Annotated in this window: 92 protein-coding genes and 4 tRNA genes (1 of these 96 only partly in view); 28 read left to right on the plus strand and 68 right to left on the minus strand. The window is 61.7% G+C overall.

The features are described from left to right. From KSX58_RS01025 to rplJ, 4 genes are all read right to left on the minus strand, one after another. Window positions 1-534 carry the 5' end (the start) of a helicase gene (locus KSX58_RS01025; RefSeq protein WP_195537193.1) on the minus strand. The gene continues 3087 nt to the left of window position 1, outside the view, so 534 of the gene's 3621 nt are visible here — the first part of the coding sequence; the start codon lies at window positions 532-534; its stop codon lies off the left edge, out of view. Window positions 535-542: 8 nt separating this feature from the next. After that, the gene (locus tag KSX58_RS01030) at window positions 543-2030 is read right to left on the minus strand and encodes an FHA domain-containing protein (protein WP_021913429.1); all 1488 of its coding nucleotides are present in this window, start codon (window positions 2028-2030) and stop codon (window positions 543-545) included. Window positions 2031-2262: 232 nt separating this feature from the next. Continuing rightward, entirely contained in the window at window positions 2263-2643 is a 381-nt protein-coding gene (gene rplL, locus KSX58_RS01035; protein WP_003807866.1) for a 50S ribosomal protein L7/L12, read from the minus strand. A 113-nt stretch (window positions 2644-2756) separates the two neighbouring features. After that, on the minus strand, window positions 2757-3278 hold the full coding sequence (gene rplJ / locus KSX58_RS01040) for a 50S ribosomal protein L10 (protein ID WP_003807864.1): 522 nt from the start codon (window positions 3276-3278) through the stop codon (window positions 2757-2759). A 421-nt stretch (window positions 3279-3699) separates the two neighbouring features. Between rplJ and KSX58_RS01045 the strand changes: the two genes are divergently transcribed. After that, window positions 3700-5088 carry an NCS2 family permease gene (locus KSX58_RS01045; RefSeq protein ID WP_033499317.1) on the plus strand — a complete coding sequence of 463 codons (1389 nt, stop codon included), beginning with the start codon at window positions 3700-3702 and terminating at the stop codon, window positions 5086-5088. Window positions 5089-5174: 86 nt separating this feature from the next. Here the strand turns inward: KSX58_RS01045 and KSX58_RS01050 are convergent, their stop codons facing one another. The 17 genes from KSX58_RS01050 to KSX58_RS01130 all read right to left on the minus strand — a co-directional run bounded on the left by KSX58_RS01050 (window position 5175) and on the right by KSX58_RS01130 (window position 25567). After that, window positions 5175-6116, minus strand: a complete 942-nt coding sequence (locus KSX58_RS01050) for a metal ABC transporter solute-binding protein, Zn/Mn family (protein WP_217735834.1) — start codon at window positions 6114-6116, stop codon at window positions 5175-5177. Window positions 6117-6347: 231 nt separating this feature from the next. After that, window positions 6348-7127 (minus strand): phosphate ABC transporter ATP-binding protein PstB, encoded by a 780-nt coding sequence (pstB, locus tag KSX58_RS01055; RefSeq protein WP_217735833.1) that lies wholly within the window; start codon window positions 7125-7127, stop codon window positions 6348-6350. A 44-nt stretch (window positions 7128-7171) separates the two neighbouring features. Next, window positions 7172-8167 (minus strand): phosphate ABC transporter permease PstA, encoded by a 996-nt coding sequence (gene pstA, locus KSX58_RS01060; RefSeq protein WP_038444042.1) that lies wholly within the window; start codon window positions 8165-8167, stop codon window positions 7172-7174. After that, window positions 8167-9120 carry a phosphate ABC transporter permease subunit PstC gene (pstC, locus tag KSX58_RS01065; protein WP_003807855.1) on the minus strand — a complete coding sequence of 318 codons (954 nt, stop codon included), beginning with the start codon at window positions 9118-9120 and terminating at the stop codon, window positions 8167-8169. Before pstC ends, pstA begins: the two co-directional genes overlap by 1 nt. Before the next feature lie 161 nt (window positions 9121-9281). Further along, window positions 9282-10409 (minus strand): phosphate ABC transporter substrate-binding protein PstS, encoded by a 1128-nt coding sequence (gene pstS, locus KSX58_RS01070; RefSeq protein WP_003807851.1) that lies wholly within the window; start codon window positions 10407-10409, stop codon window positions 9282-9284. 235 nt (window positions 10410-10644) lie between these two features. After that, window positions 10645-11349, minus strand: a complete 705-nt coding sequence (locus KSX58_RS01075) for a response regulator transcription factor (protein ID WP_003807850.1) — start codon at window positions 11347-11349, stop codon at window positions 10645-10647. Further along, window positions 11349-12758, minus strand: a complete 1410-nt coding sequence (locus KSX58_RS01080; RefSeq protein WP_042989792.1) for a cell wall metabolism sensor histidine kinase WalK — start codon at window positions 12756-12758, stop codon at window positions 11349-11351. The genes KSX58_RS01075 and KSX58_RS01080 overlap by 1 nt, the downstream gene beginning before the upstream one ends. Before the next feature lie 243 nt (window positions 12759-13001). Next, entirely contained in the window at window positions 13002-13709 is a 708-nt protein-coding gene (gene mtnN / locus KSX58_RS01085; protein ID WP_003807845.1) for a 5'-methylthioadenosine/S-adenosylhomocysteine nucleosidase, read from the minus strand. Between the two features lie 103 nt (window positions 13710-13812). Beyond that, entirely contained in the window at window positions 13813-14997 is a 1185-nt protein-coding gene (locus KSX58_RS01090) for a 3-deoxy-7-phosphoheptulonate synthase (RefSeq protein WP_003807843.1), read from the minus strand. Window positions 14998-15054: 57 nt separating this feature from the next. Then, on the minus strand, window positions 15055-16188 hold the full coding sequence (locus KSX58_RS01095) for a 3-deoxy-7-phosphoheptulonate synthase (protein WP_254882458.1): 1134 nt from the start codon (window positions 16186-16188) through the stop codon (window positions 15055-15057). A 337-nt stretch (window positions 16189-16525) separates the two neighbouring features. Continuing rightward, window positions 16526-17866 carry a C1 family peptidase gene (locus KSX58_RS01100; protein ID WP_039774756.1) on the minus strand — a complete coding sequence of 447 codons (1341 nt, stop codon included), beginning with the start codon at window positions 17864-17866 and terminating at the stop codon, window positions 16526-16528. 22 nt (window positions 17867-17888) lie between these two features. Next, on the minus strand, window positions 17889-19322 hold the full coding sequence (locus KSX58_RS01105) for a cell division protein (protein WP_003807836.1): 1434 nt from the start codon (window positions 19320-19322) through the stop codon (window positions 17889-17891). A gap of 234 nt (window positions 19323-19556) precedes the next feature. Then, window positions 19557-20243 (minus strand): pyroglutamyl-peptidase I, encoded by a 687-nt coding sequence (locus KSX58_RS01110; RefSeq protein ID WP_217752020.1) that lies wholly within the window; start codon window positions 20241-20243, stop codon window positions 19557-19559. Window positions 20244-20319: 76 nt separating this feature from the next. After that, window positions 20320-21147: an IspD/TarI family cytidylyltransferase gene (locus KSX58_RS01115; protein ID WP_003807832.1), complete on the minus strand. Its 828-nt coding sequence runs from the start codon at window positions 21145-21147 to the stop codon at window positions 20320-20322. Between the two features lie 130 nt (window positions 21148-21277). Further along, the gene (locus KSX58_RS01120) at window positions 21278-22309 is read right to left on the minus strand and encodes a polyphenol oxidase family protein (protein ID WP_011742783.1); all 1032 of its coding nucleotides are present in this window, start codon (window positions 22307-22309) and stop codon (window positions 21278-21280) included. A 54-nt stretch (window positions 22310-22363) separates the two neighbouring features. Continuing rightward, on the minus strand, window positions 22364-23953 hold the full coding sequence (locus tag KSX58_RS01125; RefSeq protein WP_035010145.1) for a U32 family peptidase: 1590 nt from the start codon (window positions 23951-23953) through the stop codon (window positions 22364-22366). 102 nt (window positions 23954-24055) lie between these two features. After that, entirely contained in the window at window positions 24056-25567 is a 1512-nt protein-coding gene (locus tag KSX58_RS01130) for a PLP-dependent aminotransferase family protein (protein WP_042989891.1), read from the minus strand. Window positions 25568-25841: 274 nt separating this feature from the next. On the opposite strand from KSX58_RS01130, the gene KSX58_RS01135 reads away from it, so the two are divergent. Further along, window positions 25842-26519, plus strand: a complete 678-nt coding sequence (locus tag KSX58_RS01135) for a LysE/ArgO family amino acid transporter (RefSeq protein ID WP_055680169.1) — start codon at window positions 25842-25844, stop codon at window positions 26517-26519. A 102-nt stretch (window positions 26520-26621) separates the two neighbouring features. Here the strand turns inward: KSX58_RS01135 and KSX58_RS01140 are convergent, their stop codons facing one another. The 12 genes from KSX58_RS01140 to KSX58_RS01195 all read right to left on the minus strand — a co-directional run bounded on the left by KSX58_RS01140 (window position 26622) and on the right by KSX58_RS01195 (window position 51097). Beyond that, on the minus strand, window positions 26622-27485 hold the full coding sequence (locus KSX58_RS01140; RefSeq protein ID WP_046998969.1) for an aldo/keto reductase: 864 nt from the start codon (window positions 27483-27485) through the stop codon (window positions 26622-26624). Window positions 27486-27713: 228 nt separating this feature from the next. Beyond that, window positions 27714-29906 (minus strand): DUF2207 domain-containing protein, encoded by a 2193-nt coding sequence (locus KSX58_RS01145; RefSeq protein WP_217735832.1) that lies wholly within the window; start codon window positions 29904-29906, stop codon window positions 27714-27716. 67 nt (window positions 29907-29973) lie between these two features. Further along, a complete protein-coding gene (locus tag KSX58_RS01150) occupies window positions 29974-32196 on the minus strand; it encodes a DUF2207 domain-containing protein (protein WP_217735831.1) in 2223 nt (740 codons plus the stop codon). 138 nt (window positions 32197-32334) lie between these two features. Further along, window positions 32335-32895, minus strand: coding sequence for a LemA family protein (locus KSX58_RS01155; RefSeq protein ID WP_021913114.1), 561 nt, complete (start codon window positions 32893-32895; stop codon window positions 32335-32337). A 307-nt stretch (window positions 32896-33202) separates the two neighbouring features. Further along, a complete protein-coding gene (locus tag KSX58_RS01160) occupies window positions 33203-35881 on the minus strand; it encodes a polyribonucleotide nucleotidyltransferase (RefSeq protein WP_003807809.1) in 2679 nt (892 codons plus the stop codon). Window positions 35882-36111: 230 nt separating this feature from the next. Beyond that, window positions 36112-36381 (minus strand): 30S ribosomal protein S15, encoded by a 270-nt coding sequence (rpsO, locus tag KSX58_RS01165; RefSeq protein ID WP_003807806.1) that lies wholly within the window; start codon window positions 36379-36381, stop codon window positions 36112-36114. Between the two features lie 155 nt (window positions 36382-36536). After that, window positions 36537-37214 (minus strand): hypothetical protein, encoded by a 678-nt coding sequence (locus KSX58_RS01170; RefSeq protein WP_070122267.1) that lies wholly within the window; start codon window positions 37212-37214, stop codon window positions 36537-36539. Window positions 37215-37363: 149 nt separating this feature from the next. Then, window positions 37364-37437: transfer RNA gene (locus tag KSX58_RS01175), tRNA-Gly, on the minus strand. An 85-nt stretch (window positions 37438-37522) separates the two neighbouring features. Further along, entirely contained in the window at window positions 37523-37981 is a 459-nt protein-coding gene (locus tag KSX58_RS01180; protein WP_217735830.1) for a holo-ACP synthase, read from the minus strand. Between the two features lie 158 nt (window positions 37982-38139). Further along, the gene (locus KSX58_RS01185; RefSeq protein ID WP_217735829.1) at window positions 38140-47475 is read right to left on the minus strand and encodes a type I polyketide synthase; all 9336 of its coding nucleotides are present in this window, start codon (window positions 47473-47475) and stop codon (window positions 38140-38142) included. Between the two features lie 74 nt (window positions 47476-47549). Beyond that, complete coding sequence (locus KSX58_RS01190) at window positions 47550-49196, minus strand: acyl-CoA carboxylase subunit beta (RefSeq protein ID WP_038444019.1); 1647 nt, start codon at window positions 49194-49196, stop codon at window positions 47550-47552. Beyond that, a complete protein-coding gene (locus KSX58_RS01195) occupies window positions 49193-51097 on the minus strand; it encodes a biotin carboxylase N-terminal domain-containing protein (protein ID WP_085407535.1) in 1905 nt (634 codons plus the stop codon). Before KSX58_RS01195 ends, KSX58_RS01190 begins: the two co-directional genes overlap by 4 nt. A 195-nt stretch (window positions 51098-51292) precedes the next feature. Here KSX58_RS01195 and KSX58_RS01200 point away from each other — a divergent pair, with 195 nt between their 5' ends. Further along, a complete protein-coding gene (locus KSX58_RS01200; RefSeq protein WP_046998975.1) occupies window positions 51293-51886 on the plus strand; it encodes a biotin transporter BioY in 594 nt (197 codons plus the stop codon). A gap of 414 nt (window positions 51887-52300) precedes the next feature. Here KSX58_RS01200 and KSX58_RS01205 read toward each other — a convergent pair whose 3' ends face one another. Together KSX58_RS01205 and KSX58_RS01210 are read right to left on the minus strand one after the other, a co-directional pair. Then, the gene (locus KSX58_RS01205; RefSeq protein ID WP_003807780.1) at window positions 52301-53251 is read right to left on the minus strand and encodes a biotin--[acetyl-CoA-carboxylase] ligase; all 951 of its coding nucleotides are present in this window, start codon (window positions 53249-53251) and stop codon (window positions 52301-52303) included. Continuing rightward, a complete protein-coding gene (locus KSX58_RS01210) occupies window positions 53248-55428 on the minus strand; it encodes a DUF6020 family protein (RefSeq protein ID WP_217735828.1) in 2181 nt (726 codons plus the stop codon). The genes KSX58_RS01205 and KSX58_RS01210 overlap by 4 nt, the downstream gene beginning before the upstream one ends. 83 nt (window positions 55429-55511) lie before the next feature. Here KSX58_RS01210 and KSX58_RS01215 point away from each other — a divergent pair, with 83 nt between their 5' ends. Continuing rightward, entirely contained in the window at window positions 55512-56291 is a 780-nt protein-coding gene (locus tag KSX58_RS01215; RefSeq protein WP_003807777.1) for a CdaR family transcriptional regulator, read from the plus strand. 147 nt (window positions 56292-56438) lie between these two features. On the opposite strand, the gene rplA is transcribed toward KSX58_RS01215, so the two are convergent. From rplA to dapE, 12 genes are all read right to left on the minus strand, one after another. Further along, window positions 56439-57131, minus strand: coding sequence for a 50S ribosomal protein L1 (gene rplA, locus KSX58_RS01220; RefSeq protein WP_003807775.1), 693 nt, complete (start codon window positions 57129-57131; stop codon window positions 56439-56441). Between the two features lie 14 nt (window positions 57132-57145). Further along, entirely contained in the window at window positions 57146-57577 is a 432-nt protein-coding gene (rplK, locus tag KSX58_RS01225) for a 50S ribosomal protein L11 (RefSeq protein WP_003807772.1), read from the minus strand. A 344-nt stretch (window positions 57578-57921) separates the two neighbouring features. After that, on the minus strand, window positions 57922-58746 hold the full coding sequence (nusG, locus tag KSX58_RS01230; protein ID WP_011742767.1) for a transcription termination/antitermination protein NusG: 825 nt from the start codon (window positions 58744-58746) through the stop codon (window positions 57922-57924). Window positions 58747-58770: 24 nt separating this feature from the next. Continuing rightward, on the minus strand, window positions 58771-58998 hold the full coding sequence (gene secE, locus KSX58_RS01235; protein ID WP_003807764.1) for a preprotein translocase subunit SecE: 228 nt from the start codon (window positions 58996-58998) through the stop codon (window positions 58771-58773). A gap of 33 nt (window positions 58999-59031) precedes the next feature. Then, window positions 59032-59107: transfer RNA gene (locus KSX58_RS01240), tRNA-Trp, on the minus strand. Window positions 59108-59362: 255 nt separating this feature from the next. Further along, window positions 59363-60577: a pyridoxal phosphate-dependent aminotransferase gene (locus tag KSX58_RS01245; RefSeq protein ID WP_195394185.1), complete on the minus strand. Its 1215-nt coding sequence runs from the start codon at window positions 60575-60577 to the stop codon at window positions 59363-59365. Window positions 60578-60694: 117 nt separating this feature from the next. After that, window positions 60695-61828, minus strand: a complete 1134-nt coding sequence (gene proB, locus KSX58_RS01250) for a glutamate 5-kinase (RefSeq protein WP_003807760.1) — start codon at window positions 61826-61828, stop codon at window positions 60695-60697. Window positions 61829-61910: 82 nt separating this feature from the next. Then, complete coding sequence (gene obgE / locus KSX58_RS01255) at window positions 61911-63602, minus strand: GTPase ObgE (RefSeq protein ID WP_003807758.1); 1692 nt, start codon at window positions 63600-63602, stop codon at window positions 61911-61913. A 78-nt stretch (window positions 63603-63680) separates the two neighbouring features. Further along, window positions 63681-63932: a 50S ribosomal protein L27 gene (gene rpmA / locus KSX58_RS01260; protein WP_003807757.1), complete on the minus strand. Its 252-nt coding sequence runs from the start codon at window positions 63930-63932 to the stop codon at window positions 63681-63683. A gap of 39 nt (window positions 63933-63971) precedes the next feature. Further along, window positions 63972-64280, minus strand: coding sequence for a 50S ribosomal protein L21 (rplU, locus tag KSX58_RS01265; RefSeq protein WP_003807738.1), 309 nt, complete (start codon window positions 64278-64280; stop codon window positions 63972-63974). A gap of 144 nt (window positions 64281-64424) precedes the next feature. After that, the gene (locus KSX58_RS01270; RefSeq protein WP_369597716.1) at window positions 64425-67223 is read right to left on the minus strand and encodes an Rne/Rng family ribonuclease; all 2799 of its coding nucleotides are present in this window, start codon (window positions 67221-67223) and stop codon (window positions 64425-64427) included. A 449-nt stretch (window positions 67224-67672) separates the two neighbouring features. Continuing rightward, a complete protein-coding gene (dapE, locus tag KSX58_RS01275; RefSeq protein WP_011742762.1) occupies window positions 67673-68878 on the minus strand; it encodes a succinyl-diaminopimelate desuccinylase in 1206 nt (401 codons plus the stop codon). 128 nt (window positions 68879-69006) lie between these two features. Between dapE and KSX58_RS01280 the strand changes: the two genes are divergently transcribed. After that, window positions 69007-69951 (plus strand): AEC family transporter, encoded by a 945-nt coding sequence (locus tag KSX58_RS01280; protein ID WP_217752022.1) that lies wholly within the window; start codon window positions 69007-69009, stop codon window positions 69949-69951. Between the two features lie 47 nt (window positions 69952-69998). On the opposite strand, the gene KSX58_RS01285 is transcribed toward KSX58_RS01280, so the two are convergent. The 11 genes from KSX58_RS01285 to rph form a co-directional block, all read right to left on the minus strand. Further along, window positions 69999-71504 (minus strand): hypothetical protein, encoded by a 1506-nt coding sequence (locus KSX58_RS01285; protein WP_003807727.1) that lies wholly within the window; start codon window positions 71502-71504, stop codon window positions 69999-70001. Then, window positions 71501-72226, minus strand: a complete 726-nt coding sequence (locus KSX58_RS01290) for an ABC transporter ATP-binding protein (RefSeq protein WP_039774723.1) — start codon at window positions 72224-72226, stop codon at window positions 71501-71503. Before KSX58_RS01290 ends, KSX58_RS01285 begins: the two co-directional genes overlap by 4 nt. Window positions 72227-72354: 128 nt before the next feature. Continuing rightward, window positions 72355-73071, minus strand: coding sequence for a ribonuclease HII (locus tag KSX58_RS01295; protein WP_085379283.1), 717 nt, complete (start codon window positions 73069-73071; stop codon window positions 72355-72357). Further along, window positions 73071-73718, minus strand: coding sequence for a signal peptidase I (lepB, locus tag KSX58_RS01300; RefSeq protein ID WP_003807722.1), 648 nt, complete (start codon window positions 73716-73718; stop codon window positions 73071-73073). Before lepB ends, KSX58_RS01295 begins: the two co-directional genes overlap by 1 nt. 118 nt (window positions 73719-73836) lie before the next feature. Continuing rightward, on the minus strand, window positions 73837-74202 hold the full coding sequence (rplS, locus tag KSX58_RS01305) for a 50S ribosomal protein L19 (protein ID WP_003807720.1): 366 nt from the start codon (window positions 74200-74202) through the stop codon (window positions 73837-73839). Window positions 74203-74612: 410 nt separating this feature from the next. Continuing rightward, on the minus strand, window positions 74613-76310 hold the full coding sequence (pgi, locus tag KSX58_RS01310; protein ID WP_026647255.1) for a glucose-6-phosphate isomerase: 1698 nt from the start codon (window positions 76308-76310) through the stop codon (window positions 74613-74615). 344 nt (window positions 76311-76654) lie between these two features. After that, complete coding sequence (locus tag KSX58_RS01315) at window positions 76655-77662, minus strand: AEC family transporter (protein ID WP_033499407.1); 1008 nt, start codon at window positions 77660-77662, stop codon at window positions 76655-76657. Window position 77663: 1 nt separating this feature from the next. Then, window positions 77664-77744: transfer RNA gene (locus tag KSX58_RS01320), tRNA-Leu, on the minus strand. Between the two features lie 92 nt (window positions 77745-77836). Continuing rightward, window positions 77837-77912 (minus strand) — tRNA-Thr (locus tag KSX58_RS01325). A gap of 135 nt (window positions 77913-78047) precedes the next feature. Further along, window positions 78048-78728, minus strand: coding sequence for a non-canonical purine NTP pyrophosphatase (locus KSX58_RS01330; RefSeq protein WP_055308949.1), 681 nt, complete (start codon window positions 78726-78728; stop codon window positions 78048-78050). 123 nt (window positions 78729-78851) lie between these two features. Next, window positions 78852-79616, minus strand: a complete 765-nt coding sequence (rph, locus tag KSX58_RS01335) for a ribonuclease PH (RefSeq protein ID WP_003807709.1) — start codon at window positions 79614-79616, stop codon at window positions 78852-78854. Between the two features lie 130 nt (window positions 79617-79746). Between rph and KSX58_RS01340 the strand changes: the two genes are divergently transcribed. Further along, on the plus strand, window positions 79747-81144 hold the full coding sequence (locus KSX58_RS01340) for a nicotinate phosphoribosyltransferase (RefSeq protein WP_217735825.1): 1398 nt from the start codon (window positions 79747-79749) through the stop codon (window positions 81142-81144). A gap of 198 nt (window positions 81145-81342) precedes the next feature. On the opposite strand, the gene KSX58_RS01345 is transcribed toward KSX58_RS01340, so the two are convergent. Then, window positions 81343-81660: a DUF3039 domain-containing protein gene (locus KSX58_RS01345; protein ID WP_021913440.1), complete on the minus strand. Its 318-nt coding sequence runs from the start codon at window positions 81658-81660 to the stop codon at window positions 81343-81345. A gap of 155 nt (window positions 81661-81815) precedes the next feature. On the opposite strand from KSX58_RS01345, the gene coaD reads away from it, so the two are divergent. The 7 genes from coaD (at window position 81816) to ilvN (ending at window position 88002) form a co-directional block, all read left to right on the plus strand. Continuing rightward, entirely contained in the window at window positions 81816-82310 is a 495-nt protein-coding gene (gene coaD / locus KSX58_RS01350) for a pantetheine-phosphate adenylyltransferase (protein WP_021913439.1), read from the plus strand. Then, complete coding sequence (locus tag KSX58_RS01355) at window positions 82307-83137, plus strand: cell division protein (protein ID WP_035010187.1); 831 nt, start codon at window positions 82307-82309, stop codon at window positions 83135-83137. The genes coaD and KSX58_RS01355 overlap by 4 nt, the downstream gene beginning before the upstream one ends. 68 nt (window positions 83138-83205) lie before the next feature. Then, window positions 83206-83820 carry a DUF177 domain-containing protein gene (locus KSX58_RS01360; RefSeq protein WP_003807697.1) on the plus strand — a complete coding sequence of 205 codons (615 nt, stop codon included), beginning with the start codon at window positions 83206-83208 and terminating at the stop codon, window positions 83818-83820. 95 nt (window positions 83821-83915) lie between these two features. Beyond that, window positions 83916-84110 carry a 50S ribosomal protein L32 gene (gene rpmF, locus KSX58_RS01365; RefSeq protein ID WP_003807696.1) on the plus strand — a complete coding sequence of 65 codons (195 nt, stop codon included), beginning with the start codon at window positions 83916-83918 and terminating at the stop codon, window positions 84108-84110. A 352-nt stretch (window positions 84111-84462) separates the two neighbouring features. Then, complete coding sequence (rnc, locus tag KSX58_RS01370) at window positions 84463-85251, plus strand: ribonuclease III (protein ID WP_011742747.1); 789 nt, start codon at window positions 84463-84465, stop codon at window positions 85249-85251. A 301-nt stretch (window positions 85252-85552) separates the two neighbouring features. Further along, window positions 85553-87415 (plus strand): acetolactate synthase large subunit, encoded by a 1863-nt coding sequence (locus tag KSX58_RS01375; protein WP_217735824.1) that lies wholly within the window; start codon window positions 85553-85555, stop codon window positions 87413-87415. 32 nt (window positions 87416-87447) lie between these two features. Further along, a complete protein-coding gene (gene ilvN, locus KSX58_RS01380; RefSeq protein WP_003807691.1) occupies window positions 87448-88002 on the plus strand; it encodes an acetolactate synthase small subunit in 555 nt (184 codons plus the stop codon). A gap of 76 nt (window positions 88003-88078) precedes the next feature. Here ilvN and KSX58_RS01385 read toward each other — a convergent pair whose 3' ends face one another. Then, window positions 88079-89338 carry an MFS transporter gene (locus KSX58_RS01385; protein ID WP_217735823.1) on the minus strand — a complete coding sequence of 420 codons (1260 nt, stop codon included), beginning with the start codon at window positions 89336-89338 and terminating at the stop codon, window positions 88079-88081. Window positions 89339-89427: 89 nt separating this feature from the next. Then, window positions 89428-90039, minus strand: a complete 612-nt coding sequence (locus tag KSX58_RS01390; protein WP_217735822.1) for a helix-turn-helix domain-containing protein — start codon at window positions 90037-90039, stop codon at window positions 89428-89430. A gap of 181 nt (window positions 90040-90220) precedes the next feature. On the opposite strand from KSX58_RS01390, the gene KSX58_RS01395 reads away from it, so the two are divergent. From KSX58_RS01395 to KSX58_RS01415, 5 genes are all read left to right on the plus strand, one after another. After that, window positions 90221-90763, plus strand: coding sequence for a hypothetical protein (locus tag KSX58_RS01395; RefSeq protein WP_217735821.1), 543 nt, complete (start codon window positions 90221-90223; stop codon window positions 90761-90763). Window positions 90764-91043: 280 nt separating this feature from the next. Continuing rightward, window positions 91044-92051: a hypothetical protein gene (locus tag KSX58_RS01400; protein WP_217735820.1), complete on the plus strand. Its 1008-nt coding sequence runs from the start codon at window positions 91044-91046 to the stop codon at window positions 92049-92051. Window positions 92052-92055: 4 nt separating this feature from the next. Further along, on the plus strand, window positions 92056-92892 hold the full coding sequence (locus KSX58_RS01405; protein ID WP_151911973.1) for a hypothetical protein: 837 nt from the start codon (window positions 92056-92058) through the stop codon (window positions 92890-92892). A 114-nt stretch (window positions 92893-93006) separates the two neighbouring features. Then, window positions 93007-93279 (plus strand): type II toxin-antitoxin system RelB/DinJ family antitoxin, encoded by a 273-nt coding sequence (locus KSX58_RS01410; protein WP_034984155.1) that lies wholly within the window; start codon window positions 93007-93009, stop codon window positions 93277-93279. Beyond that, window positions 93279-93578 (plus strand): type II toxin-antitoxin system YafQ family toxin, encoded by a 300-nt coding sequence (locus KSX58_RS01415; protein ID WP_003807675.1) that lies wholly within the window; start codon window positions 93279-93281, stop codon window positions 93576-93578. Before KSX58_RS01410 ends, KSX58_RS01415 begins: the two co-directional genes overlap by 1 nt. A gap of 96 nt (window positions 93579-93674) precedes the next feature. Here KSX58_RS01415 and KSX58_RS01420 read toward each other — a convergent pair whose 3' ends face one another. Next, a complete protein-coding gene (locus tag KSX58_RS01420; protein ID WP_055054658.1) occupies window positions 93675-95852 on the minus strand; it encodes an ABC-F family ATP-binding cassette domain-containing protein in 2178 nt (725 codons plus the stop codon). Window positions 95853-96163: 311 nt separating this feature from the next. Next, complete coding sequence (locus KSX58_RS01425; RefSeq protein ID WP_038443985.1) at window positions 96164-96892, minus strand: type 1 glutamine amidotransferase; 729 nt, start codon at window positions 96890-96892, stop codon at window positions 96164-96166. Between the two features lie 135 nt (window positions 96893-97027). Here KSX58_RS01425 and cysS point away from each other — a divergent pair, with 135 nt between their 5' ends. Together cysS and ffh are read left to right on the plus strand one after the other, a co-directional pair. Next, complete coding sequence (gene cysS / locus KSX58_RS01430) at window positions 97028-98659, plus strand: cysteine--tRNA ligase (protein ID WP_217735864.1); 1632 nt, start codon at window positions 97028-97030, stop codon at window positions 98657-98659. A gap of 55 nt (window positions 98660-98714) precedes the next feature. Next, a complete protein-coding gene (gene ffh, locus KSX58_RS01435) occupies window positions 98715-100361 on the plus strand; it encodes a signal recognition particle protein (RefSeq protein ID WP_188015696.1) in 1647 nt (548 codons plus the stop codon). Between the two features lie 159 nt (window positions 100362-100520). On the opposite strand, the gene KSX58_RS01440 is transcribed toward ffh, so the two are convergent. Beyond that, complete coding sequence (locus KSX58_RS01440) at window positions 100521-101555, minus strand: endonuclease/exonuclease/phosphatase family protein (protein WP_217735819.1); 1035 nt, start codon at window positions 101553-101555, stop codon at window positions 100521-100523. Between the two features lie 366 nt (window positions 101556-101921). On the opposite strand from KSX58_RS01440, the gene rpsP reads away from it, so the two are divergent. From rpsP to trmD, 4 genes are all read left to right on the plus strand, one after another. After that, on the plus strand, window positions 101922-102371 hold the full coding sequence (gene rpsP / locus KSX58_RS01445) for a 30S ribosomal protein S16 (protein ID WP_011742735.1): 450 nt from the start codon (window positions 101922-101924) through the stop codon (window positions 102369-102371). A gap of 2 nt (window positions 102372-102373) precedes the next feature. Then, window positions 102374-102607 (plus strand): RNA-binding protein, encoded by a 234-nt coding sequence (locus KSX58_RS01450; RefSeq protein WP_011742734.1) that lies wholly within the window; start codon window positions 102374-102376, stop codon window positions 102605-102607. 21 nt (window positions 102608-102628) lie between these two features. Then, window positions 102629-103216: a ribosome maturation factor RimM gene (gene rimM, locus KSX58_RS01455; protein ID WP_003807658.1), complete on the plus strand. Its 588-nt coding sequence runs from the start codon at window positions 102629-102631 to the stop codon at window positions 103214-103216. 92 nt (window positions 103217-103308) lie between these two features. Beyond that, the gene (trmD, locus tag KSX58_RS01460; protein ID WP_003807656.1) at window positions 103309-104211 is read left to right on the plus strand and encodes a tRNA (guanosine(37)-N1)-methyltransferase TrmD; all 903 of its coding nucleotides are present in this window, start codon (window positions 103309-103311) and stop codon (window positions 104209-104211) included. Between the two features lie 74 nt (window positions 104212-104285). On the opposite strand, the gene rsmD is transcribed toward trmD, so the two are convergent. The 3 genes from rsmD to rpmB form a co-directional block, all read right to left on the minus strand. Further along, a complete protein-coding gene (rsmD, locus tag KSX58_RS01465) occupies window positions 104286-104909 on the minus strand; it encodes a 16S rRNA (guanine(966)-N(2))-methyltransferase RsmD (protein WP_021913767.1) in 624 nt (207 codons plus the stop codon). Window positions 104910-104920: 11 nt separating this feature from the next. Continuing rightward, window positions 104921-107584: an ATP-dependent DNA helicase RecG gene (locus tag KSX58_RS01470; protein ID WP_217735818.1), complete on the minus strand. Its 2664-nt coding sequence runs from the start codon at window positions 107582-107584 to the stop codon at window positions 104921-104923. A gap of 160 nt (window positions 107585-107744) precedes the next feature. Beyond that, a complete protein-coding gene (gene rpmB, locus KSX58_RS01475; protein WP_003807649.1) occupies window positions 107745-107939 on the minus strand; it encodes a 50S ribosomal protein L28 in 195 nt (64 codons plus the stop codon). A gap of 415 nt (window positions 107940-108354) precedes the next feature. Here rpmB and KSX58_RS01480 point away from each other — a divergent pair, with 415 nt between their 5' ends. Beyond that, complete coding sequence (locus KSX58_RS01480) at window positions 108355-109617, plus strand: MFS transporter (protein WP_143239210.1); 1263 nt, start codon at window positions 108355-108357, stop codon at window positions 109615-109617. A 216-nt stretch (window positions 109618-109833) separates the two neighbouring features. Then, window positions 109834-110625, plus strand: a complete 792-nt coding sequence (locus tag KSX58_RS01485) for a DUF4037 domain-containing protein (RefSeq protein ID WP_085380167.1) — start codon at window positions 109834-109836, stop codon at window positions 110623-110625. 43 nt (window positions 110626-110668) lie between these two features. Here KSX58_RS01485 and KSX58_RS01490 read toward each other — a convergent pair whose 3' ends face one another. Then, window positions 110669-111388: a FadR/GntR family transcriptional regulator gene (locus KSX58_RS01490; protein ID WP_085380166.1), complete on the minus strand. Its 720-nt coding sequence runs from the start codon at window positions 111386-111388 to the stop codon at window positions 110669-110671. 269 nt (window positions 111389-111657) lie between these two features. On the opposite strand from KSX58_RS01490, the gene KSX58_RS01495 reads away from it, so the two are divergent. Next, window positions 111658-112194, plus strand: coding sequence for a gluconokinase (locus KSX58_RS01495; protein WP_042989830.1), 537 nt, complete (start codon window positions 111658-111660; stop codon window positions 112192-112194). Between the two features lie 82 nt (window positions 112195-112276). Then, the coding region (locus tag KSX58_RS01500; RefSeq protein ID WP_217752023.1) for a GntP family permease at window positions 112277-113293 on the plus strand (1017 nt) is incomplete at its 3' end.

The raw sequence follows: 113293 nt of genomic DNA on the forward strand, positions 1-113293 counted from the left end.
GAACACCGCGGACGTTTCGGGGGTGCCGCTTTCGTAATTCGAACCATCGAAGAGCTTGGTCTCGTCCAATGTCACGTTGTTTTCACGCATCACGGCGGCGAAGGCCGCGTTCAGACGCACTCGTCCGGTGAACGCGATGACGGTGCCGTTCTCGATGTTGCGGCCTTCCTTGCGCACTTCGACCGGATACATGAGCACCGGCATCTGGTTGCCTTTCCAAATGGCCACGCCGACCACCAAGGAGAGTTCGCCGACTCCGCTGACACGGCTTTTCGCGTCACGGTCGTCGAGCACGCGTTCCACACGCCTGCCCGCGGCGCGCAGCATGCCGTTGTCTCGGAACAACGAGTCCAAGGTGACGTGTCCTTTGGCGAACAGCTGCGCGATGCCCGATGGGTGCGCATGCGTCAGGTCAAGCTGGGCGCTCAGTTGCGTCACATCCTCAAGCGGGGATGGTGCCAGACCAAGGCGATACTCCTCACGCCATCCGCGGATACGGTCCAACGCGGTGGCCGTCTCTTCGTTTTCGCTCATATACCGACTCACTTCCCTACTGCCTTGCGGTATTCCTCATATCCCGGATTGTGTGCCAAAGCCGCATCGATGTCTTGGTTGCCCAATGCGCCCAACCACGCGTACAGGTCATCGTATAGGGATGGGTTCATGGCGAGGAACGGCAACAGTTCCGGATGACGCGCCATCTGGAACTGCACTGTGAAATCATCCGTGCGTTTGGCGTCATCGGAGGTCAGGCCGTCGACCTCGATGGTCTGCTCCTGCTTGGCGAGGCCGCCTTTGGACACACGGTCGAATACCGATCCCGGTTCGAAGATCGGCTTGAATGCGGCGGTTTCGTCCGGTGCGGGCTGCGATTGGCTGTTTTGCGGGCGGAACCGCTCGTCGTCGTCTTCCGCGGTCACCGTTCCCGGCTGTTCCGTCTGCGGCTGCGTAGCGTGCATCGGCTTCGACTGCTGTTCGGCGGGCTGCTGTTCGGCAGTTTCCGATGTGGGCTGTTCCGCCATCTGCGATTGTTCGGCGGACTGCGTCTGTTCCTGGGCGGACGCGTCAGCCGCATTGTCAGCCTTGTCAACGTTGCCTGTGTTATCGCCAGTGTCGTTCCTGTCGGGCAGAGCGACGGCGATTGGCGTGTTGGGGCGCGCGCTGAACAGCTTGTCCACCGGAATCAGGTTGTTCTTGTTACCGTCATGGGATGCTTCCAAGGGCCGAGCGGCTGTCTCGGTTGAGACGGCAGCCACCTCGGCATCGGTCGCAGCCGCATCAGCGGAATCGGCCGCATCGGCCTCGATCTCAGCTTCAGCCTCGGCCTGCGCTGCGGCGTCGGCGAACAGGTCGCGGGGCTTGTCCGCGGCCACGACGGTTTCCTGAACCAAGGAGACCGAGGGGAATGCATCTTCGAGTTCCGGCTTGTCGGCATGCTCCGGCGTGAAGGTCTGACGTTCCGCCTGGTGCAGAGCATCAGCACGGTCGGTGACATTGCGCGCGTGGAAGAACGTCGTCGGCTCGCCGGCACGCAGATTGAGGATGTCGTCCACGGACATGTCGGCTGCATCCGGTTCCTGCGGAGCCTCGTCGGAGACCGCGTATTCGAACAGGTTCGAAACCGGCTGGCTTGTATCATCCGAGACACCGGAGGTGGCGTCGTCATCCTCGTCATCGTGTTCGAATGCGGATTCGAGCGTAAGACGCACGTCGCCGAACTGCAGGGTCATCGAGTCGATGGGCAGCTTGATGTCCTCGCCTGCGGGCAGGCGCATCAGTTGGCCGTTGTTCGTCACCACGAACGAGCCGTTGGTGGAATGCAGATCTCGTACGGAGCAATTGCCCTGCTTGTCGACGGAGAGGACCGCATGCCTTTTCGACATGGACTTGCCCGGATCCATGATGTCGAGACGAGCGAACCCGTCATCCGACAGCGGGCGCAACGGCTTGCGCCCGATTTCCACGCTTTCGCCGTCATGAAGCGTTTTCACGTTGTTTCCGTCAACTTTGACGGTCCACTGCCGCGTCATTCGTCGATCCTCGCTCACCGTTGTCGGCCTTCCTTTCGCACTACACTATCTGCCATTGTGTCATGATTCATCGCGAAAGTAAGGATTCCGAACCGATAAATTGACAACTTTCGCCTAATTCCCCCATTTTAGAACATGCCTGAGTCATGCTCCATATGCGGAAAACCCCGCTGCCTTACGGCAAACGGGGTTTCCATTACAGCTTGGTGATTGCGGCTTGAAGCCGCGCGAATCACTTGAGCTCGACGGTGGCGCCGGCTTCTTCGAGCTGGGACTTGGCCTTCTCGGCGTCTTCCTTCTTGGCCTTCTCCAGGACAGCCTTCGGAGCGCCGTCGACGAGAGCCTTGGCCTCAGCCAGGCCCAGGTTGGTGATAGCGCGGACGGCCTTGATGACCTGGATCTTCTTGTCGCCAACGGCGGAGAGGATGACGTCGAACTCGTCCTTCTCTTCCTCAGCAGCAGCGCCAGCAGCCGGAGCGGCGGCAACAGCGGCGACCGGGGCAGCAGCCTCGACGTCGAACTTCTCTTCGAAGGCCTTGACGAACTCGGAGAGCTCAACCAGGGTCATCTCACCGAAAGCTTCGAGCAGCTCATCGTTGGTGTACTTAGCCATAATGGCTTCCTTTCATTCTTGGCGACGGACTGAATTGAAGAGGTGGCCGTCACCTAAAACAATTGTTTTTCTTTTTTGTGGTTGCTTCATTCATGCGGCGAGCCGCAGCGAAATCAGGCAGCCTTTTCCTGCTTCTCGCGCAGCGCATCGATCGTACGCACGGCCTTGGTCGGCAGAGCGTTGAACAGGTACGCGGCCTTGGACATCGTAGCCTTGATGTCGCCGGCGAACTCGGCGAGCAGCTGCGGGCGAGACTTGAGGTCTGCCAGCTTCTTGGCGCCTTCAGCATCGTAGACGGTGCCATCAGCGAAGCCGCCCTTGATGATCAGTGCCTTGTTGGTCTTGGCGAAGTCACGCAGGGTCTTCGCAGCTTCGATGAAGTCACCCTTCACGAAGGTCACAGCGGTCGGGCCGGCGAGAAGTTCATCAAGACCTTCGATGCCAGCTTCCTTGGCTGCAATGCGAACGAGCGTGTTCTTTGCCACAGTGTAGGAAGTATCGCGGCCTAGCTTTTCGCGCAGTTCAGAGATCTGCGGAACGGTAAGCCCGCGGTACTCGGTCAGGTAGATAGCGTCGGCGTTACGGAACTTGTCCGTAAGCTGAGCGACCACCGCTTCCTTTTCGGGCCTCTTCATGGCGTTCCTTCCTTAGTCAACCGTTGACTGTGAGATTCGGAACACCTCGCAGGGCAATAAAAAAAGCCCTGCACGCAGGCAGAGCAACATTCGACCGCTAAGCGGAAAGCCCTTGGTGGGCGTATGTTCTTCAACCTGCGCTGGCTTGGCGAACCAAACTTCGTGAGCGCTTGCACGCTCCAACCAACGGTCTGTGGTTTACAAATGGGTAATTTACTGACCCGTTTGGACTAATCCAGACCGGCGTGTCGCGCCGCCGCAAAAGCAACCCCTTACCAATCGCACGAAATTTCCATGACTTACATAGGTGCTACGTTTGCTTTGTTCAGGGACGCATGTCCCAGGCGAGTCGCGATTCTCGCCGGCGCACGCCACTATATGGCACGCGCCTACCAACCCAAGAAAGATGAGAAAAGAGAAAATGGAGAAATTCTTCCATCTCAAGGAGAACGGCACCACCGTCTCCACGGAGATCATGGCCGGCCTGACCACGTTCTTCGCCATGTCCTACATCATCATCGTCAACCCGCAGATCCTGTCTTCGACCGGTATGCCGTGGGGCGGCGTGTTCCTCGCCACCATCATCGCGGCCATCATCGGCACGCTCGTGATGGGCCTGTTCGCCAATGTTCCGTACGCGCAGGCCGCCGGCATGGGTCTCAACGCGTTCTTCACCTACACCGTGTGCTTCGGCCTCGGCTTCAAGTGGCAGGAAACCCTGTGCATGGTGTTCCTGTGCGGTTTGATCAACATCATCATCACCGTCACCAAGATCCGTAAGATGATCATCCAGGCCATTCCGGAAGTGCTGCAGAACGCCATCGGCGGCGGCATCGGCCTGTTCGTGGCCTACGTCGGCTTCCTCAACGTCGGTTTCTTCACCTTCACCACCAAGTCCGCGGCCAAGAGCGGCGACACCGTGCAGGCCACCCCGGGCCTTGCCGTCATGAACAATCCGACCATCTGGCTGTTCATCATCGGCCTGGTGCTGGCCATCGTGCTCACCGTGCTCAAGGTACGCGGCGGCATGCTGATCGCCATCGCCGTCACCGCGGTCGTCGGCATTCCGATGGGCCAGACCACCATGGCCAACTCCGTGTCCATCGCCGACACCTTCGCCCAGCTGCCGCAGACCTTCGGCGTGATCTTCACCAAGGATGGCTTCCCGGCGCTGTTCTCCGACGTGTCGAAGCTGCCGATCATCCTGCTGACCATCTTCGCGTTCTCCATGTCCGACACCTTCGACACCATCGGCACCTTCATCGGCACCGGCCGTCGTACCGGCATCTTCTCCGCCGAGGACGAGAAGGCTCTTGAGAACGGTTCCGGCTTCTCCTCCAAGATGGACAAGGCCCTGTTCGCCGACTCCATCGCCACCTCCATCGGCGCCATCTGCGGCACCTCGAACACCACCACCTACGTGGAGTCCTCCGCGGGTATCGCCGCCGGCGGCCGCACCGGCCTGACCTCCGTGGTCGTGGCGATCTGCTTCGCGCTGTCCGCCTTCCTCTCCCCGGTCATCTCCGCCGTGCCGTCCGCCGCGACCGCAGGCGTGCTGGTCGTGGTCGGCTGCATGATGGCTTCCTCCTTGAAGGAAATCGAGTGGGGCGACATCTCCGAAGCCATTCCGGCGTTCTTCGCGTCCGTGTTCATGGCGTTCAGCTACTCCATCTCCTACGGCATCGCCGGCGGCTTCATCACCTACTGCATCGTCAAGACCTGCAAGAAGCAGGCCAAGGATGTGCATCCGGTGATCTGGGTCGTGGCCGTGCTGTTCATTCTGGACTTCATCATCACCGCAGTGCTGTAACAGTCCTTTTCATACGGAAATGGGCGGTTCCTTCAGTGGAATCGCCCTTTTTTTATCGACTTTCGCGTCTTTTTTATCGGTCCGCATCAGATGGCTTGGGAGAACGCGTCGACGAGCGCGGCCATCCAGTCCGTCAGGGAATCGTACTGCTCCGGCATCTGCTCGGTCAGCTCCACGATCGGAATATTGGACGATTTTGCCGCGATGACGATCTTGCCGGTCAGCTCGGTCTCCTCCTGAATGTTGACCACCAGCAGGCCGATCTTGCCGGCCTCCAGCATGTCGGTGAACTGTTTGATGTCGGTCGGCGTTGGCTCGCTTTCGTTGGCCGTGGCACGCATGTAGCCGGTCGGCGTCGCGTCTTTGAGGCCCAGGTCCCCGGCCAGATATTCGGCGACCGATTCCGTGGCGGCATAGGCTTCGCCATCCGCCTTGCGTTTGGTCTCCGTGATTTTTCGGGCGACCTCGTCTTCCTTGGAACGCCATTGCTGGTTCAGCTTGTCGAAATCGGCCTTGCCGTCGGGCCTTGTGCCCTCGTATGCCCTGGTGATGGCCTGTGCGACCGCTTTGCGCACCGCCGCCGAGAACCAGACGTGCGGGTTGCCGCCATTCTTGACGCCACCGATCTCCGCCGCGTTGATGACTTGCGATTTGGCGGATTGCGCGGCTTTGACGGCCCATGAGTCGTACCCGGCGCCGTTGACGATGACGATTCGTGCCTTCTGCAGTTTGGCGATGTCGGACGTGGTCGGCTCATAGTCGTGCGCGTCCACGTTGGTGGAGTTGATGATGCTGGTCACCTGCACGCCGCTTCCGCCGAGCTGCTCGGCGAGGGTGCCCCATTGGTTGATGGAGGAGACGACGGAAATCGCGCCATGCGCGGAACCGGCACCGTTCTGCGACGTTCCGCAGGCAGACGCGGAAGTGAGAAGGCCGACGGAAGCGAATACGGCAATCGCAATTCTTGCATAACGGTTCACGATGGTTCCTCCATTTTCATACGCTTCATGCTTCGATGAATCCATCATAACCGTAACTGAGAATGATTCTCAACAGCGCGTGTCGCTTCCACAAGAAAAACAACAAACCGACGCCGAGAGCAATCTCAACGTCGGTTTGCGGGGAAAAGGAGCTGCCGATCAGCCAAAACGTACAATTACAGAGTTTCGCACAGCGAAGCGCTATTAACTGGCCAGCTGAAGCTGACTCGCACCAACCCACCGGGTTGGCACTACGTTTTGGCGAATCGGCCTTATCGATCAACCAAAACGTCCGGAGACGTAACGTTCGGCTTCTTCGTTCTGCGGGTTGTTGAACATCGTGGTGGTGTCGGTGAAGTACTCGAGGTGACCCGGCTGGCCGACGGCCTTCAGGTTGAAGAAGGCGGTGTAGTCGGCGATACGGGCGGCCTGCTGCATGTTGTGCGTCACGATCACGATGGTGTACTCGTTCTTCAGCTCGTTGATCAGATCCTCCACGGCCAGGGTGGAGATCGGGTCGAGGGCGGAGCACGGTTCGTCCATGAGCAGCACCTGCGGGTGCACGGCCACGGCGCGTGCGATGCACAGACGCTGCTGCTGGCCGCCGGACAGGCCGATGCCCGGATTGTCCAGACGATCCTTGACCTCGTTCCACAGGTTGGCGCCACGCAGGGCCCACTCGACCAGATCATCCGCGTCGGACTTGGAGATCTTGCGGTTGTTGAGCTTCACACCGGCCAGCACGTTCTCGCGAATGGACATGGTCGGGAACGGGTTCGGACGCTGGAACACCATGCCGACGTCACGACGGACGGCGACCGGATCCACATCCCTGTCGTACAGGTTCTTGCCTTCCAGCAGCACCTCGCCTTCGCAGTGGGCGCCCGGAATGATCTCGTGCATGCGATCGAGGGTGCGCAGCACGGTGGACTTGCCACAGCCGGAAGGTCCGATGAACGCGGTGACCTTGTTGGCTTCGATGTTGATGTTCACGTCTTCCACGGCCAGGAAGTCGCCGTAGAAGATGTTCAGATGGTTGACATCAATACGTTGTCCCATTTGTTTTCCTTATTGTTCTTATGTTTTCGACTATTCGACCGCGCTCAGCGTTCCGACTTGACGGCGAAGACCTTCGCCACGAGACGGCCGATGAGGTTGAGGATCAGCACGATGAGAATCAGCACAAGGGCTGCGGCCCAGGCGCGTTCCATCGGGATGGTGGTGACGCAGGCCGCGGAAGCGTTGGCCGGGCAGTTCGCGTTGAGCTTGGAATACTCCTGGTAGACGTACACCGGAAGCGTGGTCATCTGGCCGGAGAAGAGGTTGACGTTCGTGGAGGCGATGTAGCCTGCGGTCATCAGCAACGGAGCGGTTTCACCGATCACGCGGGCGACGGCGAGAATCGCACCCGAAACGATGCCCGGCAGGGCGGTGCGCAGCACGATCTTCGTGATCGTGCGCTGCTTCGTGACGCCCAGGGCGTACGAGGCCTCGCGCAAATCGTGCGGCACGATCTTGAGCATTTCCTCGGACGACTTGACCACGGTCGGCAGCATCAGCAGGGAAAGGGCGACGGAGCCTTCGAAACCGTTGATGGTGCCGGGGCCGATCAGAATCGTGAACATCGAGAAGGCGAACAGGCCTGCGACGATGGACGGGATGCCGCTCATCACGTCGACCAGCAGGGTGATGACCTGTGCCAGCTTGCCACGGTTGGAATATTCCACCAGGTACACGGCGCACATCAGGCCGATCGGGATGGAGATGAGCATGGCGCCGAAGGTGATTTCCAGCGTGCCGATGATGGCGTGCAGGATGCCGCCGTAGCCGCCGGACGGGGTCGGGTTGCCGCCGACCACGCCGGTCATGTTGTAGCTCAGGAAGTTGAGGTTCAGCCTCTTGACGCCGTTGATGATGGTGGTGAGCAGCACCGAGAACAGCGGGATCAACGCCACGATGAACGCGCACGAGATGAGCGCCTTCATGGCGAAGTCCTTGCGCTTGCGCGCTGAGGTGAAGGAACGGGTCGGCTTGAACTTGTCGAAGTCGATGACGGGAGCGCCGTCCATCGGCGAAGCGTCGTTATTTGCGGCGGTCATCACACACTCGCTTTCTCGGTGAGCTTACGAGCGATGAAGTTCACCACGAAGGTAATCAGGAACAGGACCAGGCCGGTGCCGATCAGCACGGAAACACCCAGATCGTTGGCTTCCGGATACTGCGCGGCGATGTTCGCGGCGATGGTCTGGTTCTGCGAGGCCTGCAGCAGCTTGACGGAGTAGTTGAGGCCCGGGGACAGGATCATGAGCACGGCCATCGTCTCGCCGAGCGCACGACCGAGGCCGAGCATGGAGGCGGACACGACGCCGGACTTGCCGAACGGCAGGACCGCGAGCTTGACCATTTCCCACTTCGTGGCGCCGAGGGCCAGAGCCGCCTCTTCCTGAAGGCGAGGGGTCTGCAGGAAGATGTCGCGGGACATGGAGGTGATGATCGGCAGGATCATGACGGCCAGCACCACGGACACGGTGGCCACGGTACGGGAGGGATTGGCGGCGGGACCGGCGAAAATCGGAATCCAGCCAAGGTATTTGGCCACCCAATTCCAGAACGGGTAGATGGCGGGCACCAGCACCAGACCGCCCCACAGACCGTAGATAACGGACGGGATGGCGGCGAGCAGATCGACCACATAGCTCAGGGCGGTGGCGAGCTTCTTCGGCGCGTAATGCGAGATGAACAGTGCGATGCCGACCGACACGAAGAAGGAAATCAGCAGTGCCAGGGCGGAAATCAGCACGGTACCGAACAGCAGCGGTCCGACGTAGCCCCAGAAGCTGGAAGCCTTGCCGCCGGTGAAGTTGCTGATGGTCGCGCTGTTGGCCTTCTGGTCACCGCCGATCAACGGCCACGCGCGGAACAGCAGGAACAGCGCGACCGCGGCGAGCACGACGAGGATCAGGATGCCGCAGGCGTAGGCCACGCCCTTGAACACCTTATCCGCGTTCTTGCCGCTCACCGGCTGCTGTGCCGTTTTGCTTTGCGAACTCACGGGTTCTCCTTTTGGTTTGCTTGCGATTGCTTTCGATTTTTCTGGTTTTGCGTATCGTCCGTAGGTATCGTTTCAGGCCGCAGCCGTTTTTTACGCGGCTGCGGCCTGAAACCTACGGTCAGTCACCGATCACCGAAAGCGATCGCCCCACTGTGATGGGCTCACTTGGTTTTGATGGCGTCGATGGACTTGACGACCTTCTGACGCAGGGTGTTGGACATCGGAGCGGAGCCGGCTGCGGAAGCGGCGGTCTGCTGGCCTTCGTCGCTGGTCACGTAGGTGAGCCAGGACTTGACGAACTTGGCGGTGTTGGCGTCCTTGTATGCCGGGCAGGCGACGTCGTAGGAGACCAGCACGATCGGGTAGGCGCCCTTCTCGGTGGTGTTGTGGTCGAGCTTGACGACCACGCGGTTGTCACCCTTGGCGGAATCGTCGAGCGGGGAGGCGTCCACGACCTTGGCGGCGGCTTCAGCGGAGAACGGGACGTAATCGTCGCCGACCTTCACGGCCACGGTGCCCAGATCGCCGGCCTGGGAGGCATCGGCGTAACCGATGGTGCCGTCAGCCTGCTGCACGGTGGAGATCACGCCGGAAGTGCCCTTGGCGCCCTGGCCGACCTCGTTCGGCCAGTTCTCGCCGAGGTCGTAGCTCCATGCGTCGCCAGCGGCGTCCTTGACGTAGCTCAGGAAGTTCTTGGTGGTGCCGGACTTGTCGGAACGGTGCACCACGGTGATGTCGAGGTCAGGCAGATCGACCTTCGGGTTCTGCTTCTTGATGGCGTCATCGTTCCACTTGGTGATCTTGCCGTCGAAGATCTTGGCGATGGTCTCGGCGTCCATGTTCAGGGTCTTGCCCTTGCCGGACACGCCCTGCAGGTTGAAGACGACGGCGATCGGGGAAATGTAGACCGGGATGTCGAAGGCGGTGCCGGAAGCGCACACGCTCTTGGACTGCTCGACCTCGTTATCGGCGAGAGCAGCGTCGGAGCCGGCCCATGCGGTTGCACCGGTCAGGAAGGTGGACACGCCAGCGCCGGAACCGGACGGGTTGTAAGCGACCTTGGCGTCCGGGTTGGTGCCCTGGAAGCCGGCGATCCAAGCTTCGACGGCGGCCTGCTGGGAAGAAGCGCCAGCGCCGGAGAAGTTGCCGGAAACGGTTTCGGTCTTGGTATCGGACTTGGCCGAAGAATCGGTGGAAGCGGTGGTGTTGTCACCGCAAGCCGCGACGGAAGCCAGCATCACAATGCCGGACACAGCGGCGATGGAGCGTACGAGAATGGAGTTACGCATTATTCTTTTCCCTCTGTCAACATTCAGATGGCGTGTGTTTCTGATTTTTCGATTTTCTGTTGTCGCCATCGTTCTTCATGACAATCTCCAGCCTATTGGGCGTTTCACTCGCCCCAAACCAAAAACGGTGAACGGAAGATGAACAGTCTACGACACCTTCGCCGTTCGACGTTCCTTCCGTTCACCGTTCTTTGCAAGCACGATGCGAATGCGCGCTATACCAAGCCTTTCATCATCATTCGCTTGGCGTATCGATCTTGTATCCGAGGCCGCGCACGGTGGTCAGATACTTGGGATGGCCCGGGTCCTCCTCGATTTTGGCGCGCACGCGCTTGACATGCACGTCCAGCGTCTTGGTGTCGCCGACATAGTCGGAGCCCCAGATGCGGTCGATCAGCTGGTGGCGGGTCATCACGCGGCCCTTGTTCTGCATGAGGTATTCCAGCAGTTCGAATTCCTTCAGCGGGAAGAACACGTTCTCGCCGCGGACCGTCACCTCATGCTGGCCGATTCTCATGGAAATGTCACCGCATACGAGCGGAATATCGTCGTCGGCGGCTTCTCCGGATTCGGCGACCATCTGGTTGCGGCGCAGCACCGCGCGGATGCGTGCCAGCAGCTCACGGAAGGAATACGGTTTGGTGATGTAGTCGTCCGCGCCGATTTCAAGGCCGACGACCTTGTCGATTTCCGCGCTTTTCGCGGTCAGCATGATGATCGGCACACGGCTTTGCTCGCGGATCCGACGGCACAGCGCGGTGCCGTCAAGACCGGGCAGCATCAGATCGAGCAGCACCAGATCGATACCACCCTTGGTGAACAGTTCCAATCCTTCTTCACCGGTGGCCGCGGCGGACACGTCGTACCCTTCACGGGTGAGCTGGTAGACCAGCGGCTCACGGTACGACTCTTCGTCCTCGACGATCAGAATTCGCGTCATCAGTGGTTCTCCTCATTCTCTGTTGTGGTGGAGTGGCCGGACTGTTTCTTTTCACGGGTGTTATCATTCGCCGAATCCGCCGGATGGTCGGGTTCCGCAGCGCCCGAAGCCTGCGGCATCGTGATGGTGAAGGTGGATCCCTCCCCCTCACGCGACCATACGGAGATGGTGCCGCCGCAATCCTCGACGCAATGCTTGGTGATGGCCAATCCCAGGCCGGTGCCGCCGGTTTCACGGGAGCGCGCCGGATCGACGCGGTAGAATCGCTCGAAAATTCTGCTGAGCGACGCCGCGGGGATGCCGATGCCCTGGTCCACGACGCGAATCGCCACCTTGCCGGATTCGATGCCGATGCCGACGGCCACCGTGGTATGTTCCGGCGAATAGTTGATGGCGTTCTCCACCAGGTTCTTCACCGCAGTTTTGATGGTCTCATGGTCAGCGACCACGAACACGTCCAGGTTCTGTTCGGCTTCCTTGGCCAGTTCCTCGGCGTTCGCATGCACCAGCACCTGCCGGCCGTTCACGGACAGGACCAGGCTGATGTGCTTCGATTCGGCCTTGACCTGGTTTTCGGCGAGCGCCTCGCGTGCCACGGACAGCACGGACAGCCGTTCCGCGTTGAGCATCGCTGCCGCGCTTTGCGCTTTCTGCAGGTCGATCAGACGGTGGACCAGTTCCGTCAATCGTTCGGATTCCTTGGAGATTCGGCCGGAGAAGTATTTCACCGCGTCCGGATCGTCGGCCGCGTCGCCGATCGTTTCGGCGAGCAGAGAAATCGCGCCTGCCGGGGTTTTCAGTTCGTGCGAGACGTTGGTGACGAAATCGCGCCGCATGATTTCGAAACGGCGTTGCTCGCTCATGTCGGAAATGAAAATCGCAAATAGGTTGTCGGCGATCTGTCCGACGCGCACGTGCAGGTAGAGCGTGTCTTCGGGCAGCGGCTTGCCGGCTTCGACGCCTTTGCCGTTCGTGTTCACCACGCCCGTTCGCGTGCGGCCGTGCAGGGGGATGGTCAGTTCGCGTTCGCGCACCACGCTGTCTGTGGAGACCAGTTTCACGATGTCGCGGATTTCCGCGAGCGCCATCGCCTGGTCGTGGATGATGCCGAAGCGCCGCGCGGCCGGGGATGCGTATTGGACCGTGGCCAGCGAGTCTACGACCACCAAAGCTTCGGGCATGACGGCCACCAGCTGGCGTTCCGTGGACTGCACGGGAACGCGGGGGCCGAACAGGGACGCGTTCTTCGCAGCTCCGAACAGGCTCGGATCATTGGGGTCGACGCCGTCCTGCACATCCTGGAAGCCTCGTCTGCGGCCAAGCAGGAACGCCACGACGAACACGACCACGGCCACGACCACCAATGCCGCAACCACCGACGGCGTTGCCAGCATCTGCTCCAACGTCATGCGTTCACCTTCCGATAATCCTCAGTTCTTCCTTAAGACTAGCGGCTTCGGAGAGGCTTTCGCGTATGCGATTCTCTCACGCCACCGGAAGTTTTCCTGCCGTTCATCTTCCGAAACGCAGCATATCGGAATATGAGACGTCCCGTTTGCCGATATGACGATGCATGATGACGGGTCATGCGGCAAACGGGATGTGGAAACGGCTTTTCGCAACGTTAGGCGTTTCGCAACGCCACATGAACGCTACATGCGTTTGGCGATGTTCACCGTCAGTTTCGCGGCGGTGTCCGCGTATTCGGAAATGTCGAACGTTTTGAAATCCTCGTAGTCGGTGTCCGCGTTGTCGCTCAGCGCGCGAATCACCAATGCGGGAACGTCGTTGCGGGCGGCGACATGCGCGACGGCGGCGCCTTCCATTTCCACCGCGTCCGCGCCGGTCTCACGGATCACCTGCTCGACCTTCTGCGGATCATCGACGAAATAGTTGCCGGTGGCGATGATGCCGACGATATGGTGAATGTTCAAGTCGTTCAGCGCCTGGTCGGCCAGTTCGAGCAGACGGTCGTCGCTATGGTATTCCTCGATGGGCCGGTCGGCGGTGCCGGGCTTGAATTGGCCCACCAATCGCATGTCGGTGTCGAGATAGCGCAGGGTGCCGCCGAGCACCACGTCGTTGATGTGCAGATTCGTGTTGAGATTGCCCGCGATGCCGGAGAAGATCACGGCGTCCGGCTGGTCAGCGTCGATCAGATGCTGCGTGGTGGCGGCGATGTTGACGGTGCCCATGCCGCCGACGGTCGCGGCGACGTTGACGGCGGTGCCCTTGTTGGTTTCGAGGGTGCCGCGCGTCACCTTGACGCCGGCTTCCTCGGTGACGGTGACGTTGCTCAGTGCCGTTGCGATATTGGCGACTTCCTCATCCATGGCGCCGATGATGGCGATTGCGGTCATTGCACCCTCCCTGTCTTACGTGCTGTCTTGAGTGTTGTTTTACGCGATTGCGATTCGCGTTTCCCGAATTTTCTGCAATCGCGCGGATAGTGAATCGAATCGGTCACTTCCAGCGGCGCGCGGCCACCGCATGGGCAAGCTCGCGTAGCAGCTGTTCCGTGGTGTTCCAGCTCAGACATTTGTCGGTGATGGACTTGCCGTAGACGAGCTGGTCGAGCGGCGCGGCCTTCTGGTTGCCGCCTTCGATGAAGCTTTCCATCATGATGCCGGTGATGCCCTGCTCGCCTTTGGCGATACGGCCCGCGATGTCACGCACCACCTGCGCCTGACGATGCTCGTCTTTGCCGGAGTTGCCATGCGAGCAGTCGACGATCAGCCCATGTGCCGCAGCGGAATCGGCCGGCATTTCGGCGCGGATGGTGTCCATGGCCTTGGCCACCGAAGCGGCATCGTAATTCGGGCCGTGCGAGGAACCACGCAACACCACATGGCAGTCGGGATTGCCGAGCGTTTTGACCACGGCGGCGCGGCCGAGATGGTCGATGCCGAAAAACGTGTGCTGTTGTGCGGAAGCGAAGCAGGAATCGGCCGGAGCCTTGATGGAACCGTCCGTGGCGTTCTTGAAGCCGATCGGCATGGACAGGCCGGACGCCAACTGCCGGTGCACCTGGCTTTCCGTATTGCGCGCGCCGATCGCACCCCAGCTAATCGCATCGGAAATATACTGCGGACTGGTCGGCTCCAAAAACTCCGTGGCCGCCGCCAAACCCTCGTCAAGCACACCAAGCAGCGTGCGGCGGGCCAACAGCAAGCCCTTCCTGATATTGCAGCTGCCGTCGATATCCGGATCGTTGATCAGACCCTTCCAACCGACCGTGGTGCGCGGCTTCTCGAAATACACGCGCATGACGATCAGCAGCTCGCCATCCAACTCGCCTTTCAACGCGGACAGGCGACGCGCGTAATCGAGCGCGGCCTTCGGATCGTGAACGGAACACGGACCGACAACCACCAGCAGGCGATCGTCCTGACCGTACAGGCAGGCACGAATCTCATCACGCGAATAGGCGACGATCTCCTGCGCCTGCTCGCTCAACGGCAGGTCGCCCAACACCTGCGCCGGCGTGGGCAACACTTCGAATTCCAGCACGCGGCGGTTCACGATGCGGCTGATGCCCACCTGGTCCTCCCAGCGCGGCACGTCGGTCTCCACCAGCGGATTCTTGCCCTCATCCATGGCCTGCCTAATGGCACGTAAATCCTCAGGCGTGTTCAGCTGCTGCTGCATGATCTCGCTCTCCTTGTCGCTTCCTTTCCCAAGGATAGCAACGATGGTGCAGAAACATCAGCCAAGCTTGCGACGCGCGTCGACCGCGTCGGCAAGCGTGTGCAGCAGCTGCTCGGTACGATCCCACGGCACGCATGCGTCGGTGATCGACTTGCCGTATTCCAGCTGGTCGAGCGGCGCGGGCTTCTGATTGCCCGCCTTGAGGAAGCTTTCCATCATGATGCCGAGAATGCCCTGTTCGCCGGCCGCGACGCGTGCGGCGATTTCTTCGACCACTTCGGCCTCGCGCACCTCGTTCTTGCCACAGTTGCCGTGCGCGGCATCGATGATCAGACCATGCTCGCTTGGTCCGGAAGCCTTGGAAGCCTTGAGATCCGCCAACGCTTGGACCACGGAAGCGGCATCGCAGTTCGGACCATGCGAGGAACCACGCAGCACCAGATGGCAGTCGGGATTGCCCTTGGTCTCCGCGGAAATCACACGACCATCCAGATTGATGGAGAGGAAATGATGCTCGAAAGCGGCCGCGAAACACGAATCGGCCGCCGGCTTGATGGAACCATCCGTAGCGTTCTTGAAACCGATCGGCATGGACATGCCGGACGCCAGCTCGCGGTGCACCTGGCTTTCCGTATTACGCGCGCCAATAGCGCCCCAGCTGATCAGATCGCAAATATACTGCGGGGTAATCGGATCAAGCCATTCCGTAGCGGCGGGCAAGCCGAGCCCCAGCACGTCGGTAAGCACCTTGCGAGCCATGAACATGCCCTTGCGAATATTGAACTGGCCGTCAAGATCAGGATCGTTGATCAGACCCTTCCAACCGATCGTGGTGCGCGGCTTCTCGAAATACACGCGCATGACGATGACCAGACGATCATCAAGCTCCTTCTTGACGGCGGCAAGCCTCTCCGCATACTCGTGCGCAGCCTTCGGATCATGAATCGAACACGGGCCGACGATGGCCAGCAGACGATCGTCACGGCCATGCAGCACGTCACGAATCTCCTGACGGGACTTCAACACCAGATCGCTCATCTCGTTCGTGAGCGGAAGTTCCTTAAGAAAATATCGGGGAGCGGGAATCGGGTCAAGCTGACGAATATTGACATCCACGGTCTCCGGAAACACGGCGCGCTCATCCAACAGCTGTGCATCCTTCGAACTATCCGGACCGCGAAGACCTGCCATCGCTTCTGTTCCTCCCCTGCATCATTATGCTTGCGTAGCGCGATAGCGCCACCGTCGTTACCTTAACGGATGGGGACGGAATATGGGGATGGGCGACTGCATGGTGGAATGGGTGGGGGTGACGTGGGACGAAGAAAGCGATATAGGAAAGACCCAACGCGGACGGAGAGTCCGGGTTGGGTCTTTTTTGGGGGAAACGTGCGTCATGGGGCCTGCCGGGCTGAGGCGATGAGGCCTGCAGCCTCGAAAACGCCTGTCGGCGTTTTCCCTCGCGGCGGAAGCCCACCGGGCTTCCGCTATTCGCTCGGCGCGTATTGGCCAGCGCGCGCTCCGCGCGCTATTTGGCCAATGCGCCCATCGGATCCCACGCGGGGAGCATGGTGGCGGGTTCTTCTAGGGCCTTGAGGTATTCGGCGGGAAGGAGGGCCTTGGGGACGGCGACCTCGTAGACGTATTCGGTGAACCAGTCGTCGCTCATGGTGAAGTAGCCCTTGTCGGCGATCTTGTCTCCCCACGAGTTCTCCACACGCCAACGGCGGGTGGTGTGGCCATCCTCATCCACATCCACACCGACGAACGCCATCGCGTGATTCATCGCGGAATCGCCGAAACGGACACGCTGTTCCTTGTCCAGATCGAAATCGACGCCATACACGCGGCCATACTCGAACAGGTCGGTGGCCCACGCGCCGTTCTCACGGTCCATCATCGGATGGCAGTCAGCGCCGAACCATACCGGAATGCCCTGTTCCTGAAGAATCTGACGCACGCAGTCCTTCATGAACTGGTTCGGCACGTTGAGGTACTCGGTCGGGTCTCCCCCGGCCACGTTGCCCAGATGCTCGATGCCGATCTTCTTGCCCTTGACGTGCTCCTGACGCGGATCGTCCACCAGGCAGACATAGCTTTCCAAATCGGCGGAACCCACATACTTCTTCCAGAACTCGACAGGCGTGATCTCGCCATCGCGGTGGAACTCGCCATCCTTGTCGGTCCACTCCCAATCGAAGCTCTTCGGCGGCTCGCCCAAGTGAATCGTCAGAATACGGTGACCGGCGGCGACCGCATCGGCGATGATCGCATCGATCGCGGACGGATCAGCGTACATATGCGCAACCGCGGTGTGCAGCATGCGGCGCAGCTGCACGTTCATCTCACCGGTGTTCTTGGAGGATTCGGTCTCCGGGAACAGATCCTTCGGCACCGCGCCATACTTCTTGTACACGTTCATGGCCATGGTCCACTGGCCGCCGTCGCCCATCACGTCGGACAGCAGATGCCGCATCAGACGCGAATCGGCAGGCTCGCCGGCCTCTACCAGAGCCGCCACGTCCTTCAGGAAGTAGTTGACGCGTTCGAGCTTGTCGTAGTACATGGCGTAGTTCTGGGAGAACTCGAACTCCTTGAGACCCATGTTCTGCTTGGCCACGAAACGGGCCACGTTCAGCGAGCTGAACAGCCAGCAACGGCCGGAACGGTCCTGATGGGTGACGGTGCCGTTGTCCACGACGGTGGAGAAACGACGCTGCATCAGACGGGCGCGATCGTAGTTGCGCGCCACCTTGTCGATGCCGGCCGCCGTGACGGCGTTCATGGCCATGCGATTGTGCTCGCTTGCTTCGAAATCGTCGACGAGCTTGTTCAGTTCATCACCGCTCAATGGCGTGATGTCGGTCATTATCCATTCCCTTTCTATGGTTTCAGTTGTTCTGCGAAGCGTCTGCGGATTCGGCGTCGCCTTCCGGCTCGGTCTCGGCTGCGGAATCGTTCTCGACGGCATCCTGCGTGTCGGCGTCTGCCGGTGCGGCGGTCTCATCGTCGTGCTGCGCGTCGTCATCAGATTGCGCGTCGGAAGGCTCGCCTTCATCGACGGCGTTGACCACGGACAGGTCGTTCATGCCGAAACCGGAGAACGCGTTGGAGAACATGGCACGCAGTTCGCTGACGCGCTGCGTGATCTGGGCCTCACGGCTCTGCAGGTCGGCGATGCGCTGCTGCACGCCGTCCAGTTCCTTCTTCGCGGCCTCGCGACGCTCGTTGATCTGCTCGTCGGCGTCTTCGGTGGCCTGCTTGAGGATGCTCGCCGCGTTCGCGTCCGCCTCGTCACGCTTGCTGGAAGCGTACGCCTCAGCCTCGTCACGGGTCTTCTGCGCGGAGGAAATCAACTCGCTGGCCTGCTTGTTGGCGGCCTCGCGACGTTCGTTCAGGTCGGTGAGCAGCTCATTGACCTTCTTCGTGGCCTCCTCCTGCTGGGCGGAGATGTCGGCGCGGATCTGCTCCACTTCGGCGTTGACCTGGCTGATGGTCTTGGTGCGGTGCACTTCCGCCTCGTCGGTGATCTCCTGGGCCTTCGCCTTGGCGGTGTCGGTGATTTCGGCGGCACGGCGCTGCGCGTCGGTCATCATCTTGGACACCTGCTCGCGCACGTCCGCCAGCTTCTTGTTGGCTTCGGCAAGCGCGGATTCGATCTGGTCGTTGGTCTCGCTCTTCAGGCGTGAGATCTCCTCATTGGCGTTCTTGCGCTGTTCGGCGATCTTGCTGGTCGCCTCGGTGCGCATGTCGGAAATCTCACGTTCCTGCGTGGCGCGTTCGGCGGCAAGACGCTTGCCGTGTTCCTCACGGGAGTTGGTCAGTTCCAGATCGACGGTCTGACGCTGCGCCACCACGGCCTTCTGGGCCTCGCTGCGCATCTGGTCGACCTCATGCTGGGCATTGGCCCTCATGGCTTCGGATTCGTCCTTGGCGTCACCGAGCACCTTGGCCGCCTTGGCGTTGGCGTCGTCCATGATGCGCCTGGCGTCGATTTTGGCGTTGTTCAGCAGTGTTTCAGCCTGCAGCTGCACCGTGGCGCGGGCCGCGGAAGCGTCCTTCTTGGCTCGTTCAAGCAGCTCGGCGCTGGTCTGTTCCGCGCTGGCGAGCATCTGCTGGGCGTTGGCGCCCAGTGACGCGAAGGACTTCGGAGCGGCCTTCTTGTTCTTTTCCTCCTGCAGCTGCGCCTGCAGCTCAAGGATGGTCTGGTCGTCGGCCTTGACCTGCTCACGCAGACGGTTCACCGTCTCCTGAGCCGAAGCGAACGCCTCGTCGACTCGATCCTTGTCGTACCCCCTCAACACGATTGGGAACTGCTCAACCATGCCCTTTTCCTTTCACGAATTCCCTACACTTTGCGCATCTGCCAGCGCGCACTCGTTCAGTACTCTATCTCAGTCAGCAGGCGGCACGCAGAACGAAATGCATTATTCTCACAGAGAGCACAGAAATCGTTCGAAAAAGTCTGTCGGGGGTATGGCGGTATGTCCGCGACCACGTGTCGAAACCGCATGACTCACATGTCGCAGAAAATCGTGCCGTAGAAAGCGGAGCCGTCCTCAGCCAAGCAGAATGTCGCTTGACGAGGGTTGCAGGAAGTATCGTACCGATTCACGCAGCACGTCATCGACCGCAGCGGTCTGCTGTTCGATCGACAGTCCACGTTCGTGCGGCCGACCGTTGACGATCGGCAGGCTGACGAACCCCGACAGAATGCGACGTTCCTGGCCCGCCGACCAGTTGAGCAGATGGTAGAACAGCGAATTGCATACGAACGTACCGGCGTCGGAACTCAACGCGGCGGGAATCTCGTGTTTGGCGAAATCGTGCAGTATCGACCGCAACGGCAGGCGCGTCCAGTACGCGGCCGGACCTTCCGGGTCGATCGGGCGGCGGGGCGGAATCACGTTGTCGGCATCCGGCTTGGCCGCATCCATGAGATTTGTGGCGCATCGTTCTAGCAGAATGCCACGGGAGGTGCGCTTGAGCCCTGTGGCGATGACGATGTCCGGCTTGGCCTGTTCGATGGCTTCCAGCAGTGTGGGCCAGGCTTTGGCGAAGCTCACCGGAAGCGTGACGTTGGTGACGGTGACGGCGATGTCCTGCAGCAGTTCTTCGGAGATCGACTGCGATTGCGCCGGATCGGCCCATTGCTTGGCTGCCGCCGCCGGCACGAGCACGGCCGGATTGACGTCGATGCCTTCGTAGGGCGTGAAACCGGAGATGACGATGTTGATCTGCTGCATGGTTTCCAGTGTACGTGGTGAATGTGTTGAACGTTAAGTCTGCCGACACGTCGACGGACTTAACGTTCGATGAAAATCAACGGCTGTGCATCTGGGAGAACGCTTCGGCGAACACGGCGTGCATGCGCGCCTTGGCTTCCTCCTTGGCGTGTTCGGGGTCGAGGCTGCGGGCGATGCCTTCGGCGATCGGCATGTCGGATGGCGTGGTGATTTTGAGGTTCGTTTCGGAACCGTCCACGATGGCGACCGGCTCGTCGGGCAGGTAGTCCACCACCACGCGCGTGTCGTCGGTCGGGTGGAAGTCGGGGTCGGCGGCGGCCAGTTCGTAGGCTTTGACGATGGTTCCGAAACGGAACGCCTGCGGGGTCTGCGCGCGGAAGGTGTTCGGACGTTCCGGCACGGATTTGACCACCTTGCGATCGCCCAGATCCTCTGTGAGCAGAATCGTGTCGGTGGAGGCGTAGGCCACGGTGGCGGCGTTGAACTGGTCCAGGCTGTCGATGCAGCCGTCGATGGACCGCTCCTCGACGAACGGACGCACGCCGTCATGGATGAGGATTTTCGCGCCGGAGGGAATGCCGGCCTGTTTGAGCAGGTCCAAGGCGGCGAGCGTGCTGTCCACGCGTTCGGCGCCGCCGGGAACGATGGCCCGCACTTTGGCGTAGCCGGCTTCGTCGATAAGCTCGTTCACCGTCTCTTCGACGCGTTCGTTGACCACCACGATGATGTCGCTGATGCGGTCGTTGTTTTCGAATGCCTCGATGCTCCAGCAGACGATTGGCTTGCCGCCCACCGACACCAGCTGCTTGGGGTTGTTCTCGTCGAATCGGGTGCCGAATCCCGCTGCCAGCACCACGGCCACGACCGGCATCTTCTGTTCCTGCATCTGCTCTCCCTTACTCATATGCTCCACCGTAAAGCCGCGGCCGCATGCCACCCCGTTCCGCGGCGGGTTCTGCACGCAATCCGCAACAGTGGCCACGCGAATCACTCGAATCGCACGAATCGCGTGGCTTGTATGGCTCGTATGGTGATTATTCGCGTACGATCAGCGCCAGCATGCGTCCTTCATGCTGTTTTTTGGCGAGCGACGCGCGGCGATGCGAGAACCACAACGGGTTTTCGAGCGTGCACAGGCTGCGGCGGATCTTGTTGAACCGTTCGGAAAGCTTCGGATCGCCTTCGCCATCGGCGGCGCAGATGCCGGCCAGTTCCTCGTCTTCGGACAGGTACTGCGTGGCCGCGTTGACGCGTGGACGGGATGAGACGATGTTGTCGGCCGGCACGCCCGCTTTGGCAAGCTCCTGCAGGGCGGCCGCGGCGATGTCGATGCCCGGCTGGCCAAATCGGCTCAACGTGAAGGTTCCCGGGAACTGCGCATCGAATTCGTCGGCGATGTCGCCACCGACCTCGTAGCAGTCGCCGCAGATGCAGGGGCCGAGCGTGGCGACGATACGTTCCGGCTGGGCGCCCTTGGACACCATCTTCTCGATGGTCGCGCCGATCACGCCTTTCTGCAGACCGCGACGGCCGCAGTGCGCTGCGCCGATCACGCCGGCTTCGGGATCGGCCATGAGCACCGGCAGGCAGTCGGCGGCGAACATGCCGAGCGCCACGTTCTTCCGGGACGTCACTTGGCCGTCGGCTTCGATGACGGTCGGCTCACCGTCATTCCCCGTCGCGTTGTTTTCGCCGTCCGTCTCGTCTTCCGGCTTCTTCGTGCCGGACACGTCGAATCCGAACGGCTGGTTGATGACGAATGATTCGTCCACGTCCACCGCGTCGCCGGAATGCACCTGGCTGATAAGGCTGATTTTCGCGCCGAGCACGTCGGCGAGCGCCTTGCGGTTGGCTAGCACGTGTTCCGGTTTGTCGCCGGATTTGCCGCCGAGGTTGAAGTGCGCGAAATCGCCTTCGCTGGTGCCGCCGAGTCGCGTGGTGTAGACGACTTTGATGCCGGGGGCCAGCATGATCGGAATGGTCACGGGAATCGGGTTGCCGTTTTTGTCAGTGGGGTCGATGGCGTTGGAATCGAGGATCGCGTCATCGTATTGTGTGCTGCTCATGTCTTGTTTTTCCTTGGTTTTGCGATTGGAATGCCTGCTTGCGATTGCCGTCTTCTATTCGGCTTTCAGCGTCGGCTTTTTCGTGCGCGAACGGATGGCCGCGTTGACGGGCACTTCCTGCGGGCACGGCATGGAGAAGACGTGCGCCGGGTTGTTGATGGCTTCGACCCAGTGGCCGTCGGCGTCACGGAAACCGCCGGCAGGCACGGTGTAGGCGAAGGGGGCCGCGCCGGGCAGCACGAATTCGACTTCCTGGCCGGCTTCGATCTTGTTGCGGCTCATGATGGTCACGCGTCCTCCGTCTTCCGGACTCCAGGACAGCACTTCGCCGACGACGAGCCATGCGCGGAAGTATGCGGAACGGTCGGTGCTTTGCCGCACTTTGTGTTCCGGATAGTAGAAGCCGGTGGAGTAGTCGCGGTGCGCCACTTTGTCGGGCTCGTCGAGCAGCCAATCCGGCAGGGTGACATGCGGTGCCGGCCGTACACCGGCGTGATGCCAGCCTTCCGGCAGTATTTCGGCGGCGGTGTTCGACTTGCGTCGGGTGCTGCGTGCGTGGTAGCTCAGATTGTCCGGCTCGCCAATCGCGATATTGCCGGACGAAACGTTGCCAGCCGAAACGTTGCCGGACGGCACGCCCCCAACGGGAACGGCGTCGATGTCGGGCTTGCCGGCGAACGCGCCATCGGCGTTGGCCATGATCGCATCCTCGGTGTCCGGCTTGCCGTATTCCGGGTCACCGGGACGGATCACGCGGTCGCGGAACGGCTTCAGCACATTGCCGTCGGCATCTTCGAAGCCGCGCTGGACCATGTATTCGTTGACGGCCGTCTTGTAGGCGTTCGTCATGGCGGCGATGTAGTAGGCGCTCTTGGAACGGCCTTCGATCTTGAGGCTCGTCGCGCCCGAATCGAGCAGATCGTCGATGTGGGCGAGCATGTTCATGTCCTGCGAATTGAACAGGTACGCGCCTTCCGCGGTCTGTTCGATCGGGAAGTACTGGCCGGGGCGTTTCTCTTCGACGATCGAATACTTCCAGCGGCACGGCTGCGCGCATTCGCCGTGGTTGCCGTCGCGGCCGGTCAGATAGTTGGAAAACAGGCAGCGTCCGGAGAAGGCCATGCACATCGCGCCGTGCACGAAGCATTCGATGTCGAGGTCGTCGGGGATGCGGGCGCGGATGTCGCGCACGGCCTGCAGATCCATTTCGCGGGCCAGCACCACGCGGCGTGCGCCCAGTTCGTAGAACGCGTTGGCGGCCTGGTAGTTGGTGACGCCGGCCTGCGTGCTCACATGCAGTTCGAGGTTCGGAGCCACCTGCTTGGCCATGAGCATCACGCCGATGTCGGAGACGATCAGCGCGTCCACGCCGGTGTCCTTCAGCTTGCCGAGGTATTCGCGCATGGCTTCCACCTCGTTGTTGCGCGGCAGCACGTTGAAGGTGACGTACACGCGGGCCCCACGCTCGTGGGCGTAGCGTGCGCCTTCCTCGAAATCCTCGAGGCTCAGGTTTTTCGGCGCGCTGCGCATGCCGAACGCCTTGCCGCCGCAGTAGACGGCGTCCGCACCGTAATCGACCGCGGTTTTCAGTCCCCTCAAATTGCCTGCGGGGGCCAACACTTCTGGCTTGTTTCTTCTTTGCACGGATGTTCCTCTTACTCGTAAAAGACCATCAGATATTGTCGTAGATTCACGGGACAGGCAAAGCCCGTCCAGCCGTTACGCAAGCTCGGGCTACGCCAGGCGCTACGCCAGCTCGCGTGCGACGGCGGCGAGTACGTCCACTGCGTCGGCGAACTCTTCCGGCGTGGTGTAGGAGTAGCTCAGGCGCAGGGAGTTGTCGGCGGCGAAATCGTAGATGTCGCCGGGGTTGAGCAGCACGCCACGTTCGGCGGCCAGCTGGAACAGGCGGTTCATGCGTATCGGCCGGTCGAAGGTCATCCAAATGTAGAAGCCGCCGGACGGCACGTTCCAGTGGGCGAGCCCGTCCATTTTCTCCTGCAGCGTAACGAGCGCGCGGTCGCGGCGGTGCCGCAGCTCCCGTTTCAGGCCGGCCACGTATTCGTCGTACATGCCGTTCGTGAGGAATCGCGCGAACGTCCACTGGCTCAGCACGCTCGCACCGTAGTCCATCTGCATTTTCACGTCGGCGAGCCGCTGCACGATCGGTTCGGCGGCGACCAGCCATCCGATGCGCAAGCCGGGAGCCAGCGACTTGGACGCGCTGCCGAGCGTGATGACCATGCCGGTCTCATCGAGGGCCTTCAGCGACGGCAGCGGGGCATCATCCTCGAAATACAGGTCGCGGTAGGCGCCGTCCTCGATGATCGGCAGTCGGCTGTCCACGGAAAGCTCGACCAGTTCATGCCGGCGTTTGTCGCTCATGGTGACGCCTGTCGGATTGTGATTGGTCGGAATCGTGTACAGGATCGCATTGCCTTTGCGGTTGCGCGCGTTGAGCGGCGCCGGACGGCCGGCGTCAAGCTCCCCTTCCGCCAGCAGGCCGCGCAATGCCTGCACGTTGAGGCCGTCGTCGTCCATCGGCACGCCTTCCAGATGCATGCCGGCCGACTGGAACACCTGCAGCGACTTGATGTAGCTCGGCGATTCCGCGTATACGGTGGTGCCGGCCGGCAGCAGGCTCACCGAAATCATCTGCAGCGCCTGCAACGCGCCGGATGTGACCAGCACCTGGCTTGCCGTGCAGTCGACGCCGGTGGCGCGCATGTGCGCCGCGATGGCCTCGCGCAGTTCGGGCAGGCCTTCGGGCGGCGGGTAGCCGAGCGTTTCGATCTCGTCCGCCGCCTCGCCGAGCACCTGCCGCCACATGGCTTTCGGAAAGAGCCGCGGGTCGAGCTCGCCGGTGCCGATGCGCGTCATGTTCGGCGTGAACTCGTACCGGTTGATGGCTTGGATGGTGTCGTTGTTGGCTTTGAAGAAGCCGGAATCCACGTAATCGGCCCAGTCGGGCGCGCCCGGCAGCATCAGCGACCACGTGTTGCTGACGATTCGCGTGCCCGCTCCATGCTGCCCTTCGACGATGCCGTAGTCGGACAGCTCGTTGATGGCTGCGATGACGGTGGACCGGTTCACGCCGAACCATTCGGCGAGCGCGCGTTGCGACGGCAGACGCGAGCCAATCGGCCAGTTGCCGCTGTGCACCTGTTCGCACATGTATCCGACGATTTGTTCGGTGACGGGTTCACCGGTGGTACGGTCCGGTTTCCAATCGATGTTCAGCGGCGCGATGCGTGCCATGACGCTCCTTCACATTGGTGGTGTCGGTATGGTTCGGCGTTTTCCGCGGTCGGCGCATCTGCTTTCTGACAGTGGACCGTCCTGCGATTGGCTGAGCCAAACCTCAGCTTTTGGCTGGTTGCCTATTGTAGCAACACCTATACAATATGACACTGGTTACGTTGTTTTTCGCAGAATAGAGGTTTTTCCTGCGATTACAAAATGAGCGATTTGGTTGGTTTTGGCTGGGTTGATTACAACCAACCAAATATGTTTGGATGGATAAGAGGCGAGTATGGGATTCTTTTTCCAAGGGCTGACGTTGGGATTGGCGTATGTCGCGCCGATCGGTATGCAGAATCTGTTCGTCATCGATTCGGCGCTGACCAAGCCGCGCCGCCGCGCGCTGCTGACCGCGCTGATCGTGCTGTTTTTCGACGTGTCGTTGTCGCTGTCCTGCTTTTTCGGCATCGGCAGGCTGATGCAGGATTACGCATGGCTGAAGCTGGCCATTCTGGCGATCGGCGGCTTGGTGGTCATCCGTATCGGCGCGGGTCTGCTGTTTCCCGGCAAGGGTGGCGATGATGGCGCCGCGCAAACGCCGCAGTCGCGGACCTCGCAATCGCAGAGCCTTGCGCAACGCGTCACTTCGAAATTCGGCGGCGACAGCGAGCTGCTGCACACCATCGTCACCGCCGGTGTGGTGACGTGGTGCAATCCGCAGGCCATCATCGACGGCACGCTGATGCTCGGCGCGTTCAGCGCGACGCTTACCGTCGGTCAGTCCACGCCGTTCATCACCGGCGTGGAAACCGCGTCGGCACTGTGGTTCTTCGGCATCACCCTGTTGGTGTCGCTGTTCAGCCACAGGTTCAGCCCGCGAATCGTCACCGCGATGAACCGCGTGTGTGGCGCGGTGGTGGTGCTGTACGGCGTCAAACTGCTGATTGATTTCGCGATGGCCGTGCTGTAATCCCGCGATGACCGTCCGGTTCCGCAAAAACGTATGCCCGTCCGTGTTTTGCTACCCGAGCTGAGTGGTTGGGTTAACAAAATGCGGACGGGCAGTGCTTTTTCAGCCGAGGAAGGCGAGCTCCTCGTCAGTGAGTTCGAGCTCGTCGGCCTTCAGGGAGTCGAGGATGGTTTCGGGACGGTGTGCGCCCGGAATCACGAACATGTGGTCGCCCTTGGCCAGCTCCCAAGCCAGCACCACGCGCTGGTAGCTCACGCCATGCTTGGCGGCCACTTCGCGGAACGGGTCGAACAGGTGCTCGTCGTACGGGTGGCGATAGCCGCCGAGCGGACTCCAGCACACGAAGGCGAGACCTCCCTTCGCGCAGTATTCCAACGTGTCCTGGGTTTCCAGATGGATCGGCGAATACTGGTTCTGCACGGCAACGAGCTTGTCGCCGAGAATCTCCTGTGCGATTTTGAGCTGTTCGATGCTCACGTTGGACACACCCGCCCACTGGGCCACGCCCTGGTCGAGCAGCGCCTTGATACCTTCGCAGGACTCGTTGTACGGCACTTCCGGATCGTGGCGATGCAGGTAGAGCAGGTCGATCGAGTCGACGCCGAGCGCCTGCGCGGACTGCTTGCCGTATTCGATGAGGTGTTCCGGCTTGCCGTCACGCGGCCAGATCGGCTTGTCGCCATCCCACGCGCGGCGCAGACCGACCTTGGTGGCCACGGTGACTTCCTCACGCGGCCCCTTCCATGTGTCCAGCGCTTCGCGGACCAGCTTTTCGCCGGTCTGTTCCTCTTCGCCCGGCGTATAGTAGGCCCATGCGGTGTCGATGTGGCGGCAGCCGGCGTCAAGCGAGGCGTGCAGGGTTTCGATGCCGACGTCGTGGCCACGGTTGTTTTCGATGGTCAGCGGCATTTCGCCGTGGCCGATGGCGGTGGTGTGGAACGGTCCGAGATTACGGAACAACGTCATGTCTTCTCCTTCGAAAGTGGTGTCTTCCGGCAGGCGCGAGCCGGTTGGAGCCGGGTCGGAACCAAGTCGGACGGCATCTCGTTCAGGTTCTGCCAATGGAAAAGCCTACCAATCGCCATGGGCGAAAGGTAGGCTTTTCAAGCCGGACCGGGCGTGGGCAAACACAATGCCGACAATCGCAATGTCATAGGGCGTCACGTTGTCCGACGGCGGGCGTCATGTCGTGGATCAGCGGCCACCGCCGCCTCCACCGCCGCCGCCTCCGCCACCGCCGCCGAAGCCGCCACCGGAGAAGGATCCGCCGGAGCCAGAGGATGAGGAAGGCGCGGCCGCGGAAATCGTGGAACTCACCGAAGCGAATCCAGAGCTGATCTGCGAACCGATGTCACCGATGCCGCCCATGAATTGCGTACCGCCATACATACCACCCGGCATCATGCCATTCGTATTGATCGGACCGTTCCACGCCTGGGAACGATAGGTCCAATAGCCCAAGGAGTCATAACCGTAGGTGTCAAGCCATTGCGGGTCGTTGACTTCGGGGTAGGCGCGGGCGAATTCCCTCGCTACCTTCTCGGAGATGCCGAACGCCGCCGCGTAGACCATGTACCAGTTCCATAGCGTCAAATCAAGGGCTCCGCGATTGGAGAAATTGGAGAAATCTTCCATATAGCGTTTGAGTCCCAAGCATTCGCCGGCATACTGCTGGCCGCGTTCGGTGATGCCTTCCGATCGGCCCGCGGCCATGCAGAAGACGCCGATACAGATGAACGGCACGCCCAAGCACAGCGCCATCGCGATATTGCTCGCACCGTTGGCGAATATACCAATAGCGCCGATGACCATCAGACATAGGCTCGGCACCAACCACCGTCCGTTCACGCTCTTCACCGCGCCAAGCGCTCCGAATTCGAGGTCACAGGCGCTCTTGAACCGATTCAGGGACTGGTAGCCCTCCTCCCAGTCGGAGCAGGCCGTGTCCATCTGGTTGAAGTCGAACACCGGCGAGCCGACGCGCATGGAGATGCCGATCAGCAGTTCCAGACAGGCTTCCTCGGACTGGCTCAGACCGAGGGTGTTGCGATGGGAAAGCGCGGCCGGCATGATCACCAGAGTGCTGGTGGAAGCCGTGGCCTTGGCTCGATTGGGATCGGAAGCAATCATGCGGGCGAGGTCGGAGGCGTTGGCTTGGCTCAAGTCGATGCCCTGGTACAGGCTGGATGGCCCCGGGTAGACGGCAAGCGCCTTCTTGACCACCAACGCCAGTATCGTCGCCGTCATGGCACGCGATGACCGGTCACCTACGGATTCGTCCACCACGTCGATCAGATGCGCGCTGGCCGCAGGGCTGACCTGCGGCGGATCGCGCCAATATTCGATGCCGCCTTGGTAACGGGCCTCGCGGTTCGCCGACAGCACGCCACGAATCGCCAGCACGCAGCATAGCACTCCGATTATCAGACAGATCAACCAGCCTGCGACGGTGAGCTGCGCCTTCAACCGTTGTCGGTCACGCCACTGCCGTTCCTTGGCGGCCTCCGTGGATTTCAGTTCGTCGAGATAATCGCCGGACTGCGTACGTTCGACGCCGGCAGCGCCTGTGTTGTCGAAGGCCGCGACGAGGTCGACATATTGGTTGGTGCGCAGGTCGCTGATGGTGAAACGCAATGTGCCGTCCGCATCGCGCGATGTCTGGGAGGTGGCTTCGGTATGCAGCCACGCCCACGAATTGTTGGAGGCGATGCCTTTGGGGAAACGCACGGTGCCGGTGACCTTGCCGGCCGGCACCTGGTTGTTTTCAGGGAACATCTCCCACATGAGATTCGTCACGTCGCTATGCCGCGTGCCCATGTCATGGAACGTCATGCTCACATCGAACTTGAGGCTGCTCTGTTTGACGGTGGCGGGGATGTTCCAGCCGATCTCGATGTTCTTCTGCTCGCCGGAACCATTCGGGTCGATGCCGTCGGTAGTGGGATCGAACGGCTGCGGCGAGTCGGAACCGGCCGTGACGTCGGCGATGTACCAGTGGCCGGCATAGGTCGAGTCCCATGTGCCGTCGGATATGCCGGATGGCAATTGTGGATCGGTCTGCGTATATTCCTCGCCTGTGGATGCGTTGGTCACGGAGATGTCGGTGATGTTCGTCAGATCCTGATTGCGCAGTTTGAACGTCAGATACAGCTGTTTCCACGGCTTGGTGTCACCGTTGCCGTCCTCGCGGCGCTTCAGCTGGTAGTCCAGATGCTCTGTGAATCTAATGTCGCCGTTGCTCTGGAGCCGTGCATCGAAGTCGACGGAGCGGTAGCTCAGGTCCGCCTCGTCGCCGGATATGACGAATACCGCAAGGATGATGGCAACCACCGCCACCAGCGCACTGAACGCGGCGATTAGCCCGCGTCCGTACCGTTTACCGTTCATTGTTCACCCCTTCCTGCTCTCTACGACTGGCCAATGCGGCCATGGTGCGTTTGCCAGTACGTCTGTTTCATCGGCCTCCGAACGAACCGCCGCCGGAGCCGCCGGACGATCCTCCGAAACCGCCGCCGGAGAAGGAACCACCGGAACCGCCGAAGCTTCCGGAACCTCCGGATGAGGAGGATGGGGCCGCCGCGGAGATCGTGCTGCGCACATCGGCGAAACTGGAACTCAGCTGCGCACCGAGATCGCCGAAATTCGCGCTGAATGCGGCCGGATCAATCGTGGAGGCGCCAAGCGACGTGCCGACGGATGCGCCAAGCAGGCTGCTGGAACGCAGGGGCATGTACATGTACGAGGTGCCGGCATGCTCATCCAACCACTGCGGATCGGCCACTTCGGGATATGCTCTGGCTAGCTGGGCCATCGCCTTCTTGGAAATGCCGAACGCGGTGGCATACACCATGTACCGGCCCCACAACGTCATGTCGAGCACGCCTCGGTCGGTGAAATCGCTGAAATCCGTAAGATAGCGTTTCAATCCGGCGACTTGCCCACCATAGCGTTGCCCCTCATCGGTCAGCACATAGCGTTTCCCGTATGCTGCGGCGAAAGCGCAAAGCGCGGCCACCGGAACGCAGACGACCAGCGCCACGGCAAGCTCACCGTCCTGCACGTATTTCAACGCCAGGAAGAAGGCGAACGCAATACCCAGCCCACTGAACAGATAGCTGAGCAATCCCATAGGCTTGACGGCATGTAAGTCATCGAATTCCATGGAGCACGCGTTGTCGAAGGTTTCCAACAGCTTGTAACCGCTCGAATAGTGTTTGAAGGCCTTGCTCATCTGTTTCAAATCAAACACCTGCGCATCATGCAGACGCGATGACGCTTTAAGCAGGATGTCAAGCACCGCTCTTTCGGAGGAACTGAGCAGCAACGAACCGATGTCGTCACACACCACCGGCATGATAGCGATGGTGCTGGTCTTCTTCAGTTTGCGCGCGGACGCCGCATTGGAACCGAGCATGCCAGCCACCGAAGCCGCGCTCGTCGTGGTCAAATCAATGCCGTTATACAGGTCCACCGGCCCCGGATAGATGGCGATCGCGCCTTTCGAGGCAAGCGACATCACCGTGGCGGACATCTGTCTGTTGGCCAGTTTGTCGGCGTTCTTGGTCTTGCCGGAACCGAATATCGAGGAGGATGCGCTCATGATATCCTCCATCTTCGCGGCGGCTGCTGGACTTAGGTCAGGCAGGTCCCGCCAGTATTCGATATCGCCCTTGTATTGCGATTTGCGGAAGCTGACGATGGCGAAATACAGCGCCGCCACAGCAAGCGCGATGCCGATCAACGCCGCGAATATCCAGCCGGCCACCCGTTTGACGGCCTTCGTATGCTGACTGGACCTCCATTCCCGTTCCTGTTTGGTTTCATCGTCGATAAGCCGTTGCTTGTATGCGCCGGACTTGGTGCGTGCCACGCCTTGCGCTTGCGAGGCATCGAACATGGCCACGACATCCAAATAGTCGCCGGCGCGCACATCATTGGCGGAGAACATCAGGGAACCATTATCGCCGCGGTTCGTGGTGGAGGTATTTTTGGTGTGCAGCCATGCCCACGAATTCTTGCCGTTAATGCCGTTGGGGAATGTGACTTTGCCCGTCACCGTACCGATGGGAATCTGGTTTTCCTCGCCGAACGGCTCCCATTGGAAGGAGACGACGTCGTCATAGGCGGTGCTCACGCCATGCAGCGTCATGGATACATCGAATTTGAGACTGTCCTCGGATACGGTTTGTGGAATATTCCAACCGATTTCAAGTGTTTTGTCGGCCTGACCGTCATCACTTAACCCATCGGTCTGCGGATTGAACGGCTGAGGATCGTTCTCATCCTCAGTGACGTCCACGATGTACCACCGTCCCGCATGCTCGTCGTTCCAGTTGTCGGCATTGTCGGGGAAGACGAAGTCGCCCTGGCGGTATGTCTCGCCGTTGGATACGTCCTTGACCCCAATATCGCTGATATCCGTGAGATTCTTGGATTTCAGCGTATACCGCTGATACATCTGCTTCCAGTCACGGCCACGGTCCTTCAGCCTCATGTCGATATGCTGCGTGACTTTGAGATCGCCGTTCCTCTGCACCGCCACGTCGTAGTCAAGCGTGCGGTAGCTTAAATCGGGTTCCTCATCGGAGGTCTGCGCATTGATGAGCACGATGCCCAACATCGTCAACGTGACCACAATCGTGGACAGCAGACTGACCAACGTACGTCTGATATTCATCGGCGGTATCTCTGTTTTCTCTCAAGGGTCCTCAAGCACCAACGCATGGTCTCGACGTCAACGGACCGTAATACAGGAAAGGGAGTGCTGGCAAGACATCACACCTCGTCAGCGCTCCCCTTTCTTGTATGGAAACGTTCAGAACTTGACTTGCGGAGCCTGACGGTCCGCTTCGTCGACCTGGAAGTACGCCGCCTGCTCGAAGTGGAACAGTCCGGCGATGATGTTGGTCGGCACGACCTCGATCTTGGTGTTGTACTTCTGCACCACATCGTTATAGAACTGGCGGGCGTAGGCGATTTTCTCCTCGAGCGCCTTGAGCTGGGCCTGCAGGTCCAGGAAGTTCTGGTTGGCCTGCAGCTGCGGATACGCTTCGGCCACGGCCTGGAGGTTCATGATCGCGCGGCTCAGCTGGTTTTCGGCTTGGATGCGCTGTGCCACATCACCGGACTGCGCCGCCTGGAGTGCGCTGGCGCGGGCCTGGGTCACCTGTGTGAACACCTGCGATTCATGGGCAGCGTACCCCTTGACGGTCTCCACGAGATTCGGGATGAGGTCGGCGCGCTGCTTGAGCTGCACGTCGATCTGCGCCCAGCCGTTTTTGACGCGGTTGCGCAATGTGACCAGACCGTTGTAGGCGGACACTCCCCACAGCACTATCAGGACGATGACAATGAGTGCAATAATGCCGAATATCATGTGAAAATCCTTGCTTCTTTGCTTGTTTATTTGTCTAATTTTCGCATGAGGGCTACACATTTCGTTGTATTGTCGGTTTTCCATGCACCCGTAAATCGATTGATGCCAATATTCGCACAGCATGTCGAACGTATGAAAAACCCACCCATTACGGAGTGGGTTTTTCGTTAGATTACCTATCGGCTTCGCTGCGAAGAATCCGTGAGAAGACGTCAGTCTTCGAATGCTGAGCCGTCAAGCGAGAAGCCCAGTGGGCTTCTCGTAGGTGAAGTGAGCAGCTTCGCTGCGAAGGATCCGTGAGAAGACGTCAGTCTTCGAACGGATCAAAGTCGCGGCGCACGCGGCGACGCGGACGCTCGGAGCGCTCTTCGCGATCGGCACGGTACTCGTCGTAGTTCTCGTCGGCGGCGTAACGCGGGTTGCGGTCGTCACGACGGCTACCACGGCGACGGTCGGAACGGCGGTCATCGCGATCGTAGTCACGGTCATCGCGATCGGAACGACGGCGACGCGGACGATCATCATAATCACGATCATCGCGATCGGAACGGGACGAACGGCGGTCGTCACGATCGTAGTCGCGATCGTCACGGTCGGAACGACGGCGACGCGGACGATCATCATAATCACGATCGTCATCGCGGTCGGAACGACGGCGACGCGGACGATCGTCGTAATCGCGATCATCGCGATCGTCGGAACGACGGCGGTCGTCACGACGGCCACGGCCGCCACGGCGGTCATCGCGATCGCCACGGTCACGACGCGGAGCGGAGGATTCCTGATCCTCGAAGCCCGGGATGGCCAGCGAGATCTTGCCGCGATCGTCAACACCCTGCACGACCACCTCAACGGTGTCGCCTTCCTTGAGCACGTCTTCGACGGCGTCGATGCGCTCGCCGTTGGCGAGGTTGCGGATCTGGGAGATGTGCAGCAGACCGTCGGTGCCCGGGGTCAGGTTCACGAAGGCGCCGAAGGAGGTGGTCTTCACGACCTTGCCGTTGTAGGTCTCGCCGGCTTCCGGCACGTGCGGGTTGGCGATCTGGTCGATGATCTCCTTGGCCTTCTCGGCGGCCTCGCCGCCTTCGGAGGAGATGTACACGGTGCCGTCATCCTCGATGGCGATTTCGGCGCCGGTGTCTTCCTGGATCTGGTTGATCATCTTGCCCTTCGGACCGATGACCTCGCCGATCTTGTCCACCGGAACGGTGGTGGTGATGATGCGCGGCGCGTACGGGCTCATCTCGGCCGGGCCGTCGATGCACTCGTTGATGACTTCGAGGATGGTGGTGCGGGCTTCCTTGGCCTGCTGCAGGGCGGACGCCAGGATGTCGGCCGGAATGCCGTCGAGCTTGGTGTCGAGCTGCAGGGCGGTGATGAATTCGGAGGTGCCGGCCACCTTGAAGTCCATGTCGCCGAAGGCGTCTTCGGCGCCGAGGATGTCAGTGAGCGTCTTGTAGATGTGCTGGCCGTCGACGTCGCCGGACACGAGGCCCATGGCGATGCCTGCGACCGGAGCCTTCAGCGGAACGCCAGCGGCGAGCAGGGACAGCGTGGAGGCGCAGACGGAACCCATGGAGGTGGAACCGTTGGAGCCGATTGCCTCGGAGACCTGACGGATGGCGTACGGGAACTCCTCACGGCTCGGCAGCACCGGCACGAGGGCCTTCTCGGCGAGGGCGCCATGGCCGATCTCGCGGCGCTTCGGGGAACCGACGCGGCCGGTCTCACCGGTGGAGTACGGCGGCATTTCGTAATTGTGCATGTAGCGCTTGGACTGCGGGCCGGACAGCGCGTCGATCTGCTGCTCCATCTTGAGCATGTTCAGGGTGGTGACGCCCAGAATCTGGGTTTCGCCACGCTGGAACAGTGCGGAGCCGTGCACGCGCGGCACGATGTCCACTTCGGCGGACAGGGTGCGGATGTCACGCAGGCCACGGCCGTCGATGCGGTAGTCCTGGGTCAGGATGCGGCGGCGCACGATCTGGCGCTGCAGCTCCTTGAACGCGTTGCCGATTTCCTTGTCCTTCTCGGCGTCTTCCATGTCGGTGAACTCGCCGGCGAGGGTGGCCTTGACGCCTTCCTTGATCTCGTGGATGCGGTCCTGGCGCGGCAGCTTTTCGGCGATGGACAGGGCTTCGTCGAGGTCGGCGTGGGCGATCTCGTCGATGCGGTTGTACAGATCCTCGGTGTACTCCGGGAAGAGCTGGAATTCCTTGGTTTCCTTCGCGGCGATCTTCTTGAGCTCGGCCTGGGCCTCGCAGATCACCTTGATGAACGGCTTGGCGGCTTCAAGACCGCCGGCGACGACTTCCTCGTCCGGCTTGGTCTGGCCTTCGTCGTAGATGAGGTGCCATGCGTTCTTGCCGGCACCGGCTTCGATCATGGCGATGGCGACGTCGCCGTTCTCGACAACGCGGCCGGCGACCACGATTTCGAACACGGCGCGTTCGCGCTCGCTCCAGCGCGGGAAGGCGACCCACTGGCCGTCGATCAGGGCCAGACGCACGCCGGAGACCGGGCCTTCGAACGGCAGGCCGGAGATCATGGTGGAGGCGGAGGCGGCGTTCAGTGCGACGACGTCGTATGCGTCATCCGGGTTGACGGCGAGCACGGTTTCGACGACCTGCACTTCGTTGCGCAGGGTGTGCGGGAACAGCGGACGCAGCGGACGGTCGATGATGCGGCAGGCCAGGATGGCTTCGGAGCTCGGACGGCCTTCGCGGCGGAAGAACGAGCCCGGGATCTTGCCGGCTGCGTACATCTTCTCTTCCACGTCCACGGTCAGCGGGAAGAAGTCGTAGTTCTCCTTCGGGCTGGAACCGGCGGTGGTCGTGGACAGAATCATCGAATCATCGTCAAGATAGGCGGCGACGGCACCATCCGCCTGCTGGGCGAGACGACCGGTCTCGAAGCGCAGCGTGCGCTTGCCGAATGAACCATTATCGATTACGGCTTCAACAGCCTTGATTTCGGGACCCTCCATAGGGTTCCTCCTTTGTTTTCTTTTCTTGTGTACCTACTATCGGCAGTCCTCTTCAGCGGACTCCAACCGATTCCTACATGCGTGACGCGGCGTTGCCTCCGCCGCTTCCTCATCTCTAGATTCTAGACCTCGTGCGCCCCAAACCTCGGGCCTTCAAACTGTCTGTTCCTTGAACTCGGCTGTCATGCAAAAAACGCCCGGGCGCCATGTGACGCTCGGGCGGAAGAATGTTATCGGCGCAGACCCAGACGCTCGATCAGGGAGCGGTAACGGTTGATGTCAACGCGCTTGAGGTAATCAAGCATACGACGACGGTCGCCGACCATCAGCAGCAGACCACGACGGGAGTGGTGATCGTGCTTGTGCTCCTTGAGGTGCTCGGTCAGATCAGCGATGCGCTTGGTGAGCAGAGCAACCTGGACCTCCGGGGAGCCGGTGTCACCCTCGTGGGTTGCGTAGGTCTTGATGATTTCCTGCTTTTCCTCAGCCGTAAGTGCCACGGCATCCTCCTTATATTGCTGCGCGGTGCTGCCGGCCCAATACCGACGCGCTCTCTATCCGCGGGCGAAACACGCCAAGGGAACATCTTACACGACGTCCGGACCAAAATCGCCGGCCGATATTTCCGCCCCCCCGCCGACGGCCGTTCTTCACGTCACGCCATGGACGCGAGCAGACCGCCGAACAACACCACGGCAAGCGCGACGAGCTCGATTGCGAAGAACAATAGGAACGAGGCCCAGCTGCGTGTGAGGACGTTGAGCTTCGATTCCTTCTTGATGCACACCAGCAGGCCCACCCAGAGCACCGCGTAGACCGCGACACCGAAACCGGCGGCGATGATGCCGAGATTCGCGGCATTCGCCAGTCCGGCCGCCTCACCGTACATCACGTAGGTGGCGTTCCAGAAGTTGAAGCTCAGCAGGCACATGCCGGCGACGAATTGCTCCGCGGCAAGGCCGATCACGAAAATGGTCCCCCACAGCCATTTCTTCGCGTCCGCGACCATCAGTCCGAGTCCGGTGAGCGCCACGATGGTCACCGTCCATGAAATCAGCGCCACGCCTTTGGGATCGAGGAAATTCAGGTTCGTCACCATCCATGAGGCGTCCCGCACCGCGATGTCGCGTCCCCACCAGTACGGCGCGATCATGGCCAGCAGCACCAATGCCATGAACAGAATCCAGCGGACCGGATGCGATTTGCGGCGTTCGATGTCGGCCAAGGACAGGTCCGACGGTTCGATGGACGCCGTCGGGTGCTTGGAGACGTCGACGGTCTCGACCACGCCATCCACGACTTCCGTTGCCTTGTTGCGTTCCTTCTGACCCATGTTCCGCTCCGTATATATTGCGATATCTTGCGATTGCGCCGCCGCACGCCGCGGCCCGTTCCAGCATACCCGGGCAATCGTATGCCCGGGCATACGGATATACGAAAGGCGTGCCTTGAGGCACGCCTTCTTCTTCTCTGATGCTGTTGTGGAGCGGATGACGGGAATCGAACCCGCGTAATCAGTTTGGAAGACTGAGGCTCTACCATTGAGCTACATCCGCGTGTTGCCGCTACGGCCGAAGCCGACACGAAACGACTCGAGCTATTATACACATCCCACCAACTTTTGCAAGCGGGAATGGCATTTCAGATTTCGAGCATGACCACGGCAGAGGCGATCGGCCCGTCATGGCTTATGGAGATGGAGATATCGTACGACTGGCGCACCGGATCCAACGGCAGGCCCAACGACTGCTGCACCTTGCGTTGCACTTCGGAGGACAGTATGACGCGCGGCACGCCGTGGGAATCGTCGAGAATTTCGATGCGCACCCATGGGAAGTTGTCGAGCTTGTACGGATATGCGACTTCGGCGCCGTCTTTCGCATGCCGCGAAATGGCCGCGCACCACGCTTTCAGGAACGCCTCCTTGCCTGCCCAGCGGGCGGCGAGGTGCACCGCCTCGTCATCATGCTTGAGCTGCGACCGTTGCGCCGTCTGCCATATCTCGCGCATGGAGAACAGACTGCGCATGCGCGTCCCCGGCTCATTCAGCTGCTTGGCGAACGCAGGCACGTCAACGACGTCATGCCCTAGACCCAGCATTCCTCCGCCTTCCTAGGAATTATTAATCGGGGTTACCCCGGGAATGCCCCGACCATGTCATATGGAAAAGGGCGATACATCTGTGCAGAAGTATCGCCCTTTTCTTATCGGGCCGTCATCATTTGCCCATATTTAGGACAGATTTCGACGTAGCCGTCTCACGCTTCGAAATAGCCGGTGGACGCGAGGCGCGCGTTCGGATCGAGCAGCATGGCCTTCTCCACCTCGTGCGCGTCGTAGCCGCGGCCGTCCTCGTGGAAGCGGCGGTTGTCGATCGGCTCGTAGAGCGCGGCGCGTCCCATCATGCCCTCTTCAAGGCGACGCTGGCCGGCGGCGAGACGCGCGTTGGCACGGTCGCGCCATTCGCTCAGCGCGTCCTCGCCGACGGTGTTCGCCACGGAAGCCTCGAAGGCGCCCGGGTTGACGATCGCGGCGAAACCGGACACGTGGCCGAAGCCGAGCGACGTGGCCAGGCCGGCCTTGACGGAACCGACCTTCAGCGGCTCGCGCAGCCAGACCATGTGGTCGTCGCGCTTGAGCTTCGGGTCGACGCAGTCGAGGGCCGCGTTCGCCGGAACGACGCCGGACTTGAACAGCTGGGTCAGGCCGTTGACCTGGAAGATGCAGGCACCGCCCTTGGCATGGCCGGTGAGCGACTTCTGGGAGATCACGAACAGCGGGTTGCCGTCGGTGCGGCCGATGGCGTGGGCCAGCGTGTTGTGCAGTTCGGACTCGTTCGGGTCGTTGGCGTTGGTGGACGTGTCGTGCTTGGAGACCACGGCGATGTCGTCCGGCGTGACGCCGAGCTTGGCGAGGTCGTGCACGAGCTTGGAGTCCTTGCCGCCCATGCCAGCTGCGAGCGCGCCCAGTCCCGGAGCCGGGATGGAGGTGTGCGCGCCGTCGGCGTAGGAGTGGACGAATCCGACCACGCCGGCGACCGGCAGGCCGAGCTTCAGCGCGATGTCACCGCGCGTCAGCAGGATGGTGCCGCCGCCCTGCGATTCGACGAAGCCGCCGCGACGACGGTCGTTGGCACGGGAGAAGAAGCGCGCGTCGATGCCCTTGGCGTACATCTCCTCGGAGTTGGCGGTGGCGTTCATGTTGCCGAAGCCGATCACGGATTCCACGCCGATGTCGTCGATCGCGCCGGTGACCACGAAGTCGGCCTTGCCGAGGGCGATCTTGTCGGCGCCTTCCTCAAGGGAGACGGCGGCGGTGGCGCAGGCGGAGACCGGCTGGATCATGTTGCCGTAGCCGCCGATGTAGGACTGCATCACGTGGGCCGCGACGACGTTCGGCAGGGCTTCCTGCAGGATGTCGGTCGGAATCTCGTGGTTGAGGAACCGGTCGAGGTACAGCTTCCTCATGGAGGCCATGCCGCCGAAGCCGGTGCCCTGCGTGGAGGCCACCATGGACGGGTGCACGGCTTCGAGGATCTCGGCCGGGGTGAAGCCCGCGGACAGGTAGGCGTCGACCGTGGTGACGATGTTCCACAGGGCGATCTTGTCCACGTCGCCGACCATGGAGGCCGGAATGCCCCACTTGACCGGGTCGAAGCCCTTCGGGAACTGGCCGCCGACGGTGCGGGTCATGGCCGCGCGGCGAGGCACGCGGATCATGGAGCCGGCGTGGCGGGTGACGTTCCACTCGCCGGATTCGGCGTCGGCCGCGTAGCTGGTGTGGGCTTCGTCGAGCTTGACGTATTCCTCGGCGATCTCACGGGTCGGAACGGAGAAGGTCACATCGTGGTCGAGGAACACCTCGGCCTCCTCCTCGTCGGCACCGTCCTTGTAATCGTTGCCCATGCCCTCTTCGAACGGACGCACGCCGGAGCGGGCCACGACCTCGTCGTGGTAGCGTTCGGCGATGTCCTCTTCGGGCACCAGGTTGCCGTCGGTGTCGTACCAGCCCGGCTTCGGGCTGTCGTTCCAGCTCAGCAGGCCCATGTTCCAAGCGAGTTCGAGCACCGCGCCGGCGGACAGGTCGACCTTGCCGTCGGAGTGGATGCCGAGTTCGGCTTCGAAACGGGTGCGGCCGGAGCCCCACGGGCCCAGCTCGCCGATGGAGACGATGACGATCTCGTCTTCCGGACGGGCGGTGACGTGCTGCCAATCCTTCAGATCGACCTTCGCCTGACGCGGGGCGCGCGGGCTCGGCAGTGCCTTGATCAGCGTTGCCGCAGCGGCACAATCGCCCTGCTTGTCCTCATCGCCGGCTTCGGCGGCAGCGGCCTTGGCCGCGTCCTCCATGGCTTCGGCGCGCAGTGCCTTGATGTTGATCGGCTCGCTGCCGAGGCCGCCGGTCAGGTCCACGTCGAGCGGGGCCTTGACGGCCTGTTCGCGGGATTCCTTGGTGGACAGCTCGAGCAGCTTGACCGCGATTTCGGCGGTGGAGTAGGTCTTCAGGCCGTGACGTTCCACGACTTCGACCAGCGGATCGTTGCCGCCCATCAGGCCGGTGCCACGCACCCAGCCGATCTTCGGATGGGCGAAGGTGACGCGGCTGGACCACACCTTTTCGGCGCGGGCGCGGTTGACGATCGCGTCGAAGGCGCTCTTGACCTCGCCGTACGCGCCGTCGCCGCCGAAGACGCCACGGTTCGGGGATCCCGGCAGGATCACATGCAGCTTGTGCTGCACGTCGGTGTCGGCGCCAATCTTCGCGAAGCCGGTGATCGCACGTTCCACACCCCACAGCATGAGGCGCGCCTGAGATTCGAACAGCTCGCCGGAATCGGCCAACGTGCCGTGCACCGGCGGAGCGGCGAACGGGAAGAACAGGCTCGGCTCGTAGGCGGGCTTCAGGATCGTGGTGGTCGCGCCGGAGGTCTTCTTCTGCACGTTGCCGACCCACGCCACGAGAGCGTCCACGTCACGGTAGCTGGACAGGTTCGCCGGAACGAGCCACAGCTTGGCGTCACCTGCCGCATGCTCGCGGTAGGTCTGCTTGGCCCAGGCCTTCACGCTCTGCCTGAAGCTGTGCGAAGTGGCCACGACGGTTGCGCCTCCGGCGAGCAGGCCGTTGACGACCTGTGCGGCGATGGAGTTCGGGGCAACGCCGGTCACGACGGCGATATCGCCTGCGAAGCGGCTTGCTTCGGCGGAATCGTTCGTCTGCTCGAGCGCCTCGTCGGCCACGCGCTTGAACGCGGCGGCAAGCTCGGCGTCAGCGGTCTTGCCCGCATACCATGCGGCTTCATCGGCGACGGCCTTGCCCAGACCGATGAAGCTGCCGTCCAGTGCGGAGGCGTCGTTGTCGTAGTAGGCGCGGGACAGGTCCTCGCGTGCGGATGCCCAACGGTCGTCGAACAGGATGGCCTTGCGCTCGTCGAAGCGCGGCTCGACCTGCTTCGGCCAGTCGGAGCCGAGCTCGGCTTCGACGGCGGCCACCACGGCGGCGTTCTCGTCGGCGGAATCGTCGGCGACCGAAGCGGTGACGCCCAGCTGGTTCAGCACGAACTTGGCGGTGGAGGCGAGCACGCCGTCGGCACCGGTCACCTTGGCCGCGAACGCGTCCAGGGCTGCGGAATCGACCACGGCGCCACCGGCTGCGCCACCTGCGCTCGGCATGGCGACGGCCACGCCCTTGTCGGAAGCGACCTTCTGCACGGCCGCGTCGATCAGCGCGTTGGCGGCGGCCGCATTGGAAGCGGCTTCGGTGCTCAGCGAGGCGAGGTCGCCACCGCGGGAGCTGGCGCCTTCGCGGGTTTCCAGCACAAGGGCTGCGACCACGTGGGAGGCCCAGCCTTCGCCGAGCTGCCAGGTGTCGGTCACGCGCTTGGTGATCTGGCCGAGCTTCACGCCGGCGGCGCCGAACAGGCCGCGCACACGGTCGCGGACGATGTCGGACAGCACCGGACCGAACGCCTTGTAGTTCGGGGCCACCTTGTCGACCAGCGCGCTCAGCGCCTTGACGGTCGCTTCGGCGGCGCCGTCCACGGAAGCCACGCCCAGCTCGGAGCTGATGTCCATAAGCAGCTGGTTACGGCGAGAGGAGACGCCGTTGGTCAGGGTGTCGGTGGTGTCGGATTCGCCGATCTGGTCCGGACGCACCTTCGCCGAATATGCCAGCAGCATGGCGATCGCGTCGGAAGCGTTGAACGGAATATCCGCGACTGCGGCGCCGGACGGAGCGCCGGCAGGTGCGGCCGGTGCGGCGGCAGCCGGGGCTGCGGCGACGGGTGCTGCGGCGACCGCGGCAGGCGCTGCGGCGGCAGCGGCCGGAGCCGAAGCTGCTGCCGGTGCTGCGACGGAATCGTCAGCATCGTCGTCGGCAACGAGGGAATCGGAATCGGTCATGTAGACGCGGCCTTCGTCGCGGCCGACGTTGTAGACGGTCACGTCACGGCCGGCGAACTGCGGCAGGCGCAGCGTCTTGGCGCCGAGGTTGGCGAGCGTCGGAGCGTTGCCGAGACCCACCTCGACGTACTCCTCCACGCCAAGGCCACCCTGTTCGGCGGAACCGAACAGCAGCGCCTGGGTTTCGATCCAACGCACCGGGGAGGCGAACTGCCAGCTCAGCAGTTCAGTGAGCAGCAGACGGCCGAGCTTCTGATCGTCCTCGGCGTAGGAATCCCACACCTTCGGATCGTCCAACGCGGCCTTGATGCGCTCGGACGGCACGACCTCAAGGATCTTCGCGGCGAATTCCTTGGTCATCTCGAACGGCACGGCCACCAGATTCGGAATATAACGACCCACCAGACGGCCACGGTAGTCGATGTGCTTCGGCAGCAGCGCGTCAAGCTTGTCGCGGAACTCCGGCACACCCTTGCGCAGCAGCGTGGAATGGAACGGCACGTCGATGCCCGGCACCAGCATGAACGCCGGCTTGCCGCCGTATTCGGCGACGCGACGGGCGGAATCGGCCTTCAGCGCCTTCAGACCGGCGATGGTTCCGGCCACGGCGTACTGCTGTCCGGCAAGGTTGTAGTTGACGATCTCCAGGAACTCGCCGGAAGCCTTCGAAACGGATTCGACGTATTCGCGCACGCCGTCGTCGCCCACACCGAACTGGTTCGGACGCAGCGCGCCCATACGGTAGTTGGAACGGCCCTTCTCGTCACGCGGAATGAGGTGGTGCATGGTGGAGCCACGGTGGAACACCAGCTCCAGCACGGTTTCCAGCGGAATCACGCCTGCGAAGGAGCTCAGCGCGTTGTACTCGCCCAGCGAGTGGCCAGCGAAGTAGGCGGGCCAGATGTCCGCGCCGGCTTCGCGCAGACGAGCGGTCTGGGCGAACGCCACGGTGGCGAGCGCCACCTGCGTGAACTGGGTCAGGTTGAGCAGGCCTTCCGGATGACGGTAGGTCACGCCGTTGGCGGTCAGTTCCTTCGGATTATCACGCACGACGGCGAGGATGGAGAAGCCGAGCTTCTCGCGGGTCACCTTGTCGGCGCGCTCCCACACCTCGCGTGCGGCCGGGGACTTGGCACGCTCGTCGAGCACCATGCCCTGCTTCTGGATGCCCTGGCCCGGGTAGACGAAGGCGGACTTCGGCGCACGCACGATGGCGGTGCCACGGGACACGATATTGCCGTCGATGCGGCTGGTCACTTCCAGCACCATGCCGGCGTGGGCCACACGGCCGACGCGTTCGATGGAGATCTCCACCTCGTCGTCGAGCTGCACCATGCCGTACATGTTGTACGTCCAGCCTGCGATCTCGTAATGCGCGCCCTTCTCGTCGAGCGCCTGCACCGCGTACTGGGCGGTGGCGGACAGCCACATGCCGTGCACGAGCGGCGCGGCGAGACCGGAGACGGCGGCACCGCGATGAGAGGTGTGAATCGGGTTGAAATCGCCGGAAGTACGGGCGAAAGCGGTCATCTCGTGCGGAGCGACGACCTTCACACGACGCAGCAGACGGCGCGGAGTGCTTTCGATTTCGGCTTCGATTCCACCATAGTCGGGCGCTTCCGGCGGCAGCGCGTCGGAGTACGCGCGGCCGCGGATGGCGAAACGCTCGGTTTCGTTGGCAAGCAGCGTACCGTCCTGAGCGGTGTGCGTGACGTGGATGGTCACCACACGGCCGGAAGCGGATTCGAAGTAGTCGTCGGCCCAGCTGGTGAGCTCGATGCGCTCGCCGGTGTGCTTCAGCAGCTCGTCCTCGCTCACCTCGAGTTCGATGAGGTGGTCGAGATGCACGGCGTTGAGCAGGCCTTCGATGACCGGGAAGCCGTTGACGTACACGGAGCCGAGGGCCGCGTAAATGGCGGGCCAAGCCGGTCCGACGAGCGCGTCCGGGGCGATGCGGGACGGCACGAGGTCGCTCGGCAGCGCGCCGCCGGTGGCGGCCTCATGGTCGAAACCGAGGTTGGCGGACAGCGTGTAGCCGGTGTGCGCCTGGCCGAACGGGAAGGCGGTCTTGTCGGACACTTCCTCGATCTGCGGCATGGCGGTGAGCTTGTCGCCGGTGATGGCGGTGTTGCCGATGCCCGCGGTGTCGGCGAGCATGCGGTAGACGTGCTCCGGCAGACGGTCGCGGTCCACGACCGGGAACAGGCCGGATTCGTTGCCGTCGACGTTCAGCGGAATGACGATGTCGCGTACGGCGTGCTTGGAGGCGCCGCCGTCCGGATCGTTGTCCCAGAAGGTGTCGAGATGGATGTCGAGGTCGTACTTTTCGACACTGCCTTCGACAGCCACCTTGCGGATCTCATAGTTGGCGTCACCGTTGGCGGTGCCGTACGCCGGGTTGGCCATGAGGTGGCCGACCCAGGAGATGTTCGGGGATTTGCGGATGAATTCCTCGGCGGAGACGGCCGCGCCCAACTGGGCGAAGGCGGTCTTGTCGGCGCTCGCCGATTCGGCGGACACGCGCTTGACCATGGCGGCTTCGAAGCGGCCGAGGATGTCGGCCACCGGCTCATCCACGGTGGTGATGCCAGCCACGGAGATCGGGCCGGGGATGATGCGCACGGAATCGGCGGAATAGCGGGAGTCCTCGGACTGCCACAGCTGGTCCTGGCCCCACCAACGCAGCAGGTCGTTGTCGATGACCGGCACGAACGGCATCGGCTTCGGATACTCGCGCACGAGCACCGGGAACCACGCCTCGTCCATCGGGGTGACGGTCAGTTTGCCGGCCTGCGGGTAGGTTTCGGCAAGCTTGGCGATCGCGGCGTTCGGATCGGCTTCGACGTCGGCGCGGGAAGCGAACAGCGATGCGAATTCGCCGATTTCCTGCGTGGTGACGCGGGCTTCGATGCGCTGCAGCAGGTGCAGGAAGCGATCGGCGTAGGTTTCGTCCACCCACGGGAAGGAGAGGTCGGCGAAACGCTGGGCCCACTCAAGGTAGGTCATGGTCTTCAGATCGCCGAAATACGGCTTGGCGGTGGCGTTCAGCGCCGCGATGATCTCGTCGCGACGGCTTTCCAGCTCCTCCGGGTGCTTCATGACGCGCACCAGCAGGCGGCCGCAGCGGGCGGAGGAGTTCTCCAGCTCGTAGATGTCGGCGTGCAGGTGGCTCAGACCGGAGGTGACGCCGCCCTTGGCCTGGCCGGACGGCACCCACTGCTCGCCCAGCGGGGCGAACGGATCGTTGCCATCGCCCTTGACCGGAATGCCCGGGGTGTTGACGAGCATCTGCTTGACTTCGGGGCTGGTGTGGGCTTCCTTGGCGGTCATGGCGGCGGTGCCGACAAGCACGCCGTCTACAGGCATGAGCGGACGGCCGTATTCGGCGGCCCATTCGCCGGTGATGTAGTCGGCGCCGCGTTCCGGCGTGCCGATGCCGCCGCCGACCACGAGCACGAGGTTGGCCTGCTCGCGCACTTCGGCGTAGGTGCTCAGCAGCAGATCGTCAAGCGATTCCCAAGAGTGGTGGCCGCCTGCGGAACCGCCTTCGACCTCGATGAGCACCTTGGTTGGCGCGACGGCCTTGGCGATGCGCACCACCTGGCGGATCTGGTCGACGGTGCCCGGCTTGAAGCTCACGTACGGGAAGCCGTCGGCGTTGAGGTTGTGGATGAGTTCCACGGCCTCGTCGAATTCCGGAATGCCTGCGGAGACGACGACGCCGTCGATCGGGGTGCCGCTGGCACGCTTCTTCGGCACGATGCGCTGGGAGCCGAACTGCAGGTTCCACAGGTAGCGGTCCATGAACATGGCGTTGAATTCGACGGTGCGGCCTTCCTCGAGTTCCTCCTCGAGCTTGGCCACGTGACGGTCGAACACGCTGGCGGTGACCTGGCCGCCGCCTGCGAGCTCGGCCCAGTAGCCGGCGTTGGCGGCAGCCGCCACGATCTCCGGCTCCACGGTGGTCGGGGTCATGCCGGCCAGCAGCACCGGAGCCTTGCCGGTAAGTTCGGTGAACGCGGTGCGCACCTTGTCTCCGGCGGACGTGTGGATGATGCTCGGCGCGAAACGCGTCCAGTTCTGGGTGCGTTCCGGCAGGGTCTCAAGCGTGGAGAGCGCGCCGCGATCGGCCACGGTGGAGGCTTCCACCACGCCGACGCCGGTGCCCTGGGCCACGGTGGAGAACAGTTTGCCGACGGTGTTGCCCGGACCGAAGTCCAGCACCCACAGGGCGCTCGGATCAGTGGACTTCATCAGGGCGCGCACGCGGGCGGCCCAATCCACATGGTTGAGCAGCACTTCGGCGGCGAGCTCACGGGCATGGTCGGCGTTGATGCCGCAGGCCTCGGCCCATGCGACGGCCTGGGAGACGGCATCGGCCATCAGCGGGCTGTGGAACGGCAGGGTCACGTCGAGATATTCGAGCGTCGGGCCGAACACGCGGCCGCCACGCACCTTCTCCTCGCGCAGCTTGGCCTGACGCTTGTGTTCCTTGGCGACCTCCACGCCGAATGCGGCCAGGTCCTCCGGATAGCCGGACAACACATAATGCGTGGCGGAATTGGTGACGGCCACGGCGATCGGGCCACGTGCGCCGTCGACGCGTTCGATCAGCGCGTCCACCTGGGCGCGGGTGATGTCCTTGACGGACAGCATCGGGGTCGCCTCGCCGTGGCGTGCGGCGAGACCGAGCTGGCGTGCCTGACGGGTGCCGGCGACGCCGATCAGCGTTGCGATCGCAAGAATCTCGTCGATCTTGGCTGCGGCTGCGTCGATGGAACCGGCTTCGCAGATCGCCTGCACCATATGCACGGCAAGCACGCCCTGGGAGTGGCCGAGCACCACGACCGGCTTGGCCTGGGCCGGATTGTAGCCGAGTGCGGCGGCGTCGAGCAGCGCGCCCAGCTGGGTCAGCGCGATGCCGGGAACGCTGGCGGAAGCCGCGGCTGCGGCGCCCAGACGTGCCGGGTTCGGTTCGAAGCCGAACAGGTCGACCGGGCGTCCGGTGGTGGCGAGCAGCTCGGCGGACACCGGATACAGCAGCGCCTGCGCGGCGGCCGCATGGGTGTGCAGGGCCTCGTCGAGCGCCGGATTCGCGCTCTGGTCGGCGAGCGCCACCGGCCACGGGGTGGATTGGCCGGCGAAGGCGAGCGCGTGGGGCTCGCTGTTCAGTCGATCAAGAAAAAAGGTGTTCATAATCTTCCTTACTTGTTCCAAAATTTCTTGCGATTGTTGTGGTTGCTTACGTTGGTTACGTCGCGTTGCGTCCGTCACAGCGGCTGGTTGCCGTGGTGTTTGCTGGTTCGGCGCACGCGTTTCTTGCTGGCGAGCAGGCGGAGCGATTCGATGATGGTCTCGCGTGTCTGTTCGGGGTCGATCATGGCGTCGATCTCGCCCATTTCCAGCGAAAGGTTCGCGTTGACGGTGGTGCGTTCGTAGTCGGCGATGTACTTGGCGCGCAGCGCTTCGACGTCCTTGCCGTTGTCTTTGGCTTTCTGCAGGTCCTTGCGGTGGATGATGTTGACCGCGCCGGCCGCGCCGAGCACCGCGATCTGGCTGGATGGCCAGGCGAAGTTCATGTCCGCGCCAATGGATTTAGAGCCCATCACGATGTATGCGCCACCGAAGGCCTTGCGCAGGATGATGGTGACGAGCGGCACCTGCGCGTTGGCGTAGGCGTAGATGACCTTCGCGCCACGGCGGATGATGCCCGCATGTTCCTGTTCGGCGCCCGGCTTGTAGCCCGGGGTGTCCACCAAGGTGACGACCGGCAGGTTGAACGCGTCGCACAAGCGCACGAATCGCGCCACTTTTTCGGATGAGTCGACGTCGAGAATGCCGGCGTTGACGTTCGGCTGGTTGGCCACGATGCCGACGGGATGGCCGTCGATGCAGGCGAAGCCGACCACCGCTGAAGCGGCGAACAGTTCGTGCACCTGCACGAATTCACCGTAGTCCACGATGCAGCGGATCACGTCGAGCACGTCATACGGCTGGCGGTCGTTGTCCGGCACGATGGTGGCGAGGCGTTTGGCCACGTCACGGTCGGCGCGGGTCGCCGCGTACGCGTAGACCGGCGGCTGCTGGTCGGAGTTGGACGGCAGATAGGCGAGCACGGTACGCGCGTAGTCGATTGCATCCGCCTCGTCCTCGCCGAGATAGTGGGCCACGCCGGACGTGGCGTTGTGCACGTAGCCGCCGCCCAGATCGTCCATGCTGATCACTTCGCCGGTGGCCGCTTTGACCACGTCGGGACCGGTGACGAACATGTTGGAATTCTCGCGGGTCATGATGATCAGGTCGGTCAGGGCCGGGCAGTAGACGGCGCCGCCGGCGCAGGGGCCGAGGATCAGCGATAGCTGCGGCACGAAACCGCTGGCGTCGCAGGTTTTGCGGAACAGGTGGCCGTATTCGGTCAACGCGGCCACACCCTCCTGGATGCGCGCGCCACCGGAGTCGATGAGCGCGATAATCGGCACCTTGAGGTCGAGCGCCTTGTCCATCAGATGGCAGATCTTGCGGCCTTCGGCCACGCCAAGCGTGCCGCCTTTGACGGAGAAGTCCTGCGCGTAGACGGCCACTTTGCGGCCGAACACCTCGCCGAAGCCGGTGATGACGGCGGAGCCTGCGCGGCCACCGTTGATGTCGCCGCCGCGGAAACGGCCGATTTCCTCGAAGGAACCGGTATCAAGCAGCAGGTCGAGACGTTCGCGCGCGGTCAGCTTGCCTTTGACGTGCTGGCGACCGCGGGCGTGGTCTTCGGCTTCGGCGGCGAGCTGCGCGGCACGCAGCACGGACGTACGGATCGGCTGCGATTCGCGGGCTTCGGCAGCCGCTTCGTCACCCAGTCGCTCCTGCTGTTCCATGACGACCTTCACGGCCTCTTTGACGGCCGGGCTTGCGATGATGTCGGTCATTTCGCGCCGCCTTCCGTCTTGGTTTCCGTATTACCGTCCGTTGCCGGCTTGCCGTCAGCCGCCTTGGAAGCGCCGTTGACGTCGATGGTCATCAACGTCTCGCCCGCTTCGATGCCTGCGGCCGGGCCGACGAAGATCTTGGTGACGGTGCCCTTGACCGGCGCGTACACGTAGTTCTCCATCTTCATGGATTCGAGCACGACGAGCAGGTCGCCCTTGGCCACGTCCTGGCCTTCGGCGACGTTGATGCGTGTGACGACCGCCTGCATCGGGCTGGCGATCACACCGGACTGGCCGTCGTTGCCCTGCTGCTTCTTTTCGACGTGGTGCAGGCCCTGTCCGCGCAGCGGCTGGATGGCGCGCTTGGCGTCACGCGCCTTGGCGCCGCCGGTCAGATTGGCCACGATGTCGTTCGGCACGGTCAGCGACACACGATGGTTGTTGACTTCGATGACGAAGGTTTCGCTGGATTCCTTCTGCTCGGCTTCCTTCGCACCCGAAGCGCCGGCCATGGATGCCGGCTGGCCGCCCTTGGTGGAGGATGCTTCCTTGTTCAGGTACTTGCGTTCCAGCCATTTCGTGCTCACGTCGTAGGCCACGCCATGCTCGGCGGTGAACTCGTCGTCGTTGAAGATCTGCTCGAACAGGCTTGCCGGGGTCGGCACGCCTTCCACCTTGAGCTCTTCCAACGCGCGGCGCACACGTGCCACGGCTGCCGCACGGTCGGAGGCGGTGACCACGAGCTTGCCCATCATCGAATCGAACTTCGGGGAGACGGTGTCGCCTTCCACCACGCCGGAATCGACGCGGATGCCAGGGCCGGACGGCCATGCGAGCTTGGTCAGCGTGCCGGAGCTCGGCGCCAGATTCTTCGCCGGATCCTCGCAGGTCAGCCGGAGCTCGAAGCTGTGTCCGCGCAGCGGGTGGTCGACGGTCAGCTCGCCGCCGTTGGCGATGGTGAGCTGTTCTCGCACCAGATCAAGGCCGCAGACCTCTTCGCTGACGGTGTGCTCCACCTGCAGACGGGGATTGACCTCCAGGAAATACACCTTGCCCTGTTCGGTCACCATGAATTCGCAAGTGCCCAGACCGATGTAGTCGACCGCTTCGAAAAGCCGGCGTGAGTAAGTCTCCAGCTGTTCGAGCACGCCGTCGGAAAGGAACGGCGCCGGCGCTTCCTCCACCAGCTTCTGGTTACGGCGCTGCACGGAGCAGTCGCGGGTGGAATACACGGTGAAATTGCCGTGCGAATCGCGTCCGCACTGCGTTTCGACGTGACGGCCCTTGTCGATGAACCGTTCGACGAAATACTCGTCCAAATCGCCGCCCTGCAGCGCATCGTGGTTCATGTAGAAGCCACGCAGCTCATCGTCGTTGTGCACGAGAGTGATGCCGCGGCCGCCACCGCCGTCGGTGCGCTTGAGCATCAGCGGATAGCCGTGCGTGTGCGCGAAGTCGAGCAGCAGTCGCATGTCGGAAATCGACTGGGAAATGCCGGGAACCGGCGGCACCTTCGCGAAAGTGGCCACGCGGCGGGCCGTGATCTTGTCGCCCAGGTCGACGAGCGCCTTCGGATTCGGGCCGACCCACGTGGCGCCGGCGTCGAGGACCTTCTGCGCGAAGCTTGCGACTTCGGAAAGGAAGCCATAGCCAGGGTGCACCGCGTCGGCACCGCTGCGCTGCAGGATGTCGATGAGCAGATCCTCGTTGAGATACGTGTCCTTGTAGGTGTCGCCAGACAGCAGATACGCATCATCGGCCATCTGCACGTACTGTGCGTGACGGTCCTGTTCGGCGTAGACCGTGACCGTGGGAATCCCCATCTCACGTGCGGTGCGCACGACTCGAAGCGCGATTTCGCCGCGATTCGCCACCAGTAGTTTGTTGACATTCTTAGGCATAATGTCAAGTTTGGCGGTCGAGGTGTGATTCGACGAACTCGTTTCCCACAAAAGATTCGCGATCTTTTTGTAAGGCTCCACAAACGTTACCGAAACTTAGCAACCCTACGATGGGGAGCATTGATTGACGAAAGACTCATTTTCGTCAGTTTTTGTAGCATCCTGTAGCATCCGCAAAAAAGGGAGGATTCCACCATGCGCAACGCAATCCTGACCATCTCATCCGCGGCCAAAACGGCCACCAGCGGCAAATTCGGCGCCGTTTTGAAGTCCACGCTGTTCGCCGTGCTGCTCGCCGCCGCCTCCATGGCGGGCGCCGTGCCGATTCCGGGCACTCCGGTTCCGATCACCCTGCAGACCTTCGTGGTCATGCTGGCCGCGCTGATGCTGCCGTGGAAGCAGGCGGGCGCCGCGGTGCTCATGTATCTGGCCGCGGGCGCGGCTGGTCTGCCGGTGTTCGCCGGCGGCGCGTCCACCATGGCTTTGGTCGGCCCGAGCGCCGGCTTCCTCATCGGTTTCCTGCCGGCCGCCGTCGTCACCTCGCTGCTCAAGGGCAAGGCGCGTGTCGATTCCCTGAAGCATGTTGTGTTGACCGCCGCACGGTATCTGTTCGCCTGCGTGGCCGGCTGCATCGTGCTTGACTATCTGCTCGGCTTCATCGTGCAGTCCGCCATTACGGGCGTGGCGATGCCGGTGGTGGCCATCGCTTCGATGGGCTTCATTGTGGGCGATTGCATCAAGGCGGTTGTGGCTTCGCTGGTCGCGAGCGGACTGGCAAAGCTGCAGTGACTTTTATCGGCAGCGACTTTTCTGCGGTAGTTTTCTACGACTTTTTGCTGGGAATTTTCAGCTGAGGGTTTTCCGCTGAGAATTTCCGCTGTGATTTCCGGGTTTCTTCGTGATTTCCGGGTTTTGATACAGTCTTCCGTTTTCGCTGTGATTTTCGTTTTCGCTGTGTCCGGTGGGGCCGGCGGATACCAACGTGCGACACGCTCCGGGCCGCTCAGGCCGAGTCTTTACGGTCTTACGTTGGTATCCGCCGGCCCCACCTCGTTTTGGGGGAATGTTGCGTTTGCGGGTGGCGCGGTTTTTGGATATTGCGATTTTGGGAAATGCCGCTTTTCTCGAATATTGCGTTTTTTTGAAACGTACGATTTTCGAAAAAAGCGCTTTACGACTTTATGAGGGATGAGGGTTAGAGAATTATTGGGGTAGGACGCCTACGTCGGCGGTGCGCACGGTGTGCAGGTTGCCGTTGTCGTCTCTGATGGTGAGGGAGGCGTCGGGGTTGAGTTCCAGCGCGGTGCCGCGCAGGGTGGTGCCGTCCACGAAATGCGCCTCGCATGGCTTGCCGAGCGTCCAGCAGACCGGACGCATCTCCTCCATCGCACGCGTGGCCTCACGCTGCGGGTCGGCTTCGAAATCGGCGAGCCTTGATCGCAAACCGTCCACCAGATGGGCCGCGATCATGTCGCGCAATGTCATGGAATCGGGCAGGCCATGCGCGACCAGCTGCAGCGACGTGGCCTTGTCGGTTGGCAGATGGTCTTCGGGGACGGCCAGGTTCAGGCCGATGCCGAAGACAATGCCGACGCGTTCCGTTGCAGCAGCCACATCAGTGGTACCAGTTGTACCGTCCGCGATGGGAGTTGCGGCAAGCGGAACCATTTCGGCGAGCACGCCGCCCAGTTTCTTGCCGTCGACGAAAATGTCGTTCGGCCATTTGAGCACGATGTCCTTGCCGAGCGGGCCGCCGCAATCGCGGATGGCCGCGATAATCGCGTTGCGCGCCTCGCAGCCGGCGATCATCTGCAGCCAGCCGTTGACGGACGTGTCCCGCACAATCGCCGTAGGCACGCTGACCACCAGGGAGACGATGAACGACTCCCCCACCGCGCTGGTCCATTGATGGTCGAGACGGCCACGGCCGGCGGTCTGCTCGTCGGCGCAGATCGCTACGATTTCACGGCCGGTCCAATCGCGTCCATCGCAGCCATCGAGGCCATCTCGGCTGGTCGAGCCGAACAGCGCGCCTTTGCGCACCAATTCGGCGGCGTACGTGTTGGTGGAGCCCACTGAGTCCAGCGCGATCACCTGGTCGGCTGCGACGCAGGTGCGTGGCATGGTCAATGCGGAATCCAATATGGTCGTCATGATTCCTTCTCCTGTCCGTCGAGCTGTCGTCCATCGAGATATCGTTCGTCGGCGTCCTGCTTGTCGGACTGCTGTCTGTCGATGCGACGCCCGCCAATACGCCGTTTGCCCGCCGTCGACGTGACAACGTACGACGCCTCGCGTGCGGCAAGCCGCGCGGCACGCGACTCGCGCCAGAACTCCAGGCACAGGAATCCGAACACGAATGCGATCGGAAGCATATGCCGTTCGAAATTGTTGGCCGGTGCGGTGATCATCACACCCATAAGCAGCAGCAACGGCAGATGCCATGACAGCGACCGCCATCGGCGCAGCACCACTTCGGCGGCGCCGATCAGCAGTGTCAGCGTGACATACAGGTTGCCGTGCGTCACCCAGCCAAGCACGGGAATCTGTCCCCATTTCTTGGCGAAACCGGCCACCTGGTTGCGCCACTGGTGGTTGTACAGGTGAATCCATTCGTTGTCGGACTGCACGTAATCGTTGTTCACGTAGTAGTCCATCGACACGTATGGCAGGTCGGTCACGTTGAAGTATCCGAAGCATTCGGCGAAGAGCGCGTCGAGCGCGATCTGAGGATTCGCCTTGACGATCTGCCACCATGCGTCGTTGAAATCCTTCATGTCGTCCTTGGTGACGGTACGCCACTTGTAGCTGACCTTCTTGGACTGGATGCCCGACGATTTCACCGGGTCGGCGTCCTGCTGGAAGTATGATTCGGCCATCTGGTCGAGGTTGAAGACGGGAGCGAGTTTCTTGGCCGCGTCCTCGGGAATGCCCTGCGGATTGTATTTCGCCACGCGGGCGATCTGCTGCAGCTGGATGCCACGGCTTTCGATCGGATCGCCGCCGATGACGGCACCGCTGTTCACCAGATAGACGAGGCCGCCATGGATGAGCACGGTCGGCAGCATCAATGCGACCACGTACGTCTTCCAACGTTTACGGTCGTTGATGATGGCCAGCAGCGCGGCGAACAGAATGATGTACCACGCGTATTTGGCGCTGATCAGCATGACGCAGCTCGACATGAACAGTGCCGCCAAGGAACGTTTGCGCAGTTTCATGGGTTTGCCGTTGATGGTGGGCAGCGCCTTGATATGCGTCATATGCAGCTCATACCACACGCCGAACCACCAGACGAACGCGAACGCGAACAACGGCGATTTGGTCAGTGAGATCGTGGCGAACACCGCCAACGGGCACACCATGAAGAACAGCAGGATCACGAAACGCGTCTTCGCGCCGGCGCGCAGTCTGGACGGACGCGCCACCACACCCGCCTCGGGATGGGTGAAATCGCGCATGTTCCAGCAGTCGTGCCGTTCGGGATGGGAGAAGTCGAACGTGCCGACGCCCAGCCTACGCCACGGCAGATTGAAGAAACGATTGGCGGTGGCGGCGCAGCAGAACGCGGCGAACAGCCATTGCAGCGCGGCCAGCGCCACGATGCCGGCGTCGTTGGAATCGGTGAAATACCGGGAGACCGCGGCGAACGCACCGTAGAAAACGGTCAGCACGATGTTGTGCTGGTCGGTCAGATACGTGGGATTGGCCGGCCACATGTAATGCGCGGTCGGGTAGATGTCCATCGGCACGAATGAGAAGAAGCCGATGTATGGTTGTTTCAGTCCGGTCCACTGGTTCAACGCCCAGCTGAATTCGCGGATCTGGGAGCGGATGTCGGCGCCGTACGCGGCGAGCAGGGTGGTCGGAATCCACAGCCAGCCGATGACGAACAGCAGCATGAGCTTCCACCAGCAGTCGGTGCAACGTGTCAGCTTGCGGCCGATCCAGACGATCACCGCATGGATGGCGCGCCCCGGTCGGCTATGCGCGGCGTCGCTCAGATGGCGCAGCATGATGCCCAATACCGTCGTCGGCGCGCCGGACACCTCCTGACACAGCTTGACGTATCGACGTGAGAAATACGTCGGCAGCACGCGCTCGCCACGGCCGTAACGGACCAGAGACCGCAATATAGCAAACGAAACAACGAAGGCGATAGCCATGTACAGCACGTTGGCCCAGCCGAAGTCGGCGAGTCCGGTGCCAAACCAGTACAGCGGGCCGATGCCGCAGCACCACGCCACCCACAGGCATGCGAGCACGCCCAACGTCCAGCTGAGGAACGTGTCGGCTTTTCCGGCTTTCTTGTTTTCGCTCATAGTCGGCATATTACCGCCACTGCGCGAATGGGGACCGGAACGGTCGGCGAACGTGCGGCAATTCGCAGATACGACGATTAGAATGGACGGTTATGAACTCCGAGCAGGCAGACATCCTCGACCTTTTGTCAGGCCATACCGACGATACGACCATCGAGCGGTTGGCTTTCGAATGCCTGTTGACGAACATGACCGACGATCGTGTGGTCTCCTTGATGAACATTCTCGGATGGCAAGGCGATTTCAACTGTTTTGCGATCGGCGGGGTGCCTTCGGCCAGTCTTGCCTCGACATCCCTCGCCATCCGCAAGGCGGTGCGCGATTTGGGTGGCGAGCATGTGGTCATCGGCACGTACGGCACTTTCCTGCTGGCTTTGGCTTGCCAGATGGGCGCGGTCACGCCGGAGGTGACCTGTACCGCGGTCATGCCGGCGTTCAGCGAGGACGAGCCACTGTATTTGAGCCCGGTCCGTTCCGGTGTGGCGGGGGCTTCGCATGCGTTGCGTGAGACGATGTTCTCGCTGCAGGCGGCTCCGGCGCTGTCCACTCCTTCCCGTCCGCTGCGTGCCGACGAGCTGTTGCCGGAGCGTGCGCTGCTGGGTGATGATTACGCGCGTGAGGAACTGTATCGGAACGTATATCAGGTGCTGCGCGGCGAGAATCCCGATGATCCCACTTATCTGACGGTGTCCACGTTCCTGAAGTATGGCAGTTCGTTGGAGAACACGGCGAAGGAGCTGAACGTACATCCGAACACCGTGCGCTACCGCTTGAAGCGTGCCGCCGAAACGACCGGCTGGGATGCCACCGATCCGCGTGACGCGTATGTGCTGACGACCGCGCTGGCGATTGGCCGTATGCGCGACCGCTGAGCCGCTGCCCGGGTGGTGTGGCGTCTGGGTACGCCCGTTGCATCTGTCATCCGGTCATAAAGTCATGAATCTTTCCGAACATATGAAAAGACCCGCATGCTGCGATTGCAGATACGGGTCTTTTGATGAAGCTTAGCTTCTGTGCACTCAGGCAACGACCGCCGGATCAACCGGAACGCCCGGGTTCATCGTGGAGGTGATGGTCGCCTTGGTGACGTAGCGGCCCTTCACGGTGGACGGCTTCAGACGCTTGACTTCGTCGGCCACAGCCTTGAAGTTCTCGTCCAGAGCCTGCTCGGTGAAGGACATCTTGCCGATGAGGAAGCTCAGGTTGCCGTTCTTGTCGACACGGAAGTCAACCTTGCCGCCCTTGATGTCCTTGATGGCCTTGGTGACGTCCATGGTCACGGTGCCGGTCTTCGGGTTCGGCATGAGGCCACGCGGACCGAGCACGCGGCCGAGACGGCCGACCTTGCCCATCATGTCCGGGGTGGCGACGACGGAATCGAAGTCAAGGAAACCGTCGGCGACCTTCTGCACGAGGTCGTCGTCACCGACGATGTCGGCGCCAGCCTCGAGAGCTTCGGTGGCCTTCGGGCCACGGGCGAAGACGAGGACCTTGGCGGTCTTACCGGTGCCGTTCGGCAGGTTCACGGAACCGCGGACCAGCTGGTCGGCCTTGCGCGGATCCACGTTCAGGCGCAGCACGGCCTCAACGGTCTGGTCGAACTTGTACTCCGGCATGCTCTTGAGGAGAGCGATGGCTTCGTTGGCGGTGTAAAGGTTGTTGCGATCGATCTTCTCAGCCGCTTCGCGATACTTCTTGGAACGCTGTACCATTAGTCCTTCTCCTCTCAGTCGGTAACCGTGATACCCATCGAACGGGCGGTGCCCGCGATGATCTTCATGCCGGCTTCGACGTCGCGTGCGGACAGATCAGCCATCTTGATTTCAGCGATCTCACGGACCTGAGCCTTGGTGACGGAGCCGACCTTGTGGGTCAGCGGGTTCTCGGTACCCTTCTGGATGCCAGCGGCCTTCTTCAGCAGAGCTGCTGCCGGCGGGGTCTTCAGGATGAAGGTGAAGGAACGATCTTCGTAAACGGTGATCTCAACAGGGATGACCTGGCCCATCTTGTCCTGCGTGGCAGCGTTGTACTGCTTGCAGAAGTCCATGATGTTCACGCCATGGGAACCCAGAGCCGGACCCAGCGGCGGAGCCGGGTTGGCCTTGCCGGCCTGAATCTGGAGCTTGAGAAGCGCCGAGACTTTCTTCTTAGGAGCCATTGTATGGTTCTTCTTTCTGTGAAGCGGTGGTTAACGGCACCGGAGTAGGTCTCCCGCGTCCGGTTCCTTCCGCAACGTATATTGCTGTGCTGTGCTAGCAGGTGCCGCCGCCTTGTTCAGGCACACGAAACCCTCCAGACACAACTTTTCTATTATGCGATTCCGCCACGACATTGCGCGTATGGCAATACATACAAAGAAACCCCGCCGAAGCGGGGTTCAAAAGAATCACGATTTCAGGTTCCTGAATGGGTGTGACGCGTGCGGTAGCAAGGCGCCCAAGCGCAGGCGTACCAAGGTGCGTCAAGCTTGGAGCAACGCAGCTAACGCTCCGTCATGCACGTTCAGGCTAATTTTTCAACCTGGTTGAAGCCTAGCTCCACCGGCGTGTCACGGCCGAAGATGGACACGAGCACGGTGAGCTTCTGCGTGGACGGATCCACTTCGGAGACAACCGCGGCCATGGTGGTGAACGGTCCATCGGTGACGGTGACCTGATCGCCAGGAGCGTAGGAGACCTCAAGCTTGCGCTTCTTGGCTGCGGCCGGCTTGTCTCCGGCGGCCTTGAGAGCTTCGGAAGCGATCATCGGAGCCATCATGGAGACGACTTCCTTGCGGGTCAGCGGTGCCGGATCCTTGGTCGGGCCGACAAAGCCGGTGACGCCTTCGGTCTCGCGGACGATACGACGGGCGTTCTCATCCGGCAGCATGCGGATCAGCACATAGCCGGGGACACGCACGCGGGTGATGACCTTCTTGCCCTTTTCGGTGTGCTTTTCGACTTCCTCCATCGGCACTTCGACCTGGAAGATCTTGTCTTCCATACCGAAGCTGGCCACGCGGGATTCGACGTTGGTCTTCACGCGCTTCTCATAGCCGGAATAGGTGTGCAGCACATACCACTTGCCTTCAAGCGTGCGCAGGCTCTTGGAGAATTCCTCGACGGCCTTGGCACCGGCATCCTGCTCAGTGTCTTCATCCTCAGTGGTTTCCGCGGTCTGCTCTTCCGGAGCGTCCTGCTCGGACTGGGCCTGCTCATCGGTCGCCTGATCGGCGGCGACGGCCTGGACGGCCTCGCCTTCGGCCGGCAGCGCCTCAACAGCGGCAGCAGCCTCGGTATCAGCCTTGGAAGCCTCGTCGAGGTTGTCGGAAAACACTTCGTCAGTCATGCACTTTCACCTTCAAGTTGTTTATCAGCCGAATATCCACAGGGTCAGCTTGCCCAGACCGTAGTCCATGCCGGTGACCAGTGCCATCAGCAGCAGCACGAAGATAAACACGGCGAGGGACCAGAAGAACAGTTCCTTGCTGGTCGGAGTGACGACCTTGCGGAGTTCGTCGATAATCTGTTTGATGAACAAGCCAATGCGCATGAAGATGTTCGGCTTAATGGCCTTCTCGCTGTTCTTCGCCTTCGCCATAATAATCCTCCGCTGGGCTTGTTGTAAGAAGCTTGGCAGGGAAGGCGGGACTCGAACCCACAACCTACGGTTTTGGAGACCGTTGCGCTACCAATTGCGCCACTTCCCTAGGTGAACTCTGCCGTCTCCACTTGCCGGCGAGGATTCTATGCAAAACCACGCAAGAAGCAGACGGCAAAACCGCCAAGTCGAAATAATAGCGGGTTTTCGCGACTTCGTCCAACCCGATTCACGACGAATCGCAAGAAACCGCTATTTTCCAACGAAAAAAAGATTCGCGCCCGGCATGTCACCGAAGCGCGAATCGCTAAAAATATCGTCTATCAACTGAACTTTTCGTCAGTTGAGCGCGGGGCCGGTCGGCTCAGTCCTCGACCCAACGCTTCATGCGACGCATGCCTTCGACCAGATCGTCGTCGGCAAGCGCGTAGGAGAAGCGCAGGTAGCCGGGAGCGCCGAACGCCTCGCCCGGGACGGCGGCGACATGGCCTTCGTCAAGCAACGCGGCGGCCAGTTCGGACGTTTTGGCGAACGTGGTCTTGTTGGTGCCGAGCGGCTTGTTCAGCAGCGCGGTCACGTCGGCGAACGCGTAGAACGCGCCGGTCGGGGTCGGGCAGTTCACGCCTTCGATGTCGTTCAACGCGGCGACGATGGTCTGGCGGCGCTTGTCGAATGCGGCGCGCATCTCGTAGACGGCGTCCAGGGAGCCGGAGACGGCTTCGATGGCGGCACGCTGGGAGATGTTGTTCACGTTGGAGGTCATGTGGCCCTGCAGTTTGGATGCGGCCTTGGCCACGTCCACGGGGGCGATCATCCAGCCGACGCGCCAGCCCGGCATGGCGTAGGTTTTGGCCACGCCGTTGAGCACGAGCAGCTGGGAGCGTACTTCGGGCACCGCGGCGCCGATGTACGTGGTTTTGGCGCCGTCATAGTTCAGGTGTTCGTAGATTTCGTCGGAGATGACCCACACGTGGTGTTCGATGGCCCACTGCGCGATGGCCTTGACGGTTTCCGGCTTCCACACCGCGCCCGTCGGGTTGTTCGGCGTGTTCACGATGATGGCCTTCGTGTGTTCGGTGCGCGCGGCCTCGATGTCCTCGATGCTCGGCTCGAAGTTGCGGTCGGCGCCGGCGAACACGGTCACGGGCACGCCGCCGGCGAGCTTCACGGCTTCCGGATAGCTGGTCCAGTACGGGGTGGGGATGATGACCTCGTCGCCCTCGTTGAGCAGAATCTGGAACGATTCGTAGACGGCCTGCTTGCCGCCGTTGGTCACGATGACCTGGCTTGGGTCGACTTCGTAGCCGGAGTCGCGCAACGTCTTGTCCGCGATGGCCTGGCGCAGTTCCGGTAGGCCGGCGGTCGGCGTGTAACGGTAGTTTTTCGGGTCCTGCACGGCCGCGGCCGCGGCCGCGACGATCGGTGCGGGGGTTGGGAAGTTCGGTTCTCCCGCGCCGAACCCGATGACGTCGATTCCGGCGGCCTTCATTGCCTTCGCCTTGGAATCGACGGCCAGGGTAGCGCTCGGAGCCACGTGATTGATACGGTCGGATAGAGTCTGCCAGTCAGCCATAGTCATGCCTGTAATGCTAGACCTGCCACGCGAAAAACGACAGCCCCACGACACACGTCTATTTCGCCGCGAACGCTTCGCTTGAAGCGAAATCGATGGCCTAACCACACCTTTTGCACTGGTTCAGACCAGTACGAGATTGTCGCGGTGCACCAGCGGATGCGCGTATTCCTCGCCGAGGAAACGCTTGAGCTGGGCCGTATTGCGTCCTAGCATCTGCGGGATCTCCTCGGAGTCGAAGCCGACCAGGCCCTTGGCCAAATGGTTGCCCTGCTCGTCGTCAACCCAGACGGCGTCGCCGGCGGCGAAATCGCCCTTCACTTCCACCACGCCGGCCGCAAGCAGGCTGGCCGCTCCCCCGCGCACCGCCTTGGCCGCGCCGGAATCGGCCACCAGCGTGCCCTGCGGGTGGGAGGCGAAGCCGATCCACAGCCTACGTGACGAACCGCGGTCGTTGATCGGCGCGAACGCGGTGCCGACCGGATCGCCCATCATCGCGGGACCTGCGTTCGACGCGCATGTCAACACCGCGGGAATGCCGGACACCGCGGCGACGCGCGCGGCCTCCATTTTGGTGACCATGCCGCCGGTGCCGACGTTCGAGCCGGTTCCGCCGACCTGAACCTTCGCCAGCGCATCCTCGACGTTCGGCACATAGGAGATGCGCTTCGAGCCGGGCTCGCTTGGCGGCGCGGTGTACAGCGCGTCCACGTCGGTGAGCAGGACGAGCGCGTCGGCGACGACGATGTTGGCGATCAGCGCGGACAGACGGTCGTTGTCGCCGAACCGGATCTCGTTGGACGCGAGGGAATCGTTTTCGTTGATGATCGGCACCGCGCCCAAGTCGAGCAGGCGGTCGAGCGTACGGCGCACGTTGCGGTACTGCTGTGGGGCGATCGTGTCGGAAACGGTGATGAGGATCTGTCCGACACGCAGCCCGTACCGTGCGAAAGCGGCCTCGTACTGGGCCATCAGCAGGCCTTGGCCGACGGCGGCGCACGCCTGCTGGTCGGCCACGTCGGTCGGACGCTTGTCGAAACCGAGCGTGCCGAAACCGGCCGCGATCGCGCCGGAGGAGACCAGCACCACGCGGCCGCCCATCAATCGCACGCGGGCGATGGCCGCCACAAGCGCGTTCAACCGTTGCGGATCCAAGTGGCCGCTCGGCTCGGTCAGCGAGCTGGAGCCCACCTTCACCACGATGGTCTGCGCTTCGGCGATGGCCCTGCGCACTTGCGCTTGCGATGGCGTGTTCATAGTTCCTCCCGGTACCGTTACCGGCTATTGAAAAAGCCCGCCGACATGCCATCGGCACATCAGCGGGCTTCGTTGGATGGTTCTATTGTTCCACATCCTCGTCGTCGGCGGTCTCGCCACGTCCAAAAAGACTGGTTTCGTCGTGACGGTCGTCGTCCACGGAAGGATCGGCCCAGTGTCCTGCCTTGCGTTCGGCCATCATGGCTTCGCGCACGGCCTGACGGGCGTCCATCATCTCGTGGTACTGGCGACGGCGTTCCGTGTTGGAACGACGCTGCGCACGACCATCCGATTCCTGCAGTCGCAGGTCGACGCCGCGTGCGCCCAACTGGGTGCCGTCGAGCATTTCCGCGCCGGCCGCGATGGTCGGATCCCAATCGAATTCCACGGCACGGTCGCCACGGCCGATGCGCACTTCGTCGCCCGGCTTGGCGCCCTTGTGCCGCAGCTCGTCTTCGACGCCCAGCTTGGCCAGGCGGTCGGCAAGGTAGCCGACGGCCTCGTCATTATCGAAGTTGGTCTGCATGACCCAACGTTCCGGCTTGGTGCCGAGCACCTCGTACCAGACTTCGCCGTTGCCGTTCTCCTTGCGTTCCACGGTGAAGTCGAGCGCGTTGCCGCCTTCGTCGTTACGGCGACGGCGGTTGCGCGGCTCCTCGAGCGGCTTGATGACCACGCGGGCCTCTTCCTCGGCCTGCTCGCGTTTGGCGACTTCCGCGCGCATGTTGGTCACGAGGTCGGCCAGCGCCCAGTTGAGTTCCTTCAGGCCCTCGTGGGAGGCGGTGGAGATGATGTAGACCTTGAGGCCGAGCTTTTCGAATTCGGGCTTGACGAATTCGGCGAGTTCCTTGGCTTCCGGCACATCCACCTTGTTGAGGATGATGATGCGCGGACGTTCGGGGATCGGAATCGCGCCGAGCGGCAGTTCGAGCTTGCCGGCGTATTCGGCGAGCTCGTGTTCGAGCGCCTGGTAGTCGCTCATCGGGTCGCGGCCGGGTTCGAGGGTGGCGCAATCGATGACGTGGGCGATGATTTCGGTGCGTTCGATGTGGCGCAGGAATTCGAGGCCGAGGCCCTTGCCCTGGGATGCGCCCGGAATCAGGCCCGGCACGTCGGCGATGGTGTAGCGCATGTCGCCGGCCACCACTACGCCGAGGTTCGGCACGAGCGTGGTGAACGGATAATCGGCGATCTTCGGTTTGGCGGAGCTCATCGCCGCGATCAGGCTCGACTTGCCTGCGGACGGAAAGCCCACCAGCGCCACGTCGGCGATGGACTTGAGTTCGAGGATGACGTCGCGTTCCTCGCCCGGCTCGCCCAGCAGTGCGAAGCCCGGCGCACGACGGGTGCGATTGGCCAGCGCCGCATTGCCGAGACCACCGTTGCCGCCCGCGGCCACGACGAACTTGTCTCCCGCGTGACGCAGGTCGGCAAGCTGCTCGCCCGGATGCTTCGGCTTGCCCTGCGGTCCCTTGGCTTCGAACACGACCGTGCCCACCGGGACGGGCAGGATCAGGTCGGCGCCCTTCGAACCGTCCTTCGTGTCGCCCAGGCCCATGGTGCCGCTTTCCGCCTCGCGATGGGGCATGAAACGGTAGTCGAGCAGACTGTTGGCGTTCGAATCGGCCATGAAGATCACGGAACCGCCGTCGCCGCCATTGCCGCCGTTCGGACCGGCCAACGGCTTGTATTTCTCCCTACGGATGCCGGCGGAACCATTGCCGCCGTCGCCGCCCTTGACATGGACGGTCACTCGATCCACAAAATCACTCATGTATCTACCTTACATAGCAGAAAAACCGCGTCCATAACGGGCGCGGTCTTTCATCAAAAAGCGTTATTTGCGCGTGTCTCAGGCGGCAATCACGTCGACGACCTTGCGGTCACGACGCACGCCGAACTTCACACTGCCGTCCTTGAGGGCGAACAGGGTGTGGTCCTTGCCCATGCCGACGTTCTCGCCCGGGTGGAACTTGGTGCCACGCTGACGAACGATGATGTTGCCGGCCACGACGGCTTCGCCGCCGAACTTCTTCACACCGAGGTATTGCGCGTTTGAATCGCGACCGTTGCGCGAGCTGGACGCGCCCTTCTTATGTGCCATGTCTGTTCCTTTCGGTCCTTGACTCTAACCCTACGCGAATCAGGCGATAGCCGTGATCTTGACGAGAGTCAGCTGCTGGCGATGGCCCTTGCGACGAGCAACGCCGGTCTTGTTCTTGTACTTCATGATGCTGATCTTCGGGCCCTTGGCCTCATCGTTGACAACCTCAGCCTTGACACTGATGTTGGCGAGATCCTTGGCGTTGACGGTGACCTTGTCACCATCCACAACGAGAGCGACCGGGAATTCCACGGTGTCGCCCTTCTTGGCGTCGAGACGGTTGACGAGGATGACGTCACCGACCTCGACCTTTTCCTGATGGCCGCCGGCCTTCACAATAGCGTACATATCCGTTCCTTTATTAACTTGGAAAGCTTACTGCCCGGCACGTTCGAGCCTCGCGGCCAGACACCAGCAATCTAATCTACACATACCCGCGTACAACCGCAAGTCTGCTCCCGGCGTGTCAAGTTGACATACCGGGATTTTCCTTTATTCTTCTTGTTCTTCCTCGCCCAGGTCCGCATTGTTGGCGGCCACGGCTGCCGCCGCGATCTGCGCGAGTTTGGCCTTCACGTCCGGCGAGGAGCCCTTCGGCACCTGCACGTCCGTGCCATGGCCATGCTTGTTGGTCTTGACGAACGGATCGCCGCCCTTCAAGGCGTACGGATCGTCGTAATCCGCCGAAACGGTCGGTTCGTCATGGAGGATGAAGCCGCGGCCCTTGCAGGTCGGGCATTCCTCGGAGAACGCCTCCACCAGACCCTGGCCGATGCGCTTGCGCGTCATCTGCACCAGTCCCAGCGAGGTGACTTCGGCCACCTGATGCTTGGTGCGGTCGCGCGCCAGGCACTCCACCAGTCGGCGGAGCACCAAATCCCTGTTGGCCGGCATGACCATGTCGACGAAGTCGATCATCACCATGCCGCCGATGTCGCGCAGACGAAGCTGTCGCGCGATCTCTTCGGCCGCTTCGAGGTTGCAACGGGTCACCGTTTCCTCGAGGCTCTTGCCGCGGCCGATGAAACGGCCCGTGTTCACGTCGATGGTGGTCATGGCCTCGGTGCGGTCGATGACGATCGAACCGCCGGACGGCAGGTAGACCTGACGTTCCATGCCCTTACGCAACTGGGAGTCGATCTGCCACTTGTCGAACACGTCCTTGCCGTCATGTTCGGCCGGATCCCACTTTTCGAGCTTGTCTTTCAGGTCGGGGGCCATCGTGTCGAGGTATTCCTCGATACGCTCGTACACGCGGTCGCCTTCCACGATCATCTTGGAGAAGTCGTCGTTGAAGATGTCGCGCACCACGCGGATGGCCACGTCCGGCTCGCCTTGCAGTAGCTTCGGACGCTTGCCGTGCAGGAACTCGTCGCGCTTGGCGGTGATGCGTTCCCACTGGCGCACCAGGTTCTCGAGATCCTTGGTGATGGCCTCTTCGGAAGCGCCTTCGGCCGCGGTTCGGATGATCACGCCCATATCCTTCGGCGCGATCTTCGACACGATGTTCTTCAGGCGGGCGCGCTCACGCTCGCTCAGCTTGCGGCTCACGCCGGTCATGCCGCCGGACGGCACCAGCACGAGGAAACGGCCGGCCAAGGTGACCTGCGAGGTAAGCCTTGCGCCCTTGTGGCCGATCGGATCCTTGGTTACCTGCACCAGCACCGGATCGCCCGACTTGAACGCCAGTTCGATACGACGCGGCTGGCCTTCCAGACGTGCGGAATCCCAGTTCACCTCGCCGGCGTACAGCACGCCGTTGCGGGCCTGTCCGATGTCCACGAACGCGGCCTCCATGCTCGGCAGCACGTTCTGCACGCGGCCAAGATAGATGTTGCCGACGGTGGCCACTTCCTGGATGTCGGACACGTAATGCTCGACGAGCACATTGTCTTCGATCACGGAGATCTGGGTGTGGCGCTCACGTTCGCGCACCACCATCAGACGCTCGACGTGTTCGCGACGGGCCAGGAAGTCCTGCTCCATGAGCTGGTTCTGACGGCTGCGTTCACGACGGTTGTCGCGGCGGCGCTGCTTCTTGGCTTCCAGACGGGTGGATCCTTCGACGTCGGTGATTTCGTCGATGTACTGCTGCTTGCGGGAGCGACGGGACATCGTCTCGTCCGATTCCTCGGCCTTCGACCCTCCACGGCGGCGGCGACGGCGACGGGTCACCGTGCCCTCTTCCTCATCGTCATCCTCATGACGGCGACGGGATTCGCGTTCGGAGGTCTGCTGCTCGTCGGCTTCCTCATGGTTGCCGCGTCCGCGACGGCGGCGACGGGTGCGCGTCGGCTGCTCGTCATCATCATCGTTTCCATTGCGGGACTCGTCATCGATCGGCGCATACGTGATGCCATCGAGGACCAGGTCCTCCTCGATCTGCTCCACTTCGGCAGCGGCACGACGTTCCTGCGCGTTCAGACGACGGGAACGACGGGAACGACGGGAATCGCCATGATCATCGTCTTCGGCGTCGTTGTTGCGGTCATTGCCATCATCACGGCCGCGACCGTCATCCGAAGCGTCCGTGCGGTCCGTGTCGGCCGTGTCGTGGCTGCGACGGCGGCGGCGACGAGTCGGACGGTCATCGTCGCGGTCATCACGGCTGTCACGGGCATCGTCCGAATCTCTGCGGCCCGTATCGTCAGCATCGTCATCGTCGGACGATCCACGGCCCGCGGGGGCGGCCGGCAGAATCGGCTCCTGGAACAGCAGCGACGTCATCGGACGCGGATTATGACGCGTCTCATGGCCTTCCGGCAGCGCGCTGACGGCGTCGAGCGCACGGTCTTCGGATGATTCGTCACGATTGCCACGATTGCCGTAATCGTCACGATCGTCACGGTCATCACGCGGCTCGTCGCTGATACGGCGACGGCGACGCGACGGGCGATCATCCTCGTCCTGCACGTCCACAGAGGAACGACGGCGACGGCGCGGACGTTCGTCACGCATCTCATCGTCGTCATCGTAACGGGTCACGCGACGACGACGCGGACGCGACGGCTCGGCGTCATCGGCATCATTGAAATCGGCGGAATCACGCGCAGGCTGGACAGGCTCAAGCTTCGGTTCCTCAAACAAGGGGGCTTTGGCATGCTCCTCGACCTTCAGCTCCAAAGACGCGCCCGCGGCACCTACGCCACGCACCACGCGGCGACCTCCACGACGGCGGCGCGGAGCCGGATCGGCAGACACAGAACCCGCACTGCTTGCCGCATTATTGGTTGAATTATCGGATGACACAACAGCCTCGACCTGATCGAGGCCCTCATTGGTAGTAGGCACAACGCTCCTCGGCAACGCGCTGCAATCGCATCGCCTTCACTCAAGCCCCAACGGTTCTCACACCACGCTCTCACCGTGGCCGCGCATCATGGCGCCCGTAGGAAGCAACTTCCGTCAAAAGTCTTCATCATGCGACGGCGGACACCTGCGCTCGCGACTCACAGAACATTCACGCGAGGGGATCAACGCCATCGGATGCGTCGGCGGTCTTGCAGAACCACCGTCTATAAGTATGACACAAAAAACAACGGAGCGTGACAGGACGGGAAATTTATTCCCCCTACACGCTCCGTTTTCCAATGATTCGCGTTGACACGCCGTGAATGAACGTGCGCCGGCATAGTGGTTCAGCAGCGGTTCAACGGTGGACCAATAGTGGTTCTGCGGCAAGCCCGCGGTAGCGAATTACCGGCGATTCAACGGCAGCTCAGCAACGACTCAACGGCGATTCAACGCAGCCAGTCCTCCAGCAGGTCGGCCATGAGCAGCAGATCGGTCTCCGGCAGCTGCTCGTCCTGCTTGTGAGCCAGCAGCGGGCTACCCGCGCCGAGATTCACGGCCGGAATGCCCAGAATCGCGAAACGCGCCACATCCGTCCAACCCAGCTTGGCAAGCGGGTCACGACCGGTACGTTCCTTGACAAGCGATACCAGCGATTGGGCAAGCGGCGAATTGAGGCCCGGACGTGCGCTCGGCGATTCGTCCTTCATCTCGATGCCGAAGCCTTCGAACACGCCACCAGTGGCCTGATGCTCGCCGTTGCCGAGTTTCGCGCCCGCATCCGCGCCGATCATCAGCGCCTTCGCCTCGGCGAGCGACTTGTCCGGCGCGAACCGGTAGTTGACGTGCACACGGCACTCGTCGGGAATCACATTGGTACCCTTGCCGCCGGAAATCAGCGTGGCGTTCAGGCCCTCCTGATAGGTCAGGCCATCTACTTCGATGGCGCGGTTCTCATGTGCGTTCAAACGGTTCAGAATCTCGGCCGCCGCGTGGATCGCGTTCTTGCCCATCCAGGCGCGGGCCGAATGCGCGGCAACGCCGTGCGTGATCACGTCGAATCGCATCGTGCCGTTGCAGCCGCCCTCGATGCCGCAATCGGTCGGCTCGCCGATGATCGCGAAATCGCCGGTAATCCAATCCGGATGCGACTCGACCACCTTGCGCAGGCCGTTCTTCTCGGCCGCGACTTCCTCATGGTCGTAAAACACGTACGTCAAATCGTATTTCGCATCCGTCAGCGTGGCCGCCAGATACAGCATGACCGCGTCGGAACCCTTCATATCGGTGGCGCCACGACCCCAGATCACACGCTCATGCTCATGACCGGCCGCCACGTCCTCGCGAATCAGCGGATCGCCCGGCTGAAGCCATTTCGGCGGGAAATTGTCGATCACCGGCACCGTGTCGAGGTGTCCGGCAAGAATCACGCGGCGCTCGCGGCCGAAATCGGTGGATGCCACCAATGTGTCGCCGTGCCTGCGCACTGTCAGATGCGGCTGTTTTTTCAGGAACACCTCGACGGCGTCCGTCAGCGGGCCCTCGTCGTCGCTGACGGAATAGCAGCCCATGATCTGCCTCATCAGCTCGTTCAACTGCTCCTGTTTGCTGGCGGAAGCGGAAAATCCAATCGTAAGTTCGTTCATGCCGTCCATTATCCGGCAAAACGTGCCGTCAATCGTGTATCGGGCTCGCTTTTGAGACGTGCATACGACCGACGCGCGCTTGGTGCCACACTAGATAGCGGTCGAAAGGCAACGGCCGCAACGAAAAGGAGAGTGCAATGCCGGGTCTGTTAAGCGCGATGGAAGGTTTCTGCGTCATCGGCATCGTCATCGCGACCGGCTATGTGGCCGCGCGCATGCGCATCGGCGGGCCGACCGCGCAGATGGTGCTCAACAGGTTCAGCTTCTTCGTGTCGAGCCCGTGCCTGATGTTCGCCATCCTGTCCAAGGAGAAGATCTTCGAGATCTTCCACTCCTCCATCGTCGTGGCGTTCTTCTCGGCCGTGCTGGTGGGTGTGGTCTTTCTGATCCTCAACCGGCTGTTCTTCCACATGAAGGCCGCGGACGCCACCATCGGCGCACTGAATTCGCTGTACCTCAATTCCAACAACATCGGCCTGCCGATCGCCACGTACATTCTGGGCAATCCGGCGCTTGTCGCACCGATTCTGGTCATGCAGCAGGCGGTGTTCACGCCGATCGGCCTGACCGTGCTCGACGTGACCACCAAAGGCAAGGTCTCCGCGAAGGAGATTTTGAAGCAGCCGTTGCATCAGCCGCTGCTCATCGGCTCGCTTCTAGGCATTGTGGTGTCCGCGATTTCCGCGAAGGTCGGCTTTTTCGTGATTCCGAGCTTCATCTACGACCCGATCGATATGATCGGCGATTCCGCGGTGCCGATGATTCTGATGGCGTTCGGCATGTCCTTGCACGGCACGAAGCCGTTGCAGGACAAGTCGAATATTCCGGCGGTGTTCACGGTGGCCGCTTTGAAGAACATTGTGATGCCGATCATCGCGTTCCTGCTGTCGTATTTCGTGATGGGCTTCCGCGGCGCCACGCTGTACGCGTGCGTGGTGCTCGCCGCTCTGCCGACTGGCCAGAACGTCTACAACTACGCGGCGCGGTACAACGTGGGTCTGTCGTTCGCACGCGACGGCATTCTGTTCTCGACGTTGTCGTCGCCGATTTTCATCGCAATCATCGCGGTGCTCCTCGGCTGACCTCGCCAGTCCTCGCCGCGGTATCCACGACCGCCGCGGCGAGGCCATCAATCGTCCATACGGTAGCCGGCATAACCGAGCCCGTGCGCCGCATGATTCGCGGCACACCCTCCGAGCACCATCAGCGCATAACACAAGCCGATTCCCGCGGCCAACGTAAGCAACGAAGCCGGATTGAGCAACGACGTTGCCAGAATCGGAAACAGCAACAACACCGAGCACCCCAATGAAACGGCCATCACCGTGTTGAGCGGGGTGATCACTTCCATCATGCGTGCCTTGTCGAGCGTCGCCTCATCCGTGCCTTCCAACGCAAGCATGCGGTACTCGTCGGCCTGGTCGTAGACGTTGCCCGTCTGCATCACGCCGGAACTGACGGCGGCGAGCACCGCGGCAAAGGCGAGCGTCAGGAAACCACCCATCGCTATATCGCGCATGTACAGCATAGATGGGTCGAACGGGTCGTGGTTGCCTCCGATTCCGGTGGCGAGCAATCCGCACACCGACGTCATCCCCGCAATGAACACAGCGAGCGCCACACCGGACACGTTACGCCAAGCACGCTTGGGATTGTCGAGGATACGGCGCATGGCAATCATAGTGGCCGCGTCCTTCGGGTGTTTCGCACGCGATCTGGCGCGCATCGCCACCACCCAGGTACCGACGACGTTCACCATGGCGAAACCGAGGAAGAAGACGCCGAAGATGATGGCGTAGACCACCATCTGACCCAAGTGCGCGAATGCGGAGACGCTGTTGAGCAGCAGGTAGCCTACGGCCAACACGGCAAGGAAAATCAGTGCGCGCCATGCGGATGGCATGGGTTGTCCGGTACGTTGCGTCACGCCAAGCGGGGTGATGGCCACGCGGCGTAGGGCGACCAGCGCGGAGACCAAGGCAAGCAGCGTGACTCCGACGGTCACGGCCGCCAGAGCAGGCAGTCCCACCCACAACTGTTCGAAGGTGAAATGCTGGTTTTGGAAGTCGAGCAGCATGATCGCCGGTATCAGCGCGAAGTAGCCGGCCATGCCGACCAGCGCGCCAAGCAGAGCCTGGCCACCCGCATCGAGCGCGGTGAGTTTCGTGACCTGCGCGGTGGTGGCGCCCGCAAGTCGCAGTGCGGCGAGACGTGCGTCCCTGCGGGAGGCCGCGAGACGGGCCGCCGAGCCGGCGAGCGCCACGAACGGCACGATGAGTAGCAGACTGGCGAATGCGGCGAGCAGCACATAGCCGTCGGAATAGGTGTTCATGACGGCTGTGGCCTGGTCGGCCGTCCAATGGCCGTCGCCGACCGTGGCGACGAGCTTGTCGGCGTGCGCCAGGGTTTTGGACCATGTTTCGTATGTACCGGGCGCGCACCTGTTGGAATTGATCATGCAACCGAACGTGTGGTCGGCGGAGGCCCGCCAGATGAAGCCATGCAGGCCTCCGAGCACGGTTAGGAAGACGGCGGTGGCGGATGCGAAGGCAACGATGGCCAGCGCAGAGGTGCGGCTGGATGTGCCGCGGGTGCCGGAGCGGTGGAACAATCGCCATAATCGGAACATGTTCATCGTGCGCCTCCGGCGGTAGGTTGGGATTGCTGCGGCGAGCTCAGCCTGCCGTCACGCATGGTAACGGTGGCATCGCAGAATGCGGCCACGTTCGAATCGTGCGTCACCACGACCACGGCCGCGCCGGTCTGTCGTGCGGTCCGCATGAGAATGCTCATGATTTCGTGGCCGGTGGTCTGGTCGAGCGCGCCGGTCGGTTCATCGGCGAAGATGACTGCCGGCTGCGCGGCGAGCGCACGTGCGATGGCGATGCGCTGCATCTGGCCGCCGCTCATTTCGCCGGGACGTTGTTGCGCGAGCTGGCGCAATCCCAATCGTTCCAGCCATAGCATGGCCGTGTCGGTGGCCTGCTGGTAGCTTGCGCCGCCCAGCATCATCGGCAACGCGATGTTTTCGATGGCCGGCAGTTCCGGCAGCAGCTGTCCGGATTGGAAGACGAAGCCGAAGGCGCTGCGGCGCAGTTTGGTGCGGTCAGCGTCGCTCAACCGCGCCAGGTTGGCACCGCGAAACATCACATTGCCGGCTGTCGGGGTGATGATGCCGGCGAGTGCGTGCAGTAACGTCGATTTGCCGGAACCGGACGGTCCCATGACCGCGATGCTTTCGCCTGCCTGGATGCCGAAATCCACGTGATTGAGCGCCAGCATGTGTGCGGCGTTCGGTGTCGCCTGTTGGGTCGAATAATCCATGACCAGATCGGTCGCGTGAAGTATGTGTTCCATGTTTCCTACGGTACGGAAACGGATTGGTCCCGGCCATCAGACGGCGGGATGAACTTACAGGTTTCCTTCCGGCATGCATCATCCGCAAGGATTAGCGTAATCGCGGACTGCGGATGAGATGCCGTATGTCAGACGAGATGCCAGGAGAGGCGGTGCAGGTCGCTGGGCCCGAATTCAGCGATGGCGTCACGGTGTGCGGCCGAACCGTAACCCTTGTTGTGGGCCCATTCATAGGGTTCATATTGGGGTTGCGCTCCCAGTTCGACCATGAGCCGGTCTCGCGTGACTTTGGCGATGACGGCTGCGGTGGCCACGGTGGCGCAGTACCTGTCGCCCTTCACTTTGGTAGAGACTTCCGCAGGAACCGGCACGTCAGGCGCGTCGAAGGTGTTCAGCGCTTTGGTGATGTAGTCGTTCGGTCCGTCGAGGATCGCACCGACCTTCACCGGCTTGCCGTCAAGCATGCCATCGCCGTCGATGCCGAGTTTCTCTTCCGCTTGGCCGAGTGCGCGCAATGCGGCGATGCCAAGCGCATAGGAGATGCCCCAATCGTCGATTTCCGTGTTGCTGGCCGAGCCGACCGCCCAGGACGCGCACCACGATTTAAGCTCTTCGAATATGGCTTCGCGGCGGTGTTCCGTCAGCATTTTGGAATCGGCCACGCCGTCGGGCACTTGCAGCGGCGACGGACCGGACAGATCGCACGTGCGGATTGCGGCGGCGCCGACCATGACGGGACCGGCGAGCGAGCCGCGGCCGACCTCGTCGAAGCCGACGATCACGTCGTAGCCGGAGGCCGCGGTCGCCCGTTCCATATCCAATGTAGGCACTATGGAAACGGACATCAGTCGGCAGATCCTTCCGGCACGTCCCTGAACACGTCGTGATGCGCGTCCAGCGTGCTGATGTGGTTCAGCGGCCAATACTTGACCAGACCGACGCCGACCACGTCGGAAACCGGCACGAGGCCGTGCGAGGAATCGTCCTGATGGTAGCGGGAATCAGCGGAATTGGCGCGATTGTCACCCATGACGAACACATGTCCCGCAGTCACTTTTTCACTGAACGCGAAGGAGCTGGGGTCCACGCCGGAGCGGATGTACGAAGTTTCGTCGATGGCCACGCCGTTGACCGTGACCGGCTTGCCGGGCCCCTCGCAGGCCACGGTGTCACCGGGCAGGCCGATAAGTCGTTTGATGAGGTAGTCGCCGCCGAATCGGCCGCTGTTCTCCTGCTGCAGCCAATGGTCGGGGTCCTTGAAGACCACCACGTCGCCGCGCTGGAGCTTGAAGACTTTGGGGGTGAGTTTGCTGGTGATGACCCGGTCGCCCGGTTCGATGGTGTTCAGCATGGAGCCGGACGGAATCACGTAGAAGCCGAACAGGAACATGCGCACCAGCAGCACGATGACGATGGGTATGCCGCACCAGATCAGGGTGTCTCGTAAGCCGAAGCTTTCCTCGCTTTCGACTCTTCTTCTGGCATGCTTCATGGGATTCCTTACCGTCCGGTTTCACGCACTGGCCCCTATCATAGCGGCCCAATATAGAAAATCGGCTCCTCGACGGGTTGCCGAAGAGCCGATTTCACGCTTTATTTGCGATTCGAACTCACTTCTCGGAGTTGTCGCGGCGCTCGACGATACGAGCGGCCTTACCGCGCAGGTTGCGCAGGTAGTACAGCTTGGCGCGACGCACGCGGCCCTTGCGGACCACCTTGATGGAATCGATGACCGGGGAGTGCAGCGGGAAGCGGCGCTCGACACCGGTGCCGAAGCTGATCTTGCGGACCACGAAGGTCTCACGAACGCCGCCGCCCTGACGAGCGATCACCACGCCGGTGAAGGCCTGGATACGGGAGTTGTTGCCTTCCTTGATCTTCACGTTGACTTCGACGGTGTCACCGGGACGGAAAGCCGGGATTTCCTCGGCCGGCTTCATGTGCTTGGCGTCAAATGCCTCAATAGCGTTAACCATTGTGTTTCCTCGAGTCGCCGCCGCATATCGGCGCACAGGTAAGGGCCTCGTACGACGTTCTTGCGATTGCCGTCTCGGCCTGTTCTTCCGCTCCGCAGGTCTGCCTGCGAAGGGTTGCCGATCCGCCGGAAATATTGCGATTGCGCACGTCCGCAGCTACCTTCGGACGTTCCGGCTGGACCTGAAGAAAAGCGGGATTATGCGGCGTCCCGCCTTTCGGCACAGCAATAATCAAAAATACCCCATCCGCAAGACACGGATGGGGCATCTCGTTCAGCCACACGTCACGCGGCTTTATGCGCGCCGATCGTGAGTCAGGACTCGCGATACGAACAGCCCAGCGGGCTGTTCGTGGCGGCTCTCAGAGAAAGAGTCGCGCGCGACACCAGGCACAGCGTTCTGCCCAAAGGTCAGAACTCACGGTTCGCGCGGTAGAACTTGATCAGGGACTGGGTGGACGGATCCTGGGCGGCCAGGGCGTCGTCATCCTTGGAGATGGCCGGGGTGATTTGCTTGGCAAGCTGCTTGCCGAGCTCGACGCCCCACTGGTCGTAGGAGTCCAGACCCCACACGGTGCCCTCGACGAAGGTGATGTGCTCGTACAGGGCGATGAGCTCGCCGAGCGCGAACGGGGTCAGAGCCACGCCGAAGATGGAGGTGGTCGGACGGTTGCCGGTGAACACGCGGGCCGGGACGATCTCTTCCGGGGTGCCCTCAGCGCGCACTTCGTCGGCGGTCTTGCCGAAGGCCAGGGCCTTGGTCTGGGCGAAGTAGTTGCCCAGGAACAGCTCGTGCACGTCCTGGTCGCCGTCCTTGGTCGGGTTCGGGGTGTTCACGAACGCGATGAAGTCGGCCGGGATGAGCTGGGTGCCCTGGTGGATCAGCTGGTAGAAGGCGTGCTGGCCGTTGGTGCCCGGCTCGCCCCAGAAGATCTCGCCGGTCTCGGAGGTGACCGGGGTGCCGTCCCAACGCACGGACTTGCCGTTGGACTCCATGGTCAGCTGCTGCAGGTAGGCCGGGAAGCGGTGCAGGTACTGGTCGTACGGCAGCACGGCGTGGGAGGCGACCTTGAAGAAGTTGCGGTACCACACGTTCAGCATGCCGAGCAGCACGACGACGTTCTTCTCGAACGGGGTGTTGGCGAAGTATTCGTCGATCTCGTGGAAGCCGTGCAGGAACTCCTCGAAGCGGGCCGGGCCGAAGACCACGGCGAGGGAGGTGCCGACGGCGGAATCGACGGAGTAACGGCCGCCGACCCAGTTCCAGAAGCCGAACGCGTTGTTCGGGTCGATGCCGAACTCGGCGACCTTCTCCAGATTGGTGGAGACGGCGACGAAGTGCTTCTTGATGGCTTCGGCGTTCTTGGCGTCGGAACCGTCGATGGCGCCCTTGGCCTTGAGCTCTTCGAGCAGCCAGGTGCGGGCCTCACGGGCGTTGGTCAGGGTTTCCAGGGTGGTGAAGGTCTTGGAAACGATGATGAACAGGGTGGTCTCCGGATCGAGGCCCTTGGTCTTCTCGGCCAGGTCGTTCGGGTCGATGTTGGAGATGTAGCGGGCGGAGATGCCAGCGTCGGCGTACGGCTTCAGCGCTTCGTACACCATGACGGGACCCAGGTCGGAACCACCGATGCCGATGTTGACCACGGTCTCAATCTTCTTGCCGGTCACGCCGGTCCACTCGCCGGAGCGGACCTTGTCGGCGAACGCGTAGATGCGGTCGAGCACCTCACGCACGTCCTTGACGGTGTCCTGGCCGTCGACGATGTACTTGCCCTCGTCCTCGACCGGGCGGCGCAGCGCGGTGTGCAGCACGGCGCGGTCCTCGGTGTTGTTGATGTGCACGCCGGTGTACATGGCCTTGGTGCGCTCGTCGAGCTTGACGGCCTTGGCCAGGTCGGCGAACAGCTGCAGGGTCTCCGGCTTGATCAGGTTCTTGGACAGATCGAAGTGCAGGTCGCCTGCATCGAAGCTCAGCTTCTCGACGCGCTCGGCGTCATCGGCGAACCACTGCTTGAGGCTGATGCCCTCGGACTGCAGCTCGTCGTAGTGCTTCTGCAGCGCGGCCCACTCCGGGGTCTTGGTGGCGTCAACGGGAGGATTGATGGCCATGTTGATAGGTCCTTTCATCATCACTGTGAAGCGGAACGTGACGGTGGAATCTCGTTCGATTTTCCACGGCACGAGCCGTTTTCTTCACCTCACAAGATACTCACAAAAGCCGACAGAACAACACAAAAATGTTTCCCGAGTTAACACATTCGGTCGGAAGCGCGATATACCGCGGTTCCGACCACTTTTCAGCGGCGACATGCCAGATAAACGACGATTACTGAAATCGTATGCAACGTTCAGCGGAAAAGCTTCAACGCACGTGGAAACGGCTGTCGTATGCAACGATCGCATTACGATTACGTACGCAACTTACGCACGACCACGCACGCGGCTTACGCAAGTCAGGCGATGGCGGCGAGCAGGAAGTGCGCGCCGGTCATCATGACCAGGCCGATGATCGCGGACACGGACAGCGAGAAGCCGGCGAGTTTCGCATTGCCGAGCACTTCGTCGGTGAACAGGGTGGAGAACACGGCGATTGGCGCGAGGCAGCACATCACCACGGCTTCGCGCACATTGGCGCCGAACGGCAGCACGAACCATGCGCAGACGGCGAACAGCAGGCCGAATGGCAGTCGCAGGCCGATGATCTTCAGCAGCTTCATCACATCGTCACGGCCGGCGGGCAGGTCCATCAGCATGCCGACCATCAGCATGGCGACGAACGAGTTGGCGTTGGCGAGCGGCTCAACGAACGTGGCCACGACGGCGGGGATCTTCACATTGGCAAGCATGAGCACGATCATGACCAGGTAGGTGTCGAACGGGATGGAGCCGAAGAAGCCTTTCGCCACGTTGCGTAGCAGCGCGTGGCGTGCCAGCCGGCGGGCATCGCGATCCTTGGGTTTCGTATACGGCAGCACCGGCGCATGCCCCTGGTACTGCTCGTCCAAGGTCTTGCCGGGCTGGATGTGCAGGAGGGTCTGCGTCATGACGTTCGTGCCGGCCGCCACCATCACGCAGTTGCCGATGTCGAACATGGCCGCTGGCACGATCGCCGCGGTGCCGAGAAACGCCTGTACCACGGGGAAGCAGAAGCAGCCGATGTTGAAGCCGGAACCGTTGAGCATGGTGAACGCGCGATCCTGCACAGGCGTGTGACGTGTGGTGAGGAAGATGAGCACGGGCGGGATGAACGCGACCACGAAGCCGAAGACGGAGATCCACAGCATGCTGGAATCATGCGGGTTCGTGGCGAACGAGTAGATGATGGCGCAGGGCAGAACCAGGTTGAACAGGGCGACCTGCATGATGCGGTAGTCGCGGTTTTTGAATTTGCCGGCGCGTTTGAACAGGTAGCCGGTGAGGATGATGGCCAGCAGCGCGATTGGCTGAATTAACGTGGACATGTGCGCGAGATGGGACTTGAACCCACACGTCAAAGACACAGGAACCTAAATCCTGCGCGTCTACCAATTCCGCCACTCGCGCAATCACCATCCGCGCACGGCGAAAACCGATACGCACGGATGCACATATGCAAAACCCTAGATGCTCGGAAAACCTCCGAACATCTAGGGCAGTGGAGCCACTTGACAGAATCGAACTGTCGACCTGCTCATTACGAGTGAGCCGCTCTACCGACTGAGCTAAAGTGGCGCAATGCCCAGTAAGCATACGCTAGCCGCGCACAAGAAACAAAGCATAGCGGAAAAACCGGACGAGCACAAATCGCACGCACGCCATCCAGTGTCGCGCGCCACGGCAAGCGCCCGTCGCGGCCGTCATCCGATGTTATTTGACCAGCGCTTCGATCGATGCGACCAGCGAGCGCAGCGCCTTGCCTCGATGGGAGACCGCGTTCTTCTCGGCCGGCTCCATTTCGGCGGACGTGAGCTTTTCGCCGGCGTCGACCGCACGCTGCGGCTGATCGTTCGGCACAAACAGCGGATCGTAGCCGAAACCGTTGGCGCCGCGCGGGGCACGCAGCAGCACGCCCGGCATTTCGCCGACTTCGACGGTTTCGCTGGCGATCGTGTACGGCTTATCATCATCCGCACCGTCCGTCTTGCGCTCTCCCGGCACGACCAGCGCGGCGGCGCAGCGGAACCGTGCGGTGCGCTTGCTGTCGGGGATGTCGGCCAGCTGCTTGAGCAGCAGCGCGTTGTTGGCCTTGTCGTTGCCGTGCTCGCCGGCCCAGCGTGCGGACAGAATGCCCGGCGCGTTGCCCATGACGTCCACGATCAGGCCGGAATCGTCCGCGACTGCCGGGCAGCCGGTACGTTCGGCCACGTCGCGTGCCTTGATGAGCGCGTTCTCCTGGAAGGTCACGCCGTCCTCGACCGGATCGGGCAATCCCAGGGAGCCTGCGGAGACGAGCTCGATGTCGGCGGCGTCCGCGCCGAGACGTTCCTCGAGAATGCGGCGGATTTCCGCCAGTTTGCCTTCGTTATGCGTGGCGACGATGATCTTCATGCCTTACGGTTCCTTCCGCCGTTTTCCTACTTATATCTGTTTTGCGTTGTTCCATGCGCGCCGAGTCGCCGGCATCGGACCGTCAACGTCCTACATTCAGCGCATGCCGTGCCGTCGATCGGCTCAGTCGAGCGCGAGCGCGGCGCGTTGGGCGGCCTGCAGCTCCCTGTTGCCTTTTTCGGCGAGGTCGAGCAGGGTGTTGAGTTCGGCGCGGTTGAACGGACGATGCTCGGCGGTGCCCTGGATCTCGATGAAATCGCCGGAACCGGTCATGGCCACGTTCATGTCGGTCATGGCCTGGCTGTCTTCGATGTACGGCAGGTCCAGCATCGGCTTGCCGTTGATCACGCCGACGGAGACGGCGGAGACCCAGTCCTTGAGCACACGGTCGGCGGACTTGACGTGCTTGTGTTCCTCGGCCCAATGCATCGCGTCGACGAGCGCCACGTACGCGCCGGTGATCGAAGCGGTGCGGGTGCCGCCGTCGGCCTGCAGCACGTCGCAGTCGATCTGCACCTGGTTTTCGCCGAGCGCCTTCATATCGACGACGCCACGCAGGCAGCGGCCGATCAGACGGCTGATCTCGTGCGTACGGCCGCCGATCTTGCCGCGCACGGACTCGCGGTCGGTGCGGTCGGCGGTGGCGCGCGGCAGCATCGCGTATTCCGCGGTGACCCAGCCCAGGCCGGAGTCCTTGCGCCAGCGCGGCACGCCGGCCGTGAACGTGGCGGTACACATCACGCGCGTGTTGCCGCATTCGATGAGCACGGAGCCTTCCGGAACGTCCGTGAAATGCCGGGTGATGCGCACCGGGCGCAGTTCGTCCACCTTGCGTCCGTCCGCACGCACCACGGTCTGGTCGCCCAACATATCCTTAATCGCTACCATTGCTGTTCTGCACTTCGCTTTCCGCTGATTTCGGCTTTTGCCGCCGTCCGATTACTCGTCTTTTCAGCATTCGACCCTATCACCAGCCAAGCACGCCGCGCCTCGAGACCCCTCCTGCACGTATGATGGGATGCAACCAAAGATTGGCCACCGTGGGTCCTACACTTATGGTCAGTTTCACCAAAAGTCAAGAAAGGCTTTGGAAATGCTGGATTATTCACCCGCACTCATGACCGACATGTACGAATACACCATGCTTGACGCTTGCCTGAAGGACGGCACCGCCAACCGCAAGTGCGTATTCGAGATCTTCACCCGGCATCTGCCGTTGGGCCGCCACTACGGCGTGGCCGCCGGACAGGGACGCATCCTCGACGCGCTCGAGAAGTTCCACCTCGACGACAACGACCTGAAATTCCTCGCCGACCGCAAGGTGGTAAGCCCGGAAACCATCAAATGGCTGGAGAACTTCCACTTCTCCGGCTCCATCAAGGGCTACCGCGAAGGCGAGATGTTCTTCCCGAACTCGCCGATCCTGCAGGTTGAAGGCACGTTCGGCGAATGCACGCTGCTGGAAACGCTGCTGCTGAGCATTCTGAATTACGATTCCGCCGTCGCCTCCGCCGCGTCCCGCATGGCCACCGCCGCGAAGGACCGTCCGTGCATGGATATGGGCGGACGCCGCACGAACGAATGGGCCGCGGTCGCCGCCGCACGCGCCGCCGTGGTGGGCGGATTCAAGGGCACCGCCAACCTGCTGGCCGCGCAAATGTACGGTCTGAAGGCCATCGGCACCGCCGCGCACTGCTTCACCCTGGTGCATGACGACGAGAAAAGCGCCTTCGAATCGCAGATCGCGGCGCTCGGCAAGAACACCACGCTGCTGGTCGACACCTACAACATCGAAGAAGCCGTGAAAACCGCCGTCGAAGTGGCCGGACCGGAACTGGGCGGTGTGCGCATCGATTCGGGCGACCTCGCCTCCCTCGCGCAGCGCGTGCGCAACCAGCTGGACGCGCTCGGCGCCACCAACACGAAGATCACCGTCACCAACGACCTCGATGAATACGCGCTGGCCGCACTGCAGACCGCACCGGTCGACTCCTACGGCGTGGGCACCATGCTCGTCACCGGCTCGGGCGCCCCGACCTGCGCGATGGTCTACAAGCTCACCGAACGCGAGAACTCCGCCGGCGAAATGCAGCCGGTCGCCAAGAAGTCGAAGGACAAGGCCACCGTTCCGGGCCGCAAGCTCGCCTTCCGCTCCTACGAATACTCGCTGGCCGACTGCGAACACGTCATCTCCGGCTCCGAAGACAAGCTCGCCGCATACCAGCCGGAAGACGGCTGGAAGGACCTGCTCGTCGACTACGTCACCAATGGCGAGAACCACAGCGAATACCAGGGCCACGACGCGATCGCCAACGCGCACAACTACCGCGCGCAGGCGCTCGCCGAACTGCCGATCGGCGCGCAGAGCCTGATGAAGGGCGATCCGGTCATCCCGACCGAAGTCACCGTGCTGTGACGTCCGTCATGGAGTAAAGCGCCCTGTACAGCGCAAAAGACATAACAAAAACCGACTCCCGGTGAATCACCGGCGTCGGTTTTTGCATAACATACGACGTTGCGCCGCACTCGGTCGCCGCACCCAGCCGCCATATTCAATCGCCACGTTCAGCCACCGCAACCGGCGGCATGAATCGGCAACATGGTCGAACGGCAATCAGAACGAGCTGTTCATCATCTCGTCATAGATGCGCTTGCAATCCGGGCACACCGGGTAATGCGTGGGGTCACGCTTCGGCACCCACACCTTGCCGCACAACGCCACAACCGGACGGCCCGTCATCTTCGATTCGGCGATACGGTCACGCGACACATAATGCGCGAAACGGTCGGCATCGCCATTGCCACCGTCATCAAGCTTCGTTTCCTCTTCAGGACGTTCCAGAACGGCGGTACCGGTACCCGCATCCGGGTTGGACAGCGGCGAAACCGGATCGTCGGATCCGAACAGGCCATCGAAAATCGCAAATGCCATAATTAAGACTCCTCACACAAGCCGCGATCGCGGCCCCACTGCCTTCCATCATAGCCGAGCCGCATTGCGCCGCCACCCGTATGCACGAACCGCGCCAACACGGGCATACGCCGATGTTGCGCACGTTCTCAACCAATCGCGGTACGCTTAAGGCTATGACAATTGCAGTTTGCCCCGGGTCGTACGACCCAGTGACCGCCGGCCACCTGGACGTCATCGAGCGTTGCGCGCGCTTTTTCGACGAAGTGCATGTGGTGGTGGCCGTGAACGCGGCGAAGACGCCGATGTTTTCCGAAGAAACCCGTGTTGAGATCATTCGCCAGGCGCTCGCCAAGCGCGGTTGCACCAATGTGAAGGTGGCGTCGACCACCGGCCTGATCACCGACTATTGCACGAAAATCGGTGCGACGGTCATCGTCAAAGGACTTCGGCAGAACGGCGATTACGAGGCTGAGCTGGGCATGGCATTGGTCAACCGCAAACTCGCCGGAGTGGAAACGCTGTTTCTGCCTGCGGCCCCGGACCTGGAGCACATCTCCAGCTCCATCGTCAAGGACGTGGCACGGCACGGAGGCGATGTGACGGGCATGGTGCCCGATTGCGTGATTCCGCTGCTTGGCGAGGCGCTCAAGAACGAAAAGAGAGCATGATGAGTGAAGAGACCAACGATTTCAAGCCGCTTGCTGACGCCGATGACGCCACGTCGCAGCAGCCGGTCACGGCGGCGGCCGATTATCCGGCCACCGGCGCTGTTGCCGGTACCGCAGCGACCAACAACTCCGCAACCGGCAATGCCGCCGACCGTGCTACGGATGAGCCGGCAAAGCCCGCGAAATCGTCGAAACCGTCGATTTCCATGTCGGACCTGCCCGACCTTCGTGCCACGTTCGATCCCGATGCGCCGCTCGACGACAGTTCGGATCGCAGCCGCGACGAATTCACCACCGTCTACGACATCATCGACAGCATCGAAGAGGAATTGGACGAGGCCAAGCCGATTCTGTTCGCGCCGAGCTCGGTGCGCGTGGACCGCGAATCGTTCACCGGCAAGCTCGACAAACTCAAGAAGATGCTGCCAGTGCAGCTGGAACGCGCCTCCGCGCTGATGCGCGAATCGGAACGCCGTCTGGAAAGCGCGCAAACGCAAGCCAACGCGATCATCGCATCCGCGCAGTCGCGTGCCGCCGACACCGTACGCGAAGCCAACGAGCAGGCGCAGTTCCTTGCCGGGCAGGAGAACGTGACGGAACTCGCCAGGCAGAAGGCGCGCGGCATTCTCGACCAGGCGCAAGCCAAGGCCGACAAGCTCACGCAGAACGCCGACAAATACTGCATCACCATGATGGAATCGTTGCAACAGCAGGTCGACAAGATCGGCACCGGCGTGCAGGCGGGCCTGAACGTGCTGTACGATCGCCAACGCGAAGCCGGCGCGCATCTGGACCATCTCGATGCGGACGATTATCCGGAAAACTGAACAAGACGCGTAACACGCGTGGAACGCATAGCAAAACGCATAGCAAGAAAGCGATGAAAGACTGAACTATGGCACGTACTGAAGATTCCCCATGGGCCGTTTCCGTGGCGCAGGTGGCCTCGCGTCCGGGGCAAAGCAAGGAGATCGACGCCACTTTCCCCGCGCCGAGCGGCATCGGCGATGAGATCGTGGGCGTGGACGAAGGCACGGATGTGAGCGTGGTCGGCTCGTTCGATTCGATCGTCGACGGTCTGATTCTGAACGCGCGTATCAGCGCTCCCGTGCATGCCGAATGCACGCGCTGCCTGAAGCCGATCCAGCGCGATTGGACGGTGAACGTCACCTCCTTCTTCCCATATGAGGACAAGTCCGCCGCCGGCAAGGGCGGAAAGGCCGGCAAGAACGGCAAGGAAGAGGAAGTGGACATCATCGCCGGCGAGGACGAGGCGGAAGACACGTACCCGCTGCTCGACGGCGGCGCATGGGCCGACCTCGAGGCGCTGCTGCGCGACACGCTGGTCGAGGAACTGCCGCTGCAGCCGTTGTGCAAGCCGGATTGCAAGGGCCTGTGCTCGCAGTGCGGCATCGACCTCAACGAGAACCCCGACCATCAGCATGACATGACCGACATTCGTTTCGCCGCGCTGGAAGGGCTGAAAGCCAAGCTGGAAGGCAAGGAATAAGCCGTTCGGATGGGATGGTCCATCGTTTGTACGGAGCTCACGTTAAGATACTGAACGCTTAAGCTCAATCGTTCGAACGAAATAGAGGAAACACAATGGCACTGCCTAAGTACAAGACCTCGCGCGCGAATACCCATTCTCGCCGCGCAAACTGGAAGGCCAAGGCCGCCCAGACCGTTACCTGCCCGAACTGCGGCGCTCCGACGCTGCCGCACATGGCATGCCCGAGCTGCGGTTCCTTCCGCGGCCGCGTGTACCGCGAGGCTGTCCGCTCCATCCACACCAAGTGAGTGGTTGCCGGATAACGGTATAAAGCATCGAAACCCTGCCATCGACGGGTGGCAGGGTTTCTTTTATTATTATCAAGTGATACGGCGATTGCATTGCGATTTATTTCCGCGTGCGATCGGCGTACGACATACGTTGCTTGCGTAGCAAAACCGCCAGATCAGCTGGCGTCTTGCCATGTGCGCAACGGCCACAACCACAGACCGCGGCAGGCTCGGCCCGCCGCATGAACGGTAAGGAACATCCATGGCCAAAGAGACCAATCAGGACAACGCGCAGGACAACACCCAAACCGAAAACGGCAACAATACCAACGCCGGCCGCATCGGCACCTCCATCACCCCCGAAGGCGAGATGACCGCCAATGTGTTGCTCGAGGCGCTCGGCACCACAATCGAACCGGACCTGCTCGTCGAAGCGCTCACCCACCGCTCGTTCTCACACGAGCATGAGGGGGCCAAGAACTACGAACGCCTCGAATTCCTCGGTGATGCGGTGCTCGAACTGGTCTCCACGGAAACGCTGTACAAGGTGCATCCCGACATGAACGAAGGCCAGCTGGCCAAAATGCGCGCGAAAGCCGTTTCCGAGGAATCGCTGAGCAAAATCGCCCGCGAAAAGCTGCACGTCGGCCCGTACATTCTGCTCGGCCACGGCGAGGCGGAACAGGGTGGCGCGGACAAAAGCTCGATTCTGTGCGACATCGTCGAATCGCTGATCGGCGCGACGTTCATCCAGCACGGCATCGACGAGGCGCGCCGCGTGGTGCATCATCTCGTCGACGATACGCTGGCGGAGGTCGCCACCGAAGGTCCGGCGCTCGATTGGAAGACGTCGCTGACCGTCAAGGCGCATGAGATGGGTCTGCCCGACCCGCACTACCAGACGTCGGTCGCCGGACCGGAATACGCACTGGAGTTCACCGCGCGCGCGATTCTCGGCGATGGCGGCGAAGTCATCGGCGTCGGTACCGGCAGCAGCAAACGCAAGGCGCAGCTGGCGGCCGCGGAAATGGGCTGGAAGGCGCTTGACAGTCGCAAGGGCGAAATGGGCGGCAAGCAGAACGGGAAGACGCATAAGTCGCACCACAGGTCACACCGCAAGTCCAACGGTGGCACGCAGGATGCAGCGCAGGGCAAGTAACCGCGCAAACGGTAACGCAAGCGGCGGCACGGCCGGCGTCACGAAACAGCATTACAAGGCAGCGTCGCAATCGCAAAAAATATGGTCCATATCACAATGGCGCGTAACGCGCCAGAATATGGGCCTTTCCGGCGAACCAAGCTGTCAGCCGTTAGCATAGACTCATTATCAGAGAGGAATGCGGCTGCAATCCGCCACAAGCGGTTGCATAGCATTCCGTTTAAGGGGTAAAACGGCGCATGAACGACGCGACCGCGGCCCCTTACGAGGAAATTTTCCACGAACGAGCATGAGAGGGAACATGGTGTTACCTACGCCTCTGCAGGCATTCAGCGGCATGCCAAAGGCATCCGCTACCACTGAAAAGCAGACCATTGTCGACGGCGAAAAGATGACCGGCGCCGAAGCGCTGGTTCGTTCGCTGGAAGATCTGGGCGTCAAGGACGTCTTCGGCGTTCCGGGCGGTGCGATTCTGCCCGTCTACGATTCCATCAAGGACGATACGAAGTTCCGCTTCGTGCTGATGCGTCACGAGCAGGCCGCCGGACATGCGGCAGAAGGCTACGCGCTGACCACCGGACAGGTGGGCGTGTGCATCGTCACTTCCGGTCCGGGCGCGACGAACATGATCACCCCGATCGCCGACGCGAACATGGATTCCATTCCTATGGTCGTCATCACCGGCCAAGTCGGCGTGAACGCCATCGGCACGGACGCTTTCCAGGAAGCCGATATCGTCGGCGCCACCTATCCGGTGGTCAAGCATTCGTACCTCGTCACCCGCGCGCAGGACATTCCGCGCGTGCTGGCCGAGGCGCATTACATCGCACGTTCCGGTCGTCCGGGACCGGTGGTGGTGGACGTCACCAAGACCGCGCAGACCGGCGAAATGTATTATTCCTGGCCGCAGCGCATGATTCTGCCGGGCTACAACCCGACCACCAAGGCGCACGGTCGCGTGCTGTCCGACGCGGCGAAGCTGTTCGAGCAGTCGTACCGTCCGGTGCTGTACGTCGGCGGCGGCGCGGTGCGTTCCGACGCGGGCGAGCTGGTCGAGGAGCTGGCGGAAGTGACCGGCGCTCCGATCGTCACCACCCTTCCGGCGCGCGGCATTGTGCCCGATTCCGATCCGAAGGTGCTTGGCATGCTCGGCATGCACGGCACAATCGCGGCGACCGGCGCCGTGCAGCGTTGCGATCTGCTGGTCGCGATCGGCGCACGTTTCGACGACCGCGTCACCGGCAAGCTCGACGCGTTCGCTCCAGGCGCACGCGTGATCCATATCGACATCGACCCTGCGGAAATCGGCAAGAACCGTCAGCCGGACGTGCCGATCGTCGGCGATGTTGCCACCGTGCTGAAGGACCTCATTCCGGAGATCAAGCGCGAGCAGGCGGTGCATGGCAAGCCCGACACCAGCCACTGGTGGGACGTCATCAACAAGTGGCGTGAGGAATACCCGATCACGTGGGATGAGCCGACCGACGGCAGCCTCGCTCCGCAGTGGGTCGTCAAGCAGCTGTCCGACATGGCCGACCCCAACACCGTGTGGGTGTCCGGCGTGGGCCAGCATCAGATGTGGGCCACCCAGATCATCGAATTCAACAAGCCCCACTCCTGGCTGTCCTCCGGCGGCCTGGGCACGATGGGCTTCGGCCTGCCGGCAGCCATCGGCGCACGCGTCGGATCCGCCCGCGAATTCGACGACAAGAAGCCGGTGTGGCTGATCGACGGCGACGGCTCCTTCCAGATGACTTCCGAAGAGCTGGCGGCCGCGTTCCTCGACCACGCGCCGGTGAAGATCGCCCTGCTCAACAACTCCGTGTACGGCATGGTCCGCCAGTGGCAGACCCTGTTCTACAATCACCACTACTCCGCCACGAACCTGCTGGACGGCGAGAACACGTCTGATATCGTGGACGTGCCGGACTTCGTGAAGCTCGCCGAAGCGTACGGCTGCGTGGGCATGCGCGCGTTCACCAAGGACGAGGCCATCGAATGCATCAAGAAGGCCAACGAGATCAACGACCGTCCGGTGCTGATCGACTTCCGCGTGTGGAAGGACGCCATGGTGTGGCCGATGGTCGCCGCCGGCGATTCCAACGACAACGTCACATACATGCCCGGTGTCAAGCCTCTGCAGCGCGCCGGCGAGAACGACTGAACGAGTAGAGCGTAAGGAAGGACATTTCGATCATGGCAAATTATCCTGCATCCCAGCCGGGTTCCAAGCGTCATACGCTGTCCGTGCTCGTCGAGAACCGTCCGGGCGTGCTGGCGCGTATCGCCGGCCTGTTCGCCCGCCGCGCGTTCAACATCAACTCGCTGTCCGTCTCCCCCACCGAACGTCCGGACATTTCCCGCGTCACCGTCACGGCCGACGTGGAGGAAGTGCCGCTTGAGCAGATCATCAAACAGCTCAACAAGCTGCTGCATGTGCTGAAGATCGTGGACCTCGATCCGGAAACCACCGTGGAGCGCGAGTTGGTGCTCATCAAGGTGGCCGCCGACGAGTCCAACCGTTCCGACGTGCTGGAGATCGTGCGTCTGTTCCGCGTGCGCGTGGTGGACGTGAATCCGGAGTCGCTGACCATCGAGGCCACCGGCGCAGAAGGCAAGATCGACGCGCTGCTCGGTCTGCTGGAGCATTACGGCATCATCGAGCTGGTCCGCTCCGGCGCGGTGGCCGTGACCCGCGGCCCGAAAGCCCTGAGCGAGAAGGTGCTCGGCTCCGAGATCACCGGTCGCTGAACGGGCTGAGCGGCATTGCCTACGGCAAAGCGCCGCCCCACGATTCGTTTCGTGGGGCGGCGCTTTTTATTTCGATTCACCGCAACGCCGTATGCTCCCATTGCGACGCCCCAGGGATGCCACGAATGGAGCGGGAGCATGTCACCAGCACGGCGCTTGCCGCGAGAACGGCGAGGAACACCAACATCGTGCCATGGAATCCAAGAGCCGGAAGCAAGGTGCCGGCCACGGCGCTGCAGAACATCGAGAGCACCTGGGCCGGAACCGTCAATGTGACGGTGATACGCCCCTGCATGCTCGTAGGCGACTTGGCGAAGATGAAACCGAGGAGCATCGCGTTAATCAACGGGAACGGCAGGCCAACCAACGAATTGGCAACCAGCATGACCCAATAGTTGTCGGTCAACGTCATCGGCAATGCGCACAGGCAGATGAACAGGTAGGCGAGGCACACGGTTGGTCCGACCGGAACTTTATCGCTGAGTTTGCCGGCCAGCAACGATCCCACAAGCATCATCAGCGATATGCCGCCACTGATGAATCCGATGGAGGTCGCATTGGTCCCGCACGACACCAAATGCAGCTGGATGGCATATTGGATGCCATTGACGCCGAAATTGACCAATGCCGCCACGATAAGCACGATCACCAGCGTTTTCCGATGCAGCGACCATGACCAGCCTTCCAGGAAATCGCGGAAGAAACCGCCTTTCACTGCATCGCCATCCGTTTCCCCGATACGCCCGCCATCCGAACCATATTCGCGGACGCCGGTGGCGGCGACGCCGGCCACGGCATACATGCATGCCGACGCAAGGAACGGCAGCCATGGAGCAATGCTGTACAGAAAACCTCCGATGGGGCTTCCCGCCATGGCGATGGTTGCGTCACGCCCCTCGTTGAGGCTCCGCGCCTTGGGATAACAGCGGATATCGATGATCGAGCGGAGCATCGCATCCGTAGCGCTCCCAAGAAATCCGTTGATGCCGGATGCGAGCACCGCGATCAACAGCAACACGGGGAACGACAATGCGCCGCACAGCAGCAGCACCGCAACTGCGCCCCAAGCCAGAACGCCGACGACGGCGTTCGCCACGATAAGCCGTTTGCGGTCATGCCTGTCGACGAAGGTACCTCCGAATACGCTCGCAACCTGTTGCGCGATCATCGACGACGTTCCGAGCCACCCGGCGGCGACGGTGGAACCGGACACCGCATATCCAAGCAAACTGATCGCCAGTGCGCGCAGCGCCGCTCCGACCGCCGACGCCGTATCGGCGGTGAACCACGGGATATACCCTGCGGAATGCCAGAATGATTTCGCCGTTTCACTCATGCTTTGCTCCAATTAACCCACTTGTTCCGACTGTTCCGCCCACGCTTTCCGGTTTGCTCGTGGATTCATGCGTCAACCCCGCCGGCGTCTTATGAGACCCACCTGAAGGCCTGCAGAATCAGAGCCACGGGTTCGACGCCCAGCTCATCGTCGCCGTGCATGCCGGCCTTGATCTGCCAGCGGCGCACGACCTCATTGAGTTCCTCGATCATCGAGCTCGTCTCCTCGGCGGTCAGGTTCAGAACATGATCATCGCTGGTGCATGAATCAGCCCATTCCCGAGGCAATTCCGGCAGCCTGTCCAGAAAACGCTCGTAGGCCATCTCGTAGGAGAGCGCCGCGGAACGCCGGAACAGATCCATGGCCTTCGACTCGTCCGTACCGTTCTTTTCTTCGGGCCTCCCCAGACGAATGGCGCTTTGACAGGCCTTCCACCAGCTCTTTCTTCGATCTCCGTCAGGAGACTCCACCTTTTTCACTAGTCCCGCATGCGCAAGCTGCCCCAAGTGGTAGCTGATGGCTCCGGGAGCCTCGCAAAGCTGCTCGCTGATGCTTCCCACGGTCTGTTCGCCGTTCACCCGCAACGTTCCAAGGATCCTCATGCGAATAGGACTCGCCATGGCCCGAAGAGTATCGGCACTGGTCACGGTCACTGCGGCATCTTCGGGCAGCTGCCCCTCGTTGGAGTTCGTATCGTTCATCGTAGAAGACTCCTTTTCCGTCGCCTCCCATTATATACAAATTATTTGTGCAATATATTTGTACGCTTTTCTGCGTACTCGAGATCGCGGGCGCATGCCATCGGCAATGCCCTGGCTTCCCTTGCGACAGCACGAAAGAGCGCCTATACTGGAGCGATAAGCAGACCAATGGGGGTGTCTTATGAACAAGATGATGAGAAGGGGTTTGTGCTGCGCACTGTCGATCGCGCTGCTGGGCCTGTGCGTCGGCTGCGCGGACTCCACACATGGAACATCCGGCACCGGAGGCGACTCCGCTCGGAGCAGTGAGACCGACGATGTGGCGGTGCAGGCGCATCGGGCATTCACCGTGGATGCGCTCGACGATTATGCCTCCGATAACCTATTCGACGATAAGACCGACCCGGTTCTGGTGAAGAAGCTTGGTTCCAAGGTCGTGCACGGCGACGGCATGATTCCGTTCAAGGAGCCGATAGACGGCGACAACTCGTATGAGGTCGCCTTCATGTGCAAAGGAGAGGAACAGACGCCATTCTCCTTCGTGCTGTATAAAGACGGCCAGCCGCACACCATGAGCACCATGGGCGGTTGCGCATCCGATGGCGTGCAATCGGTCTCCCTGCCCGCGAAGCGCTTCCCCGGCGCGACCTCGCTGTCCGTCATCAATATTGGCGGCACGGATCTTGTCGTATCCGCATACGAGGTCAAGGAAGCGGAACGGTAGAGGGTCGCCATTCGATGGCCGCAATGGCGCCGAGCCCGGAATCCCCCCCCCGCCCGGTGCCATTGTGCCGCGCGCGCAGTGCGCTACTCGAGCTGTTCGGAGAGCTCCATCCACTCCATTTCGAGGGATTCGGATTCATCCGCAATCGCCTGCAACTGCTCGTTGAGCTTGCCCAGGCCCCGTAACCACCCAAATTACATTTGAAAAATCATTGCTCGGGCACTATGCGCATACATCCAAAAGCACTAGACTGAACATGGGAATTTAGGAAGAGGTTTTTATGTGCAACAGTTATTTCCAAAAAATCGTTGTGGCTTTGTTATCTGCAATCATGTGCTGTCTTTGGATAGTTCCATCTGCTCAGGCCTCCGATGACAGCATAACCCAAGATGATATTCTCGAGCAGTCTCTCGATTATCAACAAGCCTTAGACACCATCGGAATTACTGATGACGATCTTTCATTTGCAAAAGCCAACGGTACGAATCTGGACTATTTCGCTTCCTTTACCATGCAGTATTACGGAAATGCAAAAGTCGCTGAATCGGCCGTTTCGTCACTCTCCACACTCCAATGCTCCGCATCCCAACGTTTCATGCATGCACAAAAAGCAGCGAAAGACAATGAGACATCCGATGATAACGCTCGCGGAGCAGGAGCCGAAACAGTTTACATGTATCTATCCCACTACGTGGATATTCCTGTCGACAAACAGGACGGCACATGCGATTCACAGGATGAGAGTGAGTATCTTGCGAATTGGATTACTTCTGATGACCGAAATGTCTATGACTCATTCCTGAATGTAATGAACTTAACGAGCCTACCCACCGATACCTTGGACACTATCAATAAAGTAACCAAAATCATCGAAGCACCCTCCAAGGCCGAAAAAATGTGGAACGATTCGAAAAAATTCGGTGTCATAAGTACCATTGCCTCCTCCGCAGCGTCACTGCATGGGTACAAGGAAGACATCATCAAAATCGCAAACGATCTTTCTGATGCATACAGTTCCGCCAATGCAGATCCCCAGAAAACCATCGAACAGATTGACAACAAGCTCTCCTTATCAATTAACAGCGAAGAAACCCGAAAGGCCGTAACTCTTACAGCAGCAGTCATCTCCTCAAGTCTTTCTGGCACCATGCTGAGCATCGGCCTTAACTTAGTCGAGCTGAATTCCCTGTATCTCTCCAGTATTCAGCAAGTCTCGGCCGTTGCCGCGATGCAGGCGTCGCTATCGGGACGCGTAAGCGGCCGACTTATGCGGAGTTGGGGAATGTGACGAGATGACGATTGATTCCATCCATGCGATTGCGGCGCTATGCGTCGGCATCGTGCTTATTGCACTGTCTTGGCTGCTTCCACGGGATTCAGGGGAATATGTACGATGCACGCAATGCCTCAAGTACCGTCAGGCATGCAACTCCATCTGCCCCGCGTGTCTTACGCCCGATTCCCCAACATCCAGCGCGCCGCAATATGCATACATCCTCGCCACGCGCACACGGGGCATGCATATTCAGCTTCTGCTTGCAGTCGGCGAATTCCTCATCTGCGTGGCGCAATGCGCATTACCTTGTCTGATCATCAAAAACATCGTCGGCAATGCCGGTCTGCCAATGGCTTATGGCATTGATCAGAACATCAAAATCGCGTTTGTTCTTTTGCTCGTTCCAACTGTCGCCTGCTGGTATGCGTTCCTCGGTTCCGGGCTACGAGGGGAACAAAGCTATTCGCCCACACGCCCGATGGTATTCCGCCGTGGAACGCCATCCGTCGTCAAGGAGCTGCTTTCCGGTCTCGGCTTCGCTCTTACGCAATCGGCCTTGCTATGGCTCGTGATTCGCCCCATGCTGGCCGTCAACGGCGCATCGGCATTCATGCTGGAAGATGGCAGGCCCCTGCTCGCATATGGCATCGGGACCGTCTGCTGCGTTGTCGCATTCGCGATTTCCTGCTGCGTGGCGCCTTGCACGTTCGGCACATTCCGGCACGTACCTCGTGGAGGATACGCCATCGACCAGGCAACCAACGCCGTGAAAGTCTCACATGAACCTTCCGGATTCAGTATTGCCAGCGTATTGGAAATAGCACAAACGCTGTTCGACGATTGCCTTCGCTAGGAAACTGGCTCGCAATGCCGCTAACCAACTGTCAGCCTTGGATGAAATCACTTTCCTTGATAAAATGTACGTGCAATATCTAGCTTTTGTACATACAAGTGGATGAGGTTTCTGATGAGTGCATCAACGTTGACCATACGGATGGATGACGAACTCAAGCGTTCGGCCGCCGACGTGGCCGAATATTATGGCTTGGATCTCTCGTCAGTGGTGCGCGCCGTATTCAAGCAAATGGTGAATACCGGGCGCATCCCATTGACGTTCGCCCCCGAGGAGCCTAATGGCGAAAGCCTGAACGCCGCTGCCGAAGCGGACAGCTTCATGGCATCGGGCAAGACGGGGCGTTTTACCAACGGACACGACCTGCTCGAAGCGGCGATGCGCTGATGGGCCGGTTGACCGCCGACTTCGCGAAGGCCTTCAGCCGCGATCTGAAAAAGAACGCCAAACGGCGTAACTGGAACCTGACCGAGCTTGAAAAAGTCATCGATCTGGTAGTGGAGAACACCCCGGAAACGCTGGAGGAGCTGCGCCGCCGCCACAACATGCACACCCTGTCCGGCAATTGGCGCGGGCGATACGAATGCCATGTCGCCAATGCCGGGGACTGGCTAGTGATCTGGTCATCGAACGATTCAGTCGCATTCTTCGAACGCACCGGCAGCCACGACGAATTATTCCGGTAAACCGACGCTGAGCGAATCGCCAGCGTCGGTTTTGCACATTCCGTACTACCAAACCGACGCCTACAAGCCTCTCACCATCAGTTTGCCCGACTGGGACTACTCGAGCTGTTCGGAGAGCTCCATCCATTCCATTTCGAGGGATTCAGACTCGTCCGTGACGGCCTGCAGCTGCTCGTTGAGCTTGCCCAGACCCTCGTAATCGCTTGGGTCGTGCGCGGCCATCTGCGCTTCCAAATCGGCCTTCTGCTCCTCCAGCTTGGCCAGCTTGCGCTCGATGGCGGAAACGCGCTTCGACGCGTCGTGGAACGCCTTGCCGGTGAGCTTCGGCGTGGAAGCCGACGACGAATCGCCAGTGGAAGGTGAGGAAGCTGCGCCACCTACGGAAGGCGCGGTCGTAGCGGGATCGCCGGCATCACTATTCTTCCGTCCCTTGCCAGCTTTCCCGGCATTCTCATCCGCAAACGGATCCTTGCCGTTCTTGATGGCCTCGGTCATGTCGAGATAATCCTGCACGCCGCCGGGCAGATGGCGGATCTTGCCGCCGATCAGCGCGAACTGCTGGTCGGTGACGCGTTCGAGCAGGTAGCGGTCGTGGGAGACGACGATCAGCGTGCCCGGCCAGGTGTCGAGCAGGTCCTCCATCACGGCAAGCATGTCGGTATCAAGGTCGTTGCCAGGCTCGTCCATGATGAGCACGTTCGGCTCGTCAAGCAGGATGAGCAGCAGCTGCATGCGGCGCTTCTGCCCGCCCGAGAGGTCCTTGATCGGCGTCATGAGCTGCGCGGATTCGAAGCCGAGACGCTCCATCATCTGCCCCGGCGTGGTCTCCTTGCCGTCCACGATGTAGCTCGGCTTGTAGCGGCTCAGCACTTCCTTAATCTTGTATTTGCCGAGCTTCTCCAGCTCGTCGAGGCGCTGCGAAAGCACCGCGAACTTCACGGTCTTGCCGATGTTCACATGGCCGGCGGTCGGGGTGATCGTGCCGTCGAGGATCTTCAGCAGGGTCGATTTGCCGGCACCGTTCGCGCCGACGATGCCGAAGCGGTCGCCCGGGCCGATCAGCCACGTCACGTCGTCGAGGATCTTACGGCCGGTCACGGTGACCTTCCGCGCCGCGGACGTGACCTCCGGCGTGGACTCGTCGGCGTCGCCACCCGACTCGTGCGACTCCTCCTCGGCCTGCCGGGCGGCCTGCGCCGCCTGTCGCGCCTCGGGCACGCCGGCGTCCACCAACCGCGGATCGGTCAGATCGTCGACGGCGACCTCCACGCTGCCGTGCGCCTGCGGCTCGGCATACATGGCCGGCACCACGTCCACGCGCGAGGCCGAAGCCTCCATTTCCGCCACATCCGGATCGATATCGGCCTCGCCCTGCGCATGTTCGAAGATCTGCGTCACGTCGATGAGATCGACCACCTGTTTGCCGAGACGCGACGTGGCCATCTGCTTCAGCTCCAACGTGTTGCGCACCGGCGGCACGTCGGCGATGAGCTCACGCGCCGCCTTGACGTGGAACTTCTGCTTGGTGGAACGCGCGCGGGCGCCGCGGGTGAGCCATGCGAGCTCCTTGCGCGCCAGGTTGCGGCGCTTCGTCTCGCGCACATCGGCCTGACGGTCGCGTTCCACGCGCTGCAACATGTAGGCGGAGTAACCACCCTCGAACGGGTCGATCACGCCGTCGTGGACCTCCCACATCGATTCGCAGACCTCGTCGAGGAACCAACGGTCGTGGGTGACGAGCAGCAGCGCGCCCTGGCCGGACGGCCAACGGTTCTTCAAGTGCTCGGCGAGCCAGTGGATCGTCACCACGTCCAAGTGGTTGGTGGGCTCGTCGAGCGCGAGAATGTCCCAATCCTTGAGCAGCAGGCGGGCAAGGTCGGCGCGGCGACGCTGGCCGCCGGACAGCGAGCCGATTTTCGCGTCCAGGCTGATGCCGCCGAGCAGCGCTTCGACGATTTCACGCGATTTGGTTTCCGCGGCCCACTCGTAATCTTCTCGCCCTTCCAACGCGGCTTCGCGCACCGTGGCGTTGTCGTCGAGCGGGTCACGCTGGTCGAGCATGCCGAACGTCAGTCCATTGCGCATGGTCACGCGACCGGAATCCGGCTCCTGCGTGCCTTTGAACAAATGCAGCAATGTCGATTTGCCGTCGCCGTTTTTGCCGACGATGCCGATGCGGTCGCCTTCGAAAACGCCCTGCGTCACATCGGTGAAAATATTCTTGGTCGCGAAAGCGAGCGAAACGTGTTCAAGTCCCAAATCATAAGTCGGCATAACTCACCAATGTAGCGCGTCGGCGGAACACCGCCTCCCGCACACGTATTTGGGGCTTGCTCACCAGCTGCATGATGCGAAACGTAGACAGGAGACCTTGGAATGTAGGCAACGAAAACGCCCTAGAAGATTCCGTAGGTGGTTTTCCGCTTCCGTAGGTGGTTGTCTTCGGATACCGCACGAAGAAAAGCCTTAAATTCAGCCTTTCCGAAACACTGGTCCATCACCTAACCACCTACGGAACTCAGGAACCACCTACGGAAGGCACTCAGCTGGCGATTCAGTGGGGCGTGTAGCGGGCAGAACGCTTATCAGCGCTCCAGCGTTGCGGCATAGGTGCTGCACCGGGCCGCGAATCCGGAGAAAACCTGATCGGCCATCGGCTGCAGCTGCGGATTGTATTCGGCGAAGGCGTCACGTAGCTGCGATTTCGAACCGCCGGCGGCCTTCAAATCCTTCACCATGCACGGCTCGTCCAGCCACTCGTCCAACAACGTGGGGGTGACCTCCAGGTGGAATTGCAGGCCAAGCGCCGAACCGAACCGGAACGCCTGGTTCTTCGTCTTCGCGCTTTTGGCCAACGGCTGTGCGCCTTCCGGCAGGGTCACCACGTCGTTGTGCCAGTGCAGCACGTCCAACGTCTTGTTCCACATGGAGAAGTAGTCGTGCTTGTCGATGCGTTTAATCGGCGCGAATCCGATTTCCGGCTCGCTGCCCTTCTTGAGTTTCGCGCCCAGCGCGGTGGCAATGATCTGATGTCCGAGGCACACGCCCAGCAACGGTTTGCCGACGCTGACGGCGGCGCGTACGAGTTTGGATTCCGCTTTGAGACCGGGATACTTGTCGGCGTCGAGCGCGCCCATGGGGCCGCCCATAATCACGATGCCGGAGACGTCACTGAAATTGGGAAGATCGGGCTTTTTCTCTTTGGCGATGTTCATCACTTCATACGACATGCCCAAGTCGTCGAGACTATCCAAAATGCGCCCCGGTTTCTCCCACGGGACGTGTTGAAGAATCAGCACATGCGATTGCGTCATGCCACTATTTTTACATCATCTGCGTAAATGACGCTCGCGATTCGGCTCTGTGTCTGCATACGTTCGCAATACGATGCCGCGCATATGCCGGGAAAACCAAGCGTCATGTCCGATTCTGGCAATATTCTCATGACTATGACAAACACGCAGGAACCGCAGAATACCAACACTTCCGGCGCTCTTGCGGTGGCGAAGGCCGCCGCGGGGCTGAAGCTGTACGACACCGCATCGCACGCCGTGTCGTCCTTCACGCCGATCAAACCAGGTCAGGTCGGTATCTACGTGTGTGGCGCCACCGTGCAAAGCTCACCGCATATCGGCCACATCCGCGCCGCCGTCGCGTTCGACGTGGTGCGCCGCTGGTTCGAGCGACTGGGCTACAAGGTGACGTTCGTGCGCAATGTCACCGACATCGACGACAAGATCCTCGACAAGGCCGCCGCCGCGGGCCAGCAGTGGTGGGAGCGCGCGTATATCTACGAACGCGAGTTCACCGAGGCGTACAGCAAGCTTGGCGTGGAGCCGCCGACGTACGAGCCGCGCGCCACCGGCCACATGATCGACATGATCGACCTCATCAAGAAGATCATCGACAACGGCCACGCTTATGTGGTGCGTGACGCGGACGGCAACCCGACCGGCAACGTCTACTTCGACGTGGCGAGCTGGCCGCATTACGGCGAGCTGACGCACCAGAAGCAGACCGCGGTCTCCGACGCGGCTTCCGAAGTGACCGACGCGATGGGCCCGTCCGTCGACAACGCGGGCAACGACAAGTACAATCCGGTCGACCCTGCCGACATGTCCCCCGACAAGCATGATCCGCGCGATTTCGCGCTGTGGAAGGCGCCGAAGGATTCCGATCCGCTCGACGCGCGCTGGAATACCCCGTTCGGCACGGGCCGTCCGGGCTGGCATATCGAATGCTCCGCGATGAGCCACCGCTATCTGAAGGACATGTTCGACATTCACGGCGGCGGTCTTGATCTGCGATTCCCGCACCACGAGAACGAGATGGCGCAGACGCGCGCCGCCGGTTACGATTCGGCCGCGCGCTGGATGCATTCCGCCTGGGTCACCGCGAAGGGCGAGAAGATGTCGAAGTCGCTCGGCAACGGCCTGTCCGTGCCGGCGGTGCTGGCCGAGCATTCCGCTTGGGTGGTGCGTTACGCCCTCGGTTCCGTGCAGTACCGTTCCATGCTGGAATGGTCCGACCAGACGCTTGCCGAGGCGCAGTCCGCGTACGACCGCGTGGCGAACTTCATCGAGCGCGCGGGCGCTGCCGTCGGCAAACAGCCGTCACGAGAAGAGATTATGGCGATTTCCGCCGACGCGCTTCCCGCCGATTTCGTTGCCGCGATGAACGACGACATCAACGTTTCGGGCGCTTCCGCCGCGATTTTCACGGCGATCCGTTCCGGCAACACGTTGCTGTCGAAGCTGGCCGACCGCTCCGATTCGGACGTGGCGAAGGCCGAGGTTCGCGAGGCGCTGGTGAACGTGCGTGCGATGCTCGACACGTTGGGCTTGGATCCGCTGGCGGAGCCGTGGGTTTCCGACGGTGCCGCAGGTGGTGCGGCTGGTGCCGGAGCCGATTCCGCCGAGCATGACGCGCTCGACAAGCTGGTTTCCGAACAGCTTGCGGAACGTGCCGAAGCCCGCAAGGCCAAGGATTTCGCACGTGCCGACGCGATCCGTGACGCGCTGGGCGCGGCCGGCATCGCCATCGAGGACGGTCCGCAAGGCTCCACTTGGTCGCTGAAGTAGGCAATCGCACCCATTTCATCCGCTATCCGCGTGAAACGCTAGACTGAGGAACATTATGGCAGCATTTAGTTCTTTGACAGACCGGCTCTCGAATGCGTTCAAGCATCTGAAGAGCAAGGGCAAGCTTTCCGAGGCTGATATCGACGGTACCATCCGCGAGATCCGCCGCGCGCTGCTCGACGCCGATGTGGCGCTCGACGTGGTGCGTTCCTTCACCAGCCGCATCCGCGAACGCGCGCTCGGCACCGAGGTTTCCGAAGCGCTCAACCCGGCGCAGCAAGTGGTGAAGATCGTCAACGAGGAACTCACCGCGGTGCTTGGCGCCGGTGTGGACCGCCCGTTGAACTTCGCAAAGAATCCGCCGACGATCATCATGCTCGCCGGCCTTCAGGGCGCCGGCAAGACCACGTTGGCCGGCAAGTTGGGCTATTGGCTGAAGGATTCCGGCCACACCCCACTGTTGGTCGCGGCCGATTTGCAGCGTCCGAACGCGGTGACGCAGCTGCAAGTGGTCGGCGAGCGTGCCGGCGTTCCGGTGTATGCACCGGAGAAGGGCGTGCAGTCCGACGGCGGCGAAGCGGTCGTCTCCCCCGGCCAGACCACCGGCGATCCGGTGAAGGTCGCCCGTGACGCGGTCGAGCTTGCCAAGCAGAAGCTGTATGACACGGTGATCATCGATACCGCCGGTCGTCTCGGCGTCGACGAGGAGCTGATGAAGCAGGCCCGCGATATCCGCGACGCCGTGCAGCCGAACGAGATTCTGTTCGTCATCGACGCCATGATCGGTCAGGATGCCGTGCAGACCGCCAAGGCCTTCGATGAGGGTGTTGATTTCACCGGCGTTGTGCTGTCCAAGTTGGATGGTGACGCCCGCGGCGGCGCCGCGCTGTCCGTGGCCTCCGTCACCGGCAAGCCGATCCTGTTCGCCTCCACCGGCGAAGGATTGAAGGATTTCGAGATCTTCCATCCGGACCGTATGGCCTCCCGTATCCTCGACATGGGCGACATCCTCACCCTTATCGAGCAGGCGCAGAAGCAGTTCGACGAGGAGGAGGCCCGCAAGGCTGCCGTCAAGATTTCCGACGGCTCCTTCGGTCTTGACGATTTCCTCGACCAGCTCCAGCAGGTGCGCAAGCTTGGCCCGATGAAGAACCTGCTCGGCATGATTCCGGGCATGGCGGCCCACCGCAAGGAACTTGAGCAGTTCGATGAGAAGGAAATCGACCGCACGGAGGCCATCATCCGTTCGATGACTCCAGCCGAACGGCGTGATCCGAGCATCATCGATGGTTCCCGCCGCGCGCGTATCGCCTACGGTTCCGGCGTCACCGTCTCGCAGGTCAATGGATTGCTGCAGCGTTTCGAGCAGGCCGCGAAGATGATGCGGCGCATGAGCAACAAGGCCGGTGCCGGCATCCCCGGCTTCGGCGGTCCGGCCATGGGCGGCGGCAAAGGCAAGGGCAAAGGCAAGAAGAACAAGAAGAAGGGCGGCAAGTCCGGCAACCCGATGAAGCGCGAGGCCGAGGAGAAAGCATTGCGCGACAAGCTCGCCGGCAAGAATTCCGGTGGCTCTTCCAGCGGTTCCGCGTTCGCCAAGAAGCCGCAGAATCCGGCGCTTCCCGCCGGTCTGCAGGATATGATGGGCGATTCCGGCGAGCTGCCGCCGAACTTCGGTGGCGGACTGTCCGGTCTGCTGCATTAAGCGTCTGCTGCATTAAGCGTCTGCTGCACTAAGCCGCGATATGTGCGATTGCCGGCGATTACGACAACCGGCAATCGCAATACGGCATATATAACGAAACTGCCGACGTTGGAACATTTTCCAGCGTCGGCAGTTTCGTTATGCCAGCTTATTTTCGGCTTATTTCAACGTCAGCGTGGCGGCCAGAGCAAGATGATCGGTACCGTTGACCGTGAAGGAGCGCACGTCGGATGCGGTCAGACCGGCGGTGAACAAGATGTGGTCGAGGATGAGACGCGGCCACGGCAGCCACGATGGGAACGTGGCGCGGCGGCCCTTCGCCTCGGTCAACGCGGCGTCCTGGAAGCCGGCGTCAAGCAGCTTGCGGAAGCTCGGATGGTCGGTACCGGAGTTGAGGTCGCCCAATACGACGGTGATATCGCCCTGCTTCTGCGATGTGGCCAGCTCACCCAAGCCGATGATGCCGGCGGACCAGTCGCGGCAGCCGCGCATCGGCGATTTCGGATGGGCGGAAACGAAAGTGATGCCGCGCATCGCATCAATCGGGAAGCACACGCCAGGCACGTCGGCGGCGGGAATCACGGCGGTAATCGGCGACGTGTCGCTTGGCTCGATGCGAATCCAAATACCGTTGAAGCCGCCGTTGTCCGTATCTTTGTTCTCCCCTAACTGGCGGTACGGCAGCAGGTCGGACAGGCCGGCCTCGTCCAAGGCCGCGACCAGATCGTCCGTCAATTCCTGCAGCGCGAGCACGGCGACGTCGTGTTCCTTGACGGCGCTGACGATTGCGGCCGCATTGGCACGACCGTACCGGCAGTTGAGCGTCATCACGCGGAAACGGCCGTGTTTCGCGGCTTCCGCGGCAGTCGACGTATGTGTTCCACAGGATGTTTCACGCTTTTTTGCGATGTTGTCGGCCACCATCTGCGCCGTGTTGATGGACGTGAGATTGTTGTTCCAATACGCGATTTTGCGCAGCAGCGAAGCGATGCACACGATCGCCGCGACGATGGCGAGGGCGGTGTCATGCCGTACGGCACCGGCAATCGCAATCACCAATGTTGGAATCCACAACAGCGGTGTCAGCGCAATCAGATACGGCAACGGCAAGTGGCCGTCCCAACCGGCCGGCATTTCGCTCAGAGCGATCCACAACACGCATACCAGCAGTACGATCCACAACGCAACACTCATGCAAATCCCCTTGAAATGGCCATAATCAGGCGCACGAAAACCGCCAATGAACATATCCAGCATAGCGAGTTCGTCCGATTCGGGTGATTCGGACGCCCGAGACCGCCACAACACCTCACCAATGTCCGATTCTGGAGAAACGGCCATTCAGAATGCGCAAAACGCAAGCCGAGCGTCCGAGTCAACAGAAACGGACGCTCGGGAACGCATACGGGAACGCGTCCATACCCCACGGTTATAATTGCTCAGTTATTCGCGCGCGCGAGGCCCTCTACCAATCGCGTGACGTGAGGAACACGTGGGTTTCGGATTCCGTGCCCCACACAGAACACGAAACACACACCCCTAGTTACAAGGAGAGCCATTTTGGCAACCAAGATTCGTCTGAAGCGCATGGGTAAGAAGTTCTACGCGTTCTACCGCGTGGTGATCATGGATTCCCGTACCAAGCGTGATGGCCGCGCCATCGAAGAGATCGGTACCTACAACCCGAACACCCAGCCTTCGACCATCAACATCAACTCTGAGCGCGCTCAGTACTGGCTCGGCGTTGGCGCTCAGCCGACCGAGCAGGTGCTGAACCTGCTGAAGATCACCGGTGACTGGCAGAAGTTCAAGGGTCTTGACGGTGCTGAAGGCACCCTGAAGACCGTTGAGGCTGGCCCGGATGCCGCCGCTCGCGTCGAGGCTGTCGAAGCCCAGGCCCAGAAGCTGAAGGCCGCCAAGTCCGAAGCTGACGCCAAGGCCAAGGCTGAGGCCGAAGCCGCCGCCACCGAGGAAGCTCCGGCTGAAGAGCCGGCTGCGGAAGCCGAGTGATCATGCTCGCCCAGGCTGTGGAACATCTGATCAAGAACATCGTCGATTTTCCCGATGATGTCTCGGTGAAGTCCCATGAGAATCCGCGCGGTGAACTCATTCGCGTGCGCGTGAACCCTGAGGATATCGGTCGCGTCATTGGACGCAGCGGACGCACGGCAAATGCGATTCGCACCGTGGTGCAGGCACTGTCCGACCACAAGGTGCGCGTCGACATCATGGACGTGCGCAGGTGAGATCCTAGCGTGGTGCGTGATATGCATTCCGACGACCCTCAACAGCTTGAGCTGCTGAGGGTCTGTCGTATCGGGCGTGCGCAGGGGCTCAAGGGCGAGGTCACCGTGCAGATCTTTACGGACGAACCGGAATACCGGTTCGCTCCCGGTGCTGTGTTGTATACGAAGGACGGCGAGGAAGAGTACGTGGTGGAAAGCTCCCGTACCTTCAAAAACCGTTGGATCATCAAATTCGAGGGCATCGACGACCGTGATGCGTCCGAAGCCGCCAATGGCGTGGTGCTGTATGGCGAAGCGGACGATCCGGAGGAGATGCTTGAAGCGGACGAGTGGTACCCGAAGGACCTGATCAGTCTTGAGGCGCGCCTTGCCGAGGGCAATACGCTGGGGCTTGCGCCCGGCACTGTGGTAGGCAAGGTGGTGGATGTGATTGAAGTGGCCCAGTGGCTGCTCAAGATCCGTCTGGCCAATCCCGTCAAGGACGCCGATGGCGTGGTGGTCGAGAACAGCGCGCTCGTGCCGTTCGTGGACGAGCTCGTGCCGGACATCGACCTCGAGGGCGGATATCTGACCCTCGACCCGCCGGGCGGACTCATTCCGGGGCTCTGATCCGCTGCTTTTTCAACAAGGCGCTGGCGATTATGCCGGCGCCTTTTTCGTACGCGCCGCGCTTGGCAGGCGTACCGGTATTGTGGAACATTATGAAGATCGATATCGTGTCCGTATTCCCGGAATATTTCGAAGTGCTCAACCTGAGCCTGCTCGGCAAGGCGCAGGAGAAGGGCCTGGTCGAAGTCACCGCGCACAACCTGCGCGACTGGACGCACGACGTGCACCATTCCGTGGATGATACTCCCGTCGGCGGCGGCGCGGGCATGGTGATGAAGCCTGAGGTGTGGAGCGAATGTCTCGACGAGCTGCTGCATCTTGAGCCGACCACGGTTACTTGCGATTCCACGGCAGACGCAGACGACACGGCTTCCGCGGACGCGGCCGAACCGGCGGAATCGGCGACAGAAATCGCCGCGAATGCCGATACCGTTCCGGCGACCGACCGTCCGGTGCTGATTTTCCCGAATCCGTCCGCCCCCCTGTTCACCCAGCAGGACGCGACGGAGCTGAGCCACGCCAACCATCTGCTGTTCGGCTGCGGCCGTTACGAAGGCTACGACGCGCGTATTCCGCAGTATTACCGTGCGCAGGGCGTCGACGTGCGTGAATATTCGATCGGCGATTATGTGCTGAACGGCGGCGAGGTGGCCGTGTCGGTCATGTTGGAGGCCATCACCCGTCTGCTGCCCGGTTTCATGGGCAATGCGGCCTCGATCGTGGAGGAATCGTATACGGGAGAGAACGCCCTGCTGGAGCACCGCCAGTATACGAAGCCGGCCGATTGGCGCGGTATCAAGGTTCCGGACGTCCTGTTGTCCGGCGACCACGCGAAGGTCGACCGTTTCCGCCGCGATGAGGCGCTGGCGAAGACCAACGAGCTGCGTCCGGATCTCATCGAGGCGTTGGATTGTTCCAAGCTTGACAAGGCCGATCGCAAAACGCTGATGGCGTTGGGCTGGGAGGTTTCCGGCGCGCACCCACGGCAGCGCTGATTACGCACGATTGTTCACGTCGACGGAGGGCATGCAGGTCCACCGTCGACGTTTTTAGTTGGAAAGCCCGGACGTCAGTCCGCGGATTCAACCGGCTCTGCCGGCTCGGCGGATTCGGCAGGTTCGATGTAATACACGGCGGTTTCGCCGTAATCACGCCGGTCGGTGATATCCCAGCCTTCGGGCGCGGTCGGCTCGTCGGAACGAGTGGAGCGTTCCAGCACGATCACCGTGCCCTCGCCAGTCAGTTCGCCGGACTCACGGCCCGCCAAATCGGCCAGCAGCTGGTTGCACGCCTCGGTTTCGAACGCATACGGCGGGTCGATGAAGATCACGCCGAATGGTGCAATCGCCGATGCAGCCGCCGCGTACTTTTCCGCACGCGCCTTGACCACGCGGGCGCTCATGCCCGGCTCCCAGGAACGGTTGTGCTTCAACGCCGTCAACGTCTTTGCAATCAGCGCGGCGGCCGGTGCGGCCGATTCCACCGCCACCAGTTCGCGCGCGCCACGGCTCAGCGCTTCGATGCCCAACGCGCCGGTTCCGGCGAACAGGTCGAGCACGCGTGCGTCATCCAGCACGCCCCACGAATCGAGGTGCGAGAATATCGCTTCCTTGGTACGGTCGGTGGTTGGCCTGGTGCCCGGTTTCGGCGTGGTCAACGCCATGCCTTTGAATCGTCCTGAAATTACGCGCATAACCATCGAGCCTAGTTGCTGGTCAGGAACGTCTCGTTGCCGCGCGTGAAGTCGAGCACCGCGCCGGCAAGCTGCACGTACCCTTGCAACGTGGGGTCTTCGGCCACCAGTTTCGCGGCTTCCGCTCTGGCTTCCTCGATGATCTTCACGTCTTTGACCACGCGCAGCAGTTTCAGTCCGGATTTGCCGCCGGATTGCGCGTCGCCCAGCACGTCGCCCGCGCCGCGGAATTCAAGGTCGGCCTGTGCGATTTCGGCGCCGTCCAACGTGCCGGCAATCACGTCAAGGCGTTTGGCCGCATCGCTGCCTTCCGGCGCACGTGAAATAAGGAACGCGCCCGATTCGGTGCCTCCACGGCCCACGCGTCCACGCAGCTGGTGCAACTGGGACAGGCCATACCGGTCGGCATCGAAAATCACCATGCAGCTGGCCTGCGCCACGTCCACGCCCACTTCGATGACGGTGGTGGCCACCAGAATCGGCGTCACGCCCGCTTCGAAATCGGCCATAATCTGCGATTTCGTTTCGTCATCGTCGCGGCCGGTCAGCGTGGCGATACGGATGCCAGCGAATTGCGGCAGCGATCGCAAGCGTTCCGCGATTTCCGCGACGGAATGCAACGGCGGCCGCTGTTCGCGCTGTTCGTCATCCTCGCCCAAATCGTATGTGGCGTCGAATGCGGAACCGACTTCCGCATCGCCTGAACCGCCCGCATCGTCGGCATCCTTCGCGTCGGCGTCGATGCGCGGGCAGACCACGTAGGCACGTTCCCCCGCGTCGATACGCTTGCGAATCAGACCGAACATTTCCGCCATCAGCGGGCCGTTCGCTTCGGGCACGACGAATGTGCGGATCGGCTTGCGGCCGCCGGGCAGTTCGGTGAGCCAGGAGATGTCGAGGTCGCCGAACCAGGTCATGGCCGCGGTGCGCGGAATCGGCGTGGCCGTCATGACCAGCAGATGCGGTGCCGTGGAGCCTTTGGCGTTCAGCGATTCGCGCTGCTCCACGCCGAAACGGTGCTGTTCGTCGATGACCGCCAGCGCGAGGTTGGGCGCTTGGAAGGTTTTGGAGAACGCGGCGTGCGTGGCCACCACGATGCATGGTTTGCCGGAGGCCGCTTGCGCAAGGACGCGTCGGCGGGCGGCGAGTTTCATGCCGCCGGTGAGCAGCAGTACGGGAATGTCCGGCAGGCTGTTCGATTGGCCGTCCAGCAGTTTCTCCACCTGGCCGCCATCCGATTGTCCACCGTTTTGCGGTTCCGGCGCGTTTCCCGACGTGACTTGTCCACTTTCATCCACAACCGCATGGTGCGTTGATTTTGTCTGCGATTCCCCTGATTTCGCGTTTTCGTCAGCCTCTTCGCCGGTACCACACATCCGATCCACCATGCCGCGGATGCTGCTGTAATGTTGTTCCGCCAACACTTGCGTCGGCGCGACGAGCACCGCTTGTTTGCCGGAGCCGACGGCCTGCATCATAGCCGCCACCGCGACCACGGTTTTGCCGGAGCCGACCTCGCCCTGCAGCAGGCGTTGCATGGGGTAATCACGTGCCATATCGTCGGAAATATCGGCGATCACCTGCTGTTGCCCGTCCGTCAGCGAGAACGGCAGCGACTCGACGAAATCGTCTTTCAGCCGCGTGTCGGCGCAGGCTGTGGCCGTGGCCTTACGCGACGAATCACGAGACTGCACCAGCGCGGTTTGGCAGATGAGCGCTTCCTCGTAGCGCAGTGTACGCAACGCCTTGTTGAAACCGTCGCGGTTTTGCGGATCGTGAATCGCCCTGAACGCTTCGGCTCGGTGCATCAGCCCATGTTCCATACGAAACGCTTCCGGCATGATGTCGGGAATGGCGGCGGCAAGCGCTTCCGTCCGTGCCTGCCGGTCGGCTTGCGGCGCGTCGAATTCCCCATGTTGCGCGTCGCTGGCATCGGCGCCATGCAATGCACGGGCTGCCTGTGCCGCAGCGTATTCGTCACCGCACAGCCGGTCCATGCATTTTTCGATCGACTCGTGGATGTGTTCGCTGGAGATGCGCGAGTTCGCGTGGTAGACGGGACGTGGGCGGCATACGTGGCGCATCGCCTCCGGTACGGAAGCCGCATCGTATTTGAGATTCGGAATGGTCGGCGATTGCGGGACGACCGCCGGTTGTTCCGTGACGAAGCCGTCATCCCATTCGGCGGCTTCCTCAGATGAGCGGCTGCGCAATTGCTCGCCGGCTGGATCGACCGTCAGTATGTCGGGATGGGTGAATTGCAGACGGTCGTTGTATACGCTTGGCTCGCCCGCGACCACCAGCAACGCGCCTTCGTGCAGTTTGCGCTGGATCCAATCGACGTACGACTTGCGATAGGAGAAGAACACGAGAGACGCCATGGAAGCGTCCATGTGCCGGCTGCGTGCGAAATCGCCGTCATCAACGTCGGCGATCAGCCGGAATCCGCGACGGGCCATCGGAAAGACGCGCACGCCACGCACGTGCGCGGCGAAGGCCATGTTCTCCCCTATTTTCGCTTCGCGCAGGGCGCGCGCCGGAACCGGGTCGGTGACGCGGAACGGATAGTAGGTCAGCGCGTCGCCCACGGACACCACGCCCAGCGATTTCAGCGCGCCGACTCTGCGGCGGTTCGTTTCGAACGAGGAAATCGGGGTTTGCCATGTGGTGCTCATAACACTCCATTGTGTCACGACCGGATGATTGTGCGGCGGGCTGAATTCCCCATTATTCGTGGCGGCGCCATTCGCCGCAACACGGCTTGTGGACGGTCAGATAAAGCAAAACCCCGGCGGCCATTCGGCTTACCGGGGTTTCAAGCTGTTATTTCGCGATTCACGCTTCAACGCGCTGGACCTTGCCAGCCTTGATGCACTTCACGCAAACGCGAACGCGAACGTTCTCGCCGTCGATGGTGGTGCGAACCGGCTGCAGGTTCGGGCGGAAAGTGCGCTTATTGCGAATATGTGAGTGCGAAACGGTGAAACCGGTCTGCGGTCCCTTGCCGCACACTGCGCAACGAGCTGCCATAATGGACTCCCTATAATTACTATTGACTTGCAAGTCTGCGCGTTCGACACCACACAACGAAGTGCATGGCAGAACACACAACTTCTCAACTATACAACCAGCCCCGGCCAATCGCAAACTTGTGGACGAAAATCGGCTTGCATTCCCCATATTCCGCCGTTTTTGCCATGTCTCGACAGCACGCGTATGCGGCCCGTACGGGCAGAACATGCTTGTTCATGCGCTGTTCATGTCGAATGGTCTGTTACCACCCGCCACGCCCGTACGATGAAGTAATGGAATAAGATGAGCCATAAGATTGACATTTAGCCGAAAAGAGTCAACATTGACCGACACAGCCGAGCCGCAGACCCAACCGTCCCAGCAGAACGCGCAGGCCCAGCAGCCGCAGCAATCCAGCCAGCAATCCAAGCATATGATGACGCCACGCGAGAAGAAGTGGATCGTCTACGACGTCGGCAATTCCGCGTTCGTGCTGCTGTCCACCGCCGTCGTGCCGATCTACGCAAATTCGCTGCTCAAGGCGGCCGGCGAGACGAACATCGTGTCGACGTGGGGCTACGCGCAGACCATCGCATCGCTCGTCATCGCCGTGCTTATGCCGCTGCTCGGCTCCATCGCCGACGTGCAGGGCATGAAGATCCGCTTCTTCACCGGCTTCTTCCTGACGGGCGTGGTCATGTGCTGCGCGATGGCGATGCCGCTTGGTTGGCTCGCGTTCATCATCGTGTACGTGCTGGCCACCATCGGCCTTAATGGTTCGCTTACGTTCTACGACTCCATGCTGGTGGACACGACTTCGAACGAACGGATGGACCGCATTTCCTCACACGGCTACGCATGGGGCTATATCGGTTCGACCGTACCGTTCATCGTCTGCATCGCGCTGATTTTCGGAGGCCCCGCGCTGTTCGGCTGGTCGACCACAGCCTGCACGCGCGCCTCGTTCGTCATCACCGCGCTGTGGTGGGTGGCGTTCACCATTCCGCTGCTCACCAGCTATAAGCAGGTGCATTACCGCGCCACCGCGGGGCAGGCAGGCGAGGCCATTCGCGGCACGTTCGCCGAGCTCGGCTCCACGTTCCGCGCCATCCGCAAGAACAAGCCGCTGTGGATGTTCATGATCGCGTTCTTCTTCTACATCGACGCCGTCAACACCGTCATTTCCATGAGCACGTCGTATGGCACGCAGCTGGGCATCGACTCCACGCAGCTGGTCGTGGCGCTGCTCGTCACGCAGTTCGTGGCGTTCCCCTGCTCCATCATCTACGGCAAGCTGGCAGGCCGGTTCGGCTCGAAAACCATGATCACCGCCGCCGTGGTGGCGTACATGTGCATCGTCTTCTTCGCCGCGTTCTTCCTGCGCGCCGCACTTGAATTCTGGATTCTGGCGATTCTGGTCGGCATGTTCCAAGGTGGCATCCAGGCGCTGTCCCGTTCGTATTACGGCAAGATCATTCCGAAGGACCATGCCAACGAGTACTACGGCTTCTACGATATTTTCGGCAAGACGGCGTCGATTATCGGCACGTTCCTCGTCGCTACCACGACGTCGCTGACTGGCAACGCGTCAATCGGCGTGCTGTCGATAGCCATTCTGCTGGCCGTCGCGCTCATCTTCCTGCTTCTGCAGAAGGATCCGACCAAGGGTTCGACGGAAGCCGCAACCGTCGACTGACAGCTGCCGTCCGACAGCGTTCCGCTCGACAGCGATCGCTCGATAGCATTCCGCCTGACAATCGTCGTTCGGCGGAATGCGCTGCGCCGGCCTGCGGGAAACCGCGTAGGCCGGCACAACTTCGACAGTTACCATCTGGTATGTTATACTGGCATCGTTTGCACACCGTGGCGCAACGTAGCGCCGCTCCAGCAATGACGCAGAGAGAGGTAAACGATGTCATTGGCAAATGAACTAGTCGAAGCAGTGTCCGCATGGCCGGAAGTCGAGGCCATCACGTTGGGTGGGTCGCGCGCCACCGGCGATAACGACGAGAAGTCCGATTACGACGTCTACGTGTACGTCACCACACCCGTATCAGCCGAACGCCGCCGCAGGCTGCTGCGCAACTATTGCAGCCATATGGAAATCGACAACGATTTTTGGGAGACCGAAGACGACTGCACGCTGAACGACGGCACCAATATCGACGTGCTGTACCGCGATCTGGACCAGTTCGCAGCCAATGTCGCCGACGTGGCGGAACGGTTCCAGGCCAGCAACGGCTATACGACGTGCATGTGGCACAACATGCTCACCAGCAAGGTGCTGTTCGACCGCGACGGCCAGTACGCCGCGACCCGACAGCGGTTCGACGTGCCGTTCCCCGAGGAACTGCGCCGCAACATCATCAATCGCAACATGCGCCTGCTTACCGGCAACCTGCCGTCGTACGACGCACAGATCCGCAAGGCCGCGAGCCGAGGCGACAAAATCGCGGTCAACCATCGCATGGCCGCGTTCATGGAATCGTATTTCGATGTGCTATTCGCGCTGAACCGCCGCACGCATCCCGGCGAGAAGCGTCTCGACAAGCTCGCCGAACGCGACTGCGCCATTCTGCCGAAGGATTTCCGCAAAAACATCGATACGCTGTTCGATTCGATGTACGCCGATCAGGCGGTGTTCAGCGAGACTTTGGGCGAAATCGTTGACGACCTGCGTCAGACGGTCGACGCGAACCTGTGATTTGACCGCGAATCCGGCGGTTCGACGCCGGTAGCGATTGGTTTTAGAAGAAGTTGAGCGCGCGGGCCACTTCGTCGACGATGTCGAACATGGCCTTGCGCGCACGTTCCGGATCGCCCTTCGCTATCGCGTCGGCGACCGCATCGTGCGCGTCGAGCGCGGCCGGCTTCGGCTTCATCGGGTATTTGCCGAGTTCCACACGGCCGCGCAGCACGGTGGCGATGGTGTCGGCAAGCGCGGCGAACAGTTCGTTGCCGCTTTCGCGCAGTATCAAAGTATGGAATTCCACGTCCAGATCGTGGAATTTGGTCAGGCCGACAGCCCCCTCTTCGTTTGATTCGGCGATTTGGCGCATCTGCGCCGCGTAGACGGGGAATTTCGCCTTGACGTCGATGGAGGCGAGGCGTGCCGCCGAGGCCGCCGCAGCCGGTTCGACCGACAATCGCAATTCGGTCAATGACGACAGCTGCCGCTCGCGCTGCGTGGAGTGGAGTCGCCATTCGATGACCTGATGGTTGAGCGCCTGCCAGTCGGAGAACGGCCGCGCCACCAATCCGACGCGTCGGCGCACCGTCACCGCACCCATGGATTCCAACGTTTTGGCGACTTCGCGCGCCACGGTACGGGAGATGCCGAAACGGTTCTGCACGTCTTCCAACGTCAAGCTTTCACCGGCCGGCCATTTGCCGTCCAGCATTTCGATGGCCAGCGTGCGGCACACTGCATCCTGCAGCAGTTCGCCGCCGTTTTCGTTTCCTGCCATCCACAATTCCTCTCGTTGTGCGTGCAAATCTTTTTTCAGGTTTTGCGACACGCCGTATACGATTGCCGTTCGCGTGACGTCCGAATAATTACCCCCGCACGATTCGCGCGATTTGCCGCCGATTTGTACTACCTAAAGCATAGCAAGTCGCATGATTATTTTTATTCGTAGTACTTTTAACTTGACTAGTACTACCTTTCATAGCTATATTGATGTCATCGCCGATGCGAAGTGGCACTGGCAATACAGCAGAGTTCAAGGAGGACAACATGAGCATTCACGTAGTGGTGATGGGTGTTGCAGGATGCGGCAAATCCACCGTGGCAGAAGCCATTCACGAACGTCTCGGATACGTGTACGCGGAGGGCGACGACTTCCATCCGCAGGCCAACATCGACAAGATGAGCGCAGGCATTCCGCTGACAGACGAGGACCGTTGGCCGTGGCTCAAGGTCATCAACACCTGGATGGTGGCTCGCGAGGCGCTGGACGAGAACACCGTGGTCTCCAGCTCCGCCCTGAAGCGCAGCTACCGTGAGGTGCTCGCCCAGAACGTTCCCACCTTCTTCGTGCATCTGACCGGCTCGCAGGAACTCATCCAGCAGCGTCTCAACGAGCGCAAGGGCCACTTCATGCCGCCGGCACTGCTGCCGAGCCAGTTCGCCATTCTTGAGCCGCTCCAGCCAGACGAGAACGGCGTGGAAGTCTCCATCGAAGGCAGCGTCGAGGAAATGGTCGAACGTGCCGTCGCCGCAGTGAACGAGTACGCGGCGAAGGTGGCCGCGCAATCGCAGCAAGCCGAGTGAACGGCGCAAGCCGCAACACAGCGCAAAATAATCGCACATAACTAAAAATCGAAAGAGAAATTCAACGAGTCAAGGAGGATTCATGAATCTCATCGCAGCGGCGATCATCGGCATCGCCGTCATCGTTCTTCTCATCGCGGCATGCAAGGTGCATCCGTTCCTGTCCCTGCTCGCCGGCTCATTCGTCATGGCCGTGTGCGCGGGCGTGCCGTTCGACAAGGCGTTCGATAGCTTCACTTCCGGCGTCGGCGGCACGATTTCCAACGTGGGCCTGCTTATCGCGTTCGGCTCGATCATCGGCACCATCCTGTTCAAGTCGGGCGGTGCGGACACCATCGTCGACACCATCATGGCCAAGACACCGTTGCAGCGTCTGCCGTGGGCCATGGCACTGATCGCGTTCATCGTGGGCATCCCGATGTTCTTCGAGGTCGGCGTGGTCATCCTCATCCCGGTGGTGCTGTTCGCCGCCCGTCGTTCCAAGTCCCCTGTGGTGCTGCTCGGCATCCCGGCCCTCGCCGGCCTGTCCACGCTGCACGCCTTCGTGCCGCCGCACCCCGGTCCGCTGACCGCCATCGGCGCGCTGAACGCGAACCTCGGCATCACCCTGGCCCTCGGCCTGATCGTGGCCATCCCGACCGTCATCATCTCCGGCCCGCTGTTCGGCAGGCTCGCCGCCAAGTGGGTTCCGATCGCAGCTCCGGAGAACGAGGCTGAGGCCGAAGCTCCGAAGTCCGCGGAAAACCGCCCGTCCTTCGGCACCGCCCTGTCCGTGATCCTGCTGCCGGTCGTGCTGATGCTCGCCGCGTCCATCGTGGATCTGACCGGTCAGAACACCACCGCCTGGGGCCGTGTGATCGCGTTCCTCGGCACCCCGCTCGTGGCACTGCTCATCACCACCGTCTTCGCCATGGTCGCCCTTGGCTACATGCAGAAGTTCTCCCGTGACGCCGTCAACGGCATGGTCGGACAGTCCTTCGGCTCCGTGGCCGGCATCATCCTGATCGTCGCCGCAGGCGGCGGCTTCAAGCAGACGCTGGTCGACTCCGGCATCGGCGACGTGATCGCCAACTCCATCACCGAATCCGCCATGAACCCG

The sequence above is a fragment of the Bifidobacterium sp. MSK.17.10 genome (genome assembly GCF_019129655.1).
Taxonomy (GTDB): domain Bacteria; phylum Actinomycetota; class Actinomycetes; order Actinomycetales; family Bifidobacteriaceae; genus Bifidobacterium; species Bifidobacterium adolescentis.

Coding starts and splice junctions, on each gene's coding strand:
- KSX58_RS01345 (WP_021913440.1), bottom strand. CDS start 81,660: ATGGCATTTGCGATTTTCGATGGCCTGTTCGGATCCGACGATCCGGTT.
- KSX58_RS01185 (WP_217735829.1), bottom strand. CDS start 47,475: ATGAACACCTTTTTTCTTGATCGACTGAACAGCGAGCCCCACGCGCTC.
- rplL (WP_003807866.1), bottom strand. CDS start 2,643: ATGGCTAAGTACACCAACGATGAGCTGCTCGAAGCTTTCGGTGAGATG.
- KSX58_RS01390 (WP_217735822.1), bottom strand. CDS start 90,039: ATGAACGATACGAACTCCAACGAGGGGCAGCTGCCCGAAGATGCCGCA.
- KSX58_RS01170 (WP_070122267.1), bottom strand. CDS start 37,214: ATGGGTCAGAAGGAACGCAACAAGGCAACGGAAGTCGTGGATGGCGTG.
- KSX58_RS01215 (WP_003807777.1), top strand. CDS start 55,512: ATGAACTCCGAGCAGGCAGACATCCTCGACCTTTTGTCAGGCCATACC.
- KSX58_RS01110 (WP_217752020.1), bottom strand. CDS start 20,243: ATGCAGCAGATCAACATCGTCATCTCCGGTTTCACGCCCTACGAAGGC.
- KSX58_RS01425 (WP_038443985.1), bottom strand. CDS start 96,892: ATGACGCAATCGCATGTGCTGATTCTTCAACACGTCCCGTGGGAGAAA.
- rph (WP_003807709.1), bottom strand. CDS start 79,616: ATGGTAGCGATTAAGGATATGTTGGGCGACCAGACCGTGGTGCGTGCG.
- mtnN (WP_003807845.1), bottom strand. CDS start 13,709: ATGACCGCAATCGCCATCATCGGCGCCATGGATGAGGAAGTCGCCAAT.
- KSX58_RS01330 (WP_055308949.1), bottom strand. CDS start 78,728: ATGAAGATCATCGTCGCCACGCATAACGAAGGCAAACTGGCGGAAATC.
- KSX58_RS01050 (WP_217735834.1), bottom strand. CDS start 6,116: ATGATGGATTCATCGAAGCATGAAGCGTATGAAAATGGAGGAACCATC.
- KSX58_RS01245 (WP_195394185.1), bottom strand. CDS start 60,577: ATGACTATGGCTGACTGGCAGACTCTATCCGACCGTATCAATCACGTG.
- KSX58_RS01075 (WP_003807850.1), bottom strand. CDS start 11,349: ATGACGCGAATTCTGATCGTCGAGGACGAAGAGTCGTACCGTGAGCCG.
- KSX58_RS01470 (WP_217735818.1), bottom strand. CDS start 107,584: ATGAGCACCACATGGCAAACCCCGATTTCCTCGTTCGAAACGAACCGC.
- rsmD (WP_021913767.1), bottom strand. CDS start 104,909: ATGCGCGTAATTTCAGGACGATTCAAAGGCATGGCGTTGACCACGCCG.
- ilvN (WP_003807691.1), top strand. CDS start 87,448: ATGGCAAATTATCCTGCATCCCAGCCGGGTTCCAAGCGTCATACGCTG.
- KSX58_RS01155 (WP_021913114.1), bottom strand. CDS start 32,895: ATGATATTCGGCATTATTGCACTCATTGTCATCGTCCTGATAGTGCTG.
- KSX58_RS01160 (WP_003807809.1), bottom strand. CDS start 35,881: ATGGAGGGTCCCGAAATCAAGGCTGTTGAAGCCGTAATCGATAATGGT.
- cysS (WP_217735864.1), top strand. CDS start 97,028: ATGACAAACACGCAGGAACCGCAGAATACCAACACTTCCGGCGCTCTT.
- KSX58_RS01295 (WP_085379283.1), bottom strand. CDS start 73,071: ATGTCCGTTTCCATAGTGCCTACATTGGATATGGAACGGGCGACCGCG.
- KSX58_RS01180 (WP_217735830.1), bottom strand. CDS start 37,981: ATGCTGGGTCTAGGGCATGACGTCGTTGACGTGCCTGCGTTCGCCAAG.
- KSX58_RS01190 (WP_038444019.1), bottom strand. CDS start 49,196: ATGACCGACATCATCGCAAGCCCGGCCGTCAAAGAGGCCGTGAAGGTC.
- KSX58_RS01195 (WP_085407535.1), bottom strand. CDS start 51,097: ATGCCTAAGAATGTCAACAAACTACTGGTGGCGAATCGCGGCGAAATC.
- KSX58_RS01105 (WP_003807836.1), bottom strand. CDS start 19,322: ATGGTTGAGCAGTTCCCAATCGTGTTGAGGGGGTACGACAAGGATCGA.
- KSX58_RS01420 (WP_055054658.1), bottom strand. CDS start 95,852: ATGCCGACTTATGATTTGGGACTTGAACACGTTTCGCTCGCTTTCGCG.
- KSX58_RS01285 (WP_003807727.1), bottom strand. CDS start 71,504: ATGAACATGTTCCGATTATGGCGATTGTTCCACCGCTCCGGCACCCGC.
- proB (WP_003807760.1), bottom strand. CDS start 61,828: ATGAACACGCCATCGCAAGCGCAAGTGCGCAGGGCCATCGCCGAAGCG.
- KSX58_RS01140 (WP_046998969.1), bottom strand. CDS start 27,485: ATGACGTTGTTCCGTAATCTCGGACCGTTCCACACCACCGCCATCGGC.
- KSX58_RS01415 (WP_003807675.1), top strand. CDS start 93,279: ATGGGCCGGTTGACCGCCGACTTCGCGAAGGCCTTCAGCCGCGATCTG.
- pstS (WP_003807851.1), bottom strand. CDS start 10,409: ATGCGTAACTCCATTCTCGTACGCTCCATCGCCGCTGTGTCCGGCATT.
- KSX58_RS01095 (WP_254882458.1), bottom strand. CDS start 16,188: ATGGCAGGTCTTCGCGGTCCGGATAGTTCGAAGGATGCACAGCTGTTG.
- KSX58_RS01210 (WP_217735828.1), bottom strand. CDS start 55,428: ATGCCGACTATGAGCGAAAACAAGAAAGCCGGAAAAGCCGACACGTTC.
- KSX58_RS01145 (WP_217735832.1), bottom strand. CDS start 29,906: ATGAACGGTAAACGGTACGGACGCGGGCTAATCGCCGCGTTCAGTGCG.
- KSX58_RS01440 (WP_217735819.1), bottom strand. CDS start 101,555: ATGAGTGTTGCGTTGTGGATCGTACTGCTGGTATGCGTGTTGTGGATC.
- KSX58_RS01375 (WP_217735824.1), top strand. CDS start 85,553: ATGGTGTTACCTACGCCTCTGCAGGCATTCAGCGGCATGCCAAAGGCA.
- KSX58_RS01045 (WP_033499317.1), top strand. CDS start 3,700: ATGGAGAAATTCTTCCATCTCAAGGAGAACGGCACCACCGTCTCCACG.
- KSX58_RS01395 (WP_217735821.1), top strand. CDS start 90,221: ATGAACAAGATGATGAGAAGGGGTTTGTGCTGCGCACTGTCGATCGCG.
- KSX58_RS01480 (WP_143239210.1), top strand. CDS start 108,355: ATGATGACGCCACGCGAGAAGAAGTGGATCGTCTACGACGTCGGCAAT.
- coaD (WP_021913439.1), top strand. CDS start 81,816: ATGACAATTGCAGTTTGCCCCGGGTCGTACGACCCAGTGACCGCCGGC.
- KSX58_RS01485 (WP_085380167.1), top strand. CDS start 109,834: ATGTCATTGGCAAATGAACTAGTCGAAGCAGTGTCCGCATGGCCGGAA.
- lepB (WP_003807722.1), bottom strand. CDS start 73,718: ATGAAGCATGCCAGAAGAAGAGTCGAAAGCGAGGAAAGCTTCGGCTTA.
- KSX58_RS01030 (WP_021913429.1), bottom strand. CDS start 2,030: ATGACGCGGCAGTGGACCGTCAAAGTTGACGGAAACAACGTGAAAACG.
- rplJ (WP_003807864.1), bottom strand. CDS start 3,278: ATGAAGAGGCCCGAAAAGGAAGCGGTGGTCGCTCAGCTTACGGACAAG.
- KSX58_RS01200 (WP_046998975.1), top strand. CDS start 51,293: ATGCGCAACGCAATCCTGACCATCTCATCCGCGGCCAAAACGGCCACC.
- KSX58_RS01385 (WP_217735823.1), bottom strand. CDS start 89,338: ATGAGTGAAACGGCGAAATCATTCTGGCATTCCGCAGGGTATATCCCG.
- rpmA (WP_003807757.1), bottom strand. CDS start 63,932: ATGGCACATAAGAAGGGCGCGTCCAGCTCGCGCAACGGTCGCGATTCA.
- KSX58_RS01115 (WP_003807832.1), bottom strand. CDS start 21,147: ATGAGTAAGGGAGAGCAGATGCAGGAACAGAAGATGCCGGTCGTGGCC.
- KSX58_RS01360 (WP_003807697.1), top strand. CDS start 83,206: ATGGCACGTACTGAAGATTCCCCATGGGCCGTTTCCGTGGCGCAGGTG.
- dapE (WP_011742762.1), bottom strand. CDS start 68,878: ATGGACGGCATGAACGAACTTACGATTGGATTTTCCGCTTCCGCCAGC.
- KSX58_RS01405 (WP_151911973.1), top strand. CDS start 92,056: ATGACGATTGATTCCATCCATGCGATTGCGGCGCTATGCGTCGGCATC.
- rimM (WP_003807658.1), top strand. CDS start 102,629: ATGCATTCCGACGACCCTCAACAGCTTGAGCTGCTGAGGGTCTGTCGT.
- obgE (WP_003807758.1), bottom strand. CDS start 63,602: ATGAGTGATTTTGTGGATCGAGTGACCGTCCATGTCAAGGGCGGCGAC.
- KSX58_RS01280 (WP_217752022.1), top strand. CDS start 69,007: ATGCCGGGTCTGTTAAGCGCGATGGAAGGTTTCTGCGTCATCGGCATC.
- KSX58_RS01120 (WP_011742783.1), bottom strand. CDS start 22,309: ATGAGCAGCACACAATACGATGACGCGATCCTCGATTCCAACGCCATC.
- pstA (WP_038444042.1), bottom strand. CDS start 8,167: ATGACCGCCGCAAATAACGACGCTTCGCCGATGGACGGCGCTCCCGTC.
- rplU (WP_003807738.1), bottom strand. CDS start 64,280: ATGTACGCTATTGTGAAGGCCGGCGGCCATCAGGAAAAGGTCGAGGTC.
- rnc (WP_011742747.1), top strand. CDS start 84,463: ATGACCGCCAATGTGTTGCTCGAGGCGCTCGGCACCACAATCGAACCG.
- KSX58_RS01450 (WP_011742734.1), top strand. CDS start 102,374: ATGCTCGCCCAGGCTGTGGAACATCTGATCAAGAACATCGTCGATTTT.
- rplK (WP_003807772.1), bottom strand. CDS start 57,577: ATGGCTCCTAAGAAGAAAGTCTCGGCGCTTCTCAAGCTCCAGATTCAG.
- rplS (WP_003807720.1), bottom strand. CDS start 74,202: ATGGTTAACGCTATTGAGGCATTTGACGCCAAGCACATGAAGCCGGCC.
- nusG (WP_011742767.1), bottom strand. CDS start 58,746: ATGACTGACGAAGTGTTTTCCGACAACCTCGACGAGGCTTCCAAGGCT.
- KSX58_RS01315 (WP_033499407.1), bottom strand. CDS start 77,662: ATGTCCACGTTAATTCAGCCAATCGCGCTGCTGGCCATCATCCTCACC.
- KSX58_RS01090 (WP_003807843.1), bottom strand. CDS start 14,997: ATGCAGCAGCAGCTGAACACGCCTGAGGATTTACGTGCCATTAGGCAG.
- KSX58_RS01340 (WP_217735825.1), top strand. CDS start 79,747: ATGCAACCAAAGATTGGCCACCGTGGGTCCTACACTTATGGTCAGTTT.
- pstB (WP_217735833.1), bottom strand. CDS start 7,127: ATGGGACAACGTATTGATGTCAACCATCTGAACATCTTCTACGGCGAC.
- KSX58_RS01150 (WP_217735831.1), bottom strand. CDS start 32,196: ATGAATATCAGACGTACGTTGGTCAGTCTGCTGTCCACGATTGTGGTC.
- KSX58_RS01135 (WP_055680169.1), top strand. CDS start 25,842: ATGGGATTCTTTTTCCAAGGGCTGACGTTGGGATTGGCGTATGTCGCG.
- rpmF (WP_003807696.1), top strand. CDS start 83,916: ATGGCACTGCCTAAGTACAAGACCTCGCGCGCGAATACCCATTCTCGC.
- ffh (WP_188015696.1), top strand. CDS start 98,715: ATGGCAGCATTTAGTTCTTTGACAGACCGGCTCTCGAATGCGTTCAAG.
- KSX58_RS01080 (WP_042989792.1), bottom strand. CDS start 12,758: ATGACGTTGGAGCAGATGCTGGCAACGCCGTCGGTGGTTGCGGCATTG.
- KSX58_RS01355 (WP_035010187.1), top strand. CDS start 82,307: ATGATGAGTGAAGAGACCAACGATTTCAAGCCGCTTGCTGACGCCGAT.
- KSX58_RS01400 (WP_217735820.1), top strand. CDS start 91,044: ATGTGCAACAGTTATTTCCAAAAAATCGTTGTGGCTTTGTTATCTGCA.
- secE (WP_003807764.1), bottom strand. CDS start 58,998: ATGGCGAAGGCGAAGAACAGCGAGAAGGCCATTAAGCCGAACATCTTC.
- rpmB (WP_003807649.1), bottom strand. CDS start 107,939: ATGGCAGCTCGTTGCGCAGTGTGCGGCAAGGGACCGCAGACCGGTTTC.
- KSX58_RS01130 (WP_042989891.1), bottom strand. CDS start 25,567: ATGGCACGCATCGCGCCGCTGAACATCGATTGGAAACCGGACCGTACC.
- trmD (WP_003807656.1), top strand. CDS start 103,309: ATGAAGATCGATATCGTGTCCGTATTCCCGGAATATTTCGAAGTGCTC.
- pgi (WP_026647255.1), bottom strand. CDS start 76,310: ATGGCCATCAATCCTCCCGTTGACGCCACCAAGACCCCGGAGTGGGCC.
- KSX58_RS01410 (WP_034984155.1), top strand. CDS start 93,007: ATGAGTGCATCAACGTTGACCATACGGATGGATGACGAACTCAAGCGT.
- KSX58_RS01100 (WP_039774756.1), bottom strand. CDS start 17,866: ATGACCGACATCACGCCATTGAGCGGTGATGAACTGAACAAGCTCGTC.
- KSX58_RS01490 (WP_085380166.1), bottom strand. CDS start 111,388: ATGGCAGGAAACGAAAACGGCGGCGAACTGCTGCAGGATGCAGTGTGC.
- KSX58_RS01205 (WP_003807780.1), bottom strand. CDS start 53,251: ATGACGACCATATTGGATTCCGCATTGACCATGCCACGCACCTGCGTC.
- rplA (WP_003807775.1), bottom strand. CDS start 57,131: ATGGTACAGCGTTCCAAGAAGTATCGCGAAGCGGCTGAGAAGATCGAT.
- KSX58_RS01290 (WP_039774723.1), bottom strand. CDS start 72,226: ATGGAACACATACTTCACGCGACCGATCTGGTCATGGATTATTCGACC.
- KSX58_RS01495 (WP_042989830.1), top strand. CDS start 111,658: ATGAGCATTCACGTAGTGGTGATGGGTGTTGCAGGATGCGGCAAATCC.